General features: G+C 65.9%; 111 protein-coding genes, 1 tRNA gene and 1 pseudogene. 51 read left to right on the top strand and 62 right to left on the bottom strand.

Annotated elements, in window-relative coordinates; genetic code table 11:
- The first annotated feature begins 27 nt into the window (after nt 1-27).
- Nucleotides 28-462: a Rieske (2Fe-2S) protein gene (locus EYW42_RS01690; protein WP_135533520.1), complete on the top strand. Its 435-nt coding sequence runs from the start codon at nt 28-30 to the stop codon at nt 460-462.
- Between the two features lie 107 nt (nt 463-569).
- On the opposite strand, the gene EYW42_RS01695 is transcribed toward EYW42_RS01690, so the two are convergent.
- Both EYW42_RS01695 and EYW42_RS19640 read right to left on the bottom strand, forming a co-directional pair.
- A complete protein-coding gene (locus tag EYW42_RS01695; RefSeq protein ID WP_135533521.1) occupies nt 570-860 on the bottom strand; it encodes a transcriptional regulator in 291 nt (96 codons plus the stop codon).
- Between the two features lie 151 nt (nt 861-1,011).
- Nucleotides 1,012-1,188: a hypothetical protein gene (locus EYW42_RS19640; protein ID WP_168192929.1), complete on the bottom strand. Its 177-nt coding sequence runs from the start codon at nt 1,186-1,188 to the stop codon at nt 1,012-1,014.
- 129 nt (nt 1,189-1,317) lie between these two features.
- Here EYW42_RS19640 and EYW42_RS01700 point away from each other — a divergent pair, with 129 nt between their 5' ends.
- The gene (locus EYW42_RS01700) at nt 1,318-2,286 is read left to right on the top strand and encodes a sugar phosphate nucleotidyltransferase (RefSeq protein WP_135533522.1); all 969 of its coding nucleotides are present in this window, start codon (nt 1,318-1,320) and stop codon (nt 2,284-2,286) included.
- Between the two features lie 2 nt (nt 2,287-2,288).
- Here EYW42_RS01700 and EYW42_RS01705 read toward each other — a convergent pair whose 3' ends face one another.
- The 6 genes from EYW42_RS01705 to EYW42_RS01730 form a co-directional block, all read right to left on the bottom strand.
- On the bottom strand, nt 2,289-3,017 hold the full coding sequence (locus tag EYW42_RS01705; RefSeq protein ID WP_135533523.1) for a diphthine--ammonia ligase: 729 nt from the start codon (nt 3,015-3,017) through the stop codon (nt 2,289-2,291).
- A gap of 31 nt (nt 3,018-3,048) precedes the next feature.
- Entirely contained in the window at nt 3,049-4,203 is a 1,155-nt protein-coding gene (locus EYW42_RS01710; RefSeq protein WP_135533524.1) for a DUF373 family protein, read from the bottom strand.
- Nucleotides 4,204-4,244: 41 nt separating this feature from the next.
- Entirely contained in the window at nt 4,245-5,255 is a 1,011-nt protein-coding gene (sppA, locus tag EYW42_RS01715) for a signal peptide peptidase SppA (RefSeq protein ID WP_135533525.1), read from the bottom strand.
- A 225-nt stretch (nt 5,256-5,480) separates the two neighbouring features.
- On the bottom strand, nt 5,481-6,407 hold the full coding sequence (locus EYW42_RS01720; RefSeq protein ID WP_135533526.1) for a cupredoxin domain-containing protein: 927 nt from the start codon (nt 6,405-6,407) through the stop codon (nt 5,481-5,483).
- Nucleotides 6,408-6,962: 555 nt separating this feature from the next.
- Nucleotides 6,963-7,844, bottom strand: a complete 882-nt coding sequence (locus tag EYW42_RS01725; protein ID WP_135533527.1) for a coiled-coil protein — start codon at nt 7,842-7,844, stop codon at nt 6,963-6,965.
- Between the two features lie 249 nt (nt 7,845-8,093).
- Complete coding sequence (locus EYW42_RS01730; protein WP_135533528.1) at nt 8,094-9,968, bottom strand: hypothetical protein; 1,875 nt, start codon at nt 9,966-9,968, stop codon at nt 8,094-8,096.
- A 118-nt stretch (nt 9,969-10,086) separates the two neighbouring features.
- Between EYW42_RS01730 and EYW42_RS19645 the strand changes: the two genes are divergently transcribed.
- Complete coding sequence (locus tag EYW42_RS19645) at nt 10,087-10,260, top strand: hypothetical protein (RefSeq protein WP_168192928.1); 174 nt, start codon at nt 10,087-10,089, stop codon at nt 10,258-10,260.
- A gap of 247 nt (nt 10,261-10,507) precedes the next feature.
- Nucleotides 10,508-10,921: a DUF371 domain-containing protein gene (locus EYW42_RS01735; protein WP_135533529.1), complete on the top strand. Its 414-nt coding sequence runs from the start codon at nt 10,508-10,510 to the stop codon at nt 10,919-10,921.
- Between the two features lie 5 nt (nt 10,922-10,926).
- On the opposite strand, the gene EYW42_RS01740 is transcribed toward EYW42_RS01735, so the two are convergent.
- A complete protein-coding gene (locus tag EYW42_RS01740) occupies nt 10,927-11,853 on the bottom strand; it encodes a hydrolase (RefSeq protein ID WP_135533530.1) in 927 nt (308 codons plus the stop codon).
- Between the two features lie 74 nt (nt 11,854-11,927).
- Between EYW42_RS01740 and EYW42_RS01745 the strand changes: the two genes are divergently transcribed.
- Both EYW42_RS01745 and EYW42_RS01750 read left to right on the top strand, forming a co-directional pair.
- On the top strand, nt 11,928-12,611 hold the full coding sequence (locus tag EYW42_RS01745; protein ID WP_135533531.1) for a protein-L-isoaspartate(D-aspartate) O-methyltransferase: 684 nt from the start codon (nt 11,928-11,930) through the stop codon (nt 12,609-12,611).
- A 28-nt stretch (nt 12,612-12,639) separates the two neighbouring features.
- Nucleotides 12,640-13,461, top strand: coding sequence for an endonuclease III domain-containing protein (locus EYW42_RS01750; RefSeq protein ID WP_135533532.1), 822 nt, complete (start codon nt 12,640-12,642; stop codon nt 13,459-13,461).
- Here the strand turns inward: EYW42_RS01750 and EYW42_RS01755 are convergent.
- Together EYW42_RS01755 and EYW42_RS01760 are read right to left on the bottom strand one after the other, a co-directional pair.
- Nucleotides 13,458-13,871, bottom strand: a complete 414-nt coding sequence (locus EYW42_RS01755) for an EamA family transporter (protein ID WP_135533533.1) — start codon at nt 13,869-13,871, stop codon at nt 13,458-13,460. The two genes, EYW42_RS01750 and EYW42_RS01755, sit on opposite strands and share 4 nt — an antisense overlap.
- Before the next feature lie 297 nt (nt 13,872-14,168).
- Nucleotides 14,169-16,091: a beta-CASP ribonuclease aCPSF1 gene (locus EYW42_RS01760; RefSeq protein ID WP_135533534.1), complete on the bottom strand. Its 1,923-nt coding sequence runs from the start codon at nt 16,089-16,091 to the stop codon at nt 14,169-14,171.
- Between the two features lie 388 nt (nt 16,092-16,479).
- Between EYW42_RS01760 and EYW42_RS01765 the strand changes: the two genes are divergently transcribed.
- The gene (locus tag EYW42_RS01765) at nt 16,480-16,959 is read left to right on the top strand and encodes a hypothetical protein (protein ID WP_135533535.1); all 480 of its coding nucleotides are present in this window, start codon (nt 16,480-16,482) and stop codon (nt 16,957-16,959) included.
- Here the strand turns inward: EYW42_RS01765 and EYW42_RS01770 are convergent.
- The 3 genes from EYW42_RS01770 to EYW42_RS01780 all read right to left on the bottom strand — a co-directional run bounded on the left by EYW42_RS01770 (nt 16,956) and on the right by EYW42_RS01780 (nt 18,596).
- Nucleotides 16,956-17,660 carry a DICT sensory domain-containing protein gene (locus EYW42_RS01770; protein ID WP_135533536.1) on the bottom strand — a complete coding sequence of 235 codons (705 nt, stop codon included), beginning with the start codon at nt 17,658-17,660 and terminating at the stop codon, nt 16,956-16,958. The two genes, EYW42_RS01765 and EYW42_RS01770, sit on opposite strands and share 4 nt — an antisense overlap.
- A 3-nt stretch (nt 17,661-17,663) precedes the next feature.
- Complete coding sequence (locus EYW42_RS01775) at nt 17,664-18,041, bottom strand: DUF7344 domain-containing protein (RefSeq protein ID WP_135533537.1); 378 nt, start codon at nt 18,039-18,041, stop codon at nt 17,664-17,666.
- A gap of 150 nt (nt 18,042-18,191) precedes the next feature.
- Complete coding sequence (locus EYW42_RS01780) at nt 18,192-18,596, bottom strand: DUF7344 domain-containing protein (RefSeq protein ID WP_135533538.1); 405 nt, start codon at nt 18,594-18,596, stop codon at nt 18,192-18,194.
- A 133-nt stretch (nt 18,597-18,729) separates the two neighbouring features.
- Between EYW42_RS01780 and proS the strand changes: the two genes are divergently transcribed.
- Nucleotides 18,730-20,226 carry a proline--tRNA ligase gene (proS, locus tag EYW42_RS01785; protein ID WP_135533539.1) on the top strand — a complete coding sequence of 499 codons (1,497 nt, stop codon included), beginning with the start codon at nt 18,730-18,732 and terminating at the stop codon, nt 20,224-20,226.
- Nucleotides 20,227-20,229: 3 nt separating this feature from the next.
- Here the strand turns inward: proS and EYW42_RS01790 are convergent, their stop codons facing one another.
- The gene (locus tag EYW42_RS01790) at nt 20,230-20,739 is read right to left on the bottom strand and encodes a hypothetical protein (protein WP_135533540.1); all 510 of its coding nucleotides are present in this window, start codon (nt 20,737-20,739) and stop codon (nt 20,230-20,232) included.
- 490 nt (nt 20,740-21,229) lie between these two features.
- Between EYW42_RS01790 and EYW42_RS01795 the strand changes: the two genes are divergently transcribed.
- The 3 genes from EYW42_RS01795 (at nt 21,230) to gltB (ending at nt 29,135) form a co-directional block, all read left to right on the top strand.
- Nucleotides 21,230-21,937, top strand: coding sequence for a metallophosphoesterase (locus EYW42_RS01795; protein ID WP_135533541.1), 708 nt, complete (start codon nt 21,230-21,232; stop codon nt 21,935-21,937).
- Entirely contained in the window at nt 21,934-24,369 is a 2,436-nt protein-coding gene (gene ppk1 / locus EYW42_RS01800) for a polyphosphate kinase 1 (RefSeq protein ID WP_135533542.1), read from the top strand. The genes EYW42_RS01795 and ppk1 overlap by 4 nt, the downstream gene beginning before the upstream one ends.
- A gap of 191 nt (nt 24,370-24,560) precedes the next feature.
- Nucleotides 24,561-29,135 (top strand): glutamate synthase large subunit, encoded by a 4,575-nt coding sequence (gene gltB / locus EYW42_RS01805; protein ID WP_135533543.1) that lies wholly within the window; start codon nt 24,561-24,563, stop codon nt 29,133-29,135.
- Nucleotides 29,136-29,190: 55 nt separating this feature from the next.
- Here the strand turns inward: gltB and EYW42_RS01810 are convergent, their stop codons facing one another.
- On the bottom strand, nt 29,191-29,598 hold the full coding sequence (locus EYW42_RS01810; RefSeq protein WP_135533544.1) for a GIY-YIG nuclease family protein: 408 nt from the start codon (nt 29,596-29,598) through the stop codon (nt 29,191-29,193).
- Between the two features lie 157 nt (nt 29,599-29,755).
- Here EYW42_RS01810 and EYW42_RS01815 point away from each other — a divergent pair, with 157 nt between their 5' ends.
- Together EYW42_RS01815 and EYW42_RS01820 are read left to right on the top strand one after the other, a co-directional pair.
- Nucleotides 29,756-30,745, top strand: a complete 990-nt coding sequence (locus EYW42_RS01815; RefSeq protein ID WP_135533545.1) for an NAD-dependent epimerase/dehydratase family protein — start codon at nt 29,756-29,758, stop codon at nt 30,743-30,745.
- Nucleotides 30,746-30,893: 148 nt separating this feature from the next.
- Nucleotides 30,894-31,952: an NAD(P)-dependent glycerol-1-phosphate dehydrogenase gene (locus EYW42_RS01820; protein ID WP_135533546.1), complete on the top strand. Its 1,059-nt coding sequence runs from the start codon at nt 30,894-30,896 to the stop codon at nt 31,950-31,952.
- A 95-nt stretch (nt 31,953-32,047) separates the two neighbouring features.
- Here EYW42_RS01820 and EYW42_RS01825 read toward each other — a convergent pair whose 3' ends face one another.
- From EYW42_RS01825 to EYW42_RS01840, 4 genes are all read right to left on the bottom strand, one after another.
- Complete coding sequence (locus tag EYW42_RS01825) at nt 32,048-32,890, bottom strand: ABC transporter permease subunit (RefSeq protein WP_135533547.1); 843 nt, start codon at nt 32,888-32,890, stop codon at nt 32,048-32,050.
- Between the two features lie 138 nt (nt 32,891-33,028).
- Complete coding sequence (locus tag EYW42_RS01830) at nt 33,029-33,862, bottom strand: ABC transporter permease subunit (RefSeq protein ID WP_135533548.1); 834 nt, start codon at nt 33,860-33,862, stop codon at nt 33,029-33,031.
- Complete coding sequence (locus EYW42_RS01835; protein ID WP_135533549.1) at nt 33,859-34,812, bottom strand: ABC transporter ATP-binding protein; 954 nt, start codon at nt 34,810-34,812, stop codon at nt 33,859-33,861. Before EYW42_RS01835 ends, EYW42_RS01830 begins: the two co-directional genes overlap by 4 nt.
- A gap of 178 nt (nt 34,813-34,990) precedes the next feature.
- Nucleotides 34,991-36,838 (bottom strand): S9 family peptidase, encoded by a 1,848-nt coding sequence (locus EYW42_RS01840; protein WP_135533550.1) that lies wholly within the window; start codon nt 36,836-36,838, stop codon nt 34,991-34,993.
- 356 nt (nt 36,839-37,194) lie between these two features.
- On the opposite strand from EYW42_RS01840, the gene EYW42_RS01845 reads away from it, so the two are divergent.
- Complete coding sequence (locus tag EYW42_RS01845; protein WP_135533551.1) at nt 37,195-41,514, top strand: FG-GAP repeat protein; 4,320 nt, start codon at nt 37,195-37,197, stop codon at nt 41,512-41,514.
- Nucleotides 41,515-41,701: 187 nt separating this feature from the next.
- Nucleotides 41,702-42,769 carry a glycosyltransferase family 4 protein gene (locus tag EYW42_RS01850; RefSeq protein WP_135533552.1) on the top strand — a complete coding sequence of 356 codons (1,068 nt, stop codon included), beginning with the start codon at nt 41,702-41,704 and terminating at the stop codon, nt 42,767-42,769.
- Here EYW42_RS01850 and EYW42_RS01855 read toward each other — a convergent pair.
- From EYW42_RS01855 to purH, 3 genes are all read right to left on the bottom strand, one after another.
- Nucleotides 42,766-43,074 carry a thiamine-binding protein gene (locus EYW42_RS01855; protein ID WP_135533553.1) on the bottom strand — a complete coding sequence of 103 codons (309 nt, stop codon included), beginning with the start codon at nt 43,072-43,074 and terminating at the stop codon, nt 42,766-42,768. The two genes, EYW42_RS01850 and EYW42_RS01855, sit on opposite strands and share 4 nt — an antisense overlap.
- Nucleotides 43,075-43,182: 108 nt before the next feature.
- On the bottom strand, nt 43,183-45,639 hold the full coding sequence (gene folP, locus EYW42_RS01860) for a dihydropteroate synthase (RefSeq protein WP_135533554.1): 2,457 nt from the start codon (nt 45,637-45,639) through the stop codon (nt 43,183-43,185).
- Between the two features lie 182 nt (nt 45,640-45,821).
- Nucleotides 45,822-47,453, bottom strand: a complete 1,632-nt coding sequence (gene purH / locus EYW42_RS01865) for a bifunctional phosphoribosylaminoimidazolecarboxamide formyltransferase/IMP cyclohydrolase (RefSeq protein ID WP_135533555.1) — start codon at nt 47,451-47,453, stop codon at nt 45,822-45,824.
- Between the two features lie 169 nt (nt 47,454-47,622).
- Here purH and purB point away from each other — a divergent pair, with 169 nt between their 5' ends.
- Nucleotides 47,623-49,014, top strand: a complete 1,392-nt coding sequence (gene purB / locus EYW42_RS01870; RefSeq protein WP_135533556.1) for an adenylosuccinate lyase — start codon at nt 47,623-47,625, stop codon at nt 49,012-49,014.
- A gap of 148 nt (nt 49,015-49,162) precedes the next feature.
- On the opposite strand, the gene EYW42_RS01875 is transcribed toward purB, so the two are convergent.
- The 9 genes from EYW42_RS01875 to dapA all read right to left on the bottom strand — a co-directional run bounded on the left by EYW42_RS01875 (nt 49,163) and on the right by dapA (nt 57,418).
- Nucleotides 49,163-49,948: an ABC transporter permease subunit gene (locus EYW42_RS01875; RefSeq protein WP_135533557.1), complete on the bottom strand. Its 786-nt coding sequence runs from the start codon at nt 49,946-49,948 to the stop codon at nt 49,163-49,165.
- The gene (locus EYW42_RS01880) at nt 49,948-50,865 is read right to left on the bottom strand and encodes an ABC transporter ATP-binding protein (protein ID WP_135533558.1); all 918 of its coding nucleotides are present in this window, start codon (nt 50,863-50,865) and stop codon (nt 49,948-49,950) included. The genes EYW42_RS01875 and EYW42_RS01880 overlap by 1 nt, the downstream gene beginning before the upstream one ends.
- A gap of 112 nt (nt 50,866-50,977) precedes the next feature.
- Nucleotides 50,978-51,619 (bottom strand): cyclase family protein, encoded by a 642-nt coding sequence (locus tag EYW42_RS01885; RefSeq protein WP_135533559.1) that lies wholly within the window; start codon nt 51,617-51,619, stop codon nt 50,978-50,980.
- 59 nt (nt 51,620-51,678) lie between these two features.
- On the bottom strand, nt 51,679-52,776 hold the full coding sequence (locus tag EYW42_RS01890) for a M20/M25/M40 family metallo-hydrolase (RefSeq protein WP_135533560.1): 1,098 nt from the start codon (nt 52,774-52,776) through the stop codon (nt 51,679-51,681).
- Nucleotides 52,773-53,621, bottom strand: a complete 849-nt coding sequence (gene dapF, locus EYW42_RS01895; RefSeq protein ID WP_135533561.1) for a diaminopimelate epimerase — start codon at nt 53,619-53,621, stop codon at nt 52,773-52,775. Before dapF ends, EYW42_RS01890 begins: the two co-directional genes overlap by 4 nt.
- A complete protein-coding gene (gene lysA, locus EYW42_RS01900) occupies nt 53,618-54,871 on the bottom strand; it encodes a diaminopimelate decarboxylase (protein WP_135533562.1) in 1,254 nt (417 codons plus the stop codon). Before lysA ends, dapF begins: the two co-directional genes overlap by 4 nt.
- Nucleotides 54,868-55,710, bottom strand: a complete 843-nt coding sequence (locus EYW42_RS01905) for a 2,3,4,5-tetrahydropyridine-2,6-dicarboxylate N-succinyltransferase (protein ID WP_135533563.1) — start codon at nt 55,708-55,710, stop codon at nt 54,868-54,870. The genes lysA and EYW42_RS01905 overlap by 4 nt, the downstream gene beginning before the upstream one ends.
- Entirely contained in the window at nt 55,707-56,498 is a 792-nt protein-coding gene (gene dapB / locus EYW42_RS01910) for a 4-hydroxy-tetrahydrodipicolinate reductase (protein WP_135533564.1), read from the bottom strand. The genes EYW42_RS01905 and dapB overlap by 4 nt, the downstream gene beginning before the upstream one ends.
- Complete coding sequence (gene dapA / locus EYW42_RS01915) at nt 56,495-57,418, bottom strand: 4-hydroxy-tetrahydrodipicolinate synthase (protein ID WP_135533565.1); 924 nt, start codon at nt 57,416-57,418, stop codon at nt 56,495-56,497. The genes dapB and dapA overlap by 4 nt, the downstream gene beginning before the upstream one ends.
- Nucleotides 57,419-57,881: 463 nt before the next feature.
- Between dapA and EYW42_RS01920 the strand changes: the two genes are divergently transcribed.
- The 3 genes from EYW42_RS01920 (at nt 57,882) to EYW42_RS01930 (ending at nt 59,803) form a co-directional block, all read left to right on the top strand.
- The gene (locus EYW42_RS01920) at nt 57,882-58,712 is read left to right on the top strand and encodes a M48 family metallopeptidase (RefSeq protein WP_135533566.1); all 831 of its coding nucleotides are present in this window, start codon (nt 57,882-57,884) and stop codon (nt 58,710-58,712) included.
- A 325-nt stretch (nt 58,713-59,037) separates the two neighbouring features.
- Nucleotides 59,038-59,241 carry a hypothetical protein gene (locus EYW42_RS01925; RefSeq protein WP_135533567.1) on the top strand — a complete coding sequence of 68 codons (204 nt, stop codon included), beginning with the start codon at nt 59,038-59,040 and terminating at the stop codon, nt 59,239-59,241.
- 64 nt (nt 59,242-59,305) lie between these two features.
- The gene (locus tag EYW42_RS01930) at nt 59,306-59,803 is read left to right on the top strand and encodes a LabA-like NYN domain-containing protein (protein WP_135533568.1); all 498 of its coding nucleotides are present in this window, start codon (nt 59,306-59,308) and stop codon (nt 59,801-59,803) included.
- Nucleotides 59,804-59,841: 38 nt separating this feature from the next.
- On the opposite strand, the gene EYW42_RS19650 is transcribed toward EYW42_RS01930, so the two are convergent.
- Entirely contained in the window at nt 59,842-60,018 is a 177-nt protein-coding gene (locus EYW42_RS19650) for a hypothetical protein (RefSeq protein WP_168192927.1), read from the bottom strand.
- A 175-nt stretch (nt 60,019-60,193) separates the two neighbouring features.
- Here EYW42_RS19650 and EYW42_RS01935 point away from each other — a divergent pair, with 175 nt between their 5' ends.
- From EYW42_RS01935 to EYW42_RS01945, 3 genes are read left to right on the top strand one after another with little or no spacing between them, the layout of a single operon-like run.
- Nucleotides 60,194-60,670: a PUA domain-containing protein gene (locus EYW42_RS01935; RefSeq protein ID WP_135534022.1), complete on the top strand. Its 477-nt coding sequence runs from the start codon at nt 60,194-60,196 to the stop codon at nt 60,668-60,670.
- Nucleotides 60,671-60,711: 41 nt separating this feature from the next.
- Nucleotides 60,712-61,107: a nascent polypeptide-associated complex protein gene (locus EYW42_RS01940; RefSeq protein ID WP_135533569.1), complete on the top strand. Its 396-nt coding sequence runs from the start codon at nt 60,712-60,714 to the stop codon at nt 61,105-61,107.
- Nucleotides 61,104-61,826, top strand: coding sequence for a methyltransferase domain-containing protein (locus EYW42_RS01945; protein WP_135533570.1), 723 nt, complete (start codon nt 61,104-61,106; stop codon nt 61,824-61,826). Before EYW42_RS01940 ends, EYW42_RS01945 begins: the two co-directional genes overlap by 4 nt.
- Here the strand turns inward: EYW42_RS01945 and EYW42_RS01950 are convergent.
- From EYW42_RS01950 to EYW42_RS01960, 3 genes are all read right to left on the bottom strand, one after another.
- Entirely contained in the window at nt 61,807-62,253 is a 447-nt protein-coding gene (locus EYW42_RS01950) for an NUDIX domain-containing protein (RefSeq protein ID WP_135533571.1), read from the bottom strand. The two genes, EYW42_RS01945 and EYW42_RS01950, sit on opposite strands and share 20 nt — an antisense overlap.
- A 303-nt stretch (nt 62,254-62,556) precedes the next feature.
- A complete protein-coding gene (locus EYW42_RS01955; protein WP_135533572.1) occupies nt 62,557-62,868 on the bottom strand; it encodes a transcription factor S in 312 nt (103 codons plus the stop codon).
- 43 nt (nt 62,869-62,911) lie between these two features.
- Nucleotides 62,912-63,193 (bottom strand): DUF5789 family protein, encoded by a 282-nt coding sequence (locus EYW42_RS01960; protein WP_135533573.1) that lies wholly within the window; start codon nt 63,191-63,193, stop codon nt 62,912-62,914.
- Nucleotides 63,194-63,307: 114 nt separating this feature from the next.
- Between EYW42_RS01960 and EYW42_RS01965 the strand changes: the two genes are divergently transcribed.
- Nucleotides 63,308-63,808, top strand: a complete 501-nt coding sequence (locus EYW42_RS01965) for a DUF5797 family protein (protein WP_135533574.1) — start codon at nt 63,308-63,310, stop codon at nt 63,806-63,808.
- Nucleotides 63,809-63,981: 173 nt separating this feature from the next.
- Here the strand turns inward: EYW42_RS01965 and EYW42_RS01970 are convergent, their stop codons facing one another.
- The 3 genes from EYW42_RS01970 to EYW42_RS01980 all read right to left on the bottom strand — a co-directional run bounded on the left by EYW42_RS01970 (nt 63,982) and on the right by EYW42_RS01980 (nt 66,127).
- Nucleotides 63,982-64,302, bottom strand: a complete 321-nt coding sequence (locus EYW42_RS01970) for a DUF7344 domain-containing protein (RefSeq protein WP_135533575.1) — start codon at nt 64,300-64,302, stop codon at nt 63,982-63,984.
- 138 nt (nt 64,303-64,440) lie between these two features.
- A complete protein-coding gene (locus tag EYW42_RS01975; RefSeq protein WP_135533576.1) occupies nt 64,441-65,538 on the bottom strand; it encodes a DUF5787 family protein in 1,098 nt (365 codons plus the stop codon).
- A gap of 133 nt (nt 65,539-65,671) precedes the next feature.
- Nucleotides 65,672-66,127: a bis(5'-nucleosyl)-tetraphosphatase gene (locus EYW42_RS01980; RefSeq protein ID WP_135533577.1), complete on the bottom strand. Its 456-nt coding sequence runs from the start codon at nt 66,125-66,127 to the stop codon at nt 65,672-65,674.
- Between the two features lie 113 nt (nt 66,128-66,240).
- Between EYW42_RS01980 and EYW42_RS01985 the strand changes: the two genes are divergently transcribed.
- The gene (locus EYW42_RS01985) at nt 66,241-66,567 is read left to right on the top strand and encodes a 30S ribosomal protein S10 (protein WP_135533578.1); all 327 of its coding nucleotides are present in this window, start codon (nt 66,241-66,243) and stop codon (nt 66,565-66,567) included.
- Here the strand turns inward: EYW42_RS01985 and EYW42_RS01990 are convergent.
- Entirely contained in the window at nt 66,564-66,824 is a 261-nt protein-coding gene (locus EYW42_RS01990) for a DUF7513 family protein (protein WP_135533579.1), read from the bottom strand. The two genes, EYW42_RS01985 and EYW42_RS01990, sit on opposite strands and share 4 nt — an antisense overlap.
- A complete protein-coding gene (locus EYW42_RS01995; protein WP_135533580.1) occupies nt 66,821-68,392 on the bottom strand; it encodes a Na+/H+ antiporter NhaC family protein in 1,572 nt (523 codons plus the stop codon). Before EYW42_RS01995 ends, EYW42_RS01990 begins: the two co-directional genes overlap by 4 nt.
- A gap of 157 nt (nt 68,393-68,549) precedes the next feature.
- Between EYW42_RS01995 and EYW42_RS02000 the strand changes: the two genes are divergently transcribed.
- Nucleotides 68,550-69,881 carry an amidohydrolase gene (locus tag EYW42_RS02000; protein ID WP_135533581.1) on the top strand — a complete coding sequence of 444 codons (1,332 nt, stop codon included), beginning with the start codon at nt 68,550-68,552 and terminating at the stop codon, nt 69,879-69,881.
- A gap of 61 nt (nt 69,882-69,942) precedes the next feature.
- Complete coding sequence (locus EYW42_RS02005; protein ID WP_135533582.1) at nt 69,943-70,938, top strand: hypothetical protein; 996 nt, start codon at nt 69,943-69,945, stop codon at nt 70,936-70,938.
- On the opposite strand, the gene EYW42_RS02010 is transcribed toward EYW42_RS02005, so the two are convergent.
- Entirely contained in the window at nt 70,935-72,344 is a 1,410-nt protein-coding gene (locus tag EYW42_RS02010) for a geranylgeranyl reductase family protein (RefSeq protein ID WP_135533583.1), read from the bottom strand. The genes EYW42_RS02005 and EYW42_RS02010 overlap by 4 nt on opposite strands.
- Nucleotides 72,345-72,481: 137 nt before the next feature.
- Here EYW42_RS02010 and EYW42_RS02015 point away from each other — a divergent pair, with 137 nt between their 5' ends.
- Nucleotides 72,482-72,817, top strand: coding sequence for a 2Fe-2S iron-sulfur cluster-binding protein (locus EYW42_RS02015; RefSeq protein WP_135533584.1), 336 nt, complete (start codon nt 72,482-72,484; stop codon nt 72,815-72,817).
- Nucleotides 72,818-72,867: 50 nt separating this feature from the next.
- Here the strand turns inward: EYW42_RS02015 and EYW42_RS02020 are convergent, their stop codons facing one another.
- Entirely contained in the window at nt 72,868-73,677 is an 810-nt protein-coding gene (locus EYW42_RS02020; protein ID WP_135533585.1) for an aminoglycoside N(3)-acetyltransferase, read from the bottom strand.
- Between the two features lie 40 nt (nt 73,678-73,717).
- Nucleotides 73,718-74,851 carry an MBL fold metallo-hydrolase gene (locus tag EYW42_RS02025; RefSeq protein ID WP_135533586.1) on the bottom strand — a complete coding sequence of 378 codons (1,134 nt, stop codon included), beginning with the start codon at nt 74,849-74,851 and terminating at the stop codon, nt 73,718-73,720.
- A gap of 96 nt (nt 74,852-74,947) precedes the next feature.
- On the opposite strand from EYW42_RS02025, the gene EYW42_RS02030 reads away from it, so the two are divergent.
- From EYW42_RS02030 to EYW42_RS02080, 11 genes are all read left to right on the top strand, one after another.
- The gene (locus tag EYW42_RS02030; protein ID WP_135533587.1) at nt 74,948-75,580 is read left to right on the top strand and encodes a rubrerythrin family protein; all 633 of its coding nucleotides are present in this window, start codon (nt 74,948-74,950) and stop codon (nt 75,578-75,580) included.
- Between the two features lie 190 nt (nt 75,581-75,770).
- Nucleotides 75,771-76,625 carry a hypothetical protein gene (locus EYW42_RS02035; protein ID WP_135533588.1) on the top strand — a complete coding sequence of 285 codons (855 nt, stop codon included), beginning with the start codon at nt 75,771-75,773 and terminating at the stop codon, nt 76,623-76,625.
- 189 nt (nt 76,626-76,814) lie between these two features.
- Complete coding sequence (locus EYW42_RS02040; protein ID WP_135533589.1) at nt 76,815-78,011, top strand: M24 family metallopeptidase; 1,197 nt, start codon at nt 76,815-76,817, stop codon at nt 78,009-78,011.
- Nucleotides 78,012-78,121: 110 nt separating this feature from the next.
- A complete protein-coding gene (locus EYW42_RS02045; protein WP_135533590.1) occupies nt 78,122-78,748 on the top strand; it encodes an HAD family hydrolase in 627 nt (208 codons plus the stop codon).
- Between the two features lie 62 nt (nt 78,749-78,810).
- Nucleotides 78,811-79,713 (top strand): adenosylcobinamide-phosphate synthase CbiB, encoded by a 903-nt coding sequence (gene cbiB / locus EYW42_RS02050; RefSeq protein ID WP_375137120.1) that lies wholly within the window; start codon nt 78,811-78,813, stop codon nt 79,711-79,713.
- Nucleotides 79,704-80,540 (top strand): adenosylcobinamide-GDP ribazoletransferase, encoded by an 837-nt coding sequence (gene cobS / locus EYW42_RS02055; RefSeq protein WP_135533592.1) that lies wholly within the window; start codon nt 79,704-79,706, stop codon nt 80,538-80,540. The genes cbiB and cobS overlap by 10 nt, the downstream gene beginning before the upstream one ends.
- Nucleotides 80,525-81,106 carry an NTP transferase domain-containing protein gene (locus EYW42_RS02060; protein WP_375137119.1) on the top strand — a complete coding sequence of 194 codons (582 nt, stop codon included), beginning with the start codon at nt 80,525-80,527 and terminating at the stop codon, nt 81,104-81,106. The genes cobS and EYW42_RS02060 overlap by 16 nt, the downstream gene beginning before the upstream one ends.
- Nucleotides 81,103-82,113 carry a nicotinate mononucleotide-dependent phosphoribosyltransferase CobT gene (gene cobT / locus EYW42_RS02065; protein WP_135533593.1) on the top strand — a complete coding sequence of 337 codons (1,011 nt, stop codon included), beginning with the start codon at nt 81,103-81,105 and terminating at the stop codon, nt 82,111-82,113. The genes EYW42_RS02060 and cobT overlap by 4 nt, the downstream gene beginning before the upstream one ends.
- Nucleotides 82,110-83,120, top strand: coding sequence for a threonine-phosphate decarboxylase CobD (gene cobD, locus EYW42_RS02070; protein WP_135533594.1), 1,011 nt, complete (start codon nt 82,110-82,112; stop codon nt 83,118-83,120). Before cobT ends, cobD begins: the two co-directional genes overlap by 4 nt.
- Nucleotides 83,113-83,844 (top strand): adenosylcobinamide amidohydrolase, encoded by a 732-nt coding sequence (locus EYW42_RS02075; protein ID WP_135533595.1) that lies wholly within the window; start codon nt 83,113-83,115, stop codon nt 83,842-83,844. Before cobD ends, EYW42_RS02075 begins: the two co-directional genes overlap by 8 nt.
- Entirely contained in the window at nt 83,841-85,154 is a 1,314-nt protein-coding gene (locus tag EYW42_RS02080; RefSeq protein ID WP_135533596.1) for a cobyrinic acid a,c-diamide synthase, read from the top strand. Before EYW42_RS02075 ends, EYW42_RS02080 begins: the two co-directional genes overlap by 4 nt.
- A gap of 45 nt (nt 85,155-85,199) precedes the next feature.
- Here EYW42_RS02080 and EYW42_RS02085 read toward each other — a convergent pair whose 3' ends face one another.
- The 3 genes from EYW42_RS02085 to EYW42_RS02095 form a co-directional block, all read right to left on the bottom strand.
- A complete protein-coding gene (locus EYW42_RS02085) occupies nt 85,200-85,562 on the bottom strand; it encodes a 2Fe-2S iron-sulfur cluster-binding protein (RefSeq protein WP_135533597.1) in 363 nt (120 codons plus the stop codon).
- Nucleotides 85,563-85,702: 140 nt separating this feature from the next.
- Nucleotides 85,703-86,368 carry a DNA protection during starvation protein gene (gene dps, locus EYW42_RS02090; protein WP_135533598.1) on the bottom strand — a complete coding sequence of 222 codons (666 nt, stop codon included), beginning with the start codon at nt 86,366-86,368 and terminating at the stop codon, nt 85,703-85,705.
- A 95-nt stretch (nt 86,369-86,463) separates the two neighbouring features.
- Nucleotides 86,464-86,910, bottom strand: a complete 447-nt coding sequence (locus tag EYW42_RS02095; RefSeq protein ID WP_135533599.1) for a DCC1-like thiol-disulfide oxidoreductase family protein — start codon at nt 86,908-86,910, stop codon at nt 86,464-86,466.
- A gap of 179 nt (nt 86,911-87,089) precedes the next feature.
- Here EYW42_RS02095 and EYW42_RS02100 point away from each other — a divergent pair, with 179 nt between their 5' ends.
- The 4 genes from EYW42_RS02100 to EYW42_RS02115 are packed head-to-tail and all read left to right on the top strand — an operon-like array spanning nt 87,090 to nt 90,794.
- Entirely contained in the window at nt 87,090-87,731 is a 642-nt protein-coding gene (locus EYW42_RS02100; protein WP_135533600.1) for a cob(I)yrinic acid a,c-diamide adenosyltransferase, read from the top strand.
- The gene (locus tag EYW42_RS02105) at nt 87,731-89,359 is read left to right on the top strand and encodes a cobyric acid synthase (protein WP_135533601.1); all 1,629 of its coding nucleotides are present in this window, start codon (nt 87,731-87,733) and stop codon (nt 89,357-89,359) included. Before EYW42_RS02100 ends, EYW42_RS02105 begins: the two co-directional genes overlap by 1 nt.
- A 53-nt stretch (nt 89,360-89,412) precedes the next feature.
- A complete protein-coding gene (locus tag EYW42_RS02110) occupies nt 89,413-90,186 on the top strand; it encodes a nucleotide-binding protein (RefSeq protein ID WP_135533602.1) in 774 nt (257 codons plus the stop codon).
- Nucleotides 90,183-90,794 (top strand): hypothetical protein, encoded by a 612-nt coding sequence (locus EYW42_RS02115; RefSeq protein WP_135533603.1) that lies wholly within the window; start codon nt 90,183-90,185, stop codon nt 90,792-90,794. The genes EYW42_RS02110 and EYW42_RS02115 overlap by 4 nt, the downstream gene beginning before the upstream one ends.
- Here the strand turns inward: EYW42_RS02115 and EYW42_RS02120 are convergent.
- Nucleotides 90,732-92,345, bottom strand: coding sequence for a CARDB domain-containing protein (locus tag EYW42_RS02120; protein ID WP_135533604.1), 1,614 nt, complete (start codon nt 92,343-92,345; stop codon nt 90,732-90,734). The two genes, EYW42_RS02115 and EYW42_RS02120, sit on opposite strands and share 63 nt — an antisense overlap.
- A gap of 248 nt (nt 92,346-92,593) precedes the next feature.
- Here EYW42_RS02120 and EYW42_RS02125 point away from each other — a divergent pair, with 248 nt between their 5' ends.
- Nucleotides 92,594-93,517: a site-2 protease family protein gene (locus tag EYW42_RS02125; RefSeq protein ID WP_202613784.1), complete on the top strand. Its 924-nt coding sequence runs from the start codon at nt 92,594-92,596 to the stop codon at nt 93,515-93,517.
- An 82-nt stretch (nt 93,518-93,599) separates the two neighbouring features.
- On the opposite strand, the gene EYW42_RS02130 is transcribed toward EYW42_RS02125, so the two are convergent.
- From EYW42_RS02130 to EYW42_RS02170, 9 genes are all read right to left on the bottom strand, one after another.
- On the bottom strand, nt 93,600-94,151 hold the full coding sequence (locus EYW42_RS02130; RefSeq protein WP_310732937.1) for a DUF7261 family protein: 552 nt from the start codon (nt 94,149-94,151) through the stop codon (nt 93,600-93,602).
- Nucleotides 94,139-94,543 (bottom strand): DUF7262 family protein, encoded by a 405-nt coding sequence (locus EYW42_RS02135; RefSeq protein ID WP_135533606.1) that lies wholly within the window; start codon nt 94,541-94,543, stop codon nt 94,139-94,141. Before EYW42_RS02135 ends, EYW42_RS02130 begins: the two co-directional genes overlap by 13 nt.
- On the bottom strand, nt 94,536-95,216 hold the full coding sequence (locus EYW42_RS02140; protein WP_135533607.1) for a DUF7263 family protein: 681 nt from the start codon (nt 95,214-95,216) through the stop codon (nt 94,536-94,538). Before EYW42_RS02140 ends, EYW42_RS02135 begins: the two co-directional genes overlap by 8 nt.
- On the bottom strand, nt 95,213-95,659 hold the full coding sequence (locus tag EYW42_RS02145; protein ID WP_135533608.1) for a DUF7266 family protein: 447 nt from the start codon (nt 95,657-95,659) through the stop codon (nt 95,213-95,215). Before EYW42_RS02145 ends, EYW42_RS02140 begins: the two co-directional genes overlap by 4 nt.
- The gene (locus EYW42_RS02150) at nt 95,652-96,407 is read right to left on the bottom strand and encodes a DUF7289 family protein (RefSeq protein WP_135533609.1); all 756 of its coding nucleotides are present in this window, start codon (nt 96,405-96,407) and stop codon (nt 95,652-95,654) included. Before EYW42_RS02150 ends, EYW42_RS02145 begins: the two co-directional genes overlap by 8 nt.
- Nucleotides 96,404-98,326 (bottom strand): type II secretion system F family protein, encoded by a 1,923-nt coding sequence (locus EYW42_RS02155; RefSeq protein ID WP_135533610.1) that lies wholly within the window; start codon nt 98,324-98,326, stop codon nt 96,404-96,406. Before EYW42_RS02155 ends, EYW42_RS02150 begins: the two co-directional genes overlap by 4 nt.
- On the bottom strand, nt 98,323-100,680 hold the full coding sequence (locus tag EYW42_RS02160; RefSeq protein WP_135533611.1) for a type II/IV secretion system ATPase subunit: 2,358 nt from the start codon (nt 100,678-100,680) through the stop codon (nt 98,323-98,325). Before EYW42_RS02160 ends, EYW42_RS02155 begins: the two co-directional genes overlap by 4 nt.
- A 183-nt stretch (nt 100,681-100,863) precedes the next feature.
- Nucleotides 100,864-101,247, bottom strand: a complete 384-nt coding sequence (locus EYW42_RS02165; RefSeq protein WP_135533612.1) for a hypothetical protein — start codon at nt 101,245-101,247, stop codon at nt 100,864-100,866.
- A 77-nt stretch (nt 101,248-101,324) separates the two neighbouring features.
- On the bottom strand, nt 101,325-102,068 hold the full coding sequence (locus tag EYW42_RS02170; protein WP_135533613.1) for a ThuA domain-containing protein: 744 nt from the start codon (nt 102,066-102,068) through the stop codon (nt 101,325-101,327).
- 201 nt (nt 102,069-102,269) lie between these two features.
- Between EYW42_RS02170 and EYW42_RS20050 the strand changes: the two genes are divergently transcribed.
- Genes EYW42_RS20050 through EYW42_RS02190 form a run of 4 tightly spaced genes read left to right on the top strand, consistent with a single transcriptional unit; the run spans nt 102,270 to nt 105,719 of the window.
- Nucleotides 102,270-103,226 (top strand): DUF4129 domain-containing protein, encoded by a 957-nt coding sequence (locus EYW42_RS20050; RefSeq protein WP_135533614.1) that lies wholly within the window; start codon nt 102,270-102,272, stop codon nt 103,224-103,226.
- A complete protein-coding gene (locus tag EYW42_RS02180) occupies nt 103,226-103,792 on the top strand; it encodes a DUF7269 family protein (RefSeq protein ID WP_135533615.1) in 567 nt (188 codons plus the stop codon). Before EYW42_RS20050 ends, EYW42_RS02180 begins: the two co-directional genes overlap by 1 nt.
- A complete protein-coding gene (locus tag EYW42_RS02185; protein ID WP_135533616.1) occupies nt 103,789-105,222 on the top strand; it encodes a DUF58 domain-containing protein in 1,434 nt (477 codons plus the stop codon). Before EYW42_RS02180 ends, EYW42_RS02185 begins: the two co-directional genes overlap by 4 nt.
- On the top strand, nt 105,219-105,719 hold the full coding sequence (locus EYW42_RS02190; protein WP_135533617.1) for a DUF7519 family protein: 501 nt from the start codon (nt 105,219-105,221) through the stop codon (nt 105,717-105,719). The genes EYW42_RS02185 and EYW42_RS02190 overlap by 4 nt, the downstream gene beginning before the upstream one ends.
- On the opposite strand, the gene EYW42_RS02195 is transcribed toward EYW42_RS02190, so the two are convergent.
- Nucleotides 105,716-106,666, bottom strand: coding sequence for an AAA family ATPase (locus tag EYW42_RS02195; protein WP_135533618.1), 951 nt, complete (start codon nt 106,664-106,666; stop codon nt 105,716-105,718). The two genes, EYW42_RS02190 and EYW42_RS02195, sit on opposite strands and share 4 nt — an antisense overlap.
- A 101-nt stretch (nt 106,667-106,767) precedes the next feature.
- Here EYW42_RS02195 and EYW42_RS02200 point away from each other — a divergent pair.
- Nucleotides 106,768-106,852 (top strand) — tRNA-Ser (locus EYW42_RS02200).
- 107 nt (nt 106,853-106,959) lie between these two features.
- Here the strand turns inward: EYW42_RS02200 and EYW42_RS02205 are convergent.
- From EYW42_RS02205 to EYW42_RS19660, 3 genes are all read right to left on the bottom strand, one after another.
- Nucleotides 106,960-108,132: a tubulin/FtsZ family protein gene (locus tag EYW42_RS02205; RefSeq protein WP_135533619.1), complete on the bottom strand. Its 1,173-nt coding sequence runs from the start codon at nt 108,130-108,132 to the stop codon at nt 106,960-106,962.
- A 285-nt stretch (nt 108,133-108,417) separates the two neighbouring features.
- Complete coding sequence (locus tag EYW42_RS02210; protein ID WP_135533620.1) at nt 108,418-109,965, bottom strand: (R)-citramalate synthase; 1,548 nt, start codon at nt 109,963-109,965, stop codon at nt 108,418-108,420.
- 80 nt (nt 109,966-110,045) lie between these two features.
- Entirely contained in the window at nt 110,046-110,447 is a 402-nt protein-coding gene (locus EYW42_RS19660; protein ID WP_135533621.1) for a DUF192 domain-containing protein, read from the bottom strand.
- Nucleotides 110,448-110,530: 83 nt separating this feature from the next.
- On the opposite strand from EYW42_RS19660, the pseudogene EYW42_RS02220 reads away from it, so the two are divergent.
- Nucleotides 110,531-111,151 (top strand): annotated as a pseudogene (locus EYW42_RS02220) (DUF7097 family protein).
- A 110-nt stretch (nt 111,152-111,261) separates the two neighbouring features.
- The gene (locus tag EYW42_RS02225) at nt 111,262-111,699 is read left to right on the top strand and encodes a VOC family protein (protein ID WP_135533622.1); all 438 of its coding nucleotides are present in this window, start codon (nt 111,262-111,264) and stop codon (nt 111,697-111,699) included.
- Nucleotides 111,700-111,766: 67 nt separating this feature from the next.
- Here EYW42_RS02225 and EYW42_RS02230 read toward each other — a convergent pair whose 3' ends face one another.
- Complete coding sequence (locus tag EYW42_RS02230) at nt 111,767-111,964, bottom strand: DUF5800 family protein (RefSeq protein WP_135533623.1); 198 nt, start codon at nt 111,962-111,964, stop codon at nt 111,767-111,769.
- Between the two features lie 147 nt (nt 111,965-112,111).
- Between EYW42_RS02230 and EYW42_RS02235 the strand changes: the two genes are divergently transcribed.
- Nucleotides 112,112-112,966, top strand: coding sequence for a polymer-forming cytoskeletal protein (locus tag EYW42_RS02235; protein WP_135533624.1), 855 nt, complete (start codon nt 112,112-112,114; stop codon nt 112,964-112,966).
- The last annotated feature ends 14 nt before the right edge of the window (nt 112,967-112,980 follow it).

Raw genomic sequence — 112,980 nt, forward strand, 5'->3', positions numbered from 1 at the left:
AAACGGTGCGGCCGCTCACTGGAACACATGAACGACGACGACCGGATCGCCGCCGTAGACGACGTGCCCGGCGACGGAACGCTCCTCTGTACCGTCCGGGAAGGGTTCGACGAGTCGGAGGTCGTACTGACGCGACTCGGCCGCGAGAGCGCCGACGAGGACGCAGTCGCGGCCTGGCGGAACTACTGCCAGCACTGGACCGACATCCGCCTCGACAAGGGGTCGGGCGCGACGATGCGGGACGGCGAGATACTCTGCGAGAAACACGGCGCGACCTTCCGCGCGTCCGACGGCGAGTGTACGCACGGCCCCTGCCAGGGCGCGACGCTGGATTCGGTCGACGTGACCGTCGTCGATGGCGGCGTCTACCTCACCGACGACCGCTTCGAGTTCGACTCGCTCGGGCCGTCAGACGACGTTGACCTCTCGTCGGGCGCTCGGATCGACTTCTCCGGGAACTGAAACAAGACGTGCAGGCGGTGTATCCTCCCTGCTTGCGTCTTCGACGCTCGCTGAGGAAGGGGCGTACCGGCCTCAGTTACAGTTGAAACGGTCCGGACGGTTCCGGCTCACTCGACCTTGAACGACGGCTCCTCTACGGCCTCGCTCTTACATTCGGGACAGCGCGACGGGCGGTTAGCCACGTCGTCGAAGTCGGTGAAGCCGCAGTCCCGACACTCCGGCGGCGCGGCGAGCAGTTGTTCGTCCGTTCCGTCGAGCGAGCGCGCGACGTGTTGGACGTGGTTCAGGGCGACATCGGCGGTAGTGTCGAACTCCGTCGCGAGCGCGGAGAGCGACAGGGTCTCGTCGCGCAATCGGTCGGCCATCCGCTCGCGCGTCGTAGCATCTGCCTCGCGCATATCGCTGACTCGGACCGCCGGGGATAAAACAGTGACCCGGAGAGGCGAGGCCGAGAGCGCGGCGCGATGCATGCGAGGCGACGAAGGAGCTTTTTTGGCCGAGTGGTTCGAGAGAGTAGCGAACGAACCCGAGTCGAAAAAACGTCGTGGGCTACCGCGTGAAATACGGCGGCTCGTCGCGTTCGTCGAGCGCCCACTCCAGTTCCGCGATAGCGCGGAGGAGTTCGACTTCCATCTCGTCCTCGACGGGCGTGGTCGGCGGGTCGTTCGCGTCGTACTTATCCTCCAGCGCCTCGATCCGCGCCCGGATCTCGTCTTCCGATTTCATTTATCGATTCCCGCAACGGGTCCGAGGGTAATAGAAGGTGGTGCTATCGGCGGCACGGCCGCCGGTTGTTGGAACCGCAGTATATAACGAAGGATAAAGGACTTACCACGCGCCGTTGACGGTCAAGGTATGGATGCTGTCGTACTTGCCGGGGGATATGCCACTCGCCTCTGGCCGATCACGAAGAATCGGCCGAAAATGTTTCTGCCGATCGGCGACTCGACGGTCATCGACCAGATCTTCGAGGAGTTAGAGGACGACGACCGTATCGAGGACGTCTACGTCAGTACGAACGAACGCTTCGCCGAGGACTTTCAACGCCACCTCGCGGAGAGCGAGTTCGACAAACCCGTACTCTCCATCGAAGACACCGCGGAGGAAGACGAGAAGTTCGGCGTCGTCGGCGCGCTCGCACAGCTAGTCGACCGTGAGGGCGTCGACGACGACCTGCTCGTCATCGCCGGCGATAACCTGATCAGTTTCGATATCTCGGACTTCATCGATTTCTTCGCGCGGAAGGGTGAACCGACGCTCGCCGCCTACGATGTGGGGTCGAAAGAACTCGCGAAGTCGTACGGACTAGTCGACCTCGAAGGCGATCAGATCGTCGACTTTCAGGAGAAACCCGACGACCCCAACAGCACGCTCGTCTCTATCGCCTGTTACGCGTTCACCGCCGACACGCTCGACGCACTGGACGAGTATCTCGCCAACGACAACAATCCGGACGAACCTGGCTGGTTCGTCCAGTGGCTCCAGCACCGCCAACCGGTGTACGCCTACACGTTCGACGACGCGTGGTTCGACATCGGCACGCCGGAGAGCTACCTCGACGCGGTGGCGTGGCACCTGAACGGCGACAACCGTATCGCCGAGGACGCGACCATCGAAAACACGTCGGTCGGCGAGAACGTCCACGTCATGAGCGGCGCGGAACTCGTCGACTCGAACGTCGACTCCTCGATCATCTTCCCGGACGCGTCGCTACACGGCGCGGACATTCGGGATTCGATCATCGACCGCGAAACCGACCTCCACAACCTCGACCTGGCCGGCGCGCTCATCGGCGCGCACACCGAGATCCGGAACGGGGATTGATCTCACCCTAACCGCGCGTCGGATATCTTCAGCGTGCCTCGCGACCCGTCCCACTCGCGCTCGTACTCCAGTTCGATAGGCCGGTCCATGTGGGGGCCGTCGGTCACCAGCGTCTCGAACTCGCCGCCCTCGCCGAGGACGTGGACCCCGTACTCCTCGTTGAGGTCCCGGAGGTCATCGAGCGCCTCGCGGTCGAGCGTCCGGCCGAGCCACGACTCGTCGAGGCCGTACGCCGCGACCTGAACGACCGTGATCTCGAACCCCGCGTCTAACATCTCCTCGGCGAGCGTCTCGGGGTCGCGCTGCCAGAGGGGGGCGAACAGGTCGACGTCGAGGCGGTCGCACATCGCCTCGATCCGGCTGGTCTGGTACTCACTCTCGACGGCACCCGCGGTGACGCCTGCGATACCGCCGTCTAGCTCCTCGTCCAGTTCGACGAGCGCCGCCTCCAGCGGTTCGAGTTCGGCGTCGCCCTGCGGCCCGGAGTCGTCCGCGGTCGCCGCACCGAGGTCGTCCGGACGGACGTCGACCAGCGGGATACCGACGCTCTCCGCCGCGAGCGTCGCGAGGTCCGTCGCCGGCACGTGATACATGTACGAATCGTCGTCGGGGTGGACCGTGACGAGGCGGTCGACGGGGTAGCCCCGTTCCAACGCCTGATACAGCGCCCACGAGGAGTCCTTGCCGCCGGAGAAGAGGCTGATCCATGCGCCCGCGTTCTCGTCGCTCATAGTCGACCTACCGGCGGGGCGGGTAAACCAGCTACGAACTGTCGCTACGCGAGAACTCGTCCTCGTCGATGCTGGTGCCGCCGAGATACGAGGCGACCCGGACGCCGACCAGACTGACGAGCACGCCGACGACGACGAACACCGCGAGATGTTCGCCCGCCGAGAGGGAAAACGACGAGACGGAGACGACGCCTAGCTGGAGCGCCGGGACCTGAAACGGGTCGAGGATGTCGGCGCGTTCGAGGAAGTACGCAGAGAACCCGCGGACGACGAGGCCGACCGCGACGACGCCGAACGGGATGTTCAGGTAGGAGCTCCGAACGCTGTCTTTCTGGATGGCGACGTCCAGCAGACGGCCTGTGCTTGCGGCGAGAGCGGCCATCGCCAGCCACGGAACGCTGTCGTGAGCGAACTGCATCGCCGGGATGAGAACGCCACCCTCCATAGCGAGATTCGACACGCCGAGCGCGCCGACGAACACGCCGACCAGCGAGAGGCCCGCGGCGACGACGTACGTGACGATAGAGACTCGCCCGGAGTAAAGCGACTCCTGAACTCGGACGGCGAGGTCGGTGAGGTACTCGTCGACACCGAGGCCCTTGTACAGCAGAAACACGCCGATAACGGCGGTGATAGCAGAAACGGCGATCGCCGGCCCCGCGAGCATCGACAGTATCGGAGCCACCAGAAGGGCGAGTCCGATCGGGACGAGGACGGTCTGACGCAGTTCTTCGTCGGCGAGAAACTGCTTGAGCAGGTAGTACGTCGACTCGATGTCGCGGGCCTGTCGGACGACGACGCGGTCGACGGAGTCCACACGGAGGCGGCTTTCGACGATAGGAACCAGTCGCTCGTCCTCGGCGCTGTCGATGACCACGACGGCCGAATCCGGGTCGTATTCCGCCACCAACTCGTCGAGTTGGCTCGCGACCGACCGGTCCGCACCGACGACGTTGTCACTCCCGCCGGAGACGACGGCGACGACCGACTCGTCGTCGTCGTCCCGGAGGTCGCGGGCGACGCGAAGCGATTCGAGTAGACAGTTGACGCTGGAATCTTCCGGGTCAGCGAGACCGACGTCGGTGACGAGCGAATGAACCGCCTCCCACCCGGAGACGGGCGTCGACAGGCCCGTCTTCCGGACGATGTCGTCCGTACGGTCGACACACACCACGAGCGTGGTCACGGTGTATCCGACCACGCAGCGGTAGAATAAAAATCCCCGACTTACTTGAATCGAAACTCCACGGCTGAGCCGTCGCGGTCGGCGATAACGCCTGCCACGCCGCGGCCGAACGCCCGGGCGACTGCCTGTGTGCCGATACTGAGCTTCTCGCCGATCCCGCGTTCGGGTTCGAACTGTTTGACCGAGACTTCGTCGAGGCCGGCGCGCTCGGCGAGGCGGTCCTCGACGGCGTTGCGGTCGCCGAGCGCGTCGACCAGTCCGTTCGCCTCGGCCTGGCGGCCGTGGTAGATCCGGGCCTCCGTGTCCGCGACGAACTCGCGGTCCACGTCGCGGCTCTCCGCGACGAGGTCGACGAAGCTCTCGTAGCTGCTGTCGATGACGTTTTGGAAGTACGCCCGCTCGTCGTCGGAGAGCGGCTTCATCGGGTCCAAGGTGTCTTTGTACTCTCCGCCGACGAACCGCTCTAAGTCGACGCCGTAGCGGTCGGCGAAGTCGGCGAACTTCCGCTGGTTGGCGATGACGCCGATGCTACCGACGAGGCTGTCCTCGTGGGAGACGAACTCGTCGCTACCGCACGCGATCATGTAGCCGCCGCTGGCGCAGATGTCCTTGGCGTGGGCGACCGTCGGACCGTCGAACTCCGCGACTGCGCGGCGGATCTCGTCGCTCGCGACCGGCTGGCCGCCCGGCGTGTTCAGCGTCACGACGAGCGCCTCGGCGTTGCCGTCGGCGTCCGCCCGCTCTATCTGTTCGACGAGGTCGTCCGCGGACGCCCCGCCGGGCCGTAGTGGCATCCCGCCGCCGTCTGCGGTGATCGGCCCCGTTACCTCGACTTCGCCGACGTTGTACGAGGGAAATACCGTCTCCGCGAGGCTACTCGCTATCCGCAAGCCTACGAACGCCGTCGCGATGACGAGGACGACGCCGACGAGACCGACCGACGACACTCGGTCCGGCACTACGACGAACAGTGCAATGCCGACCGCGGCGGCGACGAGTGCTCCGACGACGACGATTCCGATCTGCGCGAGCGACCGTAGCGTGCCTTCCATGGGATCACCTGCCGTCGTGTTGCGGGCGGCAACGGAAAAGGGTAGACCCTCCGGAAGTACGCGTCGTGAGCGGTCCCGGCGGACTGGCCGGTCACCAGCGGACCTAAAAAACAGAGAGACCCGACACACAGGACGTGACACGACCACTTACACTGTCGGACGGACCCACGAAGACTGTCGATATCCGGCGTGTCGAATCTCGTCACGAAGTCCCGTCCGACAGTATTAGCCGCCGTAGCCTCCGTCGGTCCCGTTCGAGGCGTTACCGCCGGTCACGTTGCCATCAGCAGTGGCGTTGCCCTCTACCGTCTCGTTGTCGGCGGGCGCTTCCCGTTCTTCCGGCGGCACGAACTCGTAGCCGAGTTCCTCGGCGATAGTGCTGAACTGCACTTTGCCTGCCTCCTGAATGTTCATCGTGTCCAGCGCGTCCGCTCCGAGGACTTCGGCCGGCAGAACGAACGGCCACTCGCAGTTCTCGTTCTGCTCGCTCGCTCGATTGAGCCCAGCCTCGAACTGCTCTCTTCCCGCGACGCCCTCGTTTCTCGTCGCGTACTCCGGGATGTCCTCCTCGGCGAGGTCGCCGACGACGAGCCGCATCACCATGCCGAGAAGGAAATGCGGGCCGCAGTACATATCGTACACGCCCTCTTCCTCGAACCGGTACAGCCAGGCCGAACCGGGGCCGAGGACCGGCGATGAAAACGGTTCGGAGCCCTCCGGTACCCGCCGACTATGGCCGATATCGGGATGGAATGCCGTGACTGAGTGGTCGGGGCTCATCACGGAGAACTGGACGATATCGCCGGACTGGATCTGAAGCCCAGTCGGCTCGAAGTAGAGAAACGGCGGGCTGGTTGGCCCCGACGGCGGGGCAACGAGTAGCCGGACCTCGTGGTCCGGTTCGAGTCCCTCGGGAATTTCCTCGATATCCGTCGTCGAATACCCGAACACCGGGTCGATCTGGTCCGAGTCGGCTCCCCCGTCCTCTTGGCCTGTGACCCCGACACCCGTGGCCGCTGCCGTTCCGCCGCCGAGCGAGAGCGTCGCTCCCACGCCGAGTGCTTTCAGGAGAGACCGCCGCTCGAAGCCGGACCATTCACTGAACAGTTCGTCTGACGATTCCCCTGTCTCCCCCTCCGTAGATCCCGTCATTGTTTCACCTGTTGCTGGCGCGCCGCAACGATCGCTACACCTCATCCGGAGATAAACCGCCGTAACCGTTTCAACACTTAACAAAAGCGCCGTACCCAGGCGAGACAGGACCGCTACAGGAGGTAAGGATACACAACTGATGTGTCGGTTCGTGTAGTTCGGCCAGTGTGATCCGCAGCCAGAACCATGTTAATTGTTACCATGTGTCTATAACCCTGTCCGTAATTAGATCCGGGGAAGAACCTGTAAATACTAGACAGTTCCGAGGTCCGAGCGACGATTTTATATGAAATATTAACTCGGGGCGGAGGCTAACACGTGAAATCCCGATACAGACCGTCTCCCGTCTCACCACATTCACGAAAAACCGATCGCGGTATCGCCCCGCTTGATCGGTGAATTCACTGAGAGGGATAGCTGTCATTCAGTTCGGGAGTCCGCCGATGTAGGCTCAGCAGCTACCGGTAACGCAGTTACGACAACTCCCCTGAGACTTCGCCGGCGCTGGCGCTACCGAACCGTACACAGCAGAGAGAACAGCAAAATCGTAGCCGTTTACAGCAGCCCCGTCTTCTGGAGCTTCATCAGGTCCTCGGTGTCGAGGGTCTCGCCGTCCTTGAACTTCTGGTAGATCTCCTCGGCTTCCTCTTTGGCTTCCTGCTCTTTCTTCTCGCGCTCGGACTGACGCTCTTCCTCTTCCTGCTTGTCGAGTTCGCGCAGTCGCTTCTGGACGCGGACGAAGTCCTCGTGGTGCTGGTCGGCGGCCTCCTGGGCCTGGACGAACTTCTCGTGCATCTCGTCGGCCTCGTCACGGATGTCGTCGGCTTCGCGGTAGGCCTCGATCATCTCGTTGTGATGTTCCTGAGCCTTGTCCGCGAGTTCAGTGACCTTCTGGTGGTGTTTGGAGGCTTCCGAGCGGACGGATTCCGCCTTCTCGACGTACTCCTCGAGGTCGTCGTTCTGGTCGAGCTTTTCCTTGCGCTGCTGGTACTCCTCGCGCTTGTCCTCGATCTTCTCGATGAGTTCGCGCTCGTCTTCCGTCGAGAGCACCTCGGTCTGTTGCTTGAATTCGAGGTCCTCGATCTCGCTTTCGAGTTCTTCGAGGTCCTTGCCCTCGTCGAGTTCGAGGTCGGATTTCATCTCCTCGACCTTGTCGAAGAGCTCGTTCGCCTTCGCGTTGAGTTCGTTGCGCTGCTCTTTGTGCTCTTGAACGAGTTCGTTGAGCTCGTCGCGTTTCTCGCGGTGTTCCTGCGCCTCGTCGACCTTCTCGCGAGTTTTCGCGTTGAGATCGTCGCGGTTGGACGCTCGTTCCGAGGCCATCTGGTTCAGGTCGTTCCGTCGGTCTCGGAGCTGACCGGCGAGTTTGATGAGCTGCCCTTTGGCTTTGTTTTCGAGATCGTCCTCTGTGAGTTCTACGTTCTGTGTTTCGTCTACCATGTGTTAGTCAAACCTCTGTGCCATACCCGCACCGGCGGAGATAGTCGTCGCTGACCGTGTGTAACTGACCGTGGATAAGGATTCCCTGTCATGTTGGTCGAGCGAGCGATTCTACCGGAACGCCGGTGACGTTCTGGTAACCGTTAATAGTCCCGTGATAGGTATAAAAGTACCGGTCGGTTATCCCCTGAAAACAGTTGCCACGCGGCCAGAGAGACGTGTAAACGGTTGTCACACGATGGGAGCCAGTTATAAACGGTAGGCGTTGAACACGGTTCGGTCGGACAGGGTCAACAGCAGTTCGACCGCCTCCGCGTCCCGCGGTACGTCCGCCGTCCCGGCGGCGACCGTATCGTGAGCGTCGACGGTCACGTCCTCGGTTCCCTCGGCGTTGCCTGCGGTCCAGGCGAGCGTCGGTTCGACCGCGTCCGGCCCGTCGTTGACGACGGTAACCCCGACAGAGCCGGCCTCCGGCGGCGAATCCAGAACTGCCTGGACAGGCTCGAACGACTGGGTGAGCGCCTCGTACCCGGGTTTCTCCGAGCCGTCGTGAGCGAGGACACCCATCCCCGCGTCCGGAGCTGTATCCCTGAGCGCGAACGCCGCGAGTACGTCCGTGCCGCGTCGGCGGAGCGTCTCGGTCACCGTCTTCAGCGTCGCGGCCTGGTAGGACTGCGACATTTCGGGGTCGTCGTCGCCGACCTTCATCTCGTGAGCGTCGGCGTCGAACCCCGGCACGTCGTCTCCTCCCGTAGCGTCGCCGCCGAACGCGAGTGACCCCGCACCGTACTCGCCCACGATGTCGCCCAGATCCGGATATCGGTCGAGAAGCCATTCGGCGTCCGTCGCCGTGCCGTACTTCCACCCCGGGTAGAGGTGTGCGGCGTCCGGCGCTGTCCCCGGCGGTCCGGCGACGGGGATGACCGGCGCGTCCGCCGGAAACGCGTCCCCAACCGCATCGTCGGAGCCGTGGTCGTAGTCCGTCCGCCAGGCCCGCCAGCGGAAGCGGTATCTGCCGACTCGTCCGCCGCTGACGGGAGCCGCGAACGGCGACCGCGGGTCATCGTGGACGCCGTAGAGAGAGACGCTCGGATGATGCCCGTACTCGTCGGCCAGCGCCGTCGCGAGAGCTTCACCCCGGTCGACATCGTACTCGCGGTCGCCCGTGAGAGGGAGGTCCTGCCAGACGAGCACTCCCGCGTCGTCACACGCCTCGTGAAGGTCGTGCGGCGGCACGTGTGCGTGCGCTCGAACGAGGTTAGCGTTCGCCGCGGCCGCGCGCTCGACATCCGTCGCGGGGTCGTCCGACGGTAACACGTTAACCCCGCGTGCGCTCACGCGCTGACCGTTCACGAACAGACCGTCGTCGCCGTACTCAACCGTCCGGAGACCGGTCGTTTCGCTGACGCTCGTCTCGCCGAGTTTGGCGCGGACGGTGTAGCGGTGTTGCGAGCCGTAGTCGTGCGGCCACCACCGCGACGGGTCCCGCACCCGTATCTCCCGGGTCAGCGTCGTCCGCTCGCCCGCCGCAGCGGTGACGCTCGCCTGCTCCATCGTCCCCCCACCGCGGAACCCCTCCGGCCGCGTCGAAAAGGTGACTCGGTCGTCGAGTTTTGCGGCGGCATCGACCGTCACCGCCGCTTCGATGACAGCCCCGTCGTCCTCGATACGCGGCCTGACGGTCATCCCGTCGAGAAACGTCTCCGGGCGGACGCGGACGCGTGCGTCCCACCAGATACCCGGAACTGCGGCGTCTTCGGGAAGTAGGTCGGTCGTCTGGACGCCGCCGAAAGCGTCTTGCGGGGCGTGACACTCCACGACGAGTTCGTTTCGCTCAGCCGGGTCGAACTCGAACCGAGCCGGTACGAAGTACGCGTCGTGTTCGCCCAGTAACTCGCCGTTCATCCAGATGCTCGCCCGAGCGAACAGCCCTCGAAGTTCGAGTAGCGTCCGCTGCGTGTCGCTCGCGCGGGGGTCGTCGAATCGGAGCCGGTAGGCGACCGTGTCCTCGCCGGCGAACCGTTCCGGTCTCCCGGGGACAGTCACGTCAACCCACTCGTCAGCGTCCGGTGGCTCCCCGTCATCGTGCGGATCGACCGCCGCTGCCGTCCACGCGCCCGTCATCACTACCCACGACACCGGACCCGGGTGAAATAGTCTTTACGTCGTGTCTCCGCTTTCACTTTCACTTTCACTCCGGGGACGGGTCGCTTTAACGTACGGGGGTGGTGAACGTCCGGATATGCTGGAACGGCTTTCCCCGACGTGCGAGGACGGCGAATGCGACCGCGCGCTCAGCGACGACGCTCTGATGCTGGAGATGGAGCGAGACGGGGGCGTTCGCCGCGCCTACGAGTGCGACTGCGGGGCCGTCACGGTGACGGTCGTCAAACGCTCCCGCTACAGTAGCAACTGATACGGACTGTTGTAGCTGTTTACCGGTATACGCCGACCCCGTGTCGGCGCTATTCGGAAATGACTTACAACAGTCCGTATGAAAGTCAAGGCACACCTGCTCGTACGTCAGCGATGCGATCAGCGTGTGAATCGTTTCAGTGACTGCGACACTACCGTCGGCTGTAACTTCGGACATCTTATCTGGCCGAAATTCTTCCGCGGTTTACAGCAGACAGTATAAGTGCGCCGGTCGGCAAGCGCCGTCCATGAAAGAAACCGTACACGCTCGCGGTCACGAGAACGTGACCGCAGCGCATACGAGCACGTTCGAGGTGACGACGGACGACTATCTCACCCCCGCCGGCGACTGTATCCTCGCCGTCGAAGCCGACCGTTCCCCGGCCGATTTCGATCCCGCGTTCGTCGAGGCATGCCGCGACCCCGAGGCCACGATCACCGCTACCTTCGAGGCCGCGGGCTACTCGGAGACGGTCCGCGGCCGCGGCGACCCCGATCTCGAACTGACGAGCGACCGGAGCATGGTCGGCCGCACGAGCGACTACGTGGACGACCGGACGTTCCTGCTCGGTGCGGGGTTCGCCGCCAGCGGGTTCGACCGCGGCCTCGTCGACGCGCTGGCCGACGGCGCGGAACTGACTGTCACCGTCGAAGTAGCGTGACGCCGTCAGTCCGCCAGATAACCGAGGTCCCGAAGTTTCTCGCCGACTGACTCCCCCGCCGACTGGTCGTAGGTCGCGGGGTCGTAACCGCCCGCGTCGGTCGCCGTCGTCTCGTACCACGGGACCAGATGCAGCGACGGGAGCGGCATCCGTCGCGGGTGGCCGTACACGCCCCACTCGCCGAGGGCGTTGCCGTGGTCGGCGGTGACGACTGCTCGCTCCGCGTCGGCGTTCTCCAGGAGAACGGCGACGTCGTCGAGGACGTGTTCGAGGTTGTTCCGGTACGCGGTCCAGAGCCGTTCCTCCGATACCTCACCGTCTCGGAGTTTCTCCCACGCGTTACCGGGCAACCAGCCCGCGTCCTCACGCTGGAACCCAGCGCCGACGCCCGGATCGGGGATGGAGGGAAAGTGCGGTTGCATGTAGTGGGCGACGACCCGTTCCGGGTCGCGATCGCGCAGAAGCGTGATCGTGCGGTCGGTGACGGGTCTCGGAGGGACGGTCTCCCGCTCGGCGTCCCAGGCGTACCGCCACACCTCGTCCAGTGCGGCGAACCGGTTCGGGTCGAGCAGTTCGTCGGAGAACGGGTTCGCGGTGACGTACGCCGTCTCCGCGACCGCCGCCTCGTCGGCCGTGCCGAACGTCCGCTTCAGCCAATCGTGTGAGTGGCTCGCCGGCGAGGCGACCCGCCGCGGTCGGTCGAGAAAACGGTAGTCGGACGCCACAGAAGCCATCAGGTCGGCCCGACAGCCGTCGAGGACGACCAGGAGGTCCCACTCGCGGTCGTAAACCGTGGGCGCGAACCGCCAGACTGCGTCGAGGCGTCGTAATCCGCCGCGGTACAGTTCGTCGGTCGACTCCCGAAGCGCAGTGACGGGGTCCTCCGCTCCGAACCGACGGTACGTTTCCCCCAGCCAGTCCCCCAGAGACATACCCACTCGTACCACGATCTCCCACTTAAGGCCGTACCCGTCCTATTTGTGGCCGCTCGTCGAATAGCGTCCGAATGACCGTGCCACTGGCGGGGAAACTCCGCGAAGAGGCCCAGACCGCGTACAACCGGGCCGTCCGCCCGCACCTGCCGTACAAAGTCGGCGTGTTCAACGGCGTCGCGTCGCGACGCATCCGTCTGCTCGACTTGACCGACACGTTTCCCGACTACGAGGCGGCCGTCGTCGACGCGACGCGCGAGCGCGTCGAACCGGGCGACGAGGTCGTCGTGGTCGGCGGCGGCTACGGCGTCACGAGCGTCGCCGCTGCTCGCGCCGCGGGGCCGGACGGACACGTCACGACGTACGAACCGGCACGCAACCGGTTCGAGATAGCCAGACACACCGCGTCGCTCAACGAGGTCGAAGACAGAGTCTCCGTCCGTCGTAAACTCGTCGGACCTGGCGTGAAAATCGACGGCGAAGGGGACCGAACAGACCGAGTCTCGCCGTCGGCACTCCCGGACTGTGACGTCCTCGAACTGGACTGTGAGGGCGCGGAAGCCGCGATCATCGAATCGATGACCGCCCGTCCGCGGGCGGTCGTCGTCGAGACCCACGGTTGTTTCGGCACGCCAGAGTCCGACACTCGCGAGGCGTTGGCGGAACGGGGGTACGAAGTTATCGACCGAACACCCGACGAACCCGACCGCGGCATCGTCGTCCTCACCGCGGAGCGAGTGACTGAACACGGTGGATAGTTGTGCGCTCGGTCCCGTACTACGACGCATGTCCGAGGACGCTGAGCCGACGGAGAACATCAGCGGCGGCGACGAGGGATGGACCGAGTTCGCCGAGACAGCAGCCGGCGATGCGAGTACCCGCGCGGAGGCGGTCGTCGACCGCCTCGGCGAGATGTACTGGCAGAAAGCGTACGGCGGTCGCGACGCCTTCGAGTGTTTAGTCCGAACTATCCTGAGCCAGAACACCAGCGACAAGGCGAGCCAACCGGCCCACGACGCGCTGATGGAACGGTACGGCGGGGCAGACCTCGACCTCGCCGAGCGACTCGCCGCCGCCGATCAGTCCGAACTCGCCGAAACCATCTCCGGCGCGGGCCTGTACAACCAGAAGTCGGAGGTCATCATTCAGACCGCCGAGTGGGTCCTAGAAGAGTTCGGTTCCGAGACTGCGTTCGACGAGTTCGTGCAGTCGGGGGACCCGTCCGCGGTCCGCGACACGCTCCTTTCGGTCACCGGCGTCGGCCCGAAGACGGCTGACTGCGTCCTGCTGTTCTCGGGCGGTCGCGGCGGCGTGTTCCCCGTCGACACCCACGTCCACCGCATCGCGCGACGACTCGGCGTCGCGCCGTCCGACGCCGACCACGAGGGAGTGCGCGCGGAACTGGAGCGAGACGTACCCGCCGAAAAGTGCGGCTTCGGTCACACGGCGATGATCCAGTTCGGCCGCGAGTACTGTACGGCGCGCAAGCCGGCCTGTCTGGAGGGGCCGGAGGCGTGTCCGATGGAGGACCTCTGCGACCAGACAGGTGTCTATCCGGCGACGGGCGAGGTAGAGGACCCCGCGGAGGCGCGGACCGACGCGGACTAACGCGCTATCAGGACGACGGAGAGGACGGCGAACCCGACGCCGGCGACGTCCGTCGCCTCGACGGATTCGCCCAGCACGGCGACGCCGAGTACCGCCGCGACGACGAAATACAGCGCGCTGACGGTAGTGACGATGCTCGTCTGCCCTCGCTCCAGTCCCGCGTAGAAGGCGACGGCCGCGATGCCCGCGAACACGCCAGCACCCAGGGCGACTGCCACGCCGGTCTTCGCCGTCGCTACTGGCTGGTCCCGCGCGAAGACGTACGCCAGCGCGATGGCGACGCTCGTCGCGTAGGAGAAGATCATCGCGGAGACGGGGTCGATGTATCGCGTCGCCACGTCCGCCAGCACTGCCCACACGCCCCACGAGACCATCGCCGCCAGCGCGAACAGTATCGTCGCGTTCGTCATAGGCGACGGCACGAAGGGCAGCGAGGTAACGACTTCGGAAGCGATGCGGAGCGGACGGAGGCGGCGCGGAGCGGTGGCCGCGCTCGGCGTTCATGCCGAGCGCACGGGGGAGGGCAGGCACCCGGAGCGTGCCTCCGCGACCGCGGAGGCTCGCGCAAACTGGCGGGCCTGGAACGAGCGCCTCCGGCGCTCGTTGGCGTCTTCGCGAACGAAGTGAGCGAAGGCTCGGGAGAGCTTCGCTCTCCCGGTGGACATTGAAAGGGCGCAGCGGCGGACGCCAGTCCGCCGCAAGGGCTTTCAGACGAAGCGGAACGTCTCTAGGTTCTTCGGCGCGAACGTCCGCATGTTGTAGTCGTGATACAGCGCCGACGAGAGGTCCTGCGTCGAGGACTCGTCGCCGTGAACGCAGAGCACCTTCTCGGGGCGGGGATTCATCGTCTTCACGAAGTTCTCCAGTCCCTGGCGGTCGGCGTGGCCGGAGAAGCCGTCGACGGTCTCGACCTCCATGTCCAGCGTGAGAGTGTTGCCGCGGCCGTTGCCGCGGTTGTCGACCGGGATCTCGTCCCAGCCGTTCTGGATGCGTCGGCCGAGGGTCCCCTGGGCCTGGTAGCCGACGAACGTGAGCGTGCTGTCCGCCTCGCCGCCGAGGTGGCGGAGCCAGGACATGATCGGACCGCCCTCGACCATCCCCGACGTCGAGAGGACGATGCAGGGACCGCCGTCGGCGACCTCGCGGCGTTCCTCCTCGCCGCCGTCGATGTGATTGAACTGGTCGGCGAGGAACGGGTTCTCGTCGTCGTGGAAGATGCGGTCGCGGAGGTCGTCGCGGAGATACTCGGGGTACGTCGAGTGGATAGCCGTGGCCTCCCAGATCATCCCGTCGAGATGGACGGGCATCTCGGGAATGTCGCCGGTCCGCATCGCCTCTTCGAGGACGAGCATCATCTCCTGAGAACGTCCCACCGCGAACGCCGGGATGAGGATCTTCCCGTCGCGGTCGTACGTCTGATTGATGACCTCTTTCAGCTTCCGCTCGGAGTCCTCCTGGTCGGTCTGGTAGTCGTTCCGGCCGCCGTAGGTCGACTCCAGCACGAGCGTCTCGACGCGCGGGAAGTCGTTGACCGCGCCGTTGAACAGGCGCGTGTCGTCGTAGTGGATGTCGCCGGAGAACGCGACGTTGTAGAGGCCGTCGCCGATGTGGAAGTGAGTGACTGCGGAGCCGAGAATGTGGCCGGCGTTGTGCAGCGTGAGCTTCACGTCCGGCGCGATGTCGGTGACGTCGCCGTATTCGAGCGGGATGGTGTGTTTGATCGCCTCGCGCACCATCTCGGAGTCGTACGGGGGCGCGCGGCCCTCCTTTGCGGCGACGTCCAGATAGTCGAGTTGGAGCAGGCCCATCAGGTCGCGGGTCGGTTCGGTCGTGTAGATAGGACCGTCGTAGCCGTACTTGAACAGAAGCGGGATGAGCGCCGAGTGGTCGAGGTGGGCGTGCGTCAGGATGACGGCGTCGATGTTCTGTGCGCCTGCGCCGAGCGCTTCGGGCACCTGCAGATACGGGACCTCGCCTTCGGCTCCGGGCTTGTCGCCGCAGTCGATGAGAATGCGCGTTTCAGGCGTCGAGAGGATGAAGGAGGCGCGGCCGACCTCGCGGCAACAGCCGAGCGTGGTGATGCGGACGTACTCGTCGTCGGACATCTCCTCTCTGTGGATCTGGCGGCCGACCTTCTCTAAGATGTCGCGGCGTTCGTCGCGTTCCTGCTTGAGGAAGTTCCGGACGTTAGACACTGTGGAGGACTCGATGGGCGGCGTTCGGACGACTTCGGGCGTCCAGCCGACCTTCTGGGTGATATCTCGGAGCGTGCTCCCGTGGCGGCCGATCACCATTCCGGGCTTTTCCGCCTCGATAACGACTTCGCCGGTGTCGGCGTGGAAATCGAGATCCGTGACACCGGCGTCGTCCGGGATGACCGCCATGATCTCCTCGCGGGCGTCGCGGGGCTTCGAGAGGACGTCGGGGTCGGGCCGGACGGTAATCCGCTTGCGGAGTTTACTCGCGAGTTGGCGGATGAGGTCTCCTTTCTGCGCGAATTTCTTCGGGTCACGGGTGTAGACGACGAGTTCGGGGCCCTCGTATTTCACGTCGGACACCGAGATGTCGCTCGGCAGTTCGCTCGTTATCTCTGTGCGTAAATCGTCGAGTTGTTGGTCAACTGAACTCATAGTGAGAGCTGGATAGCGTATCCGTTATCGAGGTTCTCCCGTCCGTCCGCGGGGCCATCGCCGAACCGAGTGCACGGTGAGCCGTCGAAGCGACGCCGTTGGTCGACGTGCTGTTTGACGGTTCGCCACTGTGTCGTAACACTGTATACATAGGGATATCGTCCCGGTGATGTTGTGGGCGGCGCGTTCTGCGATACGCTCGGGGATGGGTCCCACTTGCTGCGGGAAGGTCTGAGAGAACCCGCTTACTCGGGCATATTACTTCCTTGTTATAAAAGCCTTCGCAATACCGGGTACGCATCGACGGAGACGGTCCCCCGCCGGCTGGAATCTCCGGTTTTCGAAGTCGGCCGACAGTATAAGCCGCTCGCGTCCGTACGGGGCGGCGATGCACGTCTCACCCGACACTGTCGCCGACGAGCGCGACTGGGTGCGCTCGCGCGCGGACGTCGTCGTCCCGTTACTGAACGACCTCCGCGCGGAGTTCACCGAAATATTCGACACCGACGTCGATCCGGTGACCGCCGAGATGTACCGGACGGAGGTCGACGCCGTGTTCGCTGACGGCGACCTCGCGGTCAACGTCGCGGCGTTCGTCGTCACGCTCCGGGAACTGGACGTCGAGGGTGATTATCCGGGGTTCGTCGTGGACGAACTGCTCGGCAGACAACTCGCAGGCATGATCGCCGGCGGCCAGCCGCTCGGACTGCTCGGTGAGGCCGCCTTCCACTACGCGGACGTCATCCACCATCCCGAGGACGCGACGGCGGGGAGCGACGACCTGGAGGCCGCGCTCGCGGCGGGGTTCCAGACCCGGCTTCCGGGGTGGAACTGGACCGAGGGCCCGAGTCCGTTCCGCGTGGATTAGTACGTCTCGCGGAGATAGGCCGTTATCTCGTCGACCAGTTCGGGGTCGTACGTCCAGAAGCCGTAATACTCGTCGGGCGTGCGTTCCTCGGCGATCAGCGCGGACTTGTTCGCGTCGTCGCCGCCGCCCTCGAAGGCGAGAAACCAGAAATCGCCGATCTCGTCGGCTGATTCCGTCTGGACCGTGACACCGTCGATGTCCGGCGCGTCCCACTCGTCGGAAATGTAAACGCGGACGGCGAGGTCGTCCCGTTCGCCGAGCGATTCGTACAGCGATACCTGGTCTCTCAGGGCCGGGAGAGACTGGAATCCGACGTACAGCGTTCCCCGACCGACGCGCCAGGCGCGGTCCTCTATCTCGCGAGCGGTGGCGAGCATCTGCCTGCGGTCGTACGACGCGAACACCGTCTTGTCGAACAGGTCGAGATACTCCTGAAAGGCGGCGTCGTCGACCGCGTTAGTCGGGCCTTCGGGCAGCGAACGGGCACGTTCGATAGTCTCGAGAGGCACCGTGCCCCGGAACTCGTCGTCTCGTCGGACAACGACGAACCCTCCGGTTCCGGTGTCGGGGAGACGGCGGTGGGTCACGTCGACGTTTCGAAGTGAGAGTCGGGCCTCCAGGTCGGACGAGGCCGACGGCGAGTATTCGACTACCGTGCGACGCTGCCGTTCGATCCGGTCGACGAAGTCCCGCAGTAACACGACTCATCCACCCTGTGACCGGAGTGGCGACGGCGTCTCGGTCGTTCGTGCTCGTTCGACCGAAAGGGACTCGACGAGCAACTTCTGGATCTCGTCCGAAAGGTCGCGGAGTTCGACATGGTGAGACTCCCAGTCGTACTCCAGAAACCCGAAGTCGGCCAGCATCGGCAGGTGAACGTGGTGGAGGTCGGTACGGATCCGATTTCGCCGGTGCGGCGTAGTGGTAATTCCGCGGCCTACCGTCAACCAGCCCGAAATGACATCGGCCAACTCGTCGAGCGATGCGTCGTCGTGTTCCAGTAGGTAATACAGCACGTGACGGCGACGGGCATCGCTCAACGCGCAGAACACGTCGTTCGGGTCGCCAACAGTGACGGTCATCGTAGTGGGAATCCTCGTTCAGTGGGCAGATATCGCTCCGTTGAATTGCAAGGTTATAACATACCACACCTAGCGGGAAATACGCTTGCATATCTCACCGACAGAGACTCCACGTCCTGTCGCTCTGACTGCTCGTCTGCGGTCGGATCCTTACCCGATTTCGACACCGAACGCGTCGGCCAGGTCGACGCGTTCCATCGGCATCGCGTGATCCAGAACCGATTCGACAACCGGTGGGAGGGCTGCCAGCGCGACTCGCCCCGTTTCGCGGTCGTAGGTGACGAGCGACGTAGCTTCGAGTTTCTGTAGGTGTACGTGGTCAAGGCGTATCAGCATCTCGTCGCGGTATCCGGACAGCGAGAGCGTCGGGGTGTCGACCAGCGCCTTCGTCGCAAGAACGTCCGCGAGTTCGTCGACGGTCGTGGTCGGACGTTCGCGGAGGTAGTAGAGAGTAAAGCGACGCTTTTCGTTGGCAAGCGTTCCGAATATCTCGTCGAGGGAGGTCGACGTGACGTTCTGTGACTCTGCGTCGAGGGTGCGATCGGTAGGGGCCATATACTTTCAGGTGTTTTCATCCAGAAACTATAGTTCTTTGTCCCCGAAATCCGACCGGACCGTGTTCGGAGGTCGCCTCTCAGTCGATCCCGAACACGGCGCGTTTATTACTCCGGTCCCCCGACGAAGAACCATGAGTGGCGAGCAGGAACTCGGAATCACCGAGAGCAAAGAGCACAGCCCCGGCGACTGGTACGCCGAGGTCGTCCAGAAGGCCGGCCTCGCCGACTACGCGCCGATGGGCGGATTCATCGTTACTCGCCCCCGCGGGTACGCCCTCTGGGAAGCGATACAGGACCGTCTCGACGGCTGGTTCAAGGAGACGGGCGTCACGAACGCCTACTTCCCGATGTTCATCCCGGAGAGCTACCTCGAACGCGAGAAAGACATCGTCGAGGGATTCGACCCCGAGGTAGCGTGGGTCACCAAGGGCGGCCACGATGAACTAGAAGAGCCCCTCGCCGTCCGTCCCACGAGCGAGAGCATCATCGCGCCGTTCATGGCCAAGTGGACGCGGAGCCACCGCGACCTGCCCCTGCGACTGAACCAGTGGTGCAGCGTCGTCCGGTGGGAGGCAACCGAGACGAAGCCGTTCTTCCGTACGAAGGAGTTCCTCTGGCAGGAGGGCCACACCGCCCACGAGACCGAGGACGAGGCCTGGACGGAGACGATGACGCGTCTCGACCAGTACGAGCGGATCTACGAGGACGAACTGGCCATACCGGTCCTTCGCGGGCGCAAGCCGGAACACGACAAGTTCCCCGGCGCGGACACGACGACGACCGTCGAGGCGCTGATGCCGGACGGCAAGTCCGTTCAGGGCGGAACCAGCCACTACCTCGGCCAGTCCTTCGCCGAGGCGTTCGACATCACCTTCATCGACGAGGACGAGGAGGAGCGAGTCGCCCACACCACCTCGTGGGGGCTCTCGTGGCGCGCGCTCGGCGCGCTGATCATGACCCACAGCGACGACCAGGGGCTCGTCTTGCCCCCGACGGTCGCGCCCACCCAGGTCGCCATCGTCCCCATCTGGCAGGAAGACACCAAAGACGACGTGCTCCAGTACTCCGCGGAGATCGCCGCCGAACTCGAAGACGCCGGTGTCAGCGTCGAACTCGACGACCGCGACGGTCGCAACCCCGGGTTCAAGTTCAACGAACACGAGTTGAACGGCGTTCCCGTCCGCCTGGAGATCGGCCCCAACGAGGTCGAAGACGAGCGCGTGACAGTCGTCCACCGGCCCGACGGCGAGTCGGTCGAGGAGGACCGCTCGGGGATCGCAGACACGGTCGAGGAACACTTCGACACCGTGTACGACAAGCTGTACGCCGCCGCCGAGAAGAACCTGGAAGAGAACGTCCGCGAGGCCCACAGCCCCGAGGACATCCTGGGCACGATCGGCCGCTACGGCGGGTACGTGAAGACGCCGTGGTGCGGCGACGAGGCGTGCGAGACGGCCATCAAAGAGGAGATCGCCGCCGAGATCGTCATGCTTCCGCTCGACGAGGACGGCGCGTCGTCCGCGGAGTCGGCGGAAGGCGACGACGACGGCGAAGAACAGATCGGCGACGAGTGCGGCGTCTGCGGCGACGAGGCGACGGAGACGGCGTACTTCGCGAAGTCGTACTGACGCTCACCCCACCAGAACCACGTACAGCGCGACGGTCCAGACCAGGCTTCCGATCCCCTCGACCGCGAGCAGCGTCGCGGCGCGGACCGGGGCTGCGAGCAGGTAGCCGACCGGCCGCGCCAGTCGCGGGAGGCCGTCGGCCGCGTCGAGCAGGCCGTCGGTGTCGGACGGGCTCGGTATCGCGGTCCACGCGAAACACCCGCCGAGCCAGAGAAATGGGAGCGACAGCGGCGACCCGAGCGCCCGTGCGACGCCGAACGCGGCGACGGCGAGGGCGCTGTTGACGGCGAACGGCGCGACGGCGATGGCGAAATCGGCCCCGAACCGGTCGGTCGGCGCGTGGTCGACGAACGCCGCTTTTCCGAAGGGGTTCAGCGAGGGCGTCGAGTGGACTCTCACGCCGGTCAGGCGACAGGCCGCCACGTGGGCGTACTCGTGTGTCAGGATGCCCGGTGCGAGGACGAGGGTGAGCGGAACGTACCAGGCGGCGCGGAGGACCGAAGCGAACGACATCGTGTGACGTGTGCGTCGCTCGTCACGTAAATGCTGTCAGTGCGTTCGGTACCGTACGACGGCTGATACTGTCGGACGTAACTGTTTCAGATGTTTCGCGGGAACGTCCCCGCGAAATTCTTCACTGACTTCCGTCCGTCAGTATGAGTCTCTCCATCCATCTATTTCGAACGAGGGGTGATACTGTCGGACAGAACTATGAGATACTCGATCGTTCGGACGCGGCCGTCGCCGCCGGAGGCGGCCGGGTTCGCCATCGACTTCGCACAGGCGACTGTCCGATAGTTGAGGCCACCGCTACGTCGACCAGCGGCTAGACCACCAGTCCCCGGTGCAGAACGTACCACTCAATAGCGGTATTGAGACGAAAGGACCGGTCCGGTACGATATAAACCAATAATATAAAATTCCTAATATTTACTGAGAGAGGACAGTAGTGACACCGTCGGGGCGGCGGTCGCGGGAGTTCGCCTCGGTGATGACAAAAGCAATGACTGAAATCCAGTTCGACGGCGAAGTCGCTACTCGACACAGACGCATCGATCCGGACCGGTGGGATGACATCTACGTCGTCGGCGATGTCCACGGGTGCCGGCAGGAACTGGAGGCGCTACTCAACGCCCTCGAACCGACGACCGACGACCTGCTCGTCTTCGTCGGCGACCTGATCAGAAAAGGGCCGGACAGTCCGGGCGTCCTCCGGCACGTCAGGAGCGCCCCCAACGCGATCAGCGTCCGCGGGAACAACGAGGACAAGGTGCTACGCGGTGACAAGCGGCTTCCGGAACTCACTGACGACGACGCCGCTTTCCTCTCGACGTTACCCGTCGCGATATCGTGGGACGATGCGCTAGTGGTCCACGGCGGCGTCGACCCGCGGCGGCCGCTCGTCGACCAGAGCGTGGACGGCCTGCTGACCCGGCGCTCGATCCCGGTGGGACGGGGGTACGATGGCCCGTTCTGGTTCGAACAGTACGCCGGATCGCCCCGCGTGTTCTTCGGCCACACCGTCCTCGACGCTCCGTTCGTCGGCGAGGCCGCACTCGGTCTCGACACGGGGTGTGTCTACGGAGGGGACCTGACGGCGTACGACTACTACGCCGACGAGTTCGTGAGCGTTCCAGCCGAACGAGCGTACGAAACCCGGAGCGACGAGAAGATACTCTCGCCGTCCTCCATCGAGGCCGAACATCGATGAGCGAGGAACGCACCCCAGACGCGGTGGACGACGACGCGGATCCCGTCGAACCGGGGGGTGACCTGACGGAGTACGAACCGGCGTCGTCAGAGACGACCGGCACAGCCGAAACAGAGCCGGAAACTCGCCGGTGTCAGGAAACCCGCCAGTGTCCGGAGATTCGTCGGTGTCTTGTCTGTGGCACGGAAGTGCCCGCTGCCGACTCGAAGTGTCCGCTCTGCCGGTCGATGGATATCGCCGGGGCCGATGCGGACCGGGCGACCGATTCGACGGCTCTCGTTCCGGACGTAGTCACGTCGGACGGCGGGCAGTCTGTTCCCGTCGCTGAAACGGACGCGTCCGATCCGGTCGGGATCGACCTCTCTGACCCAGCGTACTACCTCAACCGGGAACTGAGCGAACTCGCCTTTCAGCGGCGTGTGCTGGCGGAGGCGCTCGACCGGGAGAACCCGCTGCTGGAGCGGGTGAAGTTCCTCGACATCTTCACGCGGAACATGGACGAGTTCTTCCGAAAGCGCGTCGGCGGCCTGAAACAGCAGATGGCCGCCGGCATCACGGAGCGCACGCCCGACGGGCGGACGCCGGAGGAGCAGTGGATCGAGGTGCTAGAGACGGCCAGACCCATGTTCGAACGCCAGGTGGAGTGTTACCGGGAATCGATCCGGCCCGCCCTGGCCGACGCCGGAATTCACATCACCGACTACGACGACCTGTCGCCGACGGAGCGGTCGGAACTCCGGAGCTACTTCGAGTACTCCGTGCTACCGACTCTGACGCCGCTTACGTTCGACCCGGCCCATCCGTTCCCGTTCATCTCGAACCAGAGCCTCTCGCTCGCAGTGCTCACCCGCGAGGAGCCCGGAGACGATCTTACGTTCTCCCGGGTGAAGATCCCCCGAAACCACGTCCGGTTCGTCGAGGTCGGCGACGAGCGGTACGTCCCGCTGGAACAGATCGTACGGTCGAACCTCGACCTCCTCTTCCCGGACGTGACGGTCGTCGACACCGGCATGTTTCGAGTGACCCGTAACGCGGAGGTCGGACGGGACGAGGAGGTCGCCGAGGACCTGACCGAGATGATAGCGGAGGTGATCGCCGAACGGCGGTTCGCGACTGCCGTTCGCCTCGAAGTCGAAGCGGACATGCCCGCGGCGGCGCTGTCGATACTGCAGCGACAGCTCGACCTCGACGACCGCGAGGTGTTCAGGCTGGGCGGGCCGCTGGAGTTCCGCGACTTCGAGGCGCTGACCGAACTCGACCGCCCGGATCTCAAACTCGACGAGTGGACGCCCCAGCCGCACCCCCGGTTGACCGACAGCGACGCGGCAGGGAGCGACATCTTCACCGAAATCCGGCGTGACGACGTGCTGATCCACCACCCCTATCACTCCTTCGAGGCGACCGTCCAGCGGTTCCTGGAGACGGCCGCCCGAGACCCTGACGTGCTGGCCATCAAGGCGGCTATCTACCGAACTGCGAGCGACTCGCAGGTGATAGAAAGCCTCATCGAGGCCGCCCGTAACGGCAAGCAAGTGGCGGTAATGGTCGAACTGAAGGCCCGGTTCGACGAGGAGAACAACCTCGAGTGGGCCAAGCGTCTAGAGGAGGAGGGGATCCACGTCGCCTACGGAACTATCGGCTACAAGACTCACACGAAGACGTCACTGGTCGTCCGGGACGAGGGCGACGGCGTCCAGTTGTACTCGCACGTCGGGACGGGGAACTACCACTCCGAGACGGCCAAGACGTACGAGGACCTCGGACTGCTTACGGCCGACCGCGGCGTCGGACAGGACCTCGTGAAACTGTTTAACTACTTCACCGGCTACTCGCTCCACGAGGAGTACCGGAAGCTCCTGATCGCGCCGGGGAACATGCGCGAGCGGTTCGTCGATCTGATCCGCGCCGAAGCCGAGCGCGCCAGAGCGGGCGAACCCGCCAGCATCACCGCCAAGATGAACCGCCTCGAAGACCCGGATCTCGTCCGGGAACTGTACGAAGCCTCGATGGCGGGTGTCGACATCGACCTCGTCGTCCGGGACATCTGCCGACTCCGGCCCGGGCTGACGGGAGTCAGCGAGACTATCGACGTGTACAGCATCGTCGGTCGGTTCCTCGAACACTCCCGGGTGTTTCGGTTCCATGCTGGCGGCGAGCCGGAACACTACATCGGCTCGGCCGACTGGATGACCCGTAACCTAAACAACAGGGTCGAGACGGTCGTTCCGACCGACGACCCGCGGCTCCGTGAGGAACTCGACCGCATCCTCGATACGGCGCTGTCGGACACCCGGAACGCCTGGGAGATGCGGTCGGACGGCACGTACGTCCGCCGAGAGTCCGACCCTGGCGAGCCGCTTCGGGACAGTCACGCGCAACTGATGCGTCGTGCCGAGCGGGCGGTCCGCGAGAAACGAACGGGCGGCCTCTGACGGCTTCTTACTCGGAACTGCCCGCTCGATCCGGGTTCGGTCCGCGACGCCGTCACCAGTACCCGTGCGAACGTACGTCGCGCCTGATATCCGTGTCCGGACTTGTATTATATATATTACCTAGTGTGGGATTATATTCCACTTAGCCATTTAGGAGTAGCCTCTTATTCGAGAACAGCACAGAACTGTCCATGAACGAGCAACGTGTACAGCCATCCCCCGACAGCCCCGAGGGACTCGCCGACCCGACCGACGAGCGGTCCAACTGCGGCGTCGGCGTCGTCATGGACCTGGACGACGGAACCAGTCACGCCGTCGTCGCTGACGGCCTCGAACTACTCGAAAACCTTGAACACCGCGGCACCACTGGCGCGGAAGAACGCACAGGCGACGGTGCCGGCGTCCTCTTACAGACCCCACACGAGTTCTTCGACGACGTTCTCGACGGGTCAGTGCCGGACACCTACGCCGTCGGTTCGATGTTCTTTCCCGCGGACGGGAACGCGGCGGCGCTGACCGGCGTCGTCGAGGAGACGCTCGCGACGTACGGACTCGACGTCTTCGACTGGCGGGAGGTCCCGACGAACAACGCCGGCCTCGGCGCGACGGCAGTCGACTCCGAACCGGACGTCCGCCAGTGTTTCGTCCGTGCGCCGACTCTCACGACTGACGAGTTCGACCGCGCGCTGTACGTCGCGCGACGCGCCCTTGAGAACCGGATCGAGGACGAGCGGCCACCGGGATCCGACCGCTTCTACGTCTGCTCGCTCGACCGGAAGACGCTCGTCTACAAGGGGTTGCTGAAAGGCGACCAGGTCGCCGATTACTACCCCGACCTCACCGACGAGCGCGTGAAGTCGACGTTCGCGATGGTCCACGCCCGGTTCTCGACGAACACGCTCGGCGCGTGGCATCTCGCACACCCGTACCGCAACGTCATCCACAACGGCGAGTTCAACACCATCCAGGGCAACATCAACTGGATGCGCGCACGTGAGACGGACCTCGCGAGCGAGACGCTGGGCGAGGAGATAGAGACGGTCAAACCCGTCATCAACGACCCCGAGCAGTCAGACACCGCCTCCGTCGACAACGCTCTCGAACTCCTGATGGAGGACGGCCGTGACCTCCCACACGCCCTTCGGATGCTCATCCCCGAGGCGTGGCGGGGAGACGACGCCATGGACGAGAGCCGCCGCGACTGGTACGACTACCACGCGTCGCTCGTCGAACCGTGGGACGGCCCCGCTCTCGTCGCGGCGACCGACGGCGACCGCATCGGCGCGGTGCTCGACAGGAACGGCCTGCGACCCTGCCGGTACGACGTGACGACCGACAACACGCTGGTCATGGCCAGCGAGGCCGGCGCGCTCGAACACGACCCCGCGGAGATAGCGGAGCGCGGCCGCCTCCAACCCGGCCAACTGTTCCTGGCAGACCCCGAGGAGGGCCGAGTCGTTCCCGACGAGGAAGTGTTCGACGACCTCACCGACGAGACGTACGGCGAGTGGGTCGATGCCGAGCAGGTCCAACTCGACACCGTCGCCGACACCGAGGACTACGAGCCCCGGACCAGCGCCGAGGACCTCCGCGCTCACCAGGCGACCTACGGCTACAGCCACGACGAACTGGAGAACCTCATCGAACCGATGATGAAACAGGGGAAAGACCCCGTCGGGTCGATGGGCGACGACACGCCGCTGTCGGTGCTGTCGGACTACAACCGACCGCTGTTTACGTACTTCAAACAGCTGTTCGCGCAGGTGACGAACCCGCCGCTCGACTACATCCGTGAGGAACTCGTCACGAGCCTGGAGTCGCGGCTGGGCTTCCAGCGCAATCTGCTCGACGAGACGCAGGAACACGCCCGGCAACTGGTCGCCGATTCGCCGGTCCTCACGGACGCAGAGATGGCCACCGTCCGAAACGTCTCCGCGAACGGGATCACCTCGGCGACGGTCGACATCACCTACGACCCGGACACCGACCTGCGAACCGCCGTCGAGGACGTGCGCGACGACGCCCGCAAGGCAATCGAAGACGGCCACGATGTTGTCGTGCTCTCGGACCGCGCGACCGGGCCAGACCGCGTCCCGATCCCGAGCCTGCTGGCGATGGGCGCGGTCCACCACCACCTCGTCCGGAACGGCCTGCGCAACCACGCCGGGATCGTCGTCGAGTCCGCCGACCCGCGTGCGGTTCATCACCTCGCGGCGCTCGTCGGCTACGGAGCTGACGCCGTCAACCCGTACCTCGCGTACGAGACCATTTCGGACCTCGTCGCAGGCGAGGACGGGGCCGATGTCGAGGACGCCGTCCGAGCGTACGTCGGCGCGCTGGAGGACGGCCTCCTGAAGACGATGGCGAAGATGGGCATCTCCACGGTCGAGAGCTACCAGGGCGCACAGATCTTCGAGGCGGTCGGTCTCGACGACGACTTCGTCGCCGAGTACTTCGAGGGCACGGAGTCCCGCACCGGCGGCATCGGCATCGAGGAGATCGAGGAGGACCTCGAAGCACGCCACGAATCGGCGTTCGACGGCGCGGACATCGACCGCTACGGCGAGTACGAACACCGGTCCGACGGCATCCACCACCAGTGGAACCCCGAAACCGTCGGCACGTTACAGCGGGCCGTCCGACAGGGCGACTACGACACCTACCGGGAGTTCGCCGAGCAGATCAACGACCAGGGCGAGACCCTGCAGACGCTGCGCGGACTGCTGGAGTTCGACACCGGCGGGCGCGAACCGATCCCCATCGAGGCGGTCGAACCAGTCGCCGACATCGTCGAACGCTTCTCGACCGCCGCGATGAGTCTCGGTAGTCTCTCGCCGGAGGCTCACGAGAACAACTCGATCGCGATGAACCGCCTCGGCGGCAAGTCGAACACCGGCGAGGGCGGCGAACCCCCCGAGCGGTTCGGTACCGAGAAGGAGTGCAACGTCAAGCAGGTGGCGTCGGGCCGCTTCGGCGTCACGTCGTCGTACCTCACGAACGCTGACGAACTGCAGATCAAGATGGCTCAGGGGTCAAAGCCCGGCGAAGGCGGCCACCTGCCCGGGATGAAGGTCAACGAGATGATCGCCCACGTCCGGCACGCGACGCCGGGGGTCGGTCTCATCTCGCCGCCGCCGCTGCACGACATCTACTCCATCGAGGACCTGAAACAGCTGATCCACGACCTGAAAGCCGCCAACTCCGCGGCGGATATCAACGTCAAACTCGTCTCGGAGGCGGGCATCGGCACCATCGCGGCCGGCGTCGCAAAGGCAAACGCCGACGTGGTCCACATCTCGGGTCACTCCGGCGGGACGGGCGCGAGCCCGCGCACCTCCATCAAGAACGCCGGCCTGCCGTGGGAACTCGGCCTCGCGGAGGCGAACCAGATGCTCGTCGAGACGGACCTGCGCGACCGTATCCGCGTCTCCGTCGACGGCGGCATGAAAACTGGCCGCGACGTGGCGGTCGGAGCGCTGCTCGGGGCCGAGGAGTACGTCTTCGGCACCGCTTCGCTGGTCACCAGCGGTTGCGTGATGGCCCGACAGTGTCACAAGAACACCTGCCCGGTCGGCGTCGCCACCCAGCGCGAGGAACTCCGCGAGCGGTTCCCGGGCGAGCCCGAACACGTCATCAACTACATGACGTTCATCGCGCAGGAACTCCGCGATATCATGGCAGAACTCGGCTTCGAGACGGTTGATGAGATGGTCGGCCGCGTCGACGCCCTCTCCCAGCGCGACGACATCGACCACCCCAAGGCCCGCAACGTAGACCTCTCCGGAGTACTCGCCGAGCCTGACGGCGACCAGCGCCGGAAGGTCCGCGAACAGACCCACGAGATAGACGAGCAACTCGACCACGACCTGATCGAGGCGGCCGAGACCGCACTGGAGAACCAGGAACCGGTCGAGATCGTCACCGACGTGTCGAACGCGGACCGCGCGGTCGGCGCGATGCTCTCGAACGAGATATCGACTCGGTACGGCGTCGCCGGTCTGCCGGAAGACACCGTCGACGTCGACCTCCGCGGGACCGCCGGACAGAGCTTCGGCGCGTTCCTCCAGTCCGGCGTGTCGATGCACCTGACCGGCGCGGCCAACGATTACGTCGGCAAAGGTCTCTCCGGCGGGACGCTCTCGGTGACGACGCCCGATAACGCGAACTACGAGGCCGACGAGAACGTCTGCATCGGCAACGTCGCGCTCTACGGTGCAACGGAGGGCGAGGCGTACGTCAACGGCGTCGCCGGCGAGCGCTTCGCCGTCCGCAACTCCGGCGTCACGGCCGTCGTCGAGGGCGTCGGCGACCACGGCTGCGAGTACATGACCGGCGGTGCCGTCGCCGTGTTAGGCGACACCGGAAAGAACTTCGCGGCCGGCATGTCCGGCGGCGTCGCGTACGTCCTGGACGGCGTTGCGCCGGAGGGGCAAGGAGAGGGAGACGGTGAAACCGTCGACGGCGACTTCGAGTCGAAGGTAAACACCGGCATGGTGAGCCTCGCCGACACGCTAGAGGAGAAAGACCGCCGCATGCTGAAGCGCCTCGTCGAGAACCACGTCGCCTACACCGACAGCGAGAGGGGCGCGGAACTACTCCAGAACTGGGAGGAGTCGCTCTCCCGGTTCGTGAAGGTGATGCCCGACGCGTACCACCGCGTCATCACTGAAGAGGGCGCAGACGACATCCGCGAGTCACCGCCCGAACCCGCGACGGTCGGTACGACGGCGGGGTCGTCCGGCTTCGCGGCGTCGACCGACGACTGAGAGTAGGCGGTCGCAGTCGTCTTTTGTCGTCGGCGACGGGCCGATTCGTCACCGGTCAGTTCCGACTGTCACGCTCCGCTCGCGCCGACGACAGTAGCGCCCCGTGGTCGGGCGCAGCGAGCAGGTGCGCGTCGCAGTCGCAGTCCGAGGCCCCCACGCCAGACACCTGCTCGCCGGGGAGCGCGCCGGCGAGGTGACACTCCAGGTCGGCGTCGGGAAAGGTAACTGCCTCAGCGAGCGACGCTTCGGGGTGACCGAGAAGGTAGTCGATATGCCAGTGACTGGCGTCGCGCTCGCCGGCCGCGAGTTCGCGGTGGCGCTCTACTCGGGAGAACCCGCCGGGGCCGAATGCGCTGCCTACGTAGGCGTAGGTTCCGGCGTCGAACTCGCGGTCGCCGAGCGCGCCGACCTCGATGGTCGCCGGTTCGTCGAGGGCCACGACGAGGACGTACGTTCCGGGCACGGGCGAGGCTGGGGGCCGCCGGGAGTTCATACTGTCGGCTGTACTCCCTTGGAGAATCTCGGAACCCAGGGGGCCGATTATCTTCACCCAGTTACAGCCGACAGTATCAACCGACCGATTCGTCACCGTTTTGCCCGCCGTCGTCCCATCCGGACGTATGGACCACCTGTTCGTCATCGGCGGCACGCGTTTCATCGGCCGCCACGTCGTCGACGAGTTCCGCGAACACGACTACGAGGTCACCGTCTTCAACCGGGGCAACCACGAGAACCCGTTTGCGGATTCGGACGGCGTGTCTCATATCGAGGGCGACCGGACGGACGACGGCGACCTGGCGGCGGCCGCCCGCGAAGTCGACCCGGATGTCGTCGTCGACTGCGTCGCGTACAAGCCGAGAGAGGTGCGGACGGCGACGCGGATATTCGACGACGTCGATGCCTACGTGTTCGTCTCCAGCGGGTCCGCCTACGGTCGCGAGGACCTGCCGAAGCGCGAGGGGGAAACGCCGCTTTGTGAATGCACCGACGAACAGGCGAGAGACGATTCGGACTCCTCGTACGGCCCGCGGAAGGCCGAGGGGGACCGGGCCGTGTTCGCGGCGGCCGACAACGGCGTGAACGCCATGAGCGTCCGCCCCTGCATCGTCTACGGCCCGCACGACTACACCGAGCGTCTGGACTACTGGATAGACCGCGCGAACGAGTACGACCGCGTCGTCGTGCCGGGCGACGGAACGAACGTCTGGCACCGCGCCTACGTCGAGGACGTGGCGAGCGCGATCCGCGTCGTCGCTGAGTTGGGCGATGCGGGCGAGGCGTACAACGTCGGCGACCGCCGTATGGTCACGCTGGAGGAGATGGTGGACCTGATCGCCGCGGCCCTCGGGACCGATGTCGAAGTTGTCCACGCCGGCGCGCGGGAACTCGCGACGGCGGATCTGGCGCTCGACGACTTCATCCTGTACCGGGAGTACCCGCACATCCTCGATACGAACAAACTGGCCGACCTCGGGTGGGAGTCGACGCCGCTCGACGAGGCGATGGCCCGTAGCGTCGAGGACCACCTGGAGAGCGACCGCGACGGGCGCGAACACGGCCCCAGCCGCGAGGCCGAAGAGCGCATTCTCGGCGTTCTGGACACGCTGTAATCCGGGAGTTTCTGTAACTGCTTCCCGGTGTTCGCCGTCCCTGCGTCGGCGAAATACAGAACTGAATTACAACAGTCCCCATGAGGCGTCGTTCGTCGGAGTAGCGACGACGAAAACCCCTTTATCCCCCGCCGAGAGGGACACAGGTATGTTCGACAAGTCGACGTGGATCCGCCTGCCCCGCAACGTCGTTGTGGGCCACGGCGCTCTCGACCAGACGGTCGACGCGGTCGACGAGCTCCACCTGACGGGGACGCCGCTCATCGTCAGCAGCCCAACACCCTGGACGATCGCCGGCGAGGAGATCGCCGAGTCGTTCGCAGCGCGGGGCAACGACCCCGAGACGGTGATCGTCGAAGAGGCGAGTTTCGAGGCGATACAGAGAGTCATCGACAAGGCCCGCGATGTCGATCCCGGCTTTCTCATCGGGGTCGGCGGCGGCAAACCGATCGACATCGCGAAGATGGCGAGCGAAGATATCGGACGCGGGTTCGTCTCCGTCCCGACCGCGGCGAGCCACGACGGCATCGTGAGCGGCCGCGGTTCCGTCCCCGAAGGCGACACCCGTCACAGCGTCGCCGCGGAACCGCCGCTCGCGGTCATCGCGGACACGGGGATACTCGCCGACGCACCGTGGGAACTTACCACCGCTGGCTGTGCCGACATCATCAGCAACTACACCGCAGTGATGGACTGGCGGTTAGCCAACCGCCTGAAAAACGTCCGGTTCTCCGAGTACTCCGCCGCGCTGGCGGAGATGACCGCCGAGATGCTGGTCGACAACGCCGACACCGTCCGTCCCGGTCTGGAGGAGTCCGCCTGGGCCGTCGTGAAAGCGCTGGTCTCCAGCGGCGTCGCAATGTCCATCGCCGGGTCGTCGCGGCCCGCCAGCGGCGCGGAACACCTCTTCTCGCACCAGTTAGACCGCATCGCGCCCAACGAGGCGCTACACGGGCATCAGGTCGGCGTCGGGTCGATCGTGACCGCGTATCTCCATGGAGGTGAGCGCGGCATCTGGCGGGACATCCGCGACGCGCTGGCGAGCATCGACGCACCGACGACAGCCGGCGAACTCGGCATCGACGACGCGACGGTGATAGAGGCGCTGACAACCGCCCACGAGATACGCGACCGGTACACGATCCTCGGCGACGGCGTGAACGAGCGGGCCGCCCGCGAAGCGGCGAGGAAAACGGGCGTCATCTGAGACGGGATCGGACGGGGCTGGTATTCAAATACACTTCACAATATTTGTTGCATATAGCGTGGAAGTTTCTGTACTGGGTCGGGTGTTAAACCGATTCAGCTCAGTTCGGCACGGTTGAACTGCCAGGCACCGAGGGCAAGCGGAACGACGACCCACGCCGCGAGGATGATGACCATGAACCATCCCTCGATGTAAAATGGCGGGTCCGTGACGACGGCCCCGGCCTGAGCGTTGAACCGCTCCGGCATGATCAGTTTCAGGATGCCGTTGAGGTACGCGCCCGTCGGACTGATACTGAAGATCAACTCGGTGACGCTGTCCGAGACCTCCAGACCGAACTCGTCGGACAGGAACCCGATCATCTGAACGGGTCCGACCGGGAGGAAGTTCCAGACGAGGTTGAACACGAAGAAGAAGCCGATGGCGCTGCCCATCGCTCGGGACCGACTCGACGACGCGGCGGAGATGGCGACGGCGACCGAAACGTATGCCAGCGCGTAAAGCACCGTCACGGCGGCGAACAGCGCGTATTCGTCGTACTCGAACGTCATGTCGGGAACGAGTACCGCTGCCGCGGCTACGCCGACGGCGAACGACAACAGGAGACCGGCGGCCACGACGGCCGAACGGGAGAGGAGTTTGCCGAGGACGACGTCAGTCCGCGAGTTCGGCAGTCCGAGCAGCCACTTGATGCTCCCCGACTCGCGCTCGCCGGCGATAGAGAGATACGCCGCCACCAGAGCGGTGAGGGGGACGAGCAGCGCTCCGCCGATGCCGACGAGCCCCCAGAGCACCTGATAGAAGTCGGGCTCCGGACCCTGGGTTTGTCCCCAGAAGAACAGGAGCATAAACAGCGTGTACAGCACGGCAGGAGCCCAGACGAGTTTCGCGCGCCGGACGTCCTTGAAGTCCTTCCGGACGACGTTCGCGATGCTCATGCGACCACCGCCGCGTCGGACAATGTTTCGTCCGTGACCGCGTCACTCTCGCGTTCGGAGCGTTCGTCGAGACGGTTCGTCATCTGAACGGATTTGATTGCTGTCATGGGTGCATGAAACGGATGTGGAGGTGTCGAGTTAGCCGAGTTCGGCACGCTGGAACCGCCAGGTACCCAGCGCGAGCGGGACGACCAGCCACGCGACGAGGATGACGACCATGAACCACGCTTCAAGGTAGAAGGGCGAACTGCTGGACATCCCGCCGGCGAACCGCGGCCCATCGAGGAACCGCAGCGACCCGAAATACGCGCCTGTCGGACTCAACGCCCAGATGAGATCGAGCGTGTTCTGGGAAACGTCCGTTCCGAGTTTGTCCGCCAGGAACTGAACCATGTTTCTCGGGCTCACCGGGAGGAAGTTCCAGACGAGGTTGAACACGAAGAAGAACCCGATAGCGCCGCCCATCGCACGCGAGCGGCTCGACGATACGGCGGAGATACTCACTGCCACTGCGACGTACGTCAACGCGTACAGCAGCGTCAGGGCGACGAACACGGCGTAGTCGGCGTATTCGAACGTCATGTCCGGGACGAACACCATCGCAGCGAGCACGGCGACGGCGAACGACACCAGCAGCCCCGCCGCGACCACGGCAGACCGTGCGATGAGTTTACCGAGAACCACGTCGGCCCGGGAGTTCGGGAGTCCGAGCAGGAACTTGATGCTCCCCGACTCGCGCTCGCCGGCGATGGAGAGGTACGCCGCCACCAGCGCGATGAGCGGGATGAGCATGACGCCGCCGATACCGGCCAGCCCCTGAATCAGGCTGTAGAAGTTAGGGTTGGCGGGACCGTTGCTCTGCCCCCAGAAAAACAGGAGCATGAACATGGTGTACAGCGCGGCGGGTGCCCAGACGAGTTTCGCGCGCCGGACGTCTTTGAAGTCCTTTCGGACGACGTTCGCGATGCTCATGCTGACACCTCGGCGGGATCGGAGACGCGCTCTTCGGAACTGCCGGCGTCGCCAGTCGTGTACGTGTTGAACAGTTCTTCGAGCGACGTGTCCTCGGAGAGGATGTCGACGACTTCGGCCTGCCGGGCGAGTGTCGTCACGACATCGACTTTCACGGAGGGGTCCTCGCAGACGACAGTCACCGTTCCATCATCGACATCAGCCTGCACGACACCGTCAACGCTGGAGAGGTCGATCCGGTCCGGAATCCCGCCGAGTTCGACGTCGATGGTTGCCTGGCCGTCCGAACTGTCACGCAGGTTCTCGATGGTGTCGACGGTCGCCAGTTGCCCCTCGTTCATGATGCCGACGCGGTCACACACCGCCTCGACCTCGGGGAGGATGTGACTGGAGAAAAACACCGTCGTCCCGCTCGCGGCCTCCTCACGTATGAGGTCGCGCATCTCCTGAATACCGTTCGGGTCCAGCCCGGAGGAGGGCTCGTCGAGGATCAGCAGTTCGGGGTCGCCGACAAGCGCCATACCGAACGAGAGGCGCTGGGCCATCCCCTTCGAGTAGCCGCCGGCTTGACGGGTTGCGTCGTCATGGTCGAGACCGACCTTGTCGAGGATCTCGTCGGGGTCGTCGTCGACACCTTTGGTCCGGATCGCCCACTCGACGTGTTCGCGGCCGGTCAGTCTGTCGTACACGTTCGCGCCTTCCGGGAGGACGCCAACTTTGCGCCGGATCGCACCGGATTCCTTTTGAGTATCGTGGCCGAGCACCGTCGCCGAGCCGTCAGTCGGCCGGATGAAATCGAGCAGCATATTGATCGTCGTCGACTTCCCGGCACCGTTCGGGCCGAGGAAGCCGAATATCTCGCCCTCCTCGATCGTTAGGGTGAGGTCATCGACGGCTAACACGTCCTCTCCGAACCGCTTCGTCAGTGAGTCGGTTTCGATAGCAGTCATAGTTTAGTTGGTACGGGTAACCGAGAGCCAGGGTTCTCTTGTGGTGGCTGTCACTCGTCCAACCAATAGTATTTACGGAATCCACTTAGCTTAATTTATACCGTCAAAACAAGCGTGAGCCGACGCGAGCGAGACGCTTCACTGTCGTGGGCCATCATGATCGAGTCCCACTCCATCGCTACACGTGTTCGTCGAGGAAGTCGGCGATCGCGGAGTAGGCCTCGATTCGGTTTTCCAGTTTCGTGAACCCGTGGCCTTCGTCCTCGAAGATCAGCGTTCGTACCGGGACGCCCTGATCGACTGCCCGGTCCGCGATCTGCTCGGCCTCGCCGACGGGCACGCGCGGGTCGTTCTCGCCGTGGAGGACGAACAGCGGGGCCTCGATGTTCTCGATGTTGTTGATAGGGCTGATCTCGGCCAGGAACTCTCGGTCATCGTCGAGACTGCCGTACTCCGCTTCTCGGAGTTCTCGCCGCCAGTCGCCGGTGTTTTCCAGGAACGTGACGAAGTTAGCGATCCCGACGATATCGACGCCGGCGGCCCAGAGGTCGGGATACTCCGTGAGACAGGCAAGTACCATGAACCCCCCGTAAGAGCCGCCCTTCGCGACGATCCGGTCAGGGTTGACCGCGGGGTGGTCGCGGAGCCACTCGACGCAGGCTTTCACGTCGGCGACCGAGTCCATGCGTTTGTGTACATCGTCGAGGTGAGTGTACTCCCGGCCGTACCCCGAGGAGCCGCGGACGTTCGGTTCGAAGACGGCGTAGCCGCGGTTCAGGAAGTACTGCTTCACGCCGTTGAAGGAGGGCCGGCGCTGACTCGCAGGGCCGCCGTGAATGTCGACAATGACCGGAGTCTCGCCCGCATCAGCGACCTCGGGCAGGGTGAAAAAGCCCGGTACCTCCAGTCTCTCATCAGTCACCGGTCCGCGGTCAGACTGTCGACTCTCGTCGACACCGGAACTCTCCACGCGAACTAGCTCCGACTCGCGGAACGACTCACGGGGGATGCCGGCGGTCGGCGCGTCGGTCCAACGCTCGGCCTCGCCCGTCTCCACGTCCACGACGTACACGTTCGGATTGGTCGCGTCGCCGTTGGCGGTGATCGCGAAGCGTTCGGCGTCCGGTCCGAAGTCGACGCCGCCGCAGACGCCGCCCGGCAGGTCGGGGTCGGGGAACTCGTCGATATCGGTCTCGTTCACCAGTTCGGCGACGGTGAGTTCGGTGTACCCATCGACGTTGCGCGAGTAGGCGAGTCGTCCGGTCTCGTCGTCCAGCGCGACGCCGTCGACGTTCCACTGCCCGCCGTCTTCGACGACATCGATCTCGCGCGTGTCGAGGTCGAGACGGGCGAGGTACAGCGTGTCGCTCCCCTCGTCCGTAACGAGGTAGAGCGCGTCGCCGTCGGGGGCCCACTCCGTACTCCGGTATCTAACGTCGTCCGTCTCCGGGGTGAGATGCGTCAAGTCGCCGGACCCGAGGTCGAGCACGTGGAGGTCGTGGTCGAAACTCGAGTGTGCCTCGTGGACGATCAGACGGTCGTCGTCCGGGCTCCACCCGCCGAGCGAGAGCCAGCCGTCGCCTTCGTGTACGAGCGTTGCGTCGTCTCCCGCTTCGTCGCGCGCCTGCACGTAGACGTCGAAGACGGCCTCGTTCCGTCGGTTCGAGGCGAACGCGAACCGCTCGCCGTCGTGACTCCACCCGCCCCATCGGTGTTTCGACTCGGGGGTTTCGGTCAGCGCGGACACCGTTCCGTCGGCGGCGTCGAGGCGGAAAAACTGCGTGCGCTCGTCGCCTCCCTCGTCCATACCGAAGACGAGTTCGTCGCGTTCCGGCGACCACGAGACGAAGGTGACTCGCTCGTCGTAGAACGTGCGCTGTTCCGGCCACGCGCCCGCTTCGTCGAGCGTCCAGACCTGCGGCACTCCCACGGTATCGAGCAGGAACGCGAGCCGCTCGCCCTCGGGGTCGAACGAAGCACCGTACGCCTTCCTGACGTTGAGATAGCGTTCGATGTCGTAGCTCACGGGAACACTCCGTTCGGCCGGAAGAAAGCAGTTCGGGTCCGACGAGTCGGCAGGGCAGTCGTCGACCGTTAACCGCCGACGGCGATATTCGGTAGCGGTCTTTCACCCACCGACGAGGTAATGAATAGTTTTGCGACTGTTCCTCACCGTTTCAGGTCACGTCGTCATGTACATCCGTCGTTACCAAAGGAAGGCGTACAGATACGGCCGTCAGTCAATGTGTGTTACCTCACCCCATATCCCGCCGTTACTCAGATCGACGCCGACCGATCGTGGAAATAATCTAACCGGAACCGAAGGGACTCAGATCATAACAAAGGGGCCCTGAATTGACGCCAAAAGAGGGAAGAGTACCAATGACAGATGCAAACGAACGGAGACGCGCAGTCGTTCTCGCAGCGCTGGTCGCGCTGAGCGCGATCGCGATCGGAGTCGGTCCGATCGGCGCAGTAGCCAGCGACGGCGACTACAGTGCGGACGCCGGCGTCTCCGGACAGAACAACGTACAGCAACAGGAGGGTGGAACACTCTCCGGAGAAACAAACCTCTCTAATGCCGATGTAACGATACGAGGCGACGGCGCTGACGACAGACTCGGAGCGTCGATCGCTCCCGCCGGCGACGTAGATGGGGACGGTAACGACGACGTCATCGTCGGCGCGCCGTTTAACAACAGCACTGACACCAGAAGCGGGGCGGCGTACCTCTTCACCGGTCCCGTCGAGGACGGCGAGTACGACGCCGCTGACGCCGACCTGACGCTCCGGGGCGAGAGCGCCAGTGACTGGGCCGGATACAGCGTCGCGTCGGGCGACGTCAACGGCGACGGTGATAGTGACCTGATCGTCGGCGCGCCGCTGCACGACGACCCCGACAACGACGCCGGAGCGGTGTACGTCGTCTACGGCGCGGCGGACATGACGGGGACGATGAACCTCTCCGACGCCGACGTGAAACTCACCGGTGCCGAGGCCGGCGACCAGTTCGGCCTCTCGGTCGCCGCGGTCGACCCGAACGACGACGGCACTGACGCCGTCGCGGTCGGTGCGCCGCGTAACGACGGGGCCGGTCAGAACGCCGGTGCCGCATACACCTTCGAGATCGACGGCGACGTGATGCTCTCGGCGACTGACGCCGACGCGACGATGCGCGGCGAGTCGGCCGGCGACCGCGCTGGTCAGGCCGTCGCGAACGGTGGCGACGTGAACGGCGACGGAGCCGCTGACATCCTCGTCGGCGCGCCGTTCAACAACAGCACCGCCTCCAACGCCGGTGCCGCCTACGCCGTGGTCCAGGCCGACGGCGAGTCCTCGCTCGCGGACGCAGCCGTCAAGATGAGCGGCGAGTCGTCCGGCGACCTGGCCGGATGGTCGCTCTCCGACGCCGGCGACGTGAACGGCGACGGAGTCGGCGACGTGGTCGTCGGCGCGCCGTTCAACGACAGCACCGGCGCGTCTGCCGGTGCCGCCTACGTCGTCTACGGCGGCGACCTGCCGAGCGAACTGAACCTCGGCGACGCCGACGTGCGACTCGCCGGCGAGGACGACGGCGACCGCGCCGGATGGTCGGTCTCTTCGGCCGGGTCCGGCGACGTGACCTGCGACGAGTACGACGACGTGCTCGTCGGCGCGCCGTTCAGCGACTCCAACGGCAACGAACACGGGAGCGCTTACCTCGTCTACGGCGGCGAGAACCTCGCGGAGAACCGCAGTCTCGAAACCGCCGAGGCGACGCTCCACGGCGAAGGTGCCGGCGACCGCGCCGGTATCGCCGTCTCGGACGTCAACGACACCAGCGGCGACGGCAACGAGGACATCGCAGTCGGCGCAACGCGCAACGACAGCGACGTCGAAAACAGCGGTGCCGCGTACATCGTGAACGGTCAGTGTCCAGTCGAGGGCGAGGAAGAACCGGAGAAGACGACCGAGGAGCCGACTGACACTGAAACGCCGACCGAGACCACTGAACAGACCACCAAGGACACCACTGAGCGAACAACCGAGGACACCACCGAACAGACTACCGAGGAAACGACTACTGAACGGACGACGACCGAACAAACCACGACGCAGGAAACCACTGAACGGACCACCAAAGAAACGACCACTGAGCAAACGACGACCGAACAAACCACTAAAGAAACGACCACTGAGCAAACGACGACCGAACAAACGACTACGAAGCGAGAAGACGAACCGAAGGGAGCCGATATCACGGTGGAGTGCGTCGACGGGGTCCCGACGATCACCATAGAGAATCCGAACCAGAACACCGGCATTACCGTCACCTTCGTCCAGATAGCTGACTACAATCTGGATCCGGGGGAAAGTAGGACGTTCTCTATCGGGGGCCTGCAAGGGACGCTGACGGTCGAGACGTACGTGAGCGGCCAGAACAGTCCCATCGCATCGGAGACGTTCGACCTCGATTCGCTCGACTGCGGCGATGACGACGAACCGCAGGGAGTCGATATTACCACGCAGTGCGTGGACGGCCAGGGTGAAATCACGGTCACGAACCCGAACGACGAGGAAGTGACAGTTACCGTGTACGACTCCAACGGCGACCCCGTCGCCGGGGCGACGATCCAGCCCGGCGATAGCGAGACCTTCGATAATCTCGACGACGACACCTACGAGGTCGAGACCGTCGACGTCGTCAGTCCGGGTGCCGGCGCTGTTATCGCGACCGAATCCGTGGAGATCGACTGTGATGAAGACGACGGTGAACAGCCTGAACAGCCGGACATCAGCATTACTCCGCAATGCCTCGACGACGGAAGTGCGGAAGCAGAGATAACGCTGAACAACCCGGATGCGGTCGAGTATCCGGTCAACGTCCAGCTGAAAGTTCAGGGCGACGTTGTCGGAGAAGTCACCTTCGAGGAAAGTGACGATACATCCCAGACTGTCGCGTTAGACCTGACCGCTCAGGAACTCGAAGAGGGCCGCGTTGTCAACGTCTTCGCCAACGACGAGCGATTGAGTGATCTCCAGTTCACGATTCAGTGCGACCAACCCGAACCAGAGCCGGAACAGCCGGACATCAGCATCGATTACAGGTGTCTCGACGACGGTAGTGCAGAGGCGGACGTGACGCTGAACAACCCGGACGCGGTCGAGTATCCGGTCAACGTCCAGCTGAAAGTGCAGGGCGAGGTCGTCGGTGAAGTCACCTTCGAGGAAGGTGGCGATACGACCCAGACTACTGACATCGCTCTCAGTAGCGAAGCTCTCGAAGACGGTCGCTTTGTCAACGTCTTCGCAAACGACGAGCGGCTGAGTGATCTCCAGTTCGAGATCCAGTGTGACCAGCCCGAACCAGAGCCTGAACAGCCGGATATCAGCATCACGCCGCAGTGTCTCGACGACGGTAGTGCAGTGGCAGACGTGACGCTGAACAACCCAGGTGCGGTCGAGTATCCGGTTAACGTCCAGCTGAAAGTGCAGGGGAACGTTGTCGGAGAAGTCACCTTCGAGGAGGGTGACGACGCCACCCAGACTGTCGCGTTAGACCTGACCGCTCAGGAACTCGAAGACGGTCGCTTTGTCAACGTCTTCGCAAACGATGAGCGCCTGAGTGATCTTCAGTTCGAGATCCAGTGCGACCAGCCCGAACCAGAGCCTGAACAGCCGGATATCAGCATCACGCCGCAGTGTCTCGACGACGGTAGTGCAGAAGCAGAGATAACGCTGAACAACCCAGGTGCAGTCGAGTATCCGGTTACCGTCCAGCTCAAAGTGCAGGGGAACGTTGTCGGAGAGGTTACCTTCCAAGAAGGAGGCGACACGACCCAAACCGTCGACATAGCGCTCAGTGGCGACGCGCTCGAAGAGGGCCGCGTTGTCAACGTCTTCGCAAACGACGAGCGGCTGAGTGATCTCCAGTTCGAGATCCAGTGCGATCAACCCGAACCAGAGCCTGAACAGCCGGACATCAGCATCACGCCGCAGTGTCTCGACGACGGTAGTGCAGTGGCAGACGTGACGCTGAACAACCCAGGTGCGGTCGAGTATCCGGTTAACGTCCAGCTGAAAGTGCAGGGGAACGTTGTCGGAGAAGTCACCTTCCAAGAAGGTGACCAAACGACCAAGACTGTTGACATAGCACTTAGTGGCGACGCGCTCGAAGACGGTCGCTTTGTCAACGTCTTCGCTAACGGCGAACGTCTGAGTGATCTCCAGTTCGAGATCCAGTGCGAACCGTCGGGAGGACCCAAAGCATGTCCGGCGGATACTGAGGCTAAGTTCGAAGTGATGGAGAGTGGAGTAAGCGAGGAATTCAGTAACGTTAACGTTGACGTGACCGGCAACGCAGACAGCATAGAGGTCACGAATAACGAAGAGTTTGATATCGCGGTGTGGGTCAAAACTGGAATGACTGACGAAGGAAAAGTTCTAGGACCATACGATGTGGCGGCCGGAGAGACTGAAACAATCGATATCGAAAAGGGAATCAGTGCTATCGGAATCGTGTGCCCCGGTAGTGGTAAACCTAAATTCCCACCGTTTACTCTGCCAAACGGCGGTAGTGGCGGCAGTGGCGGTAGTGGCGGTAGTGGCGGCAGTGGCGGTAGTGGCGGCAGTGGCGGCAGTGGCGGTAGTGGCGGTAGTGGCGGCAGTGGCGGTAGTGGCGGCAGTGGCGGTAGTGGCGGCAGTGGCGGTAGCGGCCGTTAATTCACCTCCGCTATTTTCGGGGCGTATATTAGACGACTGCGACAGAGGATTTGCGATCCGTGGGAGAATTTCAGTTCTGGTTTGTAATATGGATCCGTATATGATGGATGTAGTTCTTAGTGAAGGTATTCTTCCATGCATACAAACTAACGGGATTTTTAGTACCCCCGTGCGTGACCCAGTGTAAATGCGGGTCGCCGTCGTCTCGTTGGAAACCTGGAAACAGCGTGATAGCGACGCGCTTCGGCGATTGCGCAACGTCGCGAACGGTCTCGCGGACCGCGGTCACGACGTTCACGTCCTCTGCTCGAAGTGGTGGGAGGACTCGGGCGACCGGTGGGAGGAAGGGGATATCACCTATCACGGCGTCGTCGTCGGTCCGGAGGCGCGGCGGTCGTTTCTGCTTCGGCTGCCGTTCGTCGTGCGTATCGTCAACCCCGATGTCGTTCATGCGGGGGCGCTCCCGCCGTCGCAGGTGACCCCGGCAAGCGTCGGTGCGACCCTGTCGCGGTGTCCGCTCGTCACCGAGTGGTACGGTGACGACGAGTCCGAGGCGGGGAGTCCCAGAGCGCGGCGCTGGGCCGTGAATCGGTCGGACGGGATCGTCACGCCGTCGCGACTCATCAAGACGCAGGTCCGCGAGATAGGCGCGGACGAGAACGATGTCCGCGCGATACCGGATAGCATCGACATCGAGCGCATTCGCGACATCGACCCGGTCGAACGGGGGAACATCGTATACGCCCGCCGCCTCGACGAGGGCGCGAACCTGGAGAGCATGCTGCTCGGGTTGGCGGAGTTGCGGGACCGCGACTGGTCCGCGACGGTGATCGGCGACGGCCCGCAACGCGACGCGTACGAACAGCAGGTTCGGGACCTCCGCATCGACGACCGGGTCGAGTTCGCTGGCTCCTGCGCTCGCGACGAGCGGATCGCCATCTATCGGGGAGCGCACGTGTTCGTCCAGACCGCCGTACAGTGCGCGTTTCCGACGGAACTGCTGTGGGCGCTCGCGTCGGGATGTATCGGAATCGTGGAGTACCACGCCGACTCCAGCGCGCACGAACTCGTGGAGAACCGCACGCGGGGGTTTCGGACGACCAGCGAGCAGGAACTCGCCGCCGCCATCGCCGATGCAGGCGACCTCGAACGGCTGACCGTCGACGAGTCGCTCAGTTCGTTCGACCGCGGGCAGGTGTTAGAACAGTATCTCGACTGGTACGGGAACCGCCAGGAGAGAGTGGGGCTGTTCTAGCTGCTCCGCGGCGGTCGACCGAGTTCGTTCTCGACGGCGGCGATACGGTCCCCGATGTCCTGCGAGCGGTCGCGCTGGTCGTCGACTTCGACCTCCGTGATGACTCGTTTGCCGTCGATGGCCCGATGCGCTGTCTTCGCTGCTTCGAAGGCCTCGTCTGCGGAGTCGGCCTCGATGACCGTCCCCGTCGGCGTCATCTCGTAGGTGAGGCCCTCCTGGTCCAGTGCTTCGAGCGCCTGCACTATCTCCTTCGTCATGCTGTCGTCCGAGAGCGGTGTGACTTCGAGACGGGCAATAGCAGTCATTGTTCCAGTCAAGAGATACGGTAACAGTTGTCAGAGCGTTTTTCTACGATACGGCCACAGGACAGGAATCCGGGACGAACGACCCGGAATCGGGAGAAAAACGGACGGCTACTCGCCGTCGTACGGATCGCCGCCGAGCGCCTCGTGGACCCGGACAGCGGCGGCGTTTTCTTCGACATCGTGAACGCGGACGATGTCAGCGCCGCGCTCGGCGGCCAGCGCGGTCGCCGCTATAGTGGGGTCGAGTCGGTCGCCGTGTTCGTACCCCGCCCGTTCGAACATCGACTTGTGGGAGTGGCCGATCAGGACCGGACAGTCGAGGGCGTGGAGTTCGTCGGTCCTGTCGAGGAGTTCGAAGTTCTCCGCCGCCGACTTCCCGAATCCGAGGCCGGGGTCGACCACGATCTGGTCCCGGTCGAGTCCGGCCTTCTCCGCGAGGAGGACGCGCTCGCGCAACTGGGTTATCACGTCCTCGACGACGTCGTCGTACGTCACGTCGCGGTCCGGGACGACGGGCGCGTCGATGCTGTGCATGACGACCAGCGGCGCGTCGTGGTCGGCGGCGACAAAGCGCATCTCGGGGTCGTCGAGGCCGGACACGTCGTTGATGATGTCCGCGCCCGCAGACAGGGCCGCTTCGGCCACAGCAGCCTTTCGGGTGTCGATAGAGACCATGGCGTCGAGATCGCGGATCGACTCGATCACCGGTACGACACGGTCGATCTCCGCGTCCGCCGGGATGCGGTCAGCGCCGGGGCGGGTGCTCTCGCCGCCGACATCGATGATGTCAGCACCGTCTGTGACCATCTCTTCGGCGCGTTCGACCGCGGCGTCTACGCGGTTGTACTCGCCGCCGTCGTGGAAGGAATCCGGCGTAACGTTCAGGATACCCATCACGGCGGTCCCGTCGTTCCACGGGTACTCACGCTCCAGCGGCGGCGTCTCGATGTCGAGCGCGTCCCGCAGTTGGTCGGCGAACACGGAGAGGCCGTAGGGCTGGTCGGCTAACTTCTCGGCGAGGCGCTTGAACTGCGCCAGCGTGCCCATCAGGACGGCGTCGACGACGACGTCCTCTTGCTCGTTCAGGCCCGAAATCGCACACTCGCCGCCGAGAGACAGCATCTCCTCTTTCAGATATTGGGCCTGCCGGCGCTGAACGCGAACCTTCAGAACGCGGTGGACGCCCTTGCCGCGCATCCGCCAGACGCCGGGCGGCGTGACGTCCGCGCCTTCGAGCGTCTCTCGGGCGTCGTCGATATCGCGGACGGTCTTCGGGATCGGGGTGCTCGTCCAGCGTGACCGCGCCTCGGCGACGACGAAAAGCGACCCGGTCACGAGAACGAAGTCGTTCCCGTCGGCCTGCTTCAGCGTTCGCTCCAGCGCGCCCGCCACGGAGTTCCGGGAGTGAACCTCGCCAGCGCCCGCCCGTTCGAATACGGTTGCGAGCACGTCCTCGTCCTCAGCGCGGTCGAGTGTCGGTTGGCAGGTCGTCACCGTGTCGGGCGTCGGCAACGCGGCCGCCATCCCGCGGAGATCTTTGTCATGCATCCCGCCGAAGACGAGGTGGAGGTCGTCGTAGTCGAACTCGTCGACGGTCGCCGCTAACCGCTCACAGGCGTCGGGGTTGTGAGCGCCGTCGAGAACGACCAGCGGGGACTCGTTCATCACCTCGAACCGACCTGGCCAGTGCGCGTTGCGGAGGCCGCGCGCGAGGTCCGTCTCGTCCACGTCGGCGACCTGCCGGGCGAGAACGCTCGCGATCCCCGCGTTCGTCGCCTGGTACGCACCGAGCGTCGGGATGCGAGTCTCGACCCGCCAGTCCGACCCGTCTATCGTGATCCCCGCCTCGGTGTGGTTCGCCCGCCCCTGATAGGAGACGGTTACGTCGGTGTCGCCCCCGCTGTCGTTCGCGTCGACGCCGCCGACGGTAACGACATCGCCTGCCACGTCCCGGAGAGCGTCGAGGGCGTCCCCGGACGTTCCCGTCACCAGCGGCGCGTCGTCGGGCGCGACGTGGGCCTTGTCGCGGGCGATCTCCTCGACCGTATCGCCCAGAACGCTCGTGTGTTCGAGCGCGACGGTGGTCACCGCGCTGGCGACCGGATCGATGGCGCTCGTCGCGTCGAGGCGGCCGCCGATGCCGACTTCCAGCACGGCCACGTCGACGTCCCGCCGGGCGAACTGCCAGACGGCAAGCGCCGTCATGGTCTCGAAGAACGTCGGCGACTCGCCGTTTGCCGCCCGGTCGGTGACGTAGGGCCGGACCGTCTCGGCGAACTCCACCACGGCCGTACGGGGGACTTTCCGCCCGTCGACGCGGACGCGCTCGCGCAGGTCCTCGAAATGCGGCGACGTGTACAGCCCCACCGACAGCCCCGTCTCGCGGAGGACGCTTTCGACCATCCGCGCGGTGCTTCCCTTGCCGTTCGACCCGGCGATCTGGACGAACCGCGGGGGGTCCGCGATGTCGAGGTGGTCGAGCAGATCCGCGGTCGACTCGGTGCCCGGTCGAGGGCCGAACCGCCGCAGATCGTAGAGGAAGTTCGCCGCCTCGTGATACTCCATATCTGCGAAAGGAACCGCCGCTCGCTTTAGCCCTTCGGAACGGGGTGTTGCGACCCGTGGTCTCGGTATTGCTTTCGGGGCTCGGCCGCACTTGCTCTCGGGGTTCAGGCCATCCTCCTCGGTCGCCTCGTCGCCGACGGACCGGGAGTCGGCGAAACGCTGCTAGAGCGATAGCGTCCCGCTCAGTCGTGACGGAACGCCCGACTGCCGGTGAACACCATCGCCATATCGTGTTCGTTCGCGGCCTCGATCACGTCGTCGTCGTTGACGGACCCGCCCGGCTGTACGACCGCCTCGATACCGGCCTCGGCGGCGGCCTCGATGGCATCCGGGAACGGGAAGAACGCGTCGGAGGCCATCACCGCCCCGTCGGCCGACTTGCCCTCTGCGTCCGTCTCGGCTTTCATCTTCGCTATCTCGACTGCGTCCACGCGTGAGACCTGTCCCGCGCCGACGCCGACCGTCTCGGTGCCCGTCGCGAACAGGATAGCGTTGGATTTGACGTGTTTGATCGTCTGCCAGGCGAACAGGAGCGACTCGACTTCCTCGTCGGTCGGGTCGCGCTCGGTGACGACTTCGAGGTCCTCGGGAGCGGGCGCCTGCTGGTCGCGCTCCTGGACTAACGTGCCGCCGACGAGGTCCTTTTCGGTGTGGGCTTCGCTGATCTCGCCGAACTCGCCTTCGTCTGTTCCGCGCCCGACGTCGAGCACGCGTAGGTTGTCCTTCTCGAACAGCGTGTCGAGCGCGTCGTCGGTGTAGCCCGGTGCGACGACGACCTCCTTGAACGAGTCGACGACCTGCTCGGCGGTTGCGCCGTCGCACTCGCGGTTGAGGGCGACGATGCCGCCGAACGCGCTCTTGGCGTCGGTCGACAGCGCGCGCTCGTACGCCTCGGCCAGCGAGTCAGCGGTGGCACAGCCAGCCGGGTTGGTGTGTTTGATGACGGCCGCGGCGGGGCGGTCAAACTCCTTGACGAGATTCAACGCGGCGTCGGCGTCGTTGTAGTTGTTGTAGCTGAGCGCCTTCGCCCCCTCGTTCAGTTGGGGAGCGTCCACGACGCTTTCCTCCTCGCAGGTGCGGTCGGCGTACAGCGCGGCGTCCTGATGGGGGTTTTCGCCGTATCGCAGGTCAGCCGCGCGGTCCTCACTCGTGACGCGGCGGTCGGGCAGGTCGGCGGCCTCGTCGCCCTCGACTCGGACGGCGTTCGCGTCGTGGTCGACGGCAACGCGGTCATCGGCGAACCACTCGACAGCGCGCGGGTACGCCTTGAACTCGCCCTGGTACAGCACTCGGTCCGCGAGATCGTCCTCGTCGTCGCCCTCGTACACCGGGACCGGTTCCTGCGTGACGACCGGGCCGGCGTCGACGAGTTCGTCGACGACCTCGCCGTCCTCGTCCGTGGCGTCGGTGACGACGTGGACGGTACAGCCGGTGATGTCGACGCCGGCGTCGAGCGCGTCTCCCCAGGCGTCCGTCCCAGGAAACGACGGCAGGAGCGAGGGGTGGACGTTCAGGGTCGTCGGTGCGGCCTCCAGGAACTCGTCCGAGAGGATGCGCATGTAGCCGTCGAGACAGACCAGATCGACGTCGTAGTCGTCAAGGGCGTCGACGACGCGGCGCTCGTGCGAACGGCGGTCCTCGCCGTCGGTGCGTTCGACTGCCTCCGTCGGAATGCCGCGTTTCTCCGCCTCGTCGAGAACCGGCGCGTCCGCGTCGTTGGTCAGGACGACGGCGATCTCGGCGTCGCCCGGCGACTCGTCGGCGATGTGCATCAGGTTTCGACCGCGGTTGCTGGCGATTCCTGCGACGTTCATGTTTCGAAGCGAGCCCGCGGACGGGAAAGTAGTTGCGGTCGAGAGCGAGTTGGTATGCACAAATGTGTACAACAAATCCGAATTCACTCCCGATACTACCCAACCTATCCACGTCCGTGCTATTTCTCGTTCCGACATCCTTTTGCCTCGGCGCGCGGCACCCACGAGTATGACCGAATCCCTGCACGCCGTATCGCCGCTTGACGGGCGCTATGCGAATCGGACTGCGCCCCTGGCACCCTACGCGAGCGAGGCCGCGTTGATGCGCGCCCGCGTTCGCGTCGAGGTGGAGTATCTGGTCGCGCTCGCTGACCTCGACGCGACGCCGCTGGAACTCGACACCGGGGAGCGACAGACGCTCCGCGTCCTGTACAAGGACTTCGCGGAGGAGGACGCCCGCCTGATCAAGCAGCTAGAGACCGAGGGCTACGGCGAGTTCGAGGCGACGAATCACGACGTGAAAGCCGTCGAGTACTACATCCGTCACCATCTGGCCGACGAGATGGACCACGTCTCCGCGTGGATCCACTTCGGACTCACCAGTGAGGACGTGAACAACCTCGCGCACCGACTGCTCGTCGGCCCCGCCGTCGAGGAGGTACTGCTGTCGGAACTCCGCGACGTCCGCGACGCCGTCGCCGACATGGCCCGGGAGTACCGCGACCTGCCGATGCTCGCCCGGACCCACGGCCAGCCCGCGACGCCGACTACGTTCGGCAAGGAGATGGCCGTCTACGCCGCTCGTCTCGGGCGCGCCACCGGACGTATCCGGCGGGCGCTCGACGGCATCAGCGGGAAACTCGGCGGTGCGAGCGGCACCTTCGCGGCCCACGTCGCCGCCTTCCCGGGCGTCGACTGGCAGGCGTTCGCCGAGGAGTTCGTCACCGGGCTCGGGATGGAATACGAACCCCTGACGACGCAGGTCAACCCCTGTGACGACCTCGCTGAGCTGTTCGACGCCCTCCGCGGCGCGAACAACGTTCTCCTCGACCTCGACCTAGACGTGTGGCTGTACGTCAGCGACCGCTACCTCGGACAGAAAGCGACCGAGGGCGAGACGGGGTCGTCGACGATGCCGCACAAGGTCAACCCCATCGACTTCGAGAACAGCGAAGGGAATCTCTCGAAGGCAAACAGTGACCTCTCTTTCCTCGCGGACTACGTCACGAAGTCCCGCCTCCAGCGCGACCTCTCTGACTCGACGGTCAAGCGAAACATCGGTGCGGCGTTCTCACACTGCCTGATCGGCTACTCGAAGGCGCTCTCTGGCCTGGAAACGGTTGTTCCGAACGAGCAGGTGATGCGCGACGACCTGAACGCCACGCCCGAAGTCATCGGCGAGGCGGTCCAGACCATCCTCCGGCGAGAGGGCCACGAGGACGCGTACGAACAGGTCAAGGAACTCACTCGCGGGCAGTCGGTCGCCATCGAGGACTTCCGCGACCTGTTCGACGACTTAGACGTCGACGACGAGACGCGCGCGGAACTGCGGGCGCTCTCGCCGGACAGCTACACCGGCATCGCGGACGAACTGGTCGACGGCGCTGACGGCGGTCGGTAGGCCGGCGGCGCTCTCACGCTGTCGGACAGACGTCTCTGACGCTCGGTCGCTCGAGTTCGGCTGTCACCGTCGGGGCGGCGGAACAGGTGCGAGCGGGTCATCCGCAATCGCATGCGTATCCGCTCGTGCTCGGCGTCGCTGAAACCGTTTACACGTCTCTCCGTCGGAACCACTCGCGACTCAGTAACACGAGAACCGCCGTCCCCGCCAGCAGGGCCGCCGCCCCGCCGAGGTCGTAGGTTCCGTCGACCAGTATCTCGCTGGGAACGTAGTACCGCGTCGGCGACAACGCGCCCAGCGGTTCGAGGTCGGTTCCCGCCACCACGGATTCGACGAGAAACAGCGCGAACACGGCTCCCGCGGCGGCCCGCTGGGCGACCGACGCACGGTCGACGACGACCGATGCGAGGAGGCCGATCCCGGCGCAGGCGAGCAGGTACGGCACCGAGAGGACGTGGGCCATCAGCACGCGCTCCATCGCCACCTCCTCGCCGATGGCGAGCGTGGAGACGAACACGACGACCGGCATCGCCGCGTTGGCGACGAAAAGCGGCACGCTCAGCGAGGCGAACTTCTCCAGTACGACCCGGCCCCGCGAGACGGGTAGCGAGAGAGTCATGTCCATCCGGCCGCGCTCCACGTCGGCCGCGACCAGCCCGGCCGCAGCGTACGCGAAGTAGAGGCCGAGCAGGATCACCCACGCGAAGGCGTACAGCTGCGTGGCGAGAAAGCCCTCGATAGTGTTCATCGTCCGGATGTCGAACGCCTCGCGAAAGGCGGGCGGGTAGGCCGCGATGATCTCGTCCAGGTTTGCCGCCGACGTTATCGACGGAAACAGGCCGACGTACATCGCCGTCAGTGCGGCGATGCCGACGGTCATCGCCAGCGCTCCGGTCAGGCGCTTTCGGCCGTCGTAGCGGGCAATTTCGAGCATCAGTCGTCCCCGTAAAACCGCATGAACACGTCCTCAAGCGGTGCCTCTTCCACGTCGAGTTCCAGCAGGTCGAAGCGGTCGAGGAAGTCGACCAGTTCGTTCACGTCGCCGGTGTAGGTGAACGTTAGCTCGGTGACGGGGCCGGGGGCGGCCGAATCGTCGGGGACGGTTGCGTCCCTGACCGACAGGTCGTGAACGCCCGACAGCGTCACGTCGTCCGCCGCGACCCGGTCGTCGACCCGCGCCAGCACCGACTTGCCCGACCGTCCGAGCAGGTCGGCGACGCTCTCGACGGTGACGATGCGGCCGTCCCGGATGACGCCGACGCGGTCACAGAGCCGCCGCACCTCGCTCAGCACGTGCGAGGAGAGAAACACCGTCGTCCCGGCGCTGCGCTCGGCGCGGACGAACTCCTCGAAGCGCCGCTGCATCAGCGGGTCCAGCCCCGAGGTCGGTTCGTCCATCACCACTAGGTCTGGGTCGTGCATGAACGCCTGTACGAGACCGAGCTTCTGGGCGTTTCCCGTCGAATACTCCCGGATCGGCCGGGAAAGCGGCGGGTCGAACAGTTCCAGCAACTCGTCGCGACGCTCGTCGCCCTTTATCGACGCGTGCAGGTCAAGCACCCGCTGTCCCGTCGCCGTCTCGTCGAACGACGGTGTCGCCGGTAGATAGCCGATCCGACGCTTCGCCGCGAGCAGTTCCTCTTCCGTCCGCACGTCCGCGCCGAGGAGCGTCCCGGACCCCGTAGTCGGCGACTGGAACCCCATCAGCGTGCGGATCGTCGTCGTCTTACCTGCTCCGTTCGGACCCAGATAGCCGAAGACCTCTCCCTCGGCGACGTCGAACGTGACATCGTCGTTGGCGAGCACCTCACCGTAGTCCTTGGTGAGGCCGTTTACCTCGATAGCGGCCATTCAGTGATTTTCAACCAGTGAACGGATGAATTTACCGTTCATCGGACCGCGGTCGGGGGGTGGGCCGTCCCGAACAGTCAGTTCGCCCTGCCGGGCCGCCGGCGCTTGGCGCTCACTCCACTACCGCGACGGCGCGGACCGGCGACCCGTCGCCGTCGCTCACCGGCAGCGGGTACGCCCGAAGTTCGAACCGGGCCGGTGGGTCGCCGAGGTTCGTCAGGTTCTCCACGATAAACCGGTCCGCGCCGAGCAGGGCGTGATGGGCCGGAACGCCCGCCGGTTCGTCCGCCGTCGCGTTCGCGGACGGGGACGGGTCCACGCTCGCGCCGTCCGTCCCGACGTGGTACCCCCGCTCGACGCAGTAGTCCGCGGCGGCCGGCGAGAGAAACGGGTGGTCGACGTACGCCGCCTCGCCCCAGCGGTCGGCCCATCCCGTCCGGAGGACGACCATCTCGGCGTCGGCATCCGGCAGGTCGTCAGGACGGATCGCCGACCGCGGGTCGCGGCCGCGGAGGTCGGCGACGACGGCGTCGAAGACGAAGGTCTCCGCCGGGTAGTCGTCTATCGTCTCGCCGTCGGGTTCGGTGTGACACGGCGCGTCGACGTGGGTGCCGGCGTGCGTTCCGAGTGAGAGCGCTCCGACGCGGTAGCCGTCCGCCTCGACGGTAGCGTGCGGGTCGACCGACACGGACGGATCGCCGGGGAACGTCGGCATATCGGTCTCGACGGGGTGGGTAAGGTCGTGATGGGTCACGCTCGTAGCGTCGACCACTGCGGGGAAAAACGTGGCCGTGGACCGCTCGGGACGACCGCTCAGTCACGCAGGGCGTCGAGCGTCGCCTCCACCGCCTCGGCCGCCTCGCGAACCTCGTCGACGGGGACGTACTCGCGGTCCGAGTGCGCCACCGCACCCTCCTCGTCGGCGAGATAGCCCGGGCCGAACACGACCGTCGGTGCGTCCGCGGCGAAGTACGACGCCTCCGTCGCGGCGGTGAACGGCCGCACCTCGCCGCCGGCCGCCGCCGCCAGCGTCGTCACCAGCGGGTCGTCAGCCGGCGTCGAAAACGCTTCGAGAAACGGGCTCTCGCGGTCGGTCAGGTCGAAGGTGACGGTCACGTCGTCCGGGACGTAGTCACGCAGGTGCGCCGAAATCGCCGACCGAAACCCCTCGCTCGTCTCCGGCGGCACGCTCCGGCGGTCGACGACCACCTCGCACTCGGCGGGTATCTGGTTCGTCGCGGTGCCGCCGTCGACGGTCGTCGGCGTCAGCGTCGGCCCGCCGAGGTCGGCGTGGACGCCCGGCGCGTCCGAGCGGCCGTCGAACGTTTCCAGCGCGTCGACGACTTCCCGGAGCGCCGAGACGGCGTTGACGCCGTCGTCGGGTTCCGCGGCGTGTGCGTTCTCGCCGCCGAGCGTGACCGTCCCCTGAAACCGTCCCTTCGCGGCGTTGCACACGTCGAGACCGGTCGGTTCGCCGACGACGTAGTAATCGGCAGCGAGGTCAAGCGCCGCCGCGCCCGTCGACAGCGTCTCCTCGTCGGGCGTGACCGCGAGCGTGACTCGCCCGCCGTCGGGGTCGACCGCGAGAAACGCAGAGAGAAGCGCGGCGAGCGGCCCCTTCGCGTCGCAGGAGCCGCGGCCGCGGATCACCTCGCCGCCGGCCGCCTCGTCGTCGCGTGCCGGTCCGCGCTCGTACGGCACGTGCGGCGGCACGGTGTCGATGTGCGTATTCAACACGACGTGCGGGTCGCCCGACCCGCGGGTGGCGACGATGTTGCCGGCGTCGTCGACCCTCGCCTCGACGCCGTGGTCGGAAAGCGTCCCGACGAGGAACTCCCGCATCGGTTCTACGGTTTCGGTGGAGTCGATGGGGACCGCGTCCGTCAGAAAGTCGACGGGGTCGAACGTCATGGCTGGGTCGGGGTCGGCGAGAGTTCGCCCTCGAACTCGCGGGTGACGGGGCCGCGAAGCACCGCGGGCCCCTTGCGCGGGATCAGCACGGTCAGGTCGCCGCCGGGCGGCGAAACTGACACAGACTCGTCGTCGGTCAGCCCGATGCGGCGGGCGGCCGCGGCGACGGCGACGGCACCGGTGCCGCAGGCGTCCGTCTCGCCCTCGACGCCGCGCTCGAAGGTTCGCTGGTCGAAGCCGGATGCGGTCTCGGCGGCGAAGTTCACGTTCGCACCCTCGGGGAACACGTCGGCGTGGCGGACGGCGGGCGCGGCGGCCTCGACGTCGACGTCGGAAACGTCGTCGACGAAGATCACCGCGTGGGGGACGCCGGTCGTCAGCGCCGTCACCTCCCAGCCTTCGACCTGCTCCTCGACCAGCGGACGATCTCGGTTGAGCGGGATGTCGGCCGAATCGAACGATGGGACGCCCATCTCGACCGCGACCTCGTCGCCGTGGACCTCCGCGCGACGAGTGCCGGCGGGCGTGTGGATGATCACCTCTTCCGTGCCTGTGCGGTCGGCGACCCACCGCGCGACGCAGCGCGCGCCGTTGCCGCACATCGCGGCGGTGCCGCCGTCCGGCTGGTAGAGTCGCATCTCGACTTCGGGTGCTGTCGGGGCGGCGTCCAGATCGAGGACGAGCACGCCGTCAGCGCCCGTCTCCCGGTCCGGATCGTCAGCGCCGACGCCCGTCTCGCGGTCGCAGTAGGCCGTCGCGAACGCGCTCCAGTCCGGGACATCGGCGTTCGCGTCGACGATCACAAAATCGTTACCCGTTCCGTGGTACTTCTCGTAGCGGATCATAATTCCTCCAGTCTGGTCAGGTCGTCTACCGTCTCTCGGCGGCGTGCCAGACACGCCTCGCCGCGGTCCAGCACGACCGTCGCCGGGCGCGGCCGGGTGTTGTATTGGCTCGCCATCTCGTAGCCGTACGCGCCGGCGTTGCCGAGCGCGAGCACGTCGCCCCGTTCCGGCGCGGGCAGGTCGAGGTCCGAGCCGAACACGTCCGCGCTCTCGCAGATCGGACCCGTGACGGTCTGGGAGACGGTATCGCGGCCGTCCGCGTCCGTCGCAAGGTTCCGGATGCGGTGAGACGCGTCGTACATCGCCGGCCGGAGCAGCGTCGTCATCCCCGCGTCGACGCCGACGACGGTCGTCGCCGCCGTCTCTTTCACCGTGTTTACGTCCGTCAGCAGGACGCCCGCGTCCGCGACGAGATAGCGCCCGGGTTCGATAGCCAGTCGGGCGTCCACGTCGCCAAGCGCCTCGCGCGTGGCCTCGGCGACCGCGTCGAGGTCGAGCGGGTTCTCGTCCGGTCCGTACGGCACGCCGAACCCGCCGCCGATATCCACGAACTCCAGGTCGACCGGCGAGTCGCGCGCCAGGTCGCCCATCCGCGAGACGAGTTCGCGGTGCGCCGAGAGGTCGTCGCCGGAGATACCGCTGCCGGCGTGGGCGTGGATCCCGACCACGTCGAACCCGCGGTCCGCGGCGTCCGCGAGGAGGTCCGTCGCGCGGTCGTACGGGACGCCGAACTTCGCGTTCGCGCCGGTGCGGACCTTCTCGTGGTGGCCCGCGCCGATACCGGGGTTCACGCGGACGCAGAGGCGGCCGTCGTACCCCCGTTCTTCGAGGCGGTCGACGGTGTCTTCGGCCCCGACGGTGACCGTGAGGGCGGGGAAGTCGTTCCACAGTCCCACGACGGTGTCGAGGTCGACGTCCGGCGGGTTGACGGCGGTGTACTGGACCCGAGCCCCGGGGTCGTCGGCGACGCCGCGGAGCGCGTCGAGCGCCCGCGCGACTTCGCCCGCCGAGGCGCACTCGATCCCCGCGCCGGACTCGCCGAGCGCCGCGAGCGCGTGTCTGAGCGTGTTCGCCTTCGCGGCGTATCGAACGTCGGCGTCGGGGAACGCCCGCGCGAGGCGGCGGTAGTTCTCCCGGACGCGGTTCAGGTCGAGGACGTACAGCGGGCTGTCGTACTCGTCACGGAGGGCGCGGAGTCGCTCCGCGTCCCAGTCGTCCAGCCTGCGCACCGCCGGGTTCGCCGTGCTCATTCCCGAAGCGTGTCCTCCTTTGCGGACGCTTCCAGCGTCTGCTGTTCGATGTCCGTTGCAACCACCGCCGGCTTGTACGCGCCGCCCTCGAACAGGTCGTGCTCGCCGACGGACGACTCGACGAAGCGGGTGAACGCCCGGCGTTCGGGCGGCAGTACGCCGTAAACGACTTCCTCCTCGACGAGGTCGTAGACGGGGATCCGCGGCGTCAGCAGCGTGTTCTCCCCGACGACCGACCCCTCGCCGACGACGAACCCGCTGGTGACTCGACAGCCTGCGCCGAGGGACACGTCGTCCTCGACGATGACGGGGGCGTCCTCGACGGGTTCGAGCACGCCGCCGATCAGCGTGTTCGCACCGAGTTTGACGTTCTCGCCGATCTGCGCGCAGGAGCCGACGGTGTCTGCCGAGTCGACGAGCGTGCCGTCGCCGACGTATGCGCCGACGTTGACGAAGCTCGGGCTCATCATGATGCAGTCCTCGCCGAGGTACGCGCCGCGGCGGATCGTGGTGCCGTCCGGAGTGTTACGCGTGCCGCGCTCGCCGAGGTCCGCGGTGTCACGCAGCGGAAGCACGTCGTGGTACCGGACGCCGCCGTACTCTCGCGGTTCGGTCTCGCGGAGGCCGAAGTTGAGCAGGATCCCCTCTTTCACCCACTCGTTGGCCACCCAGTCGCTTCCCTGCTTCTCCGCGGCACGCACCTCGCCCGCCTCCAGAGCATCCAGAAACGCTTCGAGCGTGTCCGCGGCGTCAGCGCCCGCGCTCTCTGCGTCGATCTCGTCGTTCTGGTAGCGCTGCCATAGGTCCTCGATATCCGATTGAAGCGTCGCCTGACTCATGCTGATTCCTCCAGTACGTCACCGAAGTCGTACCAGCCGTATTCCTGTTGCGCTATCCAGACTGCGGCGTCCACCGCGCCCGCGGCGAACACGCCGCGACTCTCCGCGCGGTGGGTGAGCCGCACCTCCTCATGGTTCCCGGCGATCAACACCTCGTGCTCGCCGGTGATGTCGCCCGCCCGAAGCGCGTGAACGCCGATCTCGCCGTCCTCGCGTGGAGCCTCGCCCTCGCGGCCGTGGACGCGTTGTTCGCCCGTCTGCCCGTCCGCGGTTCGGCGAGCGCCCTCTATCTCCCTCAGAATGGACTTCGCGGTGCCGCTGGGAGCGTCGCGCTTCGCGTTGTGGTGGGTCTCGACGAGTTCCACGTCGTAGCCCGGCAGGTTCGCGACGGCGTCGCCGACGACATCGAGCAGCGCCTGAACGCCGCGGGCGAAGTTGGCCGCCTTGAGCACCGGCACTTCATCGCTCGCCGCGCGGAGGGCGTCTATCTGGTCGTCGGAGAAGCCGGTCGTGCCGACGACGGCCGGGACGCCGGCGTCGGCCGCGGCCTCGACGTACTCGACGCTGGACTCGGGACCGGTGAAGTCGACGACGACGTTCGGTTCTCGGTCCGCGACGAGCGCCGGGAAGTCGGCGGCATCATCCACTTCGACGCCCTCGACCGTCCCCTCGTCGGGGTCGCGGTTGACCGCCAGAACGACCTCCGCGTCGTCGCGGCCGTTCGCCTCGGCGATCAGTTCCCGGCCCATCCGACCGGTCGCGCCGGTGATCGCGAGTCGGACGGTCACCGCTCCACCTCCGCGTACTCGTCTTCCAGGTCCTCGTCGACGAGGTCGTCGAGAACGTCCTGAAGGTAGTCGCGGTGCGTCTCGGAGAGGCGGGTGAGCGGCGAGCGAACGCGCGCCGACCCGTGACCGCGGATCTGCATGGCCTCCTTGACCGGGATGGGGTTCGTCTCGACGAACAGCGCGCGGAACAGTTCGCCGAGTTCGTGGTGGATCGCCCGGGCGCGCTCGTAATCGCCGGCCAGCGCCGCGCCGACCATCGCGCAGGTGCGCTCCGGTTCGACGTTCCCGGCGACGCTGATAGCGCCCGAAGCGCCGACGGAGATCATCGGCAGCGTCAGCGCGTCGTCGCCAGAGAGCACGGCGAACTGCTCGTCGCGGGTCCGTTCGACGATCTCGGTTATCTGGCCGAGGTCGCCGCTCGCGGCCTTGAAGCCCGTGATGTTCTCGTGGGTCGCCAGTTCGGCGGCGGTGTCGGGGTCGACGTTACGACCCGTCCGCGAGGGGACGTTGTAGACTATCTGCGGCAGGTCGACGGCGTCGGCGATGGTCTCGTAGTGCCGGACCAGGCCCTGCTGTTCCGGCTTGTTGTAGTACGGCGAGATGAGCAAGAGCGCGTCCGCACCGGCGTCGGCCGCTCGCTCGGAGAGTTCGAGCGCCTCGCGGGTGTTGTTGCTCCCGGTGCCCGCGATGACGGGAACGTCCTCGACGGCCTCGACGACGGCCTCGACGACCTCGACGTGTTCGTCGTGAGTGAGCGTCGCGCTCTCCCCCGTGGAGCCGACGGGGACGACGCCGTCGACGCCGGCGGTTTCGAGTCGCCGTACGTCCGAGCGTAGTTGGTCGAAATCGATGCTCTGGTCCGCGTCGAACGGCGTCGTGAGCGCCGGGTAGACGCCGTCGAAGTCGATATCGCGTGTCATGATCGTTGCTGTGAGTGTGTCTGATGTCGGTGGTCCGCGTGACGGTTACTGCGCGGTGCCTTCGGACGCACCCGGGACGAGGACGCCACCCTCGCCGCGAGCACTGGTCACGCGCGTTTTTTCGGTTTCAGAATAGCGGCCGCACCACTCGTCGACCGAACGAACTGCGGACGAGCGGTGTCTGCCATTACCGACGGATCGGGAACGCTCACGCTTAGTACTTGCGCACTCCGCGAAACCTGCCTCCGCGAGAGCGGCAACAGCGCGCCCCGCCGTGGACGTTGACCATGCCGTACAGTAGTCACTGAAAGCTAATACACACCTGATCGCACACAGTCGTGTGGTCTGAAACAGTTGCAAACGCCACGATAGTTTCTCTTCGGGAGTATACCGCCCGGCTGACAGAATAACTCTCGACAGTCTCACCAAGAAATTTATACCGCTTCGGGGGATACTTTCGGGCATGAGACATATAGGACTCAAGCTCAGGATGGCGTTCGTCGGAACCATTCTGTTCGCCTTTTATCTGGCAGGAGCCGGGTTCGCGCTCCTGCTGTTCGGTACGGGCGCATGGCCGTTCGTTCTCGTCGGTACCGTCCTCTTCGCCGTCTTCCAGTACAAGGTCGGCAAGTGGCTGTCGCTCCGAAGCGTCGGGGCCGAAGAGATGGACGAACAGCAGTACTCGGGGATCCACAAGACGGTCGAGGATATCTGCTTCGAGATGAACATGGACAAGCCGAAGCTAATGGTCGCGGACATGGGCGTGCCGAACGCCTTCGCGACCGGTCGGCGCGGTGCGGGCGTCGTGGTCGTCTCGCGGGAACTCATCCAACTCCTCGACCGCGACGAACTCGAAGGCGTCATCGCGCACGAACTTGCACACATCGACAACCGCGACGTGATCACGATGGTGCTCGGGCAGTCGATAGCCTCCATCTTCGGGATCGCGGTCCAGTGGGCGGTGATGCTCTCGGGCGACAACGACATCGCCGACTTCGTGCTCGGCTACATCGCGGGGATACTCACCCAGATGTTCGTCATGCTGTTCGTACTCGCCATCTCGCGGTACCGCGAGTACGTGGCCGACAGCGACGCGGCGCAGTACATCGGGAGCGGCGAACCCCTCGCTCGCGCCTTAGAGAAGATCCAGCACGGCTCCCAGGGTCGTGAGAGCCGCGTCGGCGACGACGTGAGCGCGCTTTGCATCTTCGACAGCGAAGGCGGCCTCATGAAGAAGATCCTCGCGACGCATCCGCCGGTCGAGAAGCGTATCGAGAAGCTCCGGAGTTACTGACGACGCCGGACCCGGGCACATTATTTCTGCATAATTAAACCAAAAATAATTTCACCGGGCGCGCGAACGGTCGATCCGTGTCCTTTTCGTCCGTCCCACGGAGGACGATTCTCACGACGGCCGTAGCGCTCTGTTCCGGCTGTACGGCGCTGACCGGCTCCGATAACAACTACAAGTTCCGTGCCGAGGACAAGACGATAGACCGAATCGATGCCCGCTGCCGGGGGACGGATAACGCGCGACAGTCGACTTCCGTTCGAACGCGGTGATCGTCGTCTCCGGCCGGATTCGGACAAACGATCCCTGCGAATCGTTGTCTGTCTCTGTGTTCAGTCCGCCCGCCGGATCCGATGAGGAGTCGGCGATCCTGCGGGTGTCGACGGACCCGTCGGATACCTGTGCCCGAAGCTGCGAGTCGACCATCGAGTACCGCGCCCGCCTCCGGTTAAACCAGCAGCCGTCGCCGGTCGACGTGTACCACGCCGCCCACGACAGGGAGGAAGTGAAGGCAACGACTGCGTGGGCGTAAGCGGGCGGGCCCTACTACGTCCGTCCCCGAAGCCATTTTACTGGCCCCCGACACACGTTCGGGTATGGTAGATATCCATTCAGGCCAGCGCGTGGCGATGCTCGCCGACGCGCAGAACCTCTATCACACCGCCCAAAGCATTTACAGTCGCAACATCGACTACTCTGCGCTCCTCGAAAAGGGAGTGCAGGACCGCGAACTCGTCAGAGCCATCGCGTACGTCATACGCGCGGACTCGCCCGAGGAGGAGAGTTTCTTCGACGCGCTGACCGACATCGGCTACGAGACGAAGATAAAGGACATCAAGACGTTCCAAGACGGGTCGAAGAAGGCGGACTGGGACGTCGGCATGTGCCTTGACGCGGTGACGCTTACGTCTCACGTCGACACGATAATACTCTGTACGGGCGACGGCGACTTCTCCAGGCTCTGTTCGCACCTGCGTCACGAGGGCGTCCGCGTCGAGGCGATGGGTTTCAACGAGTCCGCGTCCGAGGACCTGTTAGATGCTGCTGACGAGTTCATCGACCTGAGCGAACGGTCCGATACGTTCCTGCTGTAAACGCCGGCCGCCGTCCTCGCTGTCCGGGCGCGGAGAAACTACACCGGGCGACCGCTACCCGCAGTACCGACGAGCAAAGCGCCCGCGGCCATGCCGAGTGAGGCAATAGCGGCCGGAATGAGTAGGGCGCTTTCCTGCAGTACACCAGTAGCCAGGAGAATCGCGCTACTCACCGCCAGCAGCACGACCCCCAACGCGACTTTTTTCGTGTTCATAGTGACAGTTAGTACGGACTCAAGGTTTATAGCTTTCTCTGAAACCGCCCGACGACGGCGTGGTATAAGTTGACAATAACCGTGAATCCGTATAAGCGATTTCCCGATGACGTTCGAGGCAGCCCGGCGACTGCGTGTCGAAGGGCTTTCGGATGCAGGCGCGAAACACCGTCCGATGACCGGTGACGCTCGCGACCTCGCCCGCCTCCGCACCGTCGCAGACTACCAGTTCGGTAGCGGCGCCGGAGCGGCGCTGTTTCCGCCCGACGAGGACCTGGAGATCAAACGCACCAGCACCGGCCGCCCCCAGCAGGTCATTGCGGCGGGGGGACGCCTCGTCTCGCACGGGACTGACGGTCGATTCACGCTCGGACTCGCTGGCGGCCGTCGCCTCGCGGCGGCGTTCGAACCGCCCGCGGGGCGGGTCGTCGTCGGCGACGAGAGTGAGCCGTTCGTCCGGGACGGCCGCAACGTCTTCGCGAAGTTCGTCGACGAGGTCGATCCGGCCGTCCGCCCCGACGACGAGGTGTTCGTGGTACACGGGTCCGGCGAACTGCTCGGCGTCGGCCGCGCGGAACTCTCCGCCGACGCGATGACCGACTTCGAATCGGGGATGGCCGTGAAGGTGCGCGTCGGCGCGGGCGGCGAATGACGTTCGTCAGTCTTTTCTCGGAGTAACGTGACCCTCCGAGTATGTTCGGAGGAGGCGGCGGGGGAATGGATCCCCGCAAGATGAAACAGATGATGCAACAGATGGGCATCGATTTCGAGGAACTCGACGCCCAGGAAGTGATCATTCGAACCGAGGACGAGGACCTCGTGTTCGACGACGCTGAAGTGACCCGCATGGACGCGCAGGGGCAACAAACCTATCAGGTCGTCGGCGAACCCGAATCCCGCGATTCCGGCGCGGCCGGCAGCATCGAGAGCGGCGACGAAACCGAAAGCGAGAGCGACGGATCCGGCGAGATACCTGACGACGACGTGATGATTGTCGCACAGCGTACCGGTGCCGGCGAGGACGAAGCGCGTCAGGCGCTCGAAGACAACGACGGCGACCTCGCGGCGGCCGTCGACAGCCTAGAGTGACGGTCGTCCTCGTTCACGGCGACCGCGAGTATCTCAGAGAACCGGGCGAAGAACTCCAGACCGACCTCGGCGTGCTCGATGTGCCGGAGGACGTCCGGCCGGGCGACACGCTGGAGACGCATCTCGGCGACGAGTTCCAGGTTCGACGCCTGCGCGGCCCGGACCTGTTTCACCACCTCGACCGGACCGGCGCGCCGATGGTTCCCCGTGACGTGGGACGGATCGTCGGTGAAGTGGGCGTCGAGGCCGCGGACAGGGTGCTGGACGCCGGCACCGGCACGGGCGTCCTCGCGGCGTATCTCGGACGCATCGGCGCGGACGTGCTGACGTTCGAACGCGACGCGGAGTTCGCAACGGTCGCCCGCGAGAACATGGAAACCGCGGACGTCGGGGACTGCGTCGACGTACGGACCGGCGACGTCACCGACGTACTCGACGACCTCGGCCAGTTCGACGTGATAACGCTCGACACCGAGGACGCGCCCGCCGTGGTCGAACACGCGCCCGACCTCCTCGTTCGTGGCGGCTTCATCGTCGTCTACTCGCCGTTCGTCGAGGACACGCGAGAAGTCGCGATGACGGCCAGGGAGGTCGGCTTGGCGGACGTACGGACCCTCGAAACCATCGACCGTGAGATGGACTTCGACGACCGCGGGTCCCGTCCGTCGACGAGTCCCGTTGGCCACACCGGCTACCTGACTATCGCCCGGCGCGAGTGAGGTCGTCGATCAGTTCCGGCGGGTAGAGGATCTCTTCCCCGTCTTCGAAGTCCGACGCGTCCTTCCAGACGACCTCGAACGTCTCGTCGAGTTCCGGCTCTTCCGCCGTGAACCGCTCTCGCTCGTACGGCCAGTCCTCGACGATGCTCACCTCGTACAGGCGCCATATCTCGTGGCCGGCGCTGTCCGCGAACGAGAACACGCGCTCGTATGTGTCGACGTACGATATCTCGTCGAGTTCGACGCCGAGTTCCTCGTCGAACTCCCGCGCCACTGCCTCCTCACTGTGTTCGCCGAACTCGATGCCGCCGCCGAGCGGCCGGTAGAACGTGTACTCCTCCTCGGGGTCGTAATGCTCCGCGAGCATGAGTTCGTCCCCCCGTCGAACGGCCCCAAGTGCCAGCGGCCGGATTTCGCGCCAGGTCATGGACTGCGGGATATGCAGAACCGGTATAAATACCTGTTCGTTCGATGCTACAGACTACCATCTACGGGCCGGGAGCGCGGCGCGAGCCCTCGCGGCGAGCGCCGCACGACTCGGGGAAGGGCAGGTAGTCGTCAAGCAATGCACCCGCGAGCGAACGAAGTGAGTGAGCGGTCCAAGGAGGGCACCGCAGCGCCTCGGCGCTGCGACGGGAGCGACGCCGTGATTTTGGTCGAGCTTTTGCCGAGTCAAGGGAAACCGCCGCGACGCGGCGTGTTTCCCGCTACACAGCGCAAAAGGTCGCGGTTAGTGATCGTCCTCGCGCCACTTGTGCTCGCACTCGGTACAGATGAAAAACCGCGTCTCCGACTCGTCGGCGGCGCGGATCTGTTGCATGTACCAGTGCGCCTGGTCGTTGTCGCACTCGGGACAGCGCGCATCGGTGGTAGGGAGGCCACTCTCCTCCGTGCTGGATTCGATAACCTCGCTGACCTCCTGGTCGTCGGTGATGACGTAGTTCGCGTCCGGGTCCTTTATCTGCTCGTTACCGCAGCTCGAACAGACCCAGAGTCCGTCCTCCGCTTTCATCATAGAGCCGCACTCGTCGCAAAACTCCATTACTGGATGCAGATAGACGGTCCAACTGATTTAAACCACGTGGTTACCCGTCGCTCTCGGACCGGCCGGAGAGACCCGTCACCTCCCCCGGGAGAACGTCGTCGTGGTCAGACTCCAGAACGTCGTCGAGTTCGGTTTTCAGGTCGTCTATCGAATCGAACGCGTCGTTTTTCGTCTCGGAGACAAGTCCCCCGAGGTTCACTTCGCCGTCACCGAGTTGGAGCGTCACGTCCGCGAACTCACGGGCGGCGTCGATGCGCATCACCGGATAGGAGAGGTCGTCCAGCAGCGATTCCATCTGGTTTCGGGTGACTGTTCGTGTCATGTGTTCCCGTAACGTGGCCGAGGGACTTTTACATATCGCTAGATACGTCAGCTGAACGGACCGGGACGGAACTGGTACGGAAAACAGAAATAGCGCCTCCGCTTAGCGTCGATAATGACTCTCTCGGACGAAGCCCGTGAGCGCCTCGCCGATGTCGTGGAGCTACAACCCACGAAAAACGCGGAACTGCAGGAACGCTGGGGCGTAGAGAGCGGTAGCGAGGTTCACTCGTACCTCGAAGACGAACTCGGGGAGTACTACTACCGCGACGACAACAGCCTCATCCGCGCGACGGCGGAAGCGGCTGACCTCGTCGACGTGGAGCCGGGCGTCGAGGCGGTAGAGGGGGAGACGCCCGACGTGATCCGGGTGCCGGAGCTGCAGTCACAGGTGTTCGAGGTACTCGCCGGACCGGACGAGCGCTCCGAGAGCGTCGTCTCCGTCCTGCACAAACTCCGCGAGACGTTCGACGTTGACCCGGGGACAGAACAGGTTCGGTCAGCGCTACAGAGTCTCCGGCGCAAGGACGTCGTCGAGGTGGAGTACCGGACTGTGCCGACGTTCAGGCTCGCAGTCGAACGCGACGAAGTCGACGTGGAAGTGGCCGGAGAGTAGCGCGAACGCTCGTAGCGTCGCCCACTGGTAGGGACTGCTGTACGTCAGTTCGGTGTTTCGCTGACTTGGGCCGGCGAATACCGGTACACAGTTACAGCAGTCTCGATGGATCCTGTCTTAGTGTCCGACGACCGCACAGCGAGTTCGGGTTGTCGCGACGACCGCCGACGGCATCACTCGTCGGCGGTGCGTTCCACGTATATCGTCCCGTCCTCGCGGTACCAGTCGACGACGCCGTCGTCGGTCAGCCGAGGGACGTGTTTGTGGAACAGTTTGATCCGTACGCTGTCGAGGCGCTTGCCCCGGTTTTCGACTCCCAGTACGGTCTCCTCCCAGGAGACGAGATCCGTCGATAGATCCGTCAGCGACACGGCTCCGTCTTCACATGACGTGTACCACAGCACGTACCGTTCGTACTCGTGGCGTCGACTGGTTGTACTGGAACCGATAGCTTGGACTCCGTTCTGGCGGTCGGCGCGATTTGTTTCTATCATGGGTTCCCTGAACTACCGCGGTCTGTCCTCGTTCGGGACGAAGTAGTTCAGCCTCTTAGCCGTGTATAAGAACCGAACGTTTCGCTATCACCGGATATATAGATGAACGTAGTTCCGTCGGCCTGCGGCCAGCCGGCGCTACTCACCGGGCCGTTTCCGGTCGCGGCGCTCCGCGAGCAACTGCTGTAGCCGTTTGCCCGGGCCGCCCTCGATCGGCCATCCGCGCTGTCGCCAGGCGGGCGGTTCCGGCTCGTACGACGAACATGTCCCGGAGCACTCCGCCGCCGTCTGACAGCGGTGTTTCGCCGCGCACCACGGCAGAAGCTGACCGTTCTCCGCGCGCAGTTCGAACTGACGGCAGTCCGGACGCATCGTATCGGCGTAGGAGCGCCACCCTCGCTCGTACGCCCGTTCGGCGATTTCCAGGCGCTTCGTCGCCTTCTCGTCCGGGTCGACGTACTCGAACCGCGCCGCTGACTGGTCGTACTCGCTGTTCGAAGGCCGGTCGGTGATTCGCGTCCCGGCCTCCCCGACCGAAAGCGATCGAGGGTGCCAGCCGACCGTCGCCGAATCGGCGGAACCGTCGACCGTCAGAATGCCTGCTTCGACAGGAATGTCTTCGAGCATCGCGGGTTCGACTCGTCTGTCCGTTTCCCGGGTGGCGACCCACACTTCGTCCGCGAGCGAGAGCGCGATGTCGCGCTCGAGTTGCGGTTGAAGCGTGCGGGCGGCGCGGGCGTCGAGGTCTGGCTTATTTTCGATAGCGACGATCCGGTCGACCCAGTCCGGATAGGGCCACTTCTGCCGGATCTCGATCCGGTTGCCGTTCCGCCGAGTGTCGAGAACGCCGCGGTCGTCGGCGCGGTGGACCGCCTCGCGGACGTACTGCCAGGGGTAGCCCGGATGCGGGAGCGCGTCGCGGTACCATGCCCACTCGACCGGCGCGTTACGGACGACGTGGAGGAGATCAGAGTCCAGCCTGTCGCGCCCGAACCGGGCGCGTCGCTTCAGGGCCGCCGGGTCAGTTTCCACGACCACCGTGTCCCAGCGCCGCCGCTTGGTGCCCAGTTGGCGGGCGACGAAATGGGTCGTGTCGTCGGTCGCATCGCTGGTCGTGTCGTCGGTCGCAACGCTGGTCGCGTCGTCGGTCGCATCGCTCTCGGGGGGCCAGTGGCGTTCTGCCCAGCCACAGACCCGCAACTCGAAGACGAACTCCGCGTCACCGCCAGGTAACACGGTAGTCCGTGGTCGCCGCGTCGGCTAAGGCGTTCGGGTTCGGTCCGCCGGTGCCGTTCTCGACGCCGCAGATGCCACTATCCGCGGTCGACCGAGCGGAGCGTCCCGCCGGTCACGTATCCCCGTTAAGCGGTTATTCTTCGCTTTCCTCGTCGTCTTCGTCGTCCTCCAGCCGTTCGTCGAGGAACTCGTGTGCGTCCTCGAGTATCTCGCGGGGACCGTCCTGGGTCACCGTGTTGAACGCCTGCTCGTAATCCCGCCACTGGAGGTCGCGGTGTTCGTGAGAGAGCTCCGCGCTCGCCTCGAAGGATTTCGCGATGAACAGGTGGACCGTCTTGTGGATGGTCTTCCCGTTGGCTTCGAAGACGTAGTCGTAATCCTTGCGGAACCCGTCGAGGAGGCGGAACTCCTCGATACCCGCTTCTTCCTGTACTTCTCGTATCGCCGTCTGCTGTAGCTCCTCGTCTCCCTCTACGCCGCCTTTGGGAAACTCCCAGTCCCCGGGGCGGCTCTTCAGGAGGAGGTACTCGCGCCGACCACGCGTATCCCGAAAGAGGATCGCGCCGGCGCTCGTCGCTTCGACCGTCATTATCGTTACCTAAACGGTGACCATTTAAGAGAATACCGGAGCGTGGACCCGGGACTGCCCCAGTGCTGTCACGGTACGCTTTTACCCGAGGAGGGCCCTCAGCTACGATAACGATGACTTTCGTCACGAAACTCCGTCTCCAGAGCGGCGACCGGGCCGCCCTCGAACGAGTCGTCGAGGACATTCGCTCCGCGGCCGAACGCAAAGGCGCGGAACTGAAAGGCCCCCACTCCGAACCGCCGTCGAGACTGCGGGTCCCACAGCACAAACGAGTCGACGGCGGCGGCCGGTTTTCGGACTGGGACTACGTCGTGTACGCCCGCGAACTCGAGATCCACGGACACGACGAACTGGCCCGGCGAGTGACACACCGGGAGTTCCCATCGTCCGTCCACGTCGAAGCGGAACTGGAACAGGTGAGCCCGCTAGGCGGGAGTTAAAACGCCGATTCGCCGACCAGTTCCAGCAGTTCCGCTCGTCCGTCGTGGTCGTTGTCGTCGAACTCGGTCACTTTGATCCGCGCTTTCCTGTCGACGTCGTCGGGGGTCGCACCGTCGACCACCAGCGTCGAATCGCCGACCCGTGCGACGACATCGTCACCCCGGACGCCGGTGAGAAAGGCGGATATCTCCTGTCCCGGCTCGAACGACGGCGTTGCACTGCGGAACGACCAGCCCCTCGTGTACTTCTCTATCATAGGCGAGCCACCTCCTCGCTCTCACGGTCGTGAACGTACTCCCGACCGAATCCGGTGATCGCCGCGATCAGGAACACCGCGACGAGCAACCAGCCGTGGAACACGAAGGGGAACACGTCCGCCGGATTGACCACCATGTCCTGCGTGAACCACTCGAACTCACCCGGTAACTGAGTTATCTGCGCGTAGCCGACCAGCACGCCGCCCGACCACGGGAAGATGTAGCCGAGCGCCGACGTGTTGGCGTCCAGAATGTTCGCGCGCCGGTAGCCGTTGATGTTGAACCGCTCGCCGATGCGGGCGATGTACGGCGCGATGGCGATCTCGGCCGCAGTGTTTATCGTGATCATCCCGTTGACCAGCGCGGTCCCGCCGACCATCGTCGTCTCGGCGCGGCGAACCGACGTGGCGACGTTGTCGAGGAGCCAGTTCTGGAGCGCCTCGAACCCGCCGCCGCGGATCATGATCTGCGCGCCGGCGACAATGAGGAGCGTCAACACGATCAGCGGGAAGAACCCTTGCGCACCGGAGTAGATGCTACCGCTGACTATCTCTTCGCCGCTCTCGACGATTTCGACGAACGGGAGGAACTCGACCTGCTCGGCGATCGGTGCGTCCTCTGGTGCCTGGAAGAGGAGCATATCAGACACCGGAGCGAGACCGAAGACGACGTTGAAGATCACCGCGGTGATTATCCCCCACGAGATCGCCTCGACGATGTGCCGACCGGCGACGGCCGTGGCGATCACTACACTCATGGAGACCAGGTGAAGTAGACCGGCGGGTTCGCTCTCCTCGACGAGGATCTGGGCGGCGTCGCCGGTGATCTCGATCCCTTCCATCACGTTCCCGGCGACGACGTACGCCGCGAACGCTACCACTGCGGCGACGATAGCGTACTTGAACCGCGAGGCGACGACGCCCCCGATGTCCGAGTCCTGCGTGACTGCGGAGACGATCGTCGTGTCGCTGACCGGCGCGAGGTTGTCGCCGAACACCGCGCCCGAGAGGATAGCGCCGAACAGGAGTACGGGGTTCGCTCCCAGGAGAACCCCAGCCGGGAAGAACAGACCGGTGAACGCTACCGTCGTGCCGTATCCGGTACCGATCCCCGTCGCGAGCAGTCCAGCCAGAATGAACGTGATCGCCGGGAACAGCGTCGCACCGACCTGTGCGGTGTCAGCCGCCCACACCAGACCGCTGACGAATCCGCCGGCCTGGATCGTGTCGGCGAACATGCCGGCCCAGAGCCACGCGACGATGGCCGTCGCGGCGACCCGCTGGGTCATCCCCTCGAAGATGGTGTTCGCGTAGGTCTTCCACGACCCCTTCACGAACAACAGACCGAGGATGAGACCGATCAGCATCCCGGCGACGAGACCCGTCGTGTCGCCGATGCGCAACAGACCGCTCTGGACTATCGCCCACGCGATGAAGAAGGCGATCGGAAACGCGCTCATCGCCCTGCCGCCGTAAAACTCGATGTCGTTTTTCCCCCGGGCTGTCTCCTCTTCTTCTATCTCCCGTTCGATATCTGTGTCGTCGTCGTCGGGTGGTCCGACTGCCATACACGGATACCATCGTCAAACTATTTTAACGTTTTTGCATGACGTATTCGCTGCTTTACGCACTACAGTAAACCGAAATAGAACTCGAGCAGGCCCGTACACGACGCCCGGGGAAGACGGCGGGCAGATTAAGTGAGGGGCGGTCTAGAAACGCGGTATGTCACAACAGGAGTCCGGCGACCGACTCGTCGATCTGAGACGCGACTTGCACCGCCACCCAGAGCAGGCGTGGCGAGAGTTCTACACGACCGCCCGGATCGTCGAAGCGGTCGAGCGCGTCGGAACTGACGCCCTTCACGTCGGGCCGGACGCGTTGGCGACCGACGAGCGCATGGGCGTCCCCGACGAGGATGCCATCGAGGCGGCGTACGAACGCGCTCGCGAAGCGGGCGCGGACGAGGACGTTCTGGAGCAGTTGGCGGGCGGCTACACGGGTCTCATCGCGGAGCGCCACCTCGGCGACGGGCCGACCGTCGCGCTCAGAGTCGACATCGACGGTCTCCCGATCACGGAATCGACCGACGACGCGACCCATCTGCCGGCGACAGAGGGGTTCCGATCCGAACACGAGGGATCGATGCACGCCTGCGGCCACGACGCCCACGCGACTATCGGCGTCGGCGTCCTCGACGCCATCGCGGACACCGACTTCTCGGGCACCCTGAAAGTGCTGTTCCAACCGGCAGAGGAGGTCGTCGGCGGCGGGAAGGCGATGGCGAAGAGCGGCCACCTAGACGGGGTAGTCGAGCAGGACTCGACAGCTCAGCAGACGGAGTCTGACGGTGTCGACTACCTGTTCGCTCTCCACGTCGGTCTGGACCACCCGACCGGCGAAGTCGTGGCCGGTATCGACGGCTTCCTCGCCGTCCAGCACTTCGACGTGGCGTTCGCCGGCGAATCCGCCCACGCAGGCGGGAAGCCGAACGCCGGCAGAAACGCGAACCAGGCGCTCGCCGCCGCCGTCCAGAACCTCTACGCGATCCCGCGCCACGAGGACGGCGCGACGCGAGTCAACGCCGGCCGGATCGAGGGCGGGACCGCCGCGAACATCGTCGCCGAACACGCCGAAATGGAAGTGGAGGTCCGCGGCGAGAAAACTCACCTGAAGGAGTACATGGCCGACCACGCCGACCGCGTGATCCGCGCGGCGGCGGAGATGCACGACTGCGAGGTTTCCCTCGAAACGATGGCGGACGCCCCCAGCGCGAAGAGCGACTCCGAACTGGTCGATATCGTTCGGGGGGTGGCCGCGAAACACCACGACGTCGACCGGGCGACGCGCCGCGACGACCTCGGCGGGAGCGAGGACGCGACGTATCTAATGCGTCACGTGCAGAAACAGGGCGGTCTGGCCGCGTACGCCGCCATCGGCACCGACCACCCGGGCGGCCACCACACGCCGACGTTCGACGTGGACGAGGCGACGCTCGACATCGGTATCGACGTGCTGACTGATGCGATCGCGGCGACGGCCGAACAGCGACCCTGAGCGGGGGAAACGACCGCTCTACCCGGCCGCCGTTTTTCACGCTACGCGTTCTACGACCGGTATGTCGAGGTCCGAAGAGACGCCCGACGAACTGCGGCGCTGGGGACGCGGGGATCTCCGCCGGTGGTTCCTGCTTTCCGGTAGCCGTAACCGGGTCGCCGCCGTCGTCGTCGTCGCCTTTCTCGCCGTGATCACCGTCCTCCGCCTCGCGGGCGTGATCGCGGTGACGAACCCCGACTCGGTGACGCGGTCGCTCTCGAACTTCATCGGCGGCAACATCACTCTCATCACCATCGTCATCTCGATCAACCAACTGATCATCTCCCGAGAGTTCGGCACGCCCGATGAGGTTCGCGATCGGGTCAGCGAGGTGATCGACTACCGGGAGGAAGTGGAGGAGCACGCGTTTGGAGACGAGGTGAGTCCGACCACGCCCGGGGAGTTCCTCGACTTCCTGACCGACGTGAAGCGCGACCGCGCAGTCGCTCTGCGGAACTCGCTCGACGGGTGTTCCGACGAGGTCCGTGCCGACGTCGACCGATTCGTCGACTCCATCGTACAACAGGCTGACCTCGCGACCGAGACCATCGAGGGGAACGAGTACGACAGTTTCGACACGTTGCTTACGATCATGGAGATCGACTACAGCGACGATATCCGGACCACTCGTCAGATCCGTCGCGATCACGGGGACGACCTTCCGGACGACGCCCTCGACGAACTCAACGAACTGCTAGAACTCCTAGAGGACGCCGGGGTCGCCCGGAAGTATTTCAAAACGCTGTACATGCAACGGGAACTAGCGGACCTCTCGAAGAAACTGCTGTACACCGGGGTGCCGGCGATCGCCGCCGCGCTCATCTCGGTGTGGATCTACGGGCAGAACGTCGGGCCGATGCTCCAGACGCCGTTTCTCGAGATCACCATCTTCCTGCTGACGGCGACGGCGTTTCTCCCGATCACCGTGCTGTTCGCCTACGTGTTGCGGATCGCGACGGTGACGCGGGGCACCGCGTCGACGGTGCCGTTCAACGTCCAGAGCGGAAGCCCGCTCTAGTACTTCGGATCCGCACCGGTCGTCGCGTACACGTCCTCCATCAGGTCGTCGCGACGGGACTGCCAGGCGTCGAAGGCGTCCGGCGAGGAGGGGTAGTCCTCGTAGTGGTCGATGATATCGTCGGCACACTGTTTCGTCTTGTAGAACGTCCAGATGATGTCGTAGTAGCCGAAACTCTTCAGCGCGGTCTGGAGTTTGAGCTTCCAGCCTATCGACGTACTGCCGGAGTAAAGCGCCTCGGCGAGTTTGTCGCCGGGTAAGGCGGCGAGCAGGCCCATCAGTTCGTCGACATCGACCGCCGTCGAGAGGATGTTGTACACGTCGAGCCCGGCGTACCGCGACCCGAAGTGGTCCATCACGCGTTCGTTGTACTCCCAGAGGTTGGCCTCGCTCACGTCGCCGTCTTCGATGGCGTCGACGGCAGTCTCCGCCGCGTACTGCCCGGCGTAGGCGGCACCCGCGATGCCGCCGCCGGTGGTGGGGTTGACGTGGCCTGCGGCGTCGCCGACGGCCATGAACCCGGGCGCGACCGCCGAGTCGTACGGTCGGCGGGTCGGGAGCGCAGCGCCGAGTTTGTCCTCGACCTCGGCACCGGCGAACTCCTCGCGGTCCCGCAGGTCCTTTTTCAGGTCGTCGACGAGTTGCATCGGCTCCTCGGTCATCTGGAAGCCGAGGCCGGCGTTGATCTCGGTGTCGGTACGCGGGAAGTACCAGAGGTAGCCGGCGGCGCGCTCGGTCGGCTTGAACACGAGGGCGTCGTCCCACTCCACCGGTTCGTCGACGTGAACGATCTCGCGGTACGCGGAGCAAAACTGCGAGTAATCGACGTTCGTGTCGAACGACGCGTCCTCCAGATCGGCCTTGTCCTGCAGGATGGAGAGCGCTCCCGCGGCGTCGATGACGACGTCTGACTCGTAGGTCAGCGGCTCGCCGCGGCGCGTGGCGCGGACGCCCGTGACGCGTCCGTCATCGTCCTGTACCACGTCCTGTACGACCGTGTCGTAATGGAACTGCGCGCCGGCCTCGTCCGCGCCGTCGATGATCGCGCGGCCGTACTCCCAGCGGTCGATGACCGCGAGTTTCCCGGGGACCGGGATCTCCAGAACGGTGTCCTCCTGCGGGATCTCGAACCGGCCGTGGTCGACGTCCGTGTTGGTCATCGCAGGTTCGAGCTTCGACTTCGGGATCGCCTCGGGGAACTCGTCTGCGCCTTTGAGCGCGTCGCCGCAGGCGATGTGTCCGGCCTCCTCCTCGGTCTTGCGCTCGACGATGACGACGTCGTACCCCGCGTTCGCGATAGTCGCCGCGGCGTAACAGCCAGATGTTCCCGCGCCGACGACCACTACGTCGTAGAGTCGCGTCCCGGCCGTCCGTGAGGTTCCCGTACCGGCCTCGCTACTGGTCATGACTTCTGGTGTACCCCGGAACAGGAAAACTCTTTATGTACCCCCGCCGGTTCGGCCACGCGAACACCCGGATACGTCGTTTTCGCGGGGACACGATGTGATAAAGAGTTTAGTCGGGGCCTTTCGTATCCGACGTTATGACCGAGTACACGGTGGAGTTCGTCGGGACCGGCGAGCAGATCACGGTTTCCGGCAAGGAGACGATCCTGAGCCGCTGTATCGAGGAAGGAATCGCTCAGGAGTACTCCTGTCGAGTGGGGATGTGTCTCGCCTGTTCCGCGAAGGTCCTCGAGGGCGACGTGACGCAACCGGCGGCCCGGGGTCTCACGGAGGAGGAGGCCGAATCGTACGCGCTGACTTGCATGGCTCGCCCGCAGTCGGATCTGAAACTCGACCGCGGAAAGTACCCCCCGAGCATCGAGGGAGACATCGACGCGGACGCCGGCGGCGACCCCGCCGCGGCGGACGACTGACCGGTCGTCGCGCAGTCACCTTCTGTGGGCCGACCGCTTCTCGCGGACGGTCACTCGCGGTTCTCCGCGAACCACTCGACGGCGAAGTCGACCAGGTCGACCTGCGAACAGAGCGTCGCCGACCCCTCGCCGACAGCGCCCGTCGAAACGTCCGTCGCCGCTTCGAAATCCGCCCCGAGGTCCGAGAAGTCGCTTGTGTCGCCCTCGATGTCGTCGTACGCCCGCCAGCGGCGCTCCCCGTCCACCAGGATCGGTCCGCCGTTGACCGTTTTAGTCTTCGAGTACGTCGCCCGGTGTTCGGCGAGATGCAGGGACGTGTTGGTATCGTGGTCGACGCCGAGGAGCAACACCAACCCGTCGCGGTCGTACACCCGGGCGAGCGGTGACTCCTCCCCGAGCGGGTAGTCGTAGGCGTGACCCTCGGTGACTGCAACGGCGTCCGCTCCCCGTGCCGCGAACGAGTGGCAGGGGTGGCGACTCCGCCGGACGCCGGGGTAGTTCCGGAAGCATTCGGCGATAGCGCCCATCCCCCGCGTCGGCGTGACTGCGGGGCGGTACGCCGCCGACCCCTCCTTGACGTCGTCGTACCAGGATTCGGGTACCGGGGGGTTCCCCCACGACTTCGGGTCGGAGAGCTGCGTGGAGTGCGTCGGCATCACGAGCGTCCCGTCGTCGGTGACGACGTCGATCAGGGCGTCGACGACCGTCGCCGCGCCGCCCGCAACCCACCCCAGCGCCGAGAGCGACGAGTGGACGACGACCGTATCGCCCGCTTCGAGACCGAGGTCTCGGAGGTCCGCTACAAGCGTGTCCATCGTTACCGGCGCGTCGGACCGCTCTACGGCGTCGCGTTCGCTCATACGGCGCGTCTCAGGTTCGGCCGGCATAACTCTTCTGGGGTTACTTCGCGGCGCAGTTGTTCGGTCCGAGTTCGAGTTCGAACGCCGTCTCGTCGTCCGCCGACTCGCGGCCGAGATTGACCGCGATGATCCGGTCGTGGTTGGCAGGCGGGGCGGACGTTCCGGTGGCGTGTGCCACGAACTCAGTCTCGTCCATCGAGAGCGCCGGTACCGAGTCCCGAAGGTCGCCGAGCGGCGCGGCGAAGGCGTCGCCGGCCTCCGGGCGCGCGTCGAGTTCGTAGTGGCCCGGCGCGACGGTGGTGTCGTCCGGAAGCGAGCACAGTCGCTCGTGAAGCGTCCGGTGGAGTCGCGCCGCCGCGTCCTCGGGGTCGGCCGTCGCCTCCAGGTCCGGGCGGGCGACGCCGTCGAGGAAGAGGCTGTCGCCGGTCAGGGCGACGCCGTCGACGCGGAACGCGGTCATCTCGCTGGTGTGTCCGGGGGCGTGCAGTGCAGTGAGCGCGGTGTCACCCAGTTCGAGCGCGTCCCCGTCGGAGACGAGCGTCGCGTCGAACGCCAGACCCCGGTCCTCGGCACCCGCGGGCAGGACGGGGTCGGCACCGGTCGCCTCGGCCACCGCTCGAACGCCGCTGACGTGGTCGGCGTGGACGTGCGTGTCGACGGCGTACGACAGGTCGAGACCCCGAGCGTCGGCGTCCGCCGCGTACCGGTCCGCGAACGCCCGGAGCGGATCGACGACTGCCCCCCGTTCGCCGTCGTGAACCAGATAGCCAAGACAGCCACTGGAGGGCCGCTGGTACTGGACGACCGACGCCGGTCCGTCCGTGGGAACGTCGGCGGCGAGGAGGACCTTGGCCCAGGCGTCCATCCCCCCAGTGAGGTTCACGGCGTCGACCCCGGCCTCGCGCAGGAGGCCGGCCGCGTAGTCGCTGGCTTCTCCCCGGCCGCAGACGGCGACGATCGGTTCCGCGAGGCCGTCGACCAGATCGGCCGCGCCGCCGGTGACTTCGGCCTGGACGAAGCGGTTCTCCGGCACCTGCGCCGCAGAGACGTTCGGCCCGTCGACGCGCCACGCGTCGAACTCGTCGCGGTTTCGCACGTCGAGCACGGAGACGTGGTCGCCGGCGCGCACTCGCTCTGCCAGTTCCCGCGGTGGTATCGTGTCGGCGTCGCTCATACTTGCCCTACGGCCGACAGCGAGATAAATCGCCGGCGACCGACGGCGGCCGCGCCGACGGGAACGTTCAAGCGGGTCCCGGTAATAATTGCGAGCATGAACGCCGCGGAACTCAGAGAGGCGGTCGAGAACGACAAGCGAACCGAACTGGACCGACTCGGGTCGTCGAAACTGCTCGTCGCGCTAACCGACGCGGAACTCGACGAGTCGACCGTGCTGACGGCCGCAGGGAACAGCGAACACGCCGCCGAGCGGACGTTCAGTCAGTGGGCCGACGACGAGGAGAACGACCGCGCCCGCACGGCCTTCGAGGCGGTCGCCGCTCAGGAGCGAGACCACTACGACCGCGTCGCAGAGCGCCTGCCGGACGAGTTCGAACCGGTTGACGGCGGTCCGATGCACGCGTACCTCCGCGGGCGCGAGGACGCCGTCAGCCGGGTCGCCGGCGGGATGGTCGGGCGACCGCTCGTCAGCGTCCGGACGCACACGCAGGTGATCAACTTCTTCACCAACGAGGCGGACCGGACGACGGCGGACCTCTTTCGGGACCTCAAGGAAGAGACGAGGGCAGTCATCGACGACGGGACGGACCTGCTCGACGAACTCTGCGAGGACGCCGACGACTGGGAACGCGCGTCCGCAACGGCGGAATACGTGATCCAGGTGGCGTACGACGATTACGCCGACTCGCTGACCGAACTCGGCGTGGATCCGAAGCCGCTCTGTTGACAGCTCGATCGAGAGGGGGCGGCGACGCTCGCGGTCACGCTCGTCCTCGTGGCCCGACGCGTCGACCCCGTCGCCTGGGAGCGCACCGCAAGGTAAAGTCCGACGAGAAGATGGGCGAAACCGAGTAACGTAGTCTCGGCGGTCGGACCATGCCGAAACGTATATTTTCACCGAATACGCTATCGAACGTATGGATCCGGGGAGTGGGTCAGTCACGCACAGAGTGCTGTGTCGGGGGACCGACGAGCAACGCGTCGAAGCGCTAAACCGAGTGGCAGGAGCAGTCGCGGAGCGTGGCGACGCCGCCCGCCTCTCACTCCGGGGGCGAACGTCAGTCGGCAACCTGAGTCCGTACACCCAGCGGCTGCTCGACGAACGGTTCGAGCGCGTCCCGGACGACGAGGTCCGCAACGGGAGCGGTGACCCTGAGTTCCGAGTCGATCTCCCGGACGGGGCGGACGCACTGGTCGACGCGCTGACGGTCGAAGAGTCGGAGAGCCCCGACAACTGGGGCGCTGCGGGCGAGAACCATTGGCGGGTGTACGAGGTCGGCGAACTCTTCATCGTCCGAAACGGCGAGTGTCTCTATCGGTCGGTTCCGCATCACTCCCAGCAGTACCTGAACGCCGACGTCGACCCGGACGCGCCGGCACGCGCGAACGAGGCGCTGGCCGGGAGGCCGTCGGTCGTCGTCCCCGAAGACCCGCTGGTCGAATGGGACGAGTACGCCATCAGCTGCTACGAGTTCCGTGCCCCAGAGCAGTCACCGGGGCTGGACGACCTCCGGCGCGTCTACGTCGACGACGCTCGCGCCGATCTGGTCTTCGACTGGACGACGCCCTCGGAGCGCGTCGAGGCGTCGGAGAGCCGCGTGGCCCGCGCGCTCGGGAAGGCGACGCTCGGACTGTTCTCGCTGGTCGACGACCCCGACGCGATGCCCGAGCGGATCTCGGTCGACGACCGCGAGACCTTCGACGCGGCGGTCGAAGCACTGGCTGAGGCGAACGAACGGGGCGAACACGAGTTCGATATCGTTCGCTCGTAGCGTCCCCTCGCGCCGGTGTCCAGTGGACCCTGTTTCCCAGCGAGCCCCATTGTCCAGCGATCTCTTCCCGTCGAGCGCCGAAACCGGACGCCGAAACGCGGGATCGCCGCGGACGGACGGCGAACGCCAGATGTACGGCGAACCTCCACGACGCGAACGTTTTTGCTCGCCCCGACCGACGACACCCGCATGCCGACCCACGTTCCTGAGAGCGAGTACGCGTCCCGCCTGGCGGCCGTCCGCGACCGCCTCGCCGAAGCCGACGCCGACGCAGGCGTCTGGTTCGGCGCGACGAGCATCGAGTATCTCACCGGTTTCGACCACATTCAGACGGAGCGACCGGTCGTCCTCGCCGCGACCGAGGACCGCGTCGCGGTGACCGTGCCGCGCCTGGAAGTCGGACGCGTCGAGGACAACGAGCGCATCGACGCCGTCTATCACTACTTCGACTACCCGGGCGGCGCTCCCGTCGAGACCGTGGCGGGCATGCTCGACGACCTCGACGCCGACCGCGTCGCCGCTGACGCCGAGGGCGCGCCGGGAACGATGGGGTACGAGGGCCCGCCGCTCACGGAGTTCGTCGAGGTCGAAACGCAGTCCTGGGTCGACCGTCTGCGCTGGGCGAAGTCGGACGCCGAGGTGGACCTGATCCGCGAGTCCGCGCGCTGGGCGAACCTCGGCCACCGCTACCTCGCCGACCACGCCGAGGTCGGCGCGCATCCCGTAACCGTCAGCCAGCGCGCCTCGCTGGAAGCCTCCCGCGCCATGCTCGACACGCTCGGTGACAGCTACGTGCCCCGGACCCGCGGCGACGGCCCCGTCACGGCGGGGTTCATCAGCGGCGAACAGACGCGACTCCCGCACGGCCACACCGCCAACCGACGGCTGGAGGACGGCGACGTTCTCATCACCGGCGCGACGGCGGCCGTCGACGGCTACATGGCCGAACTCGAACGGACGATGTTCGTCGGCGACCCGACCGACGAGCAGGAACACTACTTCGAGGTGATATGCGAGGCCCAGTCCGTCGCAATCGACGCGCTCGGCCCGGGCGTCTCGGTCAGTTACGTCGACGAGGCGGTGTGGGACTACTTCGAGGAACAGGGCGTCGCGGACCTCGCGCAACACCACGTCGGGCACAACATCGGCCTCGGCGCGCACGAACCGCCGTATCTCGACCGCGGATGGGACGACCACTGCGCCGCCGTCGACGGGCGCGACGAAGGGGACCGCGAGATGGTACCCGGACACGTATACACCATCGAACCCGGACTGTACACTGATGACGCGGGCTACCGCCACTCCGACACCGTCGCAGTCACCGAAGACGGTACCGAACGTCTCACCTACTTCCCGCGGGACCTCGCCGCGAACACGATACGGTGAGCGTGCGCCACGGGCCGGTCCAGCAGGCAGGTCTGATTCTGTCACCGCTTTTCCGCTTGTCCCGGCGTCACCCCGGAGAATTCAAGTGCGCTTGCACTAGTCTCGGAGTAGTGGCAGTATCGTTCGACCTCTTCGGCACGCTCGTCGACGCTGACAGGCCCGCCGACCCCGCGTCAGCCGTTGCCAGGGAACTCGCCGCCAGGGACGTGCCCGTCCCGGAAGACTGGGACGAGGCCTACCGGGAGCGCCACGTCGACGCGCCCGACGGCGCGGAGGTGCCCTTGCCCGCACACGTCGCCGCGGCCCTGTCGAGTCGCGGCGTCGACGCCGCCGTGGGCAACGCCGCTCGCCGGGCCGTCGTGTCGGCCTTCGACCCGGACGTGACCACGCTAAACGGTGCCCGCGACGCCGTCGCGGCGGCCGCCGACCGCGGACCGGTCGCTCTCTGCTCGAACTGCTCCGTTCCGGAACTCGCCCGGCGCGCGCTGGTTCGGTCGGAGATAGACCCCGACCGGTTCGACGCTGTGGTGACGAGCGTCGGTTGTGGCTGGCGAAAGCCGCACCCGAAGGCGTTCGAGGCCGTCGGGCGGCGCGCCGGCGTCGACCTCACCGACCTGATCCACGTAGGCGACGACCCCAGAACCGACGCCGGGGTCGAGAACTGCGGCGGGACGTTCGTCTCCGTCGAGGACGTCCCGCTGAGCGAGTTCCCGGTATGGCTGGAGGAGAACGTGTGACGGCGAGCGTCCAACTGCTTCAGGCTGATCCGGGAGGTCCGTCGCTAACCGGTCCGCTCGCTCTGACGCTGACCGGACCGCTCACCGTGGCGCTCGCGTTCGCCCTCGACCGTGCGGTCGCCGAACCGCCGGAGAGTCTGCATCCGGTGGTGTGGTTCGGCCGACTCGTCGCGCTGTTCGACCGCGAGTGGTCGCGGCCGCGGCTGGTTGGGAGCGTCGCCGCGGTGGTGCTCCCCGCGCTCGCCGCTGGGGCTGTCGGCGTGGTCGTGTTCGCCGCGGTTCGGGTCCACCCGTTCGCCGGCGCTGTCGGTGCCGGGCTGGCGCTTTTCGCGTCGACCAGTCTCCGGATGCTCCTCGAAGAAGCGCGGGGCGTCGTAGACGCGACTGCGGCGGATCCGGCCGACGCTCGCGACCGACTCCCAGCGCTCGCCGGCCGCGACCCGAGCGACCTCTCTCCGGAACATCTGCGGAGCGCGGCCGTCGAGAGCGCCGCGGAGAACCTCGCGGACGGTCTGGTCGCCCCGCTTTTCGCGTTCGCCGCAGTTGCGACGGTGTCGCTGCCGCTCGCGGCCGCCGCCGGCGCGTGGGTCAAAGCTGTCAACACGCTCGATTCGATGCTCGGCTACCGCTCGAAACCCGTCGGCTGGGCCAGCGCGCGCCTGGACGACGCGGTGATGTGGCTCCCCGCCCGGATCGCTGCGGTCGTCGTCGCCGTCGCGGCGGTGGACCCCGATGCGCTGCGTTCGGCGCGGCGGTGGGCGGCGACGCCGCAGTCGCCGAACGCCGGCTGGCCGATGGCGACGCTCGCCGGCGCGCTCCACGTCCGCCTGGAGAAACCCGGCGCGTACGAACTGAACGCGATGGGGCGGCTCCCGTCCGTCGACGAGGCGCACCGCGGCGTCGGCATCGTCTCGCGGGCGGGCGTGCTCTCCTACGCCGTCGCGGGGGTGGTGGCGTGGCTCTAAGCGGACCCGTCTCCCGGGTCGGCGACGGCGTCGCGGCGCTACGCGGCGCGGTCGGGGTCCTGACGCGCGTGCCCGTCGGGCGCGACGAACGGGCCTGGGAGGCGTTCAAGACCGCCCCGGCGACGTTTCCCCTCGCGGGCTATCTCGTCGGGGCGCTCGTCGCCGCTCCCTTCGCGATCGTCACACTGGCCTCGACGGTTCCGCTCGCCGCCGTCCCGTCGGCGGTCGCCCCGCTGGCCCCGACCGTCGCGTTCGCGTACGTCGTCGCCGTGTACGCCGTCACGGGGATCAATCACCTCGACGGCGTCGCTGACCTGGGCGACGCGGCGGTCGTCCACGGCGACGCGGACCGCCGCCGAGAGGCGATGAAAGACACGACCGTCGGCGTCGGGGCCGTCCTCGCGGTCGCGGTCGTCCTCGCGGGACTCGCGCTCGGCGGCCTCGCGCTGGCTGACCTCGCCGGCTCATCGCCGTCGACGGCGGTCGCCGTCGTCGTCGCGAGCGAGGTGGGCGCGAAGGCGGGGATGGCGCTGCTCGCCTGCGCCGGCACGGCGACGCACGAGGGACTCGGGTCAGCGCTGACGGCTCCCGCGACGCCGGAGTCGTTCGCGCGTCCCGCGCTCGCCGCCGCGCCGGCGGTCGCACTGTCGTGGCCGTCGCCGGCCGCGGCAGCGGCACTCGCCGGGGCGCTCGCCGTTGCCGTCGCGGTGATGCGCCGGGCCCGCGGTGCGCTCGGCGGCGTCAGCGGTGACGTCTTCGGCGCTGTGAATGAACTCGGCCGAGTCGCCGGTCTGCACGCGGGGGTGGTCGCGTGGACGCTCTCCTGATCTGCGGCGGGGAGGGGACGCGACTCGATGCGGACGCGGAGAAACCGCTGTTCCCGGTCGGCGAGCGGCCGATGATCGACCGCGTCGCCGACGCGCTGGCGGACAGCGCGGTCGAGACGACCTACGCTGTCACCTCGCCGCAGGCACCCGAGACCGCCGTGCACGCGACCGAGGACCTCGGACTCCCCACCATCGAGACGGCGGGCGACGGATACGTCGCCGACCTGAACGCGGCGCTCGCCGACGATGCGGTCGACCCGCCCGTCCTGACCGTCGCCTCGGACCTGCCGCTGCTCGGCGGCGATGCGGTCGACGCGACCCTCCGGGCGTACCGCGCGTCCCGTGACTCCGGCGACGACGGGCCGATGACGGTCTGCGTTCCCGCCGCGCTCAAGGACTTGCTCGGCGTCAGTTGCGACACCGAGTTCGACGGCCTCGCGCCGACTGGCGTCAACGTCGTCGCCGGGACGGAGGATTCAGATACGATGTACACGACATACGACGCACGACTCGCAGTGAACGTGAACCGGCAGAGAGACGCACAGATCGCGGAGGCGCTCCTGTGAGGTTCGTCCTCGCAGCGGGGACGACCCGCACCGCCGCAATCGAGGGTATCAGCGCCGCTGGTGCCGACGCCGACCTGATGGTCCACACCCCGAGCGCCGACGCGGAGGTTCTCGCGTACGGCGACACCGTCCGCACGCCGTCGGTGCCAGTGAGCCCGACGGGTTGTCCGACGCCCGCCGTCGTCACCCGGGCGGTCCGCGACCTCGTCGGGTTCGACCTGACCGTCGTGGACGGCGGCCTCGCGAAAAACACCGCAGCGCCGACCGTCACCGTCGGCGCACGACCGGGCGACGACATCCGCGAGGAGGACCCGGTCCCCACCGCGCCCGGGGCCTTCGCCGCCGCCCGACAGTTCGGCCGGGCGCTCCCGAACGACGAACTCGTGATCGGTGAGACAGTCCCCGGCGGGACGACGACGGCGCTCGGCGTCCTCACCGCGCTCGGCGAGGAGGTCGGCGTCTCCTCGTCGCTCCCGGAGAACCCGATCGAACGGAAGCGCGACGTGGTCGACGAGGCGCTTGCTGTAAACGGCCTCACACCGGGCGAACTGTCCGGCGAACCGGCGTACGCCGCGCGGTACGCCGGCGACCCCGTGCTGGCGACCGTCGCCGGTCTGACCGTCGGCGCGCTCCGCTCGGACACGCCCGTGACGCTCGCCGGCGGGACGCAGATGCTCGCCGCCGCGGCGCTGGTCCGACACGCGGACGTCGACGCGCCGCTGGCGCTCGCCACGACGAGTTTCGTCGCCGAGGACGAGGGCGTAGACCTCGACGGCGCGGCGGACGCGTTCGACCTCGACCTCACCGTGACAGACCCCGGGTTCGACGAGAGCGACCACGTCGCGATGGAGCGCTACGTCGCCGGCGAGGCGAAGGAAGGCGTCGGGATGGGCGGTGCGCTCTCGCTTGCGGACCGCACCGGCGTTTCGATGGAACGGGTCAGAAACCGGATCGCAGCCGTCTACGACGGACTGCTCGGTGAGAGAAACGGGTCCGGGTCCCCATGAACCCCGAGGCCGCCGCCGCGACCGGACGGGTCCCCCACGGCGGCAGCGACGACGAAACCCTGATCGACTTCAGCGCGAACGTCAACCCCGAGTGCCCGTCGGACACCGTCTCCGTCTACGAGTCGGCGTTCGAAACGGCACGGCGGTATCCGGACGACGGGTACGGCGAGTTCCGCCGCGCCGCCGCCGACTCGCTCGACTGCGACCTGGAGCGTATCGTACCCACCGCGGGCGGTTTAGAGGCGATCCGACTGGCCATCGGGACGACCGTCGACGCGGGGGACTCCGTTCTCGTCCCCGCGCCGAGTTTCGGCGAGTACGCCCGCGAGGTGCGCCTGCAGGGCGCGACCCCCGAGTTCGTCGCTCAGGACGGGGTCCTCGACGCCGACCCCGCGGGCCGCGCGCTCGCTATCGTCTGTAACCCGAACAACCCGACGGGGGACGCGTACGACCACGACGAGTTGCGGGCGTTCGCCGAGCGGTGCCACGCTGCGGGAACGACGCTGCTCGTCGACGAGGCGTTTCTCGGTTTCACCGACCGCCCGTCGATGGCCGGAACGGACGGCGTCGTCGTCGCGCGGTCGCTGACGAAACTGTACGGACTGCCCGGTCTCCGTGCCGGGTTCGCCGCCGCGACGGGAGACGAACTCGGCCGTCTCGAAAACGCCCGACGCGCGTGGACGCTCGGAGCACCGGCAGCGGCGGTTGGCGCGCACTGTCTGCGGCAGTCCGCGTTCGCCGAAACCACCCGTCGCCGCGTCGACCGGGAGCGCGAGAGGATGCGCAAGACGCTGGACGACGAGTACGACGTCCGCCCGTCCGACGCGCCGTTTCTGCTCGTCGACGTGGGAGACTGCGACGTGGACGTGCTGGTGGCCCGGTTGCGGGAACGGGGGATCGCGGTCCGGGACGCGACGACGTTTCGCGGCCTCGATTCGCACGTCCGCGTCGCCGTGCGAACGTCCGCGGAGAACGACCGACTGCTGGAGGCGATGGCCGATGTTTGAAACGGCCGTTCGAGACGGCGTTACCCGTCTCCGCCGGGCGGGAACCCGCTGGCTCAGCACGGGGTTCGACGGCGGCGAAACGGTCGCGAACGCCGCGTACAACGTGACCGTACCGGAGGAGTGGGAGTGGACCGACCTGACCGCGTACGTCGCCGAACGGCGACGGGACGCCGGATTCGGTCCGGAAGCGAGCGACGCGGACGACGTGAGCGGTCCCGCACTGCTGACCGGCGTCTCCCAGCGCCACGCCCGCGTCGCCGAACACGGGTCAGTCTCGGCCGTCGCGACGGTCGGGGTGTCGAACCCAGCGCCGCTCGACCCGTCCGATGCGGACGGGAGCGACGCCGACACCTCCGACGAGAGGCCGCGTCCCGGGACCGTCAACGTCTTCGTCGGGACCGAACGCTCGCTCGGGTCCGGAGCGTTGGCGAATCTCGTCGCGGTCGCCGCGGAGGCGAAGGCGACGGTTCTGCTCCGTGAGACTGAGTTCCCCGGGACGACGAGCGACGCCGTCGTCGCCGCCTGTGACCCGGACGGCGACCGCGCGCGGTTCTCGGGGAGCGCCACGGCGGTCGGCGCGTCGGCCCGGGCCTGCGTCAGAGACGCCGTGCGGGCGAGTCTGGCGTCGCGGTACTCGGACGAGCAGGTCCCCGACACCGTCGACGGAGCCAGATACGGCGTCGCTCCCGTCGCCGAGACGGACGTGGAGGTGTTCGAGCCGTGAACGGCGTCGTTCTCGGCGGTACGAGCTCCGGCGTCGGCAAGACCGTTGCGACGCTGACTGTGATCCGCGCGCTCCGGCGCGAGGGGTACGAGGTCCAGCCCGCGAAGGCCGGGCCTGATTTCATCGACCCGAGCCACCACGAAGCGATCGCGGACCGGCCGTCGCGGACGCTCGACCTGTGGCTGGAAGGCGAGGACGGCCTGCACCGGAACTACTACCGCGGCGAGGGCGACCTGACGGTCGTCGAGGGCGTGATGGGGCTGTACGACGGCGACGGCTCCAGCACCGCGATGGTCGCCGAGGCACTTTCATTACCCGTGGTCCTCGTCGCGGACGCGAAAGCGGGGATGGAAAGCATCGCCGCGACGGCGCTCGGCTTCCGGGAGTACGCCGACCGGATCGGCCGGGAGATCGATGTCGCCGGCGTTCTCGTCCAGCGCGCACACGGCGGCCGCCACGAACAGGGGATCCGCGACGCGCTTCCGGAGGACCTGGAGTACCTCGGGCGGATCCCGCCGAACGACGACCTCGAAATACCGGACCGCCACCTCGGCCTGCATATGGGTGGGGAGGCGTCGCTCCCCGAGGACGCGCTCGACGCGGCGGCGGAACACGTTCGGACGGAGCGACTGGTCGACCTGTCTTCCGCGCCGGCGCGGCCGCCGACCGACGACGTGGCGGTGACGCACGCGAACCGCGACCCGACCGTCGCCGTCGCACAGGACGCCGCCTTCTGCTTCTACTACCCGGCGACGATAGAGCGCCTCCGGGAGCGTGCCGACGTGGTCACGTTCGCACCGACGGCTGGCGACGACCTGCCTGACTGCGACGGTGTGTACCTGCCGGGCGGGTATCCCGAACTCCACGCAGCGGACCTGGCCGCGTCCCCCGCGCTTTCGACGCTTGCCGACCGCGCCGCCGACGGCCTACCGATTCTCGGCGAGTGCGGGGGCCTGATGGCGCTCACGCGCTCGCTCGAACCCGCCGGCGACGACGCCGACAGCCACGACATGGCCGGTATCCTCCCCGCGGACGTGTCGATGCACGACCGCTATCAGGCGCTCGACCACGTCGAACTGGAAGCGCGGGACGATGCGCTCACTGCCGACGCGGGTGAGACGCTGCGGGGACACGAGTTCCACTACTCCAGTGCCGATGTGGACCGGGACGCCCGTTTCGCGTTCGACGTGGTGCGCGGCGACGGCATCGACGACGAGCGCGACGGACTCACGGAGTACAGTACGCTCGGGACGTACGCGCACGTCCACCCCGAAAGCGGGGCGTTCGACGCGTTCATCGAACGGTTGTGACGGGCAGCGACCGCGCTGGCGTTCCCCGCTTCGACGCCGGTCCGGCTACCGCTTCGATCGCCCGGGTGGCAAGCCGAAGTCGGACCGGTGGTTTAGCATACTCTCTTCCTGGCAGACGCGCAGGCGGAGGTCCGAGCGCGGCCTGGCGACACAGGTCAGCACGAGGTCGGCCTCTCGGTCCTCGTCGTAGTAGCGACGAGCGTCGGATTGGTCGACCTCGCCTTCGAGGAGGCGAGCGGCACAGACCGTACACCACCCCATCTGGCAGTCCGCCGGGAGCCACAGGCCGTTGCTCCTGGCGGCCGCAAGCAGGTACTGGTCCTCGTGGACCTCCATTGCGACCGTCTCGCCCGACGGTTCGACATCGCACTCGTCCGGGACGACGAACTCGACGGTGTGACTACTCACGTGAGGGTTTATCGACAGAGGAAAAAGAGGATGGCGGCTCCTGTCGGATCGCAGGCCACTCGAAAGGACGGTCCTGGCTGTGTGCCGGTATCGCCGACCACGTGTCGGCGAGAGACCGAACTGACGTACAACAGTCCCTCTCAGGCGCTGTCGTTGAACCGGCGGTTCGTCGAGTACGGCGCGTCGCCGGGTTCGCCGCGGACGAAATGGCCGGCGGGGTTGATCTCGCCGTCGCGCTCCATGCTCAGGAGTTCCACGAACCAGGCCTCGTGTTCGATCTCCTCTTGCAGGATGCGCTGGGCCATGTCGTACGTCCGCGGGTCGACTCCATGAGTCATATCACAGACCTCCGACCAGGTGCGGATGGCGCAGCGCTCCGCCTCTAGAAGCACTTCGAGCACGTCCTCTGCGGTGAGATCTTCGATTTGCAACTGCCCCCCCTCGTCGTCGTAGGGCACCGGCAGTTCCGCGTCCGGGCAGGACGCCCGGTCGGCGAAGTCGCGGATGTCGTTGGGCAGGTGACCGCCCAGTTCGTAGACGCGCGGGGCGACCAACTCGAAGTGTGCGCGGTCCTCGAGACGGGCGTCTTCGGTGATCTCCTTGTAGTCCTCGTTGCCCGCGAGATGCATCCGGAGGTTCGTGTAGTAGTAGTACGTGGTGAACTCTGCGCCGATGGCGTCGATCAGTTTCTCGCGCAACTCCTCCGGTTCCAGTCCTCGCTCGCGCAGTACTTCCATCCCCACTCGCTGGCTCGTATCGCCCGGGGAGATGCTCCCCGAGGCGTGTTCTGGGTCTTCGTCTGACATTAGATATCCCCCAAAGCAAATACGATACCGTGATACTTAACGATATTTTACCAACCGTGAAACAGTAGTTCGGGTTTAGAAAAGCCACGCGCGCTCTACTGCTCCGTCCGCGGCACGTGGACGGTCCCGTCCGCGGCGTCGGCGAGGGCGTCGAACCGCTCGGCGGCGTCGTCTGCCAGCGGATAGACGCCGTGATAGGGGTCCGGCGACCCGTCGAGTCCGGCGACCGAACGGATACCGTCCGCGATCGCTTCGTAGTTCTCGCCGACGATGTCCCGGACAAGTACCGGTAGCCCCGCCCGGTCGCAGAGTTCGCTCGCCGCGGCGCGGCCGGCGTAGACCGCCTCCGTCTCGTGGTCGACGAAAACCAGGGCGAACGGCGTCTCCCCGAACTGCGCCGCGAGAAACGCCTGCGCCGCATCGTCGTACCAGGAGACGGAACCGGCGGTCCGGAGGCGGCGCAACGCCGTGGCCGCGGCCGAGCAGAGCGGACACTCCCCATCGTATATCAGCACGCCGTCATACGCTCCAGTCGCCTCCATCGATCCGTACTCCGACGCGGAGTCAGGTAAACGCTGGTCCCGAGGCGCGAGACGGAAACCCATCGCCCCGCTCCGCAACGAGTCGTCGCATACCCGGAACGTTGTTTATCCCCGGCGCGGAGATACGAACTAGGAGTCGGTGCGACGCGACACGACGCGACGAACCGACACGACACACCATGACTGACGACACTCTTTCGACCTCGTCGGCACGAGAGGCCGCGTCCGTCGACGAACAGCCTATCGACCCCGCATCCCCCGAGGAGTTCGGACTCGTTCAGGCGTTCTGGGGCGACGGCAAGGGCAAAACGACCGCCGCGATGGGCATGGGCTTTCGCGCCGCAGGCCACGGCTACCGCGTCCACATGCTCCAGTTCATGAAAGGCGGCGCGGGGAGCGTCGAGGACGTTCGCGGGGAGTACAACGCTATCGAGGCGTTCCCGCGGTTCTCCTACGAGAACAGCGGCCACTACGGTTGGCACGGCTTTCACGACGGTAGCGACGACGACGAACACGCGGCGCGGGCCGAAGGCGGCGTCGCGCGGTTGCGGGACCTGCTCGCCGACCCTCAGATCGACGGCGAGCGCGTTCACATGCTGATCGTCGACGAAATTCTCTATGCCGCGAACCGAGGACTGGTCGATCCAGAGACGGTCGTCGATCTGATCGGCTCGAAACCCGACGATCTCGAACTCGTCCTGACGGGCGGCCACGACCGCCCCGACTACGCCGCCGACTGCGCCGACCTCGTCACCGAGGTCCGGAAGGAGACGCACCCTATCGATGACGGACAGGGGGCGCGCAAAGGCACCGAGTACTGATGGTTGACGATACAGAGGAGAGGGACGGCGAGACACCGTCCCCGGACGGCGAGACGCCCGACGCACACACAGTCCTCGTCGCGGGCACCGCCAGTCACGTCGGCAAGAGTACCGTCGCGGCGGGACTCTGTCGCCTGCTGGCGCGACAGGGCGTCGACGTCGCTCCGTTCAAAGCGCAAAACATGAGCAACAACGCCCAGGCGGTGCCGAAAGCGGGCGACGGCGAATCCGGCGCGTTCGGCGAGATCGGCGTCTCGCAGTACGTACAGGCCCGTGCCGCCGAGGTGCCGGCGACCACCGACCACAATCCGGTCCTGCTGAAACCCCGAGGCGAGGGCGAGAGCCAACTCGTGATCCAGGGCGAAGCGGTCGGCCACTACGAGGCCGAATCGTACTACGAGGAGTACTGGGACCAGGCCCGCGCCGCGGCGGTCGAATCTCACTGCCGACTCGCCCGCGACCACGAGGTGGTCGTCGCGGAGGGTGCCGGCTCCATCGCGGAGATCAACCTCCACGACCGCGACCTCGCGAACGTCGAGGCGGCGCGGTTCGGCGACGCCGACGTGGTGCTGGTCGCCGACATCGAGCGCGGCGGCGTCTTCGCCAGCCTCGTCGGGACGCTCGAACTGATGCCCGACGACGTCCGCGAGCGGGTCGTCGGCTGCGTCATCACGAAATTCCGCGGGGACGAGTCACTGCTCGCTCCCGGCGTCGAGGCGTTCGAGGAGCGAACCGGCGTCCCCGTTCTCGGCGTCCTCCCGTACGACGATCCGGGGCTCCCCGAAGAGGACAGCGTGTCGCTGCCCGCCGTAGGCGAGCGCGATGTTCGCGGCGCTGACGACGAGGTGGACGAAGACCGTGCGGTCACCGTCGCCGTACCCCGGACGCCCCGCATCTCTAACTTCACCGATTTCGAACCGCTGGCGCGCGAACCCGGTGTCCGCGTGGCATTCATTCCCCCCGAGGCGTCGCTCGACGACGCCGACGGGGCTATGACTGCCGCCAGTTCGGAGCGTGCCAGTAGGCACGCGGACGCAGTCGTCCTGCCCGGAACGAAAAACACCGTCGACGACCTGCTCACGCTCCGCGAGGCAGGGTTCGGCGATGAGTTGGCCGCCTTCGACGGCCCGATTGTGGGCCTCTGTGGAGGCTATCAGATGCTGGGGGAGCGGATCACGAACGCGGGAGTGGAGTCGACAGACGAGCGAGACACCGTGGACGGGTTCGGTCTCCTCCCCGTCGAAACAGAGTTCTCGCCCGAGAAGCGGGTGACGCGAACGACCCGCCATCTGGACGGTGCGGGGCCGCTGACGGACGCCGACGCCGAGGTGTCGGGCTACGAGATCCACATGGGCGAGACGACCCCCGTGGATGACGTAGCGCGGCCGTTCGACAGTCACGGTGCGGCCCGCGGTGACGTACTCGGGACCTATCTCCACGGGCTGTTCGAGAACGAGGCGGCACGGGAAGCGTTTCTGGAGACGCTGTTCGACGCGTCGCGACCCGGGAGGGGTGAGATGCCGACGCCGTACGAAGACGCCGCGGATCTGCTCGCCGAGAACTGCGATCTCGACGCGTTGAGGGCGTTCGGAGCGGCCGATACGCCCGCCGCCGATTTCGAGGACTGAGAACCGATCCGGAAGGTAAATTTTAACACTCGTACCGCCTGTACTGAACTGCAATGGTCGAGGCGTTCGCCGTGGCGAGCGGAAAGGGTGGGACCGGGAAAACGACGAGCACGCTCGCTCTCGGCATGGCGCTCGCGGAGGAGTACGACGTGACGGTCGTCGACGCGGACACGGGGCTTGCGAACCTGCTCTTTCACGCCGGACTCGAAGACGCCGACGTGACGTTACACGACCTCCTGATCGAGGGGGCTGACGCCGCTATCGACGACGCGACGTACGAACGGTTCGGAATGCGAGTCGTCCCCTGCGGGACGAACCTGGCCGACTTCGAGGCGGCGAACCCCGACCGTCTCCGCGATGTCGTGGCGTCGCTCGCGGCCGAAACGGACGTTCTTCTACTTGACTCGCCGGCAGCGCTGGGGTCGAAAAGCGCCGTCCTCCCGATCGTGCTGGCCGACCGCATCGTCACCGTGCTTCAGCCGACTATTCCGGCGCTTTCGGACGCCCTGAAGGTCGGCGAATACGCCCGGTCGTACGGCACGGGGAACGCGGGCGTTCTCTTCAACAAGGTACGAGACGAGGCCGCCGTCGAGCGGATCGCCGACCGGACCGAGGAGTACTTCGACGGGCCGACGCTCGCGACGGTCCCAGAGAGCGACGCGGTCCACGGCGCGCGCGACGCTGGAGAGCCGTTGCTGGCGCACGCGCCCGACTCCGCCGCGGCCGCCGCGTACCGCGATGCGGCCGACACGCTGGACGTGCGGGCGGGCGACTCCACGGCCGTGGCGGACCGTTTCCGAAGCGCTGTCGTCCCGGACAGGCCATGAAACTCCCCCGCGGGCAACTCCTGCGTTCGCGGGTGGTCGCCGACCCCGGGACCACGCTGTCGACCGCACTGGAGACGGACCTTACCGGGTACGCGGTGTTCGAACCGCGGGACGCGCTCCTCCTCGACGCCGACGGCCAGGGCGTGCTCACGTTCGAGGCCGGCGTCCCCGTTCTCGCCTATCACACGAGGACCGACGCCGGCGGCGCAACGGCGCTCGCGGACCTCGCGGTCCCGGGACCCTACAGCGTCGACCTCTTCGAACTCGACGCGACCGACCTGGCCAAAATTCACGACACACCGCCGCTTCGGGTCGCCCCGGGTCTCCCAGCGGAACGCCTCGCCGGCGACCCGTCGCTCGCAGACCGAACCCGCGACGCTGCCCCCGCGGACCGCGTCGGCGGAAGCGACACCGCCGCCGACGGACCGGACGCAGTCGCCGCGTTTCTCGACGACGAAGAGAAGATAACCGCGATACGCGAGCAAGCGCGTTCCGAGGCGCGCGACCGCGCTCAGGAGTGGGGGCTCGCCGACGAACTCGCGAACCTACCCGGCGCGGTAGCCGACGCCGACGACGATGAGGAGAGCGATAACGCCGCCGGCGAGTAGTTCAGTCGGGATCGATCCCGACGAGGGGAGGCTGTTCTGGTTCTCCCCGCTACCGTCCCCCTCGACACGGAGTTCGGCCTTGCCGCTACCGACCTCGATCGTGTACGTACCGGGTGATTCGACCGTCCGGGTGAACGTCACTTCCCGTGTCTCCCCGGGAGGAATAGCGACCGACTGCTGGTCGACCGTCTCCCCGAACATCGTGAGTCCGACGGTGTGCGTTCCGTTACCGCCCCCTTCGTTGACCAACGTGGCCGTTATCTCGACCGTCTCGCCGGCGTCTATCTTCGATTCCGACACCGTAACGTCCTGCGTTCGGAAGTCGGGTTGTAGTTCGGTGATGGCCACGGGTCCGAACCCGTCGGCGTCAGTCGAACGGAGCTCCCACGTGTCCCCTTGACGGTCCGTCCGGTGGTCGAGGCGGTGCCACTCCCCGCCGCGGTACTGGAACATCGCGACATCGCTGACTCGAACGTCCTGCTCCGCGAGCGTTTCCGCGTCGAGGTCAACCGCGTACTGCACGCCGTCCCGACTGTCGTCCAGTTGGGGACTGTTCGATTCGACGAACAGGAGCGGTTCCTCGGGCGCGCTACCGTCCGGCACGACGCTCTCGTTCGACGCGCGGAGCTGGAGCTGGTACCACGACCGGCCGTCCGCGTGGTCGACAGTCGCTCGGTCGAGGGTGACGCCGTCCGTCGCGGCCGTAAGCGACGTGTCGAACGTCACGTTGTTGCTCTCGACCGTGTTGCGCGCCGTCGCGTTGTAGCGGTCGTCACTGTCGGTCGTGACCACTGTCGACACCCCTTCACAGGACCCCGGACGGACCGTCACCGGTTCGTTCAACGCCAGTTGGACCGTTTCGCCGTCGGCGCTGCGGAGACGCCACACGTCGATTGCCAACGGCGTATCGAGCGACCCGTGACGGGCGTTCACGTTGAACCCGGGTTCGATAGTAACCGCCTCGTAGTCACCCGCCTCCAATCCGCGGTACGCGCCGCCGTCAGTCCGGTTTTCCTCCCAGACCCAGTCGGCACGCGCCTCCCGGCCGTCCTTGCTGAAGCTGTCCGAGTTGTTGTACGTGTAGTTGTCGTCCCTGACGGCCCACTCGCTATCGGGCGAGACGTCGGTCAGCGTCACCGAGGCCTTGCCCCCGCCGCGCTCGCTGCCTGCTTCGGCGTGGACGAAGACGATACTCGCGCCCTCGCTCCCGTCGTGGATGAGCAACTGACTCTCGTCTACGTCCTGCATTTCGAGAGTCCCCTGGGAACTGTACTGCCCCCAGTGCAGTCCGTAGCGGTAGAACTCCTCGACGGACTCGCTCCCGTCACCGTACGGGACAACTTCGACGCAGTTACCGCCCTGCGAAACCGCGTACGTATCCACGTCGTCAGCCGTGTCGTTCTCCTGAAGGGCGTCCGTCGCAGCCGCCTGATCCGACGATACCCCCGTTGTTGCACCTGCGGCCGGTACGGCGGCGAAGACGCTACCGAGAAGTACCGCAGTGATGACGATCGATACCAGCGTTCCGTTCGCGGGATTGTGTTCCCCCATACCCACTCACTGTGACCTCTCAACGTCATCGAATGTGAATACTAGGGAATGCGGAGTGTGAACTCCTAGCAAACCTAAGACGGGGCGGAATCGACGCGTAGACGCCATTACTGCTCCGGTAATTTGCGAATAGAAGGTGATCGGTGCAGTAGTTGAAATGTCGTTTCGAACGGGCGTGTCTATCGCTTGTTCGTTCCGACCGTTTCGCGGCGATAACTATACGGCCGTTCGGTTCGACCGGGCGAACGATGAGTCGGACGCTATCGAGTCACGTCACCGCTCTGGAGACGGCGATCAACGAACGTCTCCCGCGCGGTCTGAAAGTCGGCTTTCTCACCCTCTACTGGCACTCCTCGCGCGGGACGACCGCTCTCGACGGCATCGCCGACCGCCCGCTCTGGAAGCGCTGGAGCGACATCGGCGTCGTCACTCTCGTCTCCCTGCAGGTGACGGCGCTCGCACTCGTCGCGACCGCAGCGTATCTGGCGCTCGGCCAGTCCCGCGCGACCGCCTTGAACGACCCGGCGAACACCATCGCCATCCCCGGACTCAACGCGTTCATGCCCGTTGCCGCCGCGCCGTACATCGTCGCCGCACTCCTCGTCGCGACGGTGGTTCACGAGGCAGGCCACGCGCTGGCCTGCCGCGCCGAGGGAATCCCCGTCACCGAGTGGGGTATCGCGCTCTTTCTCGGCGTTGTCCCTCTCGCCGCCTACGTGCTTCCGGGCGAGGCTCTCGATGCGGCGTCCGCGCGCTCGAAACTGCGCGTCTACGCCATCGGCACCTTCCACAACCTGCTAGTCGCCGCCGCCGCGTTCGCCGTGCTCCGCTCGCCGTTTGCCGCCTCGCCCACGGAGGCGTACGTGACGTACTTCGGGTGGGTGTTTGTCGACGGCGCTGCACCGTCGGCGGCGTCGGTGGCGTCGCTCGGCGCGCTCACCAACCTCTGTTTCTGGGTCGCCCTGCTCAACGCCAACGTCGCGCTCATGAACGCGCTTCCCGTCACCGCGCTGGACGGCGGTCGCGTGCTGGCTATCACACTGCAATGGGTCCCGGCGCTGCGCGGTCGTGCGTTCGGGAGGCCGATGCGGGTACTCGTCGTCCACTCCGCGAGCGTTCTGACGGTCGTACTGGTTGCAGTGGCAGTGTTCGCGCCGCTGGTTGGGTTGTAATTGGACCAACGGGTGGACCGGCCCGGTTGCGGACCGTTCCTCGGCCGTGGCGAACGTGGCGAGCCGACAGTATGGATTTAAACTACGACGAGTCCGCCGTCTCCCCGACCGACCGCACCACTACTGTCGACTGTGACCATCCGCGTTCGGTCGTCACACGAACGTCGACGACTACCGCGAGGACGTCCGTCTCGTCGGCGCGCTCCTGGACGACCACGCCGTCTATCGCCTCGCAAGGACCGAATTCCCGGCTCGGACCCGACGGGCAGTTATCCCCCGCCCACCGCTCGGCGGCCGTCCGATTGTAGCTCACTTCGTAGGCTGTCCCCGACTCCACGCGGGCCGAACGCAACGTTTCCAGACCGGGCTGGAGACCGTCGCGGACGTCTCTGACCACGTTCTCTCGCTGCCACCAGTCGTATTCGCCCTGGACGTCCGCACTGGCCTCGTACACGCTTCGTTCGAGCAAGCGCTCGGCGTTTCTCTGGGGGTCGTCGTACTCGACGCTCGCTCGGACATCGGCGTGATAGCCTAACTGGAGGTACGCGAACGCGATGGGGACCAGTGCGAGAGCGAGGACGGCGGCGGCGACGAGCACGAGTTGGCCGCGGTCTTCGCGGGTCACGCGTACCACACCCGGATGGTCACGTCGCCGCCGGTCGTCGTCACCGTTGCTGATCCGACCGCGACCCCGGGCGGTTTCTCGTACCCGATAGCTCCCTGCGGCGTTTCAACGCGGAACAGCAGATTATCCGGTAGAATTCGGTCGACCCGGCGTTCCAGCGCAGCCTTCTCGCGCTCGAACGTCTCCGGCGCGCGGACCACCTCTGCAAGCCGCGTGGCACCCTGATGACGCGGCGACTCGCTCGCGAGCACGGTCGCGGCGTCCTCCGCGTACGCGTCGAGTTGGGGCTCGTTCGTGTCCGCGTCGGGGATTCCGAGTGCGAACGTCGTGAGGACGCCGACGACGAGCACGATTCCGACACCGACCTCGATAGCCGGCAGTGAGAGCTGTGCTCTATCCATCGACGGTCACCGCCAACACCGCCTTTCGGGTCTGTGAAGGGTAGTACGTCACCGTCACGCTCCCGTCCGGAAGTCGGTCCGTCGCTTCGAAGGTGAGCGCCGTGGTCTCGTAGCGCGACACCGAGACCGTCTCGGTTCCGGAGAGGCCGGAGTCGTCGTGTAGGACGACCCGTCCGTTCGCACGGACCGTCCGGACCGTTGTTCCGACAGGCGGTGATAGCTCTACCGTCACGTTTTCCGTCCGCCGCGGAAGCGTCACCGACTGTTCGCTGTTCGAACCGAGTGAGGGCGTTATCGTGACCGCCTCACGCCGCTCGACGAGGACGATCCGTCGGACGGTCGTTCCGCCGTCTACCCGCCCCGTCTGGGCGAGCGTCTCGTCGTCGAGGGAAACTCGGACGGAGCGGTTCTGAACGACGGGAAACAGCGACTCCAGCTCAGCGGCCGTCAACGATGCCGTTTCGCTCCCGTTCAACACGTTCGCGCGGTCGGCGAGCGGGCTGTCAGCTCTGACGAGTCGCTCGGAGAGTCCAGTCGCGATTCTCTGCCCGTCGGCGTCGCGCGTCGCGCCTCCGAAGGCGTCGTCGGCGACGAGCGTTCCGATACCGGCAACAGCCGTCAACGCCAGCAAAGCGACGAGCAGGGCGGGCATGTTCGCCTGGCCGCGAGTCATGTCCCGTCCTCCAGCCGGAGGGAGACCCCGTTGTCGACACGTTCGAGTACCACGACTGTCGCGGCTCCGCTCCGCCAGGTTCCGCTAACCGCAACGACAGAATCCGGTAGCGACAGTCGAGAGCGACCACCCACGTCGGGGTGGGGATGGTCGAGAACGAGTGATTCACCATCGGCCCGAATTCGGTACGGTTCTCCCCGGATCCTGTCAGGCAGGTCGACCCGGATCCGCGCCTCCTGTACTGCGCCACTCACCGGGACGGCCTGCTGGACGCCGTGGCTCGCTCTCGACAGCGTTCGGTCCCCGACTTCCTCTGCCGCAGCGGTCTGATACTCCGGGATAGCGCCGCCGTACAGCGTCGTCGTCAACAGACCGATGTAGAGTACGACTATCGTCGCTTCGAGGGCTTTCCCGACGACCGGCGTCATCGCCCGGTCAGCCATTGTTCACCTCCAGACGCAGGTCGTGGACGATCAGATACGCCGTCCTGTCACCCTCGAACCGCGCGACGACGCTTGATACGCCGTCGTCGTCGAAATCGTGGTCAACGGTGACGACGGTCGCGTTCAGGTCTTCGAAGTACGACCGCCATGCGGTCGGCGTCTCCGTCTCTATCGCGATTCGATACGTCGCATCCCCGAGCGCCCGACGGTCGTGAGAGACGTTCGACCGAAAGACGAGGTCAGTCCGACCGGTCCCACCCGTGCTGACGCCGGTGGCGTTCAGACGGGCGGCACCGATCACGAGGACACCACCGGACCGTCTGCTTGCTGTTATCTGTGGCGGGCGCGACATCTCCGACCCGCCGGTCCCGCCGCGGAGGATCGCCCCGCCGACCGTCCGGACCGTCCGGCCGTCGGATTCGTACACTAACGCACCGACTTCGGTCGTCGTTACGACACCTGTCTCGTCGAGTACGCGTAATTCTCTCGGCTCCGTACGGAACCCTCCGCCGGAGACGGACACCCTAGCGCGGTGGTGCCCGGTCGTTTCGACCGGACGTATCGCCTCGTCCAGACCGTCCGCGACGCGGTCGGCGTCGGCCGTCGCGGCGTTGCTCTCGATGACTGCACCGATGCTTGCGGTCAGCGCACCGAGCGCAACGACGGTGACGCCGAGCAGTATCGCGACGCCGATCACGTTGGACTGACCGCGGTTCGGGTCTCGCTGACCACCGGACGTCGCTCTCATGTCATTCCTACCCCCGAAAAGACGACGTACGCGATACAGACGAGCAAGCCCGAATGGAGCAGTGCATCGTACCGTCCGCGGTTCGCCATGCCAGCGAACCACCCGCTCGCAAGCATCGTCGCCTGGGTCACGACGTAGAACCGCTGTCGCTCGCGGGCGGGTTCTATCGCGTTCGGATCGAGCGTCGACGCTCCCGAAACGCTCGACACCGAGGACAACTGCGTGAACCCATCGATGACGTAGCCGTCGACCGCGACGACGATCCCGACGACGAGCAGTGCCGTCGTCCAGCCGACAGCGACGTACACCAGCATAGAATCCCGGAGCGCCTTCTTCTCGTGATAGAGCCTGCCGACTTCCGTCTGAAGCGTGTCGAAGACGTCTTCGGCGTCGCTGCCGGCGTCTAGGGCACCCGTGACCAGCCCCATCGTCTGTTCGGCGAGCGGTGTTCCGACTCGTTCGACGAAGCGGTCGAGTGCGGCGGTTCTGAGATCGCCGTCGTACGTGGTGAGGTTCGCGTTGAACGCGAGGTCCGCAACGTCGTCGTCGAGAGCGCCGAGGTCGACGTCGCGCGCGACGATGGCGGTCGCTTCCGAGAACGGGCGCCCGAGGCTGACGTGGCCGGAGACGGCGTGAATGAAGTCCTTTATCTCCCGGTCTTTCGCGTCGTCGAGGCGCGCTCGGCGAGCGGCCACCAGACCGACCGGAATTGCGAACGCCGCGTACCCCAACAACGCCACGTTGACGAGGTCGTACGATAGCCACCAGAGGAATCCCGCGGCAGTGGCCGCGAACGGAACACTGACCACCACAGCGCTCGACGGGTTCGTTCCGATCGTTCTCAACGTCGCCAGTGTTCCCCCCGGCCGTCGGTACGACGGAAGTGACTGTCCCGGGGGACGGAACGCACCGACGAGTCCCGCCGCGAGTCCGCCGACGACGAGAACGAATCCGGCGCTTCCGTACACCAGGGCACCCCTGGTCGTGATCGAGCCCAGTGGAGTCGTAAGCGGTCGGTTCAGCTCCGGTGAGAGCACGCTCATCACGGTTAGCACGATAACGAGCAGGGCCGGCAGTACGAGCAGTACGATAAATAGTTCCGCGATCAGTTCGAGAAAGCCAGCGGCCTGCTCCCTCGATCGCTGCTGTCGATGTGACAGCATCCGACTTTCCAGACGCAGGTAACTCGCCAGTTCGTCGGCTCCCTGGTCGGCGTGCTCGCGGAACTTCATGAGGAAGGGAGCCAGGGCGTTCCTCGACGGCGTGTCGCGGGCGACAATCCGCAATCCCTCGTCGAGGCTTCCGGTGAGGGCAGCTTTGTTGAGCGCCTTGCGGACGGCGACGGCGGTCTCGCCGTACGCGTTCCGGTTGTTTGCGACCTTGCGAAGCATGGCTCGCTGTCCGCCGCTACCGGTCGAGAGCGCGTGGAGGTATCTGACCGCGCCCGGGAGCGTCCGACGGATACTCGCTCGCCGCGCACGCGCAAGCCAGCTGAGATACCGACTGCCGAGCGCGACCGTCGCGCGCTTGCCGACACCGCCGACCGCCAGCGCGACGACCAGTGCGATTGCCGTCCGTGGCAGTGACGGGGCCGACAGACGGTTTAGTACCGGTATCCCCTTTTGCAAGAACCCGTTGACCCCCGCAACCGTCTGGTCCGGAACAGTCATTCCGAGGGCGAATCCGACGAACGTGAGCGCGACAAACGACAGCCAGGAGATGCCGTACACCCTGGCGACATACACGCCGAAGCTCACGCGGAGGTCGGTGCCACGGTACTGTTTCCGATCGCCGTCGTGGCGCGCCCGGTCGGCGTGTCGCGAGAACAGAGCGTACAGCACACGGTCGAAAACGGCGGACGGACTTCCCGCTGACCGGAGCGCCAGGTCCGACCGTGTCGGACTCTCTGCCCCCGTCATCTGTTCATACTCTCCTCGGGATAGCCCCCGGAGTCCGGCCGTTCCTGCGACGAGGGCACCGTCGGATCGCTCGTTGGAGTACCGGCCGGCCGCCGGCTACTGGTCGCTCGTTCGACCGTCGCCGCCTCGTTCGTCTCCAGGTCGGCGAGGAAATCAAACAGCGCGTCGAAATCTCGAACGCCCTCGTGTTCGAGATACTGAACGTATCCGTGCTTCCGGTGGAACTCCGCCTCGACGGCCTCGACCGAGCGGTCAGTCCTGTCGGCAAGGCGGTGAAACACGCGAACGTCGTTCCGCCGCGTCTCACTCCCGCCGGGCATGTCCGGATGGGTATACCCGAAGTTGAAGGTCCCGTCGCTCTCGCGCCGGGCGACCGTGTTCCAGCAGATCGTCGTCCCACCTTTCTCGATCGTTCCGCTGTCGTCGTCGGTACGTCGACTATCGTCTAGGCGCTGGTACTCTCGCTCACTGAGGAATTCGACGACGCGGCCGGCGTAGCGGTCACCGTCGACGTGTTTCGGAAACACGACCAGGTCGATCTCGGCCAGAAGGTACGGGGGAAGCCCCTGTTCGACGACACGGTTTACGAGTTTCTCGATGTCTTCCGCATGGGTGGTTCCGATGACGCCGTGGCCGGTGTTGAGGGTCTCCGCGAACGTCCGGAAGCTTTCGGGCGTGTTTATCTCGGCGATCACTTCCACGTCCGGATTCAGATAGTTGCATTCTGTCATCAGGTCGGCCATCGACACCTGCTTGAAGTCGCTCTCGTGGTCGCGGGTCGTCAGGGAAACGCCTGTCTCGTGGGGGAGTCGCACTTCCCGAGACCCCTCGTCGATGCTGATCGGCCGGTCCTCGAACGATATAAACGGCATGTGTGCGTTCATCAGCGTCGTCTTGCCGACGCCGGTCGGCCCGGAGAACAGCACGACGCAGTGGTGTTCGTACAGTTGCCACAGCAGAGCGACCAGTTCGGTCGAGAGGCTACCCCGGTTTATCAGGTCGACCGGCGTCATCGCGTCGGGTGCCTGCTTCCGGATAGAGACGTGCGGGCCGTCCTCGCTGATCACCGGTAGTGCGACGGCACACCGGATCGTCACGTCGTCGTCGACGCCCTCCGGTCGGACGTTCACCTTCGCGCTCGGGTTGCTGGCGTTCAGTTCGGTTCCGTCGGCGGCGGCGATCTGTGTGACAACGTTGACGAACTCGCGTTCGTCCTCGAAGACGAGATTCGTCGGGACTCGCCCATCGTGGTCGACACCCGTCCGCGGGACGACCTTCACGCGTTCGCCGACCCGGTTCGCCTCGACGTCTTCCAGATGTGGGTCGCGGATCGGGATCGTCAGTTTCCCGTGACCGACGTAGTCTCGCAGAACGTAGTAGACGAGATCGGAGAGTCGGTCGTCGGCGTAGCGGCCGTCGACCGGCGGGACACCGAACCCGTACTCCGACAGGGCGGACCGGACGCGATACTCGGCGGCGTCTAGCCACTCGCGGGTGTTGTGCGCGGTGAGTTTCCGGGAGAGAAAGTTCGCTGAGCGGTCCCGGATGAACGCCTCGCGGGGATCGCCGTCGTCGCCGCCGCTCCCGGGGGCGATAACCTCGTCGACGTTCGCTTCCCAGATGCGCTCCTTGCACTCTTCGACGAGCGCCTCGTCTCCGGGCAGGAGATCAGGTTCGAGAACGGCGTATTTCACCGCGAACGCGTCGTTGCCGAGGAGACGTTCGCGGTAGAGGACGACGGGCACGTCGAACCCGCGAAACGGGACGGAGTACGTGTCGATCCGCTCGCTGACGAATCGCTCTATGTACTCCGGGTCGGCGGACAGGTCCGTCGTCGCTGGCGCGTAGTCCTCAGTGTGGACAACCAACCGTTCCCCCGCGGTGTCCGCAACCTCGATCGAGTCGTCCAGTGCGAGCGGGGTCAGGTCGCCGAGACAGCACAGGTTCCGAAGCGCGTAGTACGACACGCGTCGGCGCGCCGTCGGCGTCTCGTCCGTTAACCGTTCGAGAGCCCGTCGGTACTTTTCGGCGAAGCCGTCGGCGATCCGCTCGGCGGTGCCCTCCCGAGTTCTGGGGCGACGGAGGTTCGCTCCGTCGAAGTGGTCGTGGATACGTTCGACCGCGTGCCAGTCGGCGGTCGAGAGATGCGGTTCGCGCACGTCGTACGCGAACGCGTCGTCGGTCTCTCGGACGGTCGCGACCACGTCAGGCCGGAGTTCGTACTGGGCCCGAACGGTCGGTGCGTACCAGGCCTCGGGATCGTCGGGCGGTAACGGCGGCGGAACGGCCTCGTCGGCGTCGTCGTGGTGCTGGTTCTGACCCGACGTGAGTTCCAGTGACGGTGAATCGGACATACCCCGGCCTGCTGCCGCCCCACATTTAAACTTTCACATAATGGTGTTAAAATATTCTGTCGTTGAAGCAGTATAAAACACGTCGAAAGACGAGTCTAGGCAGGCGGTGCGGTGTTTATCTCCGTTCACCTCGTCACCTCCACGCCGCGACAGCGCTCGTCGTGCCCGTTGCGACGACTGCCTTCACCGCAGTTTATCGACCACGTCAAGAGCGATCAGAAGGATGACGACGGTTCTGATGAACGACTGCGAGACGCCGAGCGTCTCGGTTGCAGTCGACGAGAGGCTGACGGCGAACAGCACCCCTGCGAGGGCGACGAGGCCCCACCGCCGGAAGAGACCGTCGTCGTCGGGATTTGGTGCCGCGGGAAGGTCCGCGTACTGTTCGTGCGAGACGGTAAAGACGCGGCCGTCGTGGACCCGGCTTCCCGTGGCGTCGGCGACGAAAAGGAGTGTCACGTCGTCGGCCCCGACTCCCACTACGCGGTAGATGCCGTCCGGAAGGGATCCGTCCTCCGCTCGCACGTGGTCGTACGGAGATGGACTGTCGGATGCGTTCTCAGTCATGATCTGACCGTTTCAGGGCAGGCGGTTATCTTCGGCGGTTCGTTTCGTGGATTCGACGGTGTGCGGTCCTGAATGCGTCAGTGGACGCTCCGATCGTCGTCTGTGTCGATCGGTTCGATAGGGTCGACGTTTTCGACGCCGGGCGCTGGCGCGTCGCTCCCGTCAGCGGCCCACTCGACGGCGTTACCGAGCACCCGCTGGACGGTCTCGTCGTGGTACACCGGATACGTCTCATGGCCGGGCCGAAAGTAGAACAAGCGGCCGTTCCCGCGGTAGAAACAACAGCCCGACCGGAACACCTCGCCGCCTTCGAACCACGAGGTGAAGACGAGTTCGTCGGGGGCGGGGATGTCGAAGGGTTCGCCGTACATCTCCGCCTCGTCGACCTCGAAGTACTCGCCGACGCCGTCGGCGATAGGGTGGCCGGGGTTCACCGTCCAGAGCCGTTCCGTCTCGGCGGCCTCGCGCCACCGTAACGTCCCGCTGGTGCCCATGAGCCGCCGAAACGGTTTCGAAAAGTGCCCCGAGTGGAGTACGACCAGACCCATCCCTGCGAGGACGCGGTCCTGAACGCGGTCGACGACCGCCTCACTCACCTCCTCGTGCGCGTCGTGGCCCCACCACAGCAACACGTCAGTGTCGTCGAGAGTGTCCTCGGGTAGCCCGTGCTCCGGTTCGTCGAGTGTCGCTGTCTCGGCGTCGATACCGCGCTCTTCGAGCGCCTCGGCGATGGTGACGTGAATTCCGTCCGGATATATCTCCGCGACCTGGTCGTGCTCTCGTTCGTGGCGGAACTCGTTCCACACTGTCGCTCGGGTCACGGTCTGGGATCCGACGAAAGGCGACAAAAGGGTCCGGATCTGTCGGCTCCTGCCACCCAAGGATCGCGACCTCGTTAAGTGGCCAATAATGCGCCGTCGTGACAGCACGAATCTGCCGAGACAGGTTCGCTGTCACGCAAGTCCCTATTTTCCACCGAAAACAAGCAGAAAGCCTAAGTCATCGGTGTTTCAAAACCGCCTGTGGATAGAGAGGCCCTCCGTCCGATTCTCGTCGCTATCATCTGCGTTCTCGCCATTTCGGTGGCAGCCGCGACGCTTACGTCGCCGGTTGACACCGAAAGCGGCGGTGGACCACAACCGGAAGGGGCGGGACACGACGGGACGGATGATTCAGAGGGGTCAAGTAGTAGCGACGGCGGCAGCGGCGGTAGTGTTGACGTGCCGAGGGTTCCGTTTTTCTGTGTGGATCTGCTGTCGGGCTCTACGCCGTTCTGGATCGCGGGCGGGATTTTAGTCGTCACGGCTGTCGGGCTCACTCACAAGTACGACGCGGTTGTCGCGTTCGGCCTCACTGTCGGGTTGGCCGTCATCCTCCTCCTGTTCCTCGCGTTCCTGATGGGCAGTTGCGCGGGGCCGGCGCAGCCGGACGTGACGCCACCGGCACCCCTCAACGGTGATATCAACATGAGCGAGAGCGGATCCGGCGGGCTCGGTACGGACGGCGAGGGCGACATCACTGACCCCACCACCCCGTCGATCCTCCTGTTCGCGATCCTCGTTCTCACCGTCGGGATGGTGGTCGGCCTGTACGTGTTTAGCGGCAGGGATACGACCGGGGACGAGGACGCGGACGCAGAGGAAACGGACACGGAGCGACGGTCAGCGATCGGCAACGCCGCGGGCCGAGCGGCCGACAGAATCGAGAACGCCGACGACCTCGAAAACGAAGTGTACCGCGCCTGGCGGGAGATGACCGGCCATCTGGACGTCGACCGGCCCGAGTCGAGTACGCCCGCGGAGTTCGCCGACGCGGCGGTAGACGCGGGGATGACAGATGGCGACGTGGACGAACTGACCCAGCTGTTCGAGGAGGTCCGATACGGCGGGAAAGACCCGACTGACGACCGCGAACAGCGCGCGCTGGCGGCGCTCAGACGGATCGAATCGGAGTACGCCGACGACGGGGGTGACTGGTGATGGGCCGAAGGATCAGCGGGCTCGTCGCGATTATCGGCATCGTGACCGCTGCGCTGGGCTTCGTACTGGTGTTCGTCCCGGAGTACGCCGGCCTCATCAACGCACCTAACGCGTTCGTCACTATCGTCGGCGCTATCGCGCTCTTACAGGGGTTTCGGGCCGTACAGCTCCGCCGACGAAAAGAGGTCGTGGAGTTCGAAACGCCGGATCCCGAGACCCGACCGACGCTGCCGACGCCGGGCGACGAACTCGGCCACAACCTCCGGTCGCACGACCGTCGCCATTCGGATCGGCAAAAGCGGATCGACGAACGCCTCGAAACGGCCGCTATCGAGGGGATCGTGTACGCTCAAGACTGTTCCGAGGACGAGGCCCGCGACGCACTGGAACGCGGGACCTGGACGGACGACCCCGTTGCCGCCGCGTTTTTCACTGACCACGTTCCGGAGTCGACACCGGTTCTGACCAGAATCCGCCACACGATGTCGTTCCGCCTCCGTTTCGACCGACAGCGACGACACGCCGCGCACGCTATCGCCGACCTCCACGGGGTGGACCGAGAATGACATCCCGCGCATCCGCAACCGAATCTGAAGGACCGACTGACGTACCGGATCAGGACGCGAGAGATGTCTCCGAAGAGACGGAAGGCGACGGCGAAACGGCGGAACGCGACGCGGACGAGCGCGCCGAGACGGACGAAAACGCCGCTTCACCCGTTCTCGAGTCCACGGACGCACCGACCCACCGCTGGCGCGGAATCAGCGCTGTCGCCTTCGCCGCCGGCGGTGCTGGGATAGTGTTGAGTCGACCGTCGCTACTGCTCGCCGGGGCTATCGGCGTCGCTTACGCCGCGTACGCACAGGCGGGGACGGTACCCGACGTGGCGCTGTCGGTCTCGCGGACCCTCTCCGACGAGTCGCCGGAACCGGGCGACGAGGTGGACGTCGTCGTCACCGTGACGAACGAAGGGAAGTCGTTCCTTCCCGACCTCCGACTCGTCGACGGCGTGCCGGAACCGCTGGTAGTGACCGACGGCGTTCCGCGTCTCGGGACGGCGCTTCGCCCCGGAGAGTCGGCGTCGTTCGACTACACCGTGACGATGGGTCGCGGGACGCACACGTTCGACCACCTGCTCGCGATAGCGCGTGGGATGAGCGGGACTGTCGAGCGCCGCGTCACCCTGTCTACGTCCGACGAGATCGTCTGCGAGCCGGAGTTCCAACCCATCTCGACGATGGCGCTCCGGGCGCTCACCACGAGACACGCCGGCCGCGTCGAAACTCGGGACGGCGGCGAGGGGATCGAGTTCCATTCGACCCGCGAGTATCGCCCGGGAGACTCGCTTTCCCGAATCGACTGGAACCGCCACGCGCGGACCGGCGAACTCGCAACGCTGCGGTTCAGGCAGGAGCGGTCCGCGATGGCCGTCCTCGTGATCGATTCGCGAGAAGCCGCGTATCTTCGACCGTCGGAGAACGCACCGCACGCGGTCGACCGATCAGTGCAGGCCGCGATGTCGGTGTTTCCGGCACTGCTCAAAGAGAGCAACCGGGTCGGGGTCGCCGCGTTCGGTCCGGGCGACGCCTGGCTACCGCCGGGGCTCGGGTCGGATCAGCGCGCACGAGCCGAGGAACTGTTCACGTCGAACCCGGTTCTGTCGGCGGAGATACCCGATGGGGAGTTTTACTTCGCTATTCAGGCGAAGCGGCTTCGAAAACGCCTCCCCGATGACGCGCAGGTGATCCTGTTCTCGCCGCTGTGCGACGATGGCATCGTTCGCCTCGCACGGCTTCTCGACGCACACGGGCATCTCGTCACCGTGATAAGCCCGGACCCGACGACGACCGAGACCGCGGGACACCGACTCGTCGCCGCCGAACGGATTGCTCGTATCGTCGCGCTACGCGGGGCGGGCATCCGCGTCGCCGACCTGCCCGAGGGAACGGACGTAGAGACGACGCTTGCCTGCGCCGCCCAGCGGTGGTCGCGATGACGGGCGAGATAGACCGCCTGCCGCCGTTGCACAGCGGCGTCGCCGCGGTCGTCATGATCGGCTTTCTCACCCTTCTGGCCGGCATGTACGCCGGACTCGCGGCACCCTTCGGTGTCCTATCCATGTTCGCCGCGGTCGTCACGATGCTTCGCGGGTGGCGACGCACGGCGTTTTGGTCCGGTGGACTGCTCTTTCTCGGCGGGATCGTCGCCGGGATCCAGAACGCACCGACAGTCGTGGTCCTCCTCGTTGTGAGCGGTGCCGTCGTCGCGTGGGACCTCCTCGACAACTCAGTCAGCCTCGGCGAGCAACTCGGCCGGGAAGCGTCGACCGGACGGGCGGAGATCGTCCACGTCGGCGGGAGTGCGGTGCTTGGCCTTGGCGTATCGCTTGCCGGATTCGCCCTGTATTCGGTGGCCGGCGGCGGAATGCCGCTGTCGGCGCTCGTCTTTCTCCTCCTCTCGGCAGTGGCGTTAACGTCGGTGCTACGGAACTAATCAATCGTCGGCACCGGCACCTGGTCGAGAACGCGTTCTATCACGGCGCGTTTGTCGACGTCGTTGACCGTCGCGTCGGGCGTTAGCACGAGACGGTGAGCGAGCACCGGTTGCGCCACGCGCTTGATGTCGTCGGGTGTGACGTAGTCGCGGTTTGCGAGCACCGCTTGTGCGCGGGCCGTCTCGAACAGTCGCTGGGTGCCACGCGGGGAGACGCCGACCTCGGCGCGGCGGTCCTCGCGGGTCGCCCGGGCGACCTTCGCGACGTACTCTAGCAGTTCGTCCTCGATCCGGACCGATTCCGGGACCGACCGCAAGGTTCGGACGGTATCAGTCGTCAGCACCTGTTCGGCGTCGGGGCTCTGGGTGTCGCGGGAGCGCCGGCGTTCGAGCAGTTCCACCTCGCCGTCGAGTTCCGGATAGCCGAGGCTCGTCTTGACCATGAACCGGTCGATCTGGGCCTCCGGTAACGGGAACGTCCCCTCTTGCTCGACGGGGTTCTGGGTCGCGATGACGAAAAACGGCTCCGGCAGGGGGTGGGTGTCGCCGTCGACGGTCACCTGATCCTCCTCCATCGCTTCCAGCAGGGCGGCCTGAGTTTTCGGCGGCGCGCGGTTGATCTCGTCCGCCAGAACGACGTTGGCGAAGATCGGTCCCTCGTTGAAGGTGAACTCGCCGGTGTCCTCGTTGAACACGTGTGTCCCGGTCACGTCGGACGGTAGCAGGTCCGGCGTGAACTGGACGCGACTGAACGAGAGTCCGAGCGCCTCGGCGTACGACCGGGCGGTGAGCGTTTTTCCCGTACCGGGAACGTCTTCGAGCAGCACGTGTCCGCGGCCCAGGACGCCGAGCAACACCGTTTCCAGAAATTCGCGGTCAGCGATGACCGCCTTGCCGACCGTATCGAGAACGGCCTGTGCTTCTTCGTTCGCTTCGCGAACGTCCATGGGTCCCGTACGCACTCCCACCTATTATTCGTGGCGGAGACTCGCGGAACCGGTCCCGAACCGAAACCCATAACATCGAAACCACCGAACCGAAGGATGAAGCCGAGGTAGCCTAGCCCGGCCAAGGCGGTTGCTTCGAGAGCAACTGTCCGCAAGGACACAGGAGTTCAAATCTCCTCCTCGGCGCTTTTCACGACGCAACGCGACGAGCGGAGCGAGTCGCCAGCGTCGTGAAATCTACGGACGTGGAGATTTGAAGTAGCGGACGGTTTCGCCGTCCGCGTGGAGAACTGTTAGAACAGCGGGTCGAGGTCCTCGCCCTGTTCGCCGATCAACTGCTCCTCAGCCTGCGCCGGCCCCTGCGTCGTCTCCTCGATGTTCTCCTGAGTCTCGTTGGCGATTATCTGGAGTTTCGTGACCCGCGGGACTTCCGTGACACCGGAGAGCAACACGGCCGCCGCGACGGAGTCGGACTGGAGCGGGTAGTCACCGCCCCGGACCTCCATCGACCCGGTTTCCTCTTCGAGCCAGCGACGCCCCTCCTCGATACCTTTCCTGCTCAGGTGCTCGGGCGGTCCGGCGACGACCGTCAGTGACCGCTCGGCGCTGTCGACGTCACACGGCAGCGTCAGCCGTCCCAGCGTCGCCTTCCGGATGAGACTGTTGATCCGGTTTTCCGCCTCGCTGGGGTCCGGTTCCGCCGACCCGCCGGTGAACCGGGAGAGTAGGCCCGGGTCCTCCTCTTCGGGCGTGAGTTCCTCGGACGCGTAGCCGACCGTGGAAACGCCGTTGGCTTTCAGCGTGTTGACGATCTCGCTGGCGTCGACGACGCTCTCGGCGATGGCGTCGTCGGTGTTCGTCTCGCCGGCGCTGAAGAGGACGCCGAAGCGACGCGCGATCTCCTCGTTGATCTCGTCGTAGCCCGCCGTGAGCGTCTCGCCGGATTTGCGCCAGGCGTCGTTGTCGAAGACGAGGAGGTTGTCCACCTCTCGGACGAACGTCTGGAACGAGCGGGCGGCGTTCAGCGTGTAGATACCCCCCTCGTCGCTGGCCGGCAGGATACCGAGTCCGTACACCGGCGTCGTGTACACTCGCTTCAGTTCTTTGGCGATGACTGGGCCCGCGCCGCTTCCGGTGCCGCCGCCGAGCGCCGCGACGACCAGGAACGCGTCGACGTGACTCACCGGTACGTCGTCGGTCGCCGCGACGATCTCCGTCGACTCCTCGGCGGCTATCTCCGCCCCGAGTTCGTTGTCGGCACCGACGCCGTGCCCGCCGACCCGCGACTGACCGATGAGGACGCGGTTCTCGACGGGCACGTAGTCGAGTCCCTCCAGGTCGGGTCTGGCAGTGTTGATCGCTGTCGCCGCCGTGATGAAGTCCGCGTCGGCCTGCTGCTCGTACGCCAAGAACTCGTCGACGATCTTGCCGCCGGCCTGGCCGACTGCGATGAGTGCTAGTTTCACTGGTATCCCCTGTCAGCGTGGCCAACATGGATCCGTATGATACTACGTCACAAACACAGATCTGTTGCTGACGGGGTAGTTACCAGATATCGACGAAATACCGACAATATGGTTTCAGACGGCCGATATTCCTCCCTGCAGGCCTGCTATCCACTCGACCGAACGATAGTGGACTGGCCTCGAAAAAACGAAACGATGTCCGCTCATAGGAACTGTTGTAAGTCATTTCGGTATTTCGCCGACACGGGGTCGGCGAATACCGGTACACAGTTACAACAGTCCCTATCAGTCGTCCGCGAGAACGGGCTGGCCGTCCTCGCCGGGAACGGTGAGCAGGCGGTCGAGCGCGTCGACCATCGCACGGACGCTCGCGCCCGTGATGTCCGCGTCGTTCGCGGCCACCGTAACGGAGTGGTCGCCGCGGCTCATTTCCACCTCGACCGTGACGACGGCGTCCGTGCCGCCGGTGATAGCGTCGACGTGGTATGATTCGAGCGTGGCGTTCGCGGCGGAGCCGAGCGCCTCGCGCACGGCGGTGACGGCGGCGTCGACCGGTCCGCTCCCGGTGCCGCTGGCGAGGCGCTCCTCGCCGTCGACTTCGAGGCGAACGCTGGCGGTCGGAGTGCCGCCGCCGCTGGCGGCGGTGAGGCCCTTCAGTTCGACGCGGCGCTCGCGGTCGCGCCCCGTCACTTCCTCAGCGATGGCAAGGAGGTCGGCGTCGGTGACGCGCTTGCCGCGGTCGCCTATTTCCTTGACGCGCTGGACGACCTCTGTGAGTTCCTCGTCCGAGACGTCGACACCGTGTTCGTCGAGGGCGGCGCGGGCACCGGCGCGTCCGGTGTGTTTGCCCAGGACGATCCGGCGCTCGCGGCCCACCTTCTCCGGCGGGTACGGCTCGTACATCTGGTCGTCCTTGAGCGTCCCGTCGGTGTGGATGCCGCTCTCGTGGGTGAACGCGTTCGCGCCCGTGACCGCCTTGTTCGGAGCGGTCTGGACGCCCGTCGCGCGGGCGACAGTCTGTCCCAGGTCGTACAGTTGCGTCGTGTCGACTGTCTCGATGTCGTAGGAGTGGTCAAGCGCGATGGCGACCTCTTCGAGCGCGACGTTGCCGGCGCGTTCGCCGAGGCCGTTGACCGTGGCGTGAATCAGGTCCGCACCCGCGGCGACGCTCGCGAGTGCGTTCGTCACGCCGAGACCCAGGTCGTCGTGGGTGTGCGTGCTGACCGGGCCCAGTTCGGAGAGGCGAGAGATGGCCTCGACCGCCCGTTCGGGGCCGGCGTGGCCCACGGTGTCGGCGTAGCAGACGCGGTCCGCGCCCGCGTCGAGCGCCGCGTCCATGAGGCGTTCGAGGAAGTCGAGGTCCGCGCGTGACCCGTCTTCGCCGATGACTTCGACCCAGAGGCCGTGGTCTTTCGCGTACTCGACCAGGTCCACGGTGTCTCGCACGACCTCGTCGTGGGTCGTGTCGACCTTCGTCTCGATGTGGCGGTCGCTCGCCGGGACGACGAGGTTAACGCCGTCGACGCCGCAGTCTATCGCGAGGTCGATATCGTTGCGGACCCCGCGGGCGAAGCTGGTGATCCGCGCGTCCAGACCGAGGTCGGTCACGCGCTGGATAGTCCGGCGCTCGCCCTCGCCGGTACAGGCGCTTCCGGCCTCGATTACGGAGACGTCGGCGCGGTCGAGCGCCGCCGCTATTTCTGCCTTCTCGTCAGGCGTGAGCGAGATGCCGGGTGCCTGTTCCCCGTCACGTAACGTCGTATCGAGAAGCTGTACGTCCGCACCGTCTTTGAGATTAGTTGATTCGGGAGGAACCCCGAATAAATCGGCCACCGGTCATGAGTAACCAGTTGCTCCTTATCGCCAGGGGACGTATAAACCGTTCGTTGTGACAGATTTTGCGACGCGGCGGATCAAGCGTCGATACGGACCGTGTCGCCGGCGTTTACGCCCGCAGCACCGCCCGCGGCGAGTTCGACGATGGTGTCTGCCGTCGCGGTGGCGACGCTTCGCCACGGGGCGAGCGTCTCGACCCGGGTCACGGTGCCGTCGTCGACCCAAATCACGTCGATAGGTACCCGGACGAACAGCGTATGGATGCCGCGGCGCTTCGTCCCGTCGAAGGGAAAGACGAGCGCGTAGTCTGCCGGCACCTCGGAGCGGAACATCAGACCGCGCAGCCGAGTCCCGAACGAGTCCGCCGTCTCGACGTTCGTCGCGAGCGTTCGGATGGGACCGTTATAGTCGCTCTCGCCGCTGGCTTCCCCCTCTCTGCTGTCGTTTCCGCCGCCGCCCGGATCGTGAACCAGTCGCACGAACGGGGGTCTTCCGGAGCGCGAAAAAGCGTTGCGGTGCGCCCGTCCGACAGTGTCAAAGTGCTCGCCGCCGATCCCCGGGTATGGAGAAGACGCCCGAGGGAACCTCCGTCGGGGTCGACGACCCGTACGAACACGCGGACGTCTGCGACCACCTGACCGACGACGGTCGCTGTCGGTTCGCGTTCGACCACCCCGAACAGGACCGCGACTTCGCCCGGAAACGCCGCGAGGACGAGTTCGCCTGTCCCGTGGTCGACCCCGATGCCGACGTGTCGTGTCCCGGAGAGGAGGCGAGCGGCTGAGGCCCGGGCGGTGATAGCGACCGCGACGAGTCGGCGGTCGACAGCGCCCAGTCTCCAGGCGCCGACTGGGCGTGGGCGGACTGCCCGCACTTCCGGTCGCGCAACAGCGACCGCGAGTGCATCCGCTGTGGCCTAGACGAGCGCCGGATGGCGCACTCGGACGAGCGTCCGCTGCTCGAAGAGCACCACCTCTCGTACTCGCAAGCCGGCGACACGCTTTCTCACGAGATAACCGTCTACCTCTGTCGCTGGTGTCACGCAAAGGTCCACCAGTCCTGGGCACGAGTCACTGACGACGCGTCACCGGACACGGCCGCCATCGCCGCCAAGGAGGAACGCCGGAGCAAGGAGCAGTCGGAACTCGGTTTCGAATCGGCCGCGGACCGCTACGACGAGTAAGCGGTCCTCCCGTGCCGGTTCACGGACGCCGGATCCGCCGCGTGACGCGGCAGTCGAGAGAGACCCGAAACGGCCAGTCGACTTTTCAGCCGTCACGTCGGAGATTCAGTATGAGCGAGTCGCGACCGACGCAGGTCGGCCACGTCCATCTGAAGGTCCGGGATGTCAGCCGTTCCGTGCAGTTCTACACAGACGTTCTGGGCCTGGAGGTCGAGGACGAATACGGCCAGTTCGCGTTTCTCTCGTGGGGGAAACACCACCACGACGTCGCCCTTCAGGGCGTCGGCGAGGACGCCCCGGGACCCGGGCCCGGCATCGGTCTGTACCACGCGGCGTTCGAAGTGGAGACGGCTGATGCGCTCCGGGCCGTCTACCGTCGCCTGCGCGACCGTGAGGTGACAGTCACGCCGGTCGACCACGGTATCAGCAAGGCGCTGTACTTCGACGACCCCGACGGGAACGGGATGGAGGTGTACCTCGACACGCGAACGGCGGATCACGAGGCGTGGGAGGGACAGAACCGTCGGTTCGACCCCGAAGCGCTGTAAGCGGCCAGTCACACCCGAAGCGCTGGGAGCGGCCAGTCACACCCCAAGTGCTTGGAGCGGCCGGCCGCTATCGGAGGATGTCACCGATACGGCGCGGTTCGCCGTTGAGGTCCGGGTTCTCCGCGACTATCTGCAACACCTCGTGGTCGGTCGCGTCGTGGTAGTCCTTCTGAATCGCGTCCTCGATCAGGGCTTTCTCCAGACGGAACTCGGTGCCCTGATACACCACGTCGACACCCTTGTCGTCGAAGGAGAGCGTAGTCATATCGTCCGATACGACGCTTGCGGATAAAAACCTGAAGAAGCGGAACGCGGAGAGACGAGGCGCGGCGGACCGTCGATCAGCGCCGTCGTCAGACGGTCGTCAGACGGTCGCGGGGGGTTTATTATCACGGGACGGAGTGGGTGTAGTGTGTCTTTGAGTACGAATCCCCTCGACGAGTTGGCCATCCCGGACGGGACCACCGTCGAGGAGCACGACCTCGTGACCGACGGCGACGTCGTCGTCGGGAACCGAAGCACCGTCGAGTTCGGCGTCCGAGGACGGAACGTCCTCGCGGGGGAAGGAGTTCGCTTCGGCGGCGATATCGAAGCGGAAGGCGACTCTCGCCTCGACATGTGGTGTGACGTGGCCGGCAACGTCCTCGTCGGCGAGGACGCCTACCTGGGCGAACGGGTCCACGTCGGCGGCCGGTTGATGGTCAGCGGCGACCTGGACATCGGCGACGACGTCGAGATAGAGGAGGGGTTCGAAGCCAACGGCTGGATCGTCATCCGGAACCCGATGCCGACCATCGTCTTCCTGTTCGTCTACCTCTCGCAACTCCTGCGCATCGGCGAGGACGAGGCCGCACAGGAACTCGTCTCCGAAATATTCGACGACGATGACCCCGAACACGAACCGCTGGTCGTCCCGCCTAACGCGACCGTCAACGACGACGCGTGGCGCGTCTCGACGCCCGCGACCATCGGCGACGACTGCCGGATCCACGGCAACATCCGCGCCGAGGAGATAACCGTCGGCGAGGACAACAACGTGTTCGGAAGCCTCCGCGCCCGCGGCGACATCCACGTCGGCCAGGGGACCCGGATCCACGGCGACGTGACGACGCGGAACGGCCAGGTCGAACTCGCCCCCGACGCCGAGGTGCTCGGCGACGTCTCCTGCGGGTCGCTCGAACTCGCTGACGGTGCCGCCGTCGACGGCGCGATGCGCGCGAGCGACGAGATACGGATGTTCCGCCCGGACGGCCGCGAGATCGAGTGATCAGTTCGTTCGCT

This window comes from Halostella pelagica, assembly GCF_004762015.1.
Lineage (GTDB): Archaea > Halobacteriota > Halobacteria > Halobacteriales > Natronoarchaeaceae > Halostella > Halostella pelagica.

Bases quoted from the DNA above. Each gene is read 5' to 3' on its own strand.
- EYW42_RS19650 (WP_168192927.1), bottom strand. From the start codon at position 60,018: ATGAACACGAAAAAAGTCGCGTTGGGGGTCGTGCTGCTGGCGGTGAGT.
- EYW42_RS01760 (WP_135533534.1), bottom strand. From the start codon at position 16,091: ATGAGTTCAGTTGACCAACAACTCGACGATTTACGCACAGAGATAACG.
- EYW42_RS01740 (WP_135533530.1), bottom strand. From the start codon at position 11,853: ATGTCTCTGGGGGACTGGCTGGGGGAAACGTACCGTCGGTTCGGAGCG.
- EYW42_RS02025 (WP_135533586.1), bottom strand. From the start codon at position 74,851: ATGAGCGACGCCGACACGATACCACCGCGGGAACTGGCAGAGCGAGTG.
- EYW42_RS01755 (WP_135533533.1), bottom strand. From the start codon at position 13,871: ATGACGAACGCGACGATACTGTTCGCGCTGGCGGCGATGGTCTCGTGG.
- EYW42_RS02110 (WP_135533602.1), top strand. From the start codon at position 89,413: ATGGTCGAGGCGTTCGCCGTGGCGAGCGGAAAGGGTGGGACCGGGAAA.
- folP (WP_135533554.1), bottom strand. From the start codon at position 45,639: ATGGAGTATCACGAGGCGGCGAACTTCCTCTACGATCTGCGGCGGTTC.
- EYW42_RS02075 (WP_135533595.1), top strand. From the start codon at position 83,113: ATGTTTGAAACGGCCGTTCGAGACGGCGTTACCCGTCTCCGCCGGGCG.
- EYW42_RS01950 (WP_135533571.1), bottom strand. From the start codon at position 62,253: ATGACCTGGCGCGAAATCCGGCCGCTGGCACTTGGGGCCGTTCGACGG.
- EYW42_RS01700 (WP_135533522.1), top strand. From the start codon at position 1,318: ATGGATGCTGTCGTACTTGCCGGGGGATATGCCACTCGCCTCTGGCCG.
- EYW42_RS02195 (WP_135533618.1), bottom strand. From the start codon at position 106,666: ATGGACGTTCGCGAAGCGAACGAAGAAGCACAGGCCGTTCTCGATACG.
- EYW42_RS02140 (WP_135533607.1), bottom strand. From the start codon at position 95,216: ATGACTCGCGGCCAGGCGAACATGCCCGCCCTGCTCGTCGCTTTGCTG.
- EYW42_RS02015 (WP_135533584.1), top strand. From the start codon at position 72,482: ATGACCGAGTACACGGTGGAGTTCGTCGGGACCGGCGAGCAGATCACG.
- EYW42_RS02035 (WP_135533588.1), top strand. From the start codon at position 75,771: ATGGATCCGGGGAGTGGGTCAGTCACGCACAGAGTGCTGTGTCGGGGG.
- EYW42_RS01995 (WP_135533580.1), bottom strand. From the start codon at position 68,392: ATGGCAGTCGGACCACCCGACGACGACGACACAGATATCGAACGGGAG.
- EYW42_RS01965 (WP_135533574.1), top strand. From the start codon at position 63,308: ATGACTCTCTCGGACGAAGCCCGTGAGCGCCTCGCCGATGTCGTGGAG.
- gltB (WP_135533543.1), top strand. From the start codon at position 24,561: ATGAACGAGCAACGTGTACAGCCATCCCCCGACAGCCCCGAGGGACTC.
- EYW42_RS02010 (WP_135533583.1), bottom strand. From the start codon at position 72,344: ATGACCAGTAGCGAGGCCGGTACGGGAACCTCACGGACGGCCGGGACG.
- EYW42_RS02165 (WP_135533612.1), bottom strand. From the start codon at position 101,247: ATGACTGAGAACGCATCCGACAGTCCATCTCCGTACGACCACGTGCGA.
- sppA (WP_135533525.1), bottom strand. From the start codon at position 5,255: ATGGAAGGCACGCTACGGTCGCTCGCGCAGATCGGAATCGTCGTCGTC.
- EYW42_RS01765 (WP_135533535.1), top strand. From the start codon at position 16,480: ATGCACGTCTCACCCGACACTGTCGCCGACGAGCGCGACTGGGTGCGC.
- EYW42_RS01930 (WP_135533568.1), top strand. From the start codon at position 59,306: ATGGTAGATATCCATTCAGGCCAGCGCGTGGCGATGCTCGCCGACGCG.
- EYW42_RS01775 (WP_135533537.1), bottom strand. From the start codon at position 18,041: ATGACCGTCACTGTTGGCGACCCGAACGACGTGTTCTGCGCGTTGAGC.
- EYW42_RS02095 (WP_135533599.1), bottom strand. From the start codon at position 86,910: ATGGAGGCGACTGGAGCGTATGACGGCGTGCTGATATACGATGGGGAG.
- EYW42_RS02180 (WP_135533615.1), top strand. From the start codon at position 103,226: ATGGGCCGAAGGATCAGCGGGCTCGTCGCGATTATCGGCATCGTGACC.
- EYW42_RS01845 (WP_135533551.1), top strand. From the start codon at position 37,195: ATGACAGATGCAAACGAACGGAGACGCGCAGTCGTTCTCGCAGCGCTG.
- EYW42_RS02150 (WP_135533609.1), bottom strand. From the start codon at position 96,407: ATGAGAGCGACGTCCGGTGGTCAGCGAGACCCGAACCGCGGTCAGTCC.
- EYW42_RS02115 (WP_135533603.1), top strand. From the start codon at position 90,183: ATGAAACTCCCCCGCGGGCAACTCCTGCGTTCGCGGGTGGTCGCCGAC.
- EYW42_RS01830 (WP_135533548.1), bottom strand. From the start codon at position 33,862: ATGAGCATCGCGAACGTCGTCCGAAAGGACTTCAAAGACGTCCGGCGC.
- EYW42_RS02225 (WP_135533622.1), top strand. From the start codon at position 111,262: ATGAGCGAGTCGCGACCGACGCAGGTCGGCCACGTCCATCTGAAGGTC.
- EYW42_RS01935 (WP_135534022.1), top strand. From the start codon at position 60,194: ATGACCGGTGACGCTCGCGACCTCGCCCGCCTCCGCACCGTCGCAGAC.
- EYW42_RS02185 (WP_135533616.1), top strand. From the start codon at position 103,789: ATGACATCCCGCGCATCCGCAACCGAATCTGAAGGACCGACTGACGTA.
- dapF (WP_135533561.1), bottom strand. From the start codon at position 53,621: ATGATCCGCTACGAGAAGTACCACGGAACGGGTAACGATTTTGTGATC.
- EYW42_RS01890 (WP_135533560.1), bottom strand. From the start codon at position 52,776: ATGACGTTCGACCCCGTCGACTTTCTGACGGACGCGGTCCCCATCGAC.
- EYW42_RS01905 (WP_135533563.1), bottom strand. From the start codon at position 55,710: ATGAGTCAGGCGACGCTTCAATCGGATATCGAGGACCTATGGCAGCGC.
- EYW42_RS01955 (WP_135533572.1), bottom strand. From the start codon at position 62,868: ATGGAGTTTTGCGACGAGTGCGGCTCTATGATGAAAGCGGAGGACGGA.
- EYW42_RS01960 (WP_135533573.1), bottom strand. From the start codon at position 63,193: ATGACACGAACAGTCACCCGAAACCAGATGGAATCGCTGCTGGACGAC.
- EYW42_RS01790 (WP_135533540.1), bottom strand. From the start codon at position 20,739: ATGTCGTTCGCTTCGGTCCTCCGCGCCGCCTGGTACGTTCCGCTCACC.
- EYW42_RS01730 (WP_135533528.1), bottom strand. From the start codon at position 9,968: ATGACGGGCGCGTGGACGGCAGCGGCGGTCGATCCGCACGATGACGGG.
- EYW42_RS01795 (WP_135533541.1), top strand. From the start codon at position 21,230: ATGACTGAAATCCAGTTCGACGGCGAAGTCGCTACTCGACACAGACGC.
- EYW42_RS02005 (WP_135533582.1), top strand. From the start codon at position 69,943: ATGTCGAGGTCCGAAGAGACGCCCGACGAACTGCGGCGCTGGGGACGC.
- EYW42_RS02020 (WP_135533585.1), bottom strand. From the start codon at position 73,677: ATGAGCGAACGCGACGCCGTAGAGCGGTCCGACGCGCCGGTAACGATG.
- EYW42_RS01835 (WP_135533549.1), bottom strand. From the start codon at position 34,812: ATGACTGCTATCGAAACCGACTCACTGACGAAGCGGTTCGGAGAGGAC.
- EYW42_RS02230 (WP_135533623.1), bottom strand. From the start codon at position 111,964: ATGACTACGCTCTCCTTCGACGACAAGGGTGTCGACGTGGTGTATCAG.
- proS (WP_135533539.1), top strand. From the start codon at position 18,730: ATGAGTGGCGAGCAGGAACTCGGAATCACCGAGAGCAAAGAGCACAGC.
- EYW42_RS02105 (WP_135533601.1), top strand. From the start codon at position 87,731: ATGGTTGACGATACAGAGGAGAGGGACGGCGAGACACCGTCCCCGGAC.
- EYW42_RS01695 (WP_135533521.1), bottom strand. From the start codon at position 860: ATGCGCGAGGCAGATGCTACGACGCGCGAGCGGATGGCCGACCGATTG.
- EYW42_RS01880 (WP_135533558.1), bottom strand. From the start codon at position 50,865: ATGGCCGCTATCGAGGTAAACGGCCTCACCAAGGACTACGGTGAGGTG.
- EYW42_RS01780 (WP_135533538.1), bottom strand. From the start codon at position 18,596: ATGGCCCCTACCGATCGCACCCTCGACGCAGAGTCACAGAACGTCACG.
- EYW42_RS02125 (WP_202613784.1), top strand. From the start codon at position 92,594: ATGAGTCGGACGCTATCGAGTCACGTCACCGCTCTGGAGACGGCGATC.
- EYW42_RS01980 (WP_135533577.1), bottom strand. From the start codon at position 66,127: ATGACGGTCGAAGCGACGAGCGCCGGCGCGATCCTCTTTCGGGATACG.
- EYW42_RS01745 (WP_135533531.1), top strand. From the start codon at position 11,928: ATGACCGTGCCACTGGCGGGGAAACTCCGCGAAGAGGCCCAGACCGCG.
- EYW42_RS02100 (WP_135533600.1), top strand. From the start codon at position 87,090: ATGACTGACGACACTCTTTCGACCTCGTCGGCACGAGAGGCCGCGTCC.
- lysA (WP_135533562.1), bottom strand. From the start codon at position 54,871: ATGAGCACGGCGAACCCGGCGGTGCGCAGGCTGGACGACTGGGACGCG.
- EYW42_RS02160 (WP_135533611.1), bottom strand. From the start codon at position 100,680: ATGTCCGATTCACCGTCACTGGAACTCACGTCGGGTCAGAACCAGCAC.
- EYW42_RS01815 (WP_135533545.1), top strand. From the start codon at position 29,756: ATGGACCACCTGTTCGTCATCGGCGGCACGCGTTTCATCGGCCGCCAC.
- EYW42_RS01855 (WP_135533553.1), bottom strand. From the start codon at position 43,074: ATGACTGCTATTGCCCGTCTCGAAGTCACACCGCTCTCGGACGACAGC.
- EYW42_RS02120 (WP_135533604.1), bottom strand. From the start codon at position 92,345: ATGGGGGAACACAATCCCGCGAACGGAACGCTGGTATCGATCGTCATC.
- EYW42_RS01750 (WP_135533532.1), top strand. From the start codon at position 12,640: ATGTCCGAGGACGCTGAGCCGACGGAGAACATCAGCGGCGGCGACGAG.
- EYW42_RS02145 (WP_135533608.1), bottom strand. From the start codon at position 95,659: ATGGCTGACCGGGCGATGACGCCGGTCGTCGGGAAAGCCCTCGAAGCG.
- EYW42_RS02000 (WP_135533581.1), top strand. From the start codon at position 68,550: ATGTCACAACAGGAGTCCGGCGACCGACTCGTCGATCTGAGACGCGAC.
- EYW42_RS02155 (WP_135533610.1), bottom strand. From the start codon at position 98,326: ATGACGGGGGCAGAGAGTCCGACACGGTCGGACCTGGCGCTCCGGTCA.
- EYW42_RS02135 (WP_135533606.1), bottom strand. From the start codon at position 94,543: ATGGATAGAGCACAGCTCTCACTGCCGGCTATCGAGGTCGGTGTCGGA.
- EYW42_RS02030 (WP_135533587.1), top strand. From the start codon at position 74,948: ATGAACGCCGCGGAACTCAGAGAGGCGGTCGAGAACGACAAGCGAACC.
- EYW42_RS01705 (WP_135533523.1), bottom strand. From the start codon at position 3,017: ATGAGCGACGAGAACGCGGGCGCATGGATCAGCCTCTTCTCCGGCGGC.
- EYW42_RS01940 (WP_135533569.1), top strand. From the start codon at position 60,712: ATGTTCGGAGGAGGCGGCGGGGGAATGGATCCCCGCAAGATGAAACAG.
- EYW42_RS01920 (WP_135533566.1), top strand. From the start codon at position 57,882: ATGAGACATATAGGACTCAAGCTCAGGATGGCGTTCGTCGGAACCATT.
- EYW42_RS01990 (WP_135533579.1), bottom strand. From the start codon at position 66,824: ATGATAGAGAAGTACACGAGGGGCTGGTCGTTCCGCAGTGCAACGCCG.
- EYW42_RS01820 (WP_135533546.1), top strand. From the start codon at position 30,894: ATGTTCGACAAGTCGACGTGGATCCGCCTGCCCCGCAACGTCGTTGTG.
- EYW42_RS01825 (WP_135533547.1), bottom strand. From the start codon at position 32,890: ATGAGCATCGCGAACGTCGTCCGGAAGGACTTCAAGGACGTCCGGCGC.
- EYW42_RS01875 (WP_135533557.1), bottom strand. From the start codon at position 49,948: ATGCTCGAAATTGCCCGCTACGACGGCCGAAAGCGCCTGACCGGAGCG.
- purH (WP_135533555.1), bottom strand. From the start codon at position 47,453: ATGAACGTCGCAGGAATCGCCAGCAACCGCGGTCGAAACCTGATGCAC.
- ppk1 (WP_135533542.1), top strand. From the start codon at position 21,934: ATGAGCGAGGAACGCACCCCAGACGCGGTGGACGACGACGCGGATCCC.
- purB (WP_135533556.1), top strand. From the start codon at position 47,623: ATGACCGAATCCCTGCACGCCGTATCGCCGCTTGACGGGCGCTATGCG.
- EYW42_RS01850 (WP_135533552.1), top strand. From the start codon at position 41,702: ATGCGGGTCGCCGTCGTCTCGTTGGAAACCTGGAAACAGCGTGATAGC.
- EYW42_RS02190 (WP_135533617.1), top strand. From the start codon at position 105,219: ATGACGGGCGAGATAGACCGCCTGCCGCCGTTGCACAGCGGCGTCGCC.
- EYW42_RS01725 (WP_135533527.1), bottom strand. From the start codon at position 7,844: ATGGTAGACGAAACACAGAACGTAGAACTCACAGAGGACGATCTCGAA.
- EYW42_RS01690 (WP_135533520.1), top strand. From the start codon at position 28: ATGAACGACGACGACCGGATCGCCGCCGTAGACGACGTGCCCGGCGAC.
- dps (WP_135533598.1), bottom strand. From the start codon at position 86,368: ATGTCAGACGAAGACCCAGAACACGCCTCGGGGAGCATCTCCCCGGGC.
- EYW42_RS19640 (WP_168192929.1), bottom strand. From the start codon at position 1,188: ATGAAATCGGAAGACGAGATCCGGGCGCGGATCGAGGCGCTGGAGGAT.
- EYW42_RS01720 (WP_135533526.1), bottom strand. From the start codon at position 6,407: ATGACGGGATCTACGGAGGGGGAGACAGGGGAATCGTCAGACGAACTG.
- EYW42_RS01970 (WP_135533575.1), bottom strand. From the start codon at position 64,302: ATGATAGAAACAAATCGCGCCGACCGCCAGAACGGAGTCCAAGCTATC.
- dapA (WP_135533565.1), bottom strand. From the start codon at position 57,418: ATGACACGCGATATCGACTTCGACGGCGTCTACCCGGCGCTCACGACG.
- EYW42_RS19645 (WP_168192928.1), top strand. From the start codon at position 10,087: ATGCTGGAACGGCTTTCCCCGACGTGCGAGGACGGCGAATGCGACCGC.
- EYW42_RS01735 (WP_135533529.1), top strand. From the start codon at position 10,508: ATGAAAGAAACCGTACACGCTCGCGGTCACGAGAACGTGACCGCAGCG.
- cobD (WP_135533594.1), top strand. From the start codon at position 82,110: ATGAACCCCGAGGCCGCCGCCGCGACCGGACGGGTCCCCCACGGCGGC.
- EYW42_RS01985 (WP_135533578.1), top strand. From the start codon at position 66,241: ATGACTTTCGTCACGAAACTCCGTCTCCAGAGCGGCGACCGGGCCGCC.
- EYW42_RS02040 (WP_135533589.1), top strand. From the start codon at position 76,815: ATGCCGACCCACGTTCCTGAGAGCGAGTACGCGTCCCGCCTGGCGGCC.